An 80,814-nucleotide genomic window follows, 5' to 3' on the forward strand; every position below is an offset into this window, starting at 1 on the left:
TACTGGATGAGTTATCACCCTATCATCTGGGCGCCTTGATCGCACTCTATGAACATAAGGTGTTCTGTCAGGGAGCGATCTGGCAACTGAATAGCTTTGACCAATGGGGGGTTGAGCTGGGCAAGCAGCTTTCTACACCGATTTATCAAGCACTTAAGTCGCAAGGTGATGCTCAGTTCGACAGTTCAACAGCGCAGTTGATTGCCCTGTTCCGCCAACAAAACCGCTAAACCCTGTTTAGCATCAGCAAGGCTGCCCGCGGGCAGCCTTTATTTTTTGCGCCGTCATCGTACTGTCACTTTTTAGTTTTATTTTTAGACAAAGTGTGGTAGAAACTTGTTGAAAATAACAACAAGAAACAACAATCAGATGAGGCCGTAATTATGGAAAGCTTCGAAGACTTACTGAACATGTTGGAACGTCCGGCGGCGAAAACCCGCACCGTTAAGCGCAAATGGCGGGAAATTGAGGAATTGAAAGAACGCCAAAGACTGAAAAAAGAGCTCTGTGACATTGATTGGACCATTGAACCTGAACTGATTGATATCGAATTATAAACAAAAGGGCCTGCAGTTAACTGCAGGCCCTTTTCGTTGTTCATTTTCGTTATCTGTTAAATCAGCTAAGACACGGTCAGTTACAACACTGAGTGCCAGTTAACCGGCGTCTTGCCGGCGGCGCGCAGCAGGCTGTTAGTCTGTAAAAAATGACCACAGCCCAGAAAGCCGCGATGTGCGGACAACGGCGATGGATGGGGTGCCTGCAGAATATGATGCCGGCTGGCGTCAATCAGCCGCGCTTTCTTCTGCGCATGAGAGCCCCAGAGTAAAAACACCAGTTGCTCACAGTGCTGGCTGATTTGTCGGATCACCTGATCAGTAAATTGCTCCCAGCCCAGGGCGCGATGCGAGTTCGGCTCATTTGCCACCACCGTCAACACGGTATTCAGCAATAACACGCCCTGCTCGGCCCAGCTTTGCAGGTAGCCATGTGACGGCACCTGAAAGTCTGCATATTCCAGCGCCAGCTCCTTGTAGATATTCAGCAACGAAGGCGGCACCCGTACGCCCGGCCTGACCGAAAACGCCAGCCCATGCGCCTGGTTTGGGCCATGATACGGATCCTGCCCCAGCACCACCACCTTCAGCTCAGATAACGGCGTCAGCTTAAACGCATTAAAGATTTCACTGTCCGGCGGATAGATCACCTGGCCACCGGCACGTGCCTGCTGGATCGCCGTCAGCGTTTGCTGAAAGTAGGGTTGTTGCTTTTCACTGCCAAGAAGGTCCTGCCATTGCATCAGCGATTATCCAGTTGTCGTAATACCTGCTCGAGGGTGGCAAAATCGGCCGGAATATCGCGGCTATAACTTTGCTCAGCGGCACATTTTGCCAAAGCCGCCGGTAAAGCGATAGGTGTTCCTAAAATATTCTCTACCTGTTCTTTAAACTTAGCCGGATGCGCCGTACCGAGGAAGATCCCCACCTCACCCGGCTGCAGGCTACGTTTTAACGCCTTATAGGCAACAGCCGCGTGCGGCTCACTCAGATAACCCTCTTGCGCCAGTAAGCGCATACCAAGCTGGGTGTCATCTTCATCGACCTTAACCGCCTCGATATCAGTCCGGCTCACTACCCCCTGCGCCAACAGCGCTTCTACCCTGGGCCAGTTATTCGGTGCACTGACGTCCATCGCATTCGATAAAGTGGCAATGGTTTTGTTGGGTTGCCACTGGCCGCTCTGCCAGTAACGCGGCACTGTATCATTCAGGTTCGTCGCAGCAACCATCCGCTTAATCGGCAGCCCCAGCGCCTTGGCAATCAGACCGGCAGTCAGGTTACCAAAGTTACCGCTGGGTACCGCTATCACCGCTTCTGAGCGTTGTTCGACCGGCAGTTGGGCAATAGCTTCAAAGTAATAACAGATTTGCGCAAATAAACGACTGATATTAATCGAGTTGGCCGAGTTAATATTGTAGGTTTTTACCAGCTCCTGCTGGTCAAAGACTTGCTTAACCAGCGCCTGACACTGGTCAAAGTCACCATCCACCGCCAGCGTGGTGATATTCTGCCCCAGGGTGGTAAACAGCTTTTCCTGCAGCAGACTGATCTTGCCTTTCGGGTACAGGATCACTACCTCTACCCCAGGCTGCTGATAAAACGCATGTGCCACAGCCGCACCGGTATCGCCGGAGGTGGCGGTAACAATAGTGGTTTTGCGCCCGCTCTGGGCTTTGGCCAGCGCCTGCGCCATAAAGCGGCCGCCAAAGTCTTTGAACGCCAGCGTCGGGCCATGAAACAGTTCCAGGCAAAACGTCTGCGCCGTAACGGGTACCAGTGGTGCGGCAAAGGTAAAGGCGGCACTCACCATCTGAGCGACTTCAGCCTCGGTTAGCTCATCGCCAATCAATGCAGCTAAAATTTTGGTACTGCGTTCTACCAGCGGTAAGGCAAGTAAAGCGTCAATATCCAGCTTTGGCCAGCTGGTCGGGAAAAATAAGCCTTGTTGCTGGCCCAGGCCCTGTCGCACCGCCTGTAAAAAACTGACTTGTTCGGTTGGGACTTTTAAATTCGTTAACATCATCTTTATTACTCCGTGAGCGCTCTGGCGCCCTGTGGCGCTAACCGGCAGATGGCGGTCAGCGCGTCCTGATTCTTGGCATAATGGGCATTAAGGTAAGCCGCCGTCGCGGCAGCCTGTGCATCATCCCGGCAAAGTGCAAATACAGTCGGGCCGGCACCGGAAATCCCCAGGTGCAGTACCCCTTGCTCACTTAGGGCGGTACGCAAGGGCAATAACTCCGGCATCAGACTCTGCCTGGCCGGCTCTGCCACCCGATCCTGTAACGCCGCCGCGGCATCCTGCTCATCGCCGGCGTAGAGCGCACTGACAAAGCGGCTGAGCATACCGGCAAAGGCGATACTGGCGGATAAACTTAACTGCTGTGGCAAAACAGCGCGTGCGGCCTTGGTCGAGAGTACTGTCCCCGGATAACAGAGCACCACCCGCCAATGCTCGAACCAGGGCAAGCTGCGGCAAATCTGCGCACTATCCGGTAACATCAACTGTAAGCCACCATAATAAGATGGCGCCACATTGTCATAATGCACACTGCCACTTACCCCGCCCTCCGCCACCGCCATTAACTGTAGCAGCTCACTCTGGCTAAACGGCTGGCCGAAATAGTCATTAAAGGCATAAAAAGCCACGACGATTGAACAGGCGCTGGAGCCTAAACCACTGCCAACCGGCAAATGCTTATTAAGTTGCAAACGCAAGCGAGGTAATGGCCGGCCCAGTGCCTGTTCAAAGGCATAAAAGGCTTTAAACACCAGATTATCTTCGGTTGCCGCCGGTAGCTGATGCAGATAGCGGCCGCTTAGCTGCAAACTGAGCTCTGCCGCCTCGCCCAGGATCAGCAGCTCATCACCGAGCAGGCTGCCGTCTACCGGTTCAAAGGCGGCGCCCAGCAAGTCAAAACCGACGCTGAGATTGCCGGTCGAGGCCGGCGCATAATAACGCTTAGTTGAATGTGATTGCATAGACTATACCTGCTGCTGCCAGCTCAGGGTGCGCAGAATATCGCTAAAGACCCCGGCAGAAGTGACAGCAGCACCGGCACCATAACCACGCAGCACAAAGGGGATCGGCTGATAATAGCGGCTTAGGATCGACAGCGCATTCTCACCGTCTTTTACTTTGGCCAGCGGATGATCAGCGGCCAGCGCTTTAATCGCGACCTTACATTTGCCATCGCGGATCTCGCCAATATAGCGCAGCACCTTACCCTCCGCTTTGGCAGCAGCCAGCCGCTCAGCAAAGGCCTGGTCTAATTGCGGCAGCTGCGCCATAAAGTTTTCGACGTTAGCGCCGGCAGCAAAACCGGCCGGCAACACCGAGTCCACTTCGACCTCGCTCAGATCCAGCATTAAACCGGCTTCGCGCGCCATAATCAGCAGCTTGCGGGCCACATCCATACCGGATAAGTCATCGCGCGGATCAGGCTCTGTAAAGCCCATAGCGCGGGCTTTGGCGGTCACCACCGACAGCGGCACTCCGGCTTCCAGCTCGCCAAAGATATAGGATAAGGAGCCGGATAGAATACCTTCAAAGGCCAGCAACTGGTCGCCGGCATTTAGCAGCCCTTGCAGGGTATCGATTACCGGCAAACCGGCACCGACTGTGGTTTCATACAAAAAGCGCCGCCGTTGCTGCTGGGCAACAGCACGCAAGCGATGGTAATACTCCAGGCTGCTGGTATTGGCTTTTTTGTTTGGCGTAACGACATGGAAGCCGGCTGCCAGAAAATCGGCGTACTGGTCCGCGACTGCCTGGGCACTGGTGCAATCGACCAGTACCGGATTGGTTAAATGCTGTTCCTGGACAAAGCGGTTTAACTCCGCCAGCGAAAACTGCGCATTGGCCTCTGCCAATGCCGGCTGCCAGTTTTTCAGATCTACACCGTCTTTCGCCAATAACAGCTGCTTACTGTTGGCGATACCGTACACGGTAAGCTTAACCTGGCGCTGCTGTAAAAAGGCTTGTTGCCGTTCGATCTGGGCCAGTAATTCACTGCCGACCACCCCGCAACCGACCAGAAACACATCAATACTGGGGATATGGCTGAAGAAGTTCTCATGGCAGACTTTAACCGCATTCTGACAGCTGCGCTGCTCGACCACCGCAGAAATCGAGCGCTCACTGCTATCCTGAGCAATGGCCACCACGTTCACCCGCGCCTGCGCCAGCGAAGCGAAGAACTTCGCAGCCACGCCTCTGTGCTGCCGCATACCATCGCCAACCAGGCTGACAATCGCCATATCGGATTGAATGGCTAATGGCCGTAGCAGTTTGTTTTGCAATTCTAATTCGAACTCGGCTTCCAGCGCCTTTTTCGCCGCCACCAGATGCAGCTGCGGCACACAGAAGCTGATGCTAAATTCCGACGAGGACTGGGTAATTAAGCTTACCGAAATCTGTGCGCGCGCCATAGCGGCAAAGACCCGGCTGGCCATACCCACCACGCCCTTTAACCCCGGGCCAGATACCGTAATCAGCGCCAGATGTTCGAGGCTGGAAATGCCCTTCACCAGCGCTTCACCATCACCTTCCATATCGATACAGGTGCCCGGCGCACTGGGGTTAAGGGTATTTTTGATATAACAGGGAATTTGCACCCGCGCCAACGGGCCGATTGTTTTCGGATGCAGCACCTTAGCACCGAAATAAGATAACTCCATCGCTTCATCGTAAGACAAACGATCGATTAAGCGGGTTTGTTTCACCTGCCGTGGATCGGCACTGTAGACGCCATCGACATCGGTCCAGATCTCACAGGCACTGGCTTTGATCCCCGCGGCAATGACGGCGGCGGAATAATCCGAGCCATTGCGCCCCAGTAAGGCCGTCTCGCCCTGGGCGTTACTGGAAACGAAGCCTGCCATCACGTAGATGCTGGCCGGTGTCGCCGCCATAGCGGCATCAATCACCGTTGCTGTCGCCGCCACATCGGCAGTGGCATTTAAAAAATCACCCTGACTTTTCACCAGCTTTACCGAGTCCAGCGCCTGCACATCCGCACCTTGCCCCTCTAACAAGGCCGTCATCAGTGCCACGCTGAACTGCTCGCCCAGGCCCAGGATCTGCGCTTTAATATGATCCGGGCAAAACTTTAATAAACTCATGCCCTGTAACTGCCAGCCCAACTGCTGGATCTGGCTGTTGATCAGCGCTTGCACCTGCTGCCGGCGTACCTCACTGACGCCCGGCACCTCGGCTAACAGTTGCTGGTAGCGCTGTTCAAGCTGGCTTAGCGGTGACTGAAAGTCTGCTCCCAGATACGCCAGATCGGTTAATTCGACCAGCGTATTGGTTACCCCCTGTGGGGCCGATAACACCAGACAGACTTGTTCTGTTGTTGCCTGCTGCAACACAATTTGCGCCACTTCAGAAAATCTGGCCACCGACGCCAGCGATGACCCGCCAAATTTTAGCACCCTCATAATTTCTCCTCGCGCATCCAAGTCTTTAGTCGTTTTGTTATCGCAGACCTTTGTTAGTCAACCGGCTGTCACGCTATGTTGCGTGATCAACGCCGGTTCACCTGGGCCAAGTGGCCAAAAAAAAGGCCCGGAACCTTTGAGGTCACGGGCCTTTTTACAGACAGCACACCGCCGACCTCCTACCCCGCGGGGTTGGTGGTGGTAATAATGGTGGTGGGTACTGCTGCTTTTATATTCATAGACTACACTATGCACAGACTTTTAGACGTCTGTCAAACCTTTTTCTGGTCCGCGGTTAAATAGCCGGTATGGCGCTTAATACCGGCTAACTCGCCTTACTACTATCGCGCCAGATACTGGTCTGATTTTTACCCGCACATTTCGCCTGATATAGGGCTTGCTCTGCCTGTTGCAATAAGGTGTCGGCACTCACCCCGGCGGTAAAAGTACTGACGCCACAACTGATACTGAGTTTAACCGGCGGCAATTGTTCAGTAATGCCTTGCTGTGCCAGACTGGCTCTAAGCCGGTTCGCCACCTCCAGTGCACCAGCTAATTCCGTATCCGGCAATAACACGGCAAACTCCGCACCACCCAGCCTGGCCAATAAATCGTTGTCTCGCAACAAGGCGCCACATTGTCGCGCCAGGCTTTGCAAAACGCTGTCGCCGAACTGGTGGCCATACTGATCATTTAGCGCTTTAAAGCGATCCAACTCGAACAATAAAACAGCCAAGGGCCGTTCATAGCGCTCTGCCCTGGCCAACTCAAGTTGTAATTGCTGCAACCAATACTGGCGATTTGGCAACTCGGTCAAGCTATCAAAACGATCGTGCCGTTTTAGCTGTTGGGCGCTGAGTAACAGCTGCGCATGGTAACGGGCGGTCTCTGTCGCATCTTCGATCCAAATCGCCAGCGCACTATCGTCGCGCTGTGGCAGCGGCAGCAGACTAATATTTTGCGCCATGGCCATATTTTCCGTTGCAGCCTGGCGGGGAAACTTCAATAAATACAAGCGTTGCTGCCAGCTGATCTGCTGAATCTGTTGTTGCGTCAGAACCTCAGTGACCTTGCGACAAAACCAGGCTTTGGGGACTTCCGGGAATAATTGAAAGAAGTCATGACCAACGAGATCGCGTTCCGGCAACCCGCTGTGCTGACAAACAAAACTGTTCACAAAAGTTAATTGATAACGATTGTTCAACAAGATAATACCGCCGGGAAGCTGTTTTAACAGCTGTAAAGCAGAGCTATTCATACCGGTTTGGCTCCTTGCGCAGAATAAATCCGTTATTTACGGCCATTCTGTAAAATAATTATTTTAAATAACAACCATATTCGCTATGGTAACATTAGTCGATCGCTTTTTGTTCAAGACACCACTCTGGGTGATAACATGCCGCAAACCAGCCTTTCAAAAAAGCTGCTGACCAAGGTTTTATCAGTATATTTTTTACTGACCCTGATAGTAACACTCGGCCAGATCATTGCTGAGTATTACAATGCGAAAAACTTTATCCGGAATGAGTTATCTACGCTGCAACAAACTTTTGCCGGCAGTTTGACCCGGGCGATCTGGGAACTGAACACGCCGCAAACCCTGAATATTGCCGACGGTTTACTGGCTATCCCGGCAATTGAAGGTGTAATAGTGCGGGACGACAACGGTACCATTATTACGCAGTCTGGCCGCTATATTGATATTCAACAACGTTTTAGTAATCAACTGGTACAACAGGAACTGAGTATCAGTGATCAGCAAAGCGGTATTTTTGGCTACACCTTCCCGCTGATTTTTGAATTTTCCGGGCGCACCAGTCAGGTCGGTGATGTGACACTGTTCTCCAGCCGCAACGTTGTGATTGAATTTATAGAAGTCGGGCTATATTTTTTAATTGGTAATGCCATTTTAAAAACGACGTTTTTAATCATTCTCTTCTTACTGGCATTTAGAAAACATTTGACCGAGCCGCTGGCAGACTTAAGCCAACAGATTGAAAACCTTGATTTAGAGCAGCTTGATGGCTCCAAAGTCCGGATTTCAACCGATGAAGGGGCTGAGTTAGGTATTATGGCGTCAGCCTACAATAAATTGATTGAGCGGCTGCAGGATTACCAGCAACAACTGAAACAAACCCAGCAACAATTATTATTGTCGAATAATAAGCTGGATCAGCAAAATTTATTGTTAGAGCAAGAAGTCGCACGCAAGACCTCGGGTTTAAGCCAGGCAATGATGGACCTGCAACAACAAAAGCAAGAACTATTACAGAACAAGCAGGCACTACGCGAAGAAATTGAGCAACGGCGCCAGACCGAATTAAATCTGTTAGCACGGCAACGCGAACTACAGGAAACCATCGATACTCTGAATCAGGCGCAGGATCGGTTAGTCCAGTCAGAAAAAATGGCTGCTTTGGGTGGCCTGGTGGCGGGTATCACCCATGAAGTTAACACACCGGTAGGCATTGGCGTAACGGCAACCAGCTTTCTGGCCGAGCGCTTACATCAGCTGGAACAAGCGTTCCGTGAAAAAACACTGACCCCGAAAATGCTGGAGGACTTTTTATCCGAAGCCAGCCAAAGCACGGATCTACTGCAGTCTAATTTACAGCGGGCATCGGAGCTGATTGCCAGCTTTAAACAAATTGCCGTTGATCAAGCCAGTGAAGCCATCCGCACCATCAATTTATGTGAATATCTGCACGAAATTATCCGGTCCTTACAACCGCATTTTAAAAAGACTCAGCATCAGATAGAGGTAAATTGCGCCGACAATATTATTCTCGATTGCCCGGCCGGCGCCATTTCACAGATATTCACGAATTTGCTGATGAACTCACTGATCCATGGTTTCGAAAACATGGCCCAAGGTCAGATCCGGATTACAGTGATTGATGATGCCGACAATATTGAAATTCGATACTCCGACAACGGCAAAGGCCTCAGCGCCGGCCAGCTGGAAAAACTCTTCCACCCATTTTTTACCACCAAACGGGATCAGGGTGGCAGTGGTTTAGGTACTCATATTGCCTATAACCTGGTAAGACAAACGCTGGGCGGAAGTATTGAGGCCAGCAGCGAACCCGGAGCGGGCCTGCACTACCATATTTGCTTTCCGAAAAAACCGAGATTGAATCGTTAAGGCAAGGTATACTCCGGACTTTGCCTCAACTGGAAGTAGTGTGTTATGTGGTTTAAAAACATCCGGGTTTATCGTCTGAGCGCCCCGTTAACGATGGACCAGGCGGTCATCGAACAAGCCCTTGCCGAATATAAATTCAGCCCCTGTACCGGACAAGAAGCGTTGCGAAGCGGCTTTAGCTTCCCGCTGCACCCGAGTATCAAACAATATTGCCATCTGCAGCAGCACCGTTGGTTCTTCGCGATAAAACGCCAGGAAAAGGTGTTACCGGCGGCAGTGATTAACGAAGAATTAGCGCCGAAACTTGAAGCGGCAGAACAAGAAGCCGGCCGCGCCTTAAGCCGGAAAGAAAAACAAGCCTTAAAAGACGATTTGATTCAGAGCTTATTACCCCGCGCCTTCAGTCGTTCAACCCTGACCCACGGTTATTACGATGCTGAGCAGCAATGGCTGGTAATCAATACCGGCAGTGCCAGTAAAGCAGAGGACGTGCTGGCATTATTGCGCAAAGCTCTGGGCTCCCTGCCCGCACTACCTTGGCTGGACAATCATAAACTTAATCAACACCTGCAGCTTTGGTTGCAACATCAGCAGCTACCCGGTACCTTTCAACCTGGTACTGAAGTGGAATTGAAGGCTCCGGACGAGGAAGGCGCTAAGGTCCGTTTTAGTAACCACTTACTCAGTGCAGATGAGGTGCAAACCCATCTGGAAGATAAACTGGTTACCCGCATTAGCCTGCAACAGCCGGATGGTTTCCGTCTTACCGTGACCGATGATGGCGGCATTAAACAGCTGCAGTATTCTGAACTGTTGCTGGAACAAAATGACGAACTGGGCTGGGACGATTTAGCCGCCCGCCTGGACGCTGACCTGTTACTGATGGCCGACAGCCTGAATCAGGCGTTACTGGCGATTAGCCAACAGGTTATGGCGCAAAGTACCGAATAACGGACAGCTGTATGGCTCAGGTAAAGAGCCCGCGAATATCCTGGTACAGCTCGGCAAATTGCGGCTGTTTACTAAATTGAGGCACCGTAATCAACTGTTGTTGCAAGTAATATTGCAACAACTGCATCTCCGCCTCTGCGGATTTATAATAACCGCGGGCAATCGCAGCCAGCCGGATAAAGTCAGTATAATCCGGTGGCTGCCCTCCCTGGCACAGACGCCAGTTTTTTGCGGCTAGCTGAAACTCCGGACCAAAACCCCAGGCTTGCAACACTTTAACACTGACGAAAGGCGCAATTTTTTCAGTGATATTATGTAAGAAAACCGGGTGACCAAACACCTCCGGATGCCGCTCGGCTTCAGCGATCACGGCCAGCGCCCCAATGTTATGCACCAAACCACAGAGTGTCATCAGATCAGCATTAAATTGCGCTGCCGGATGTTCCGCCTGATACAACTTCAGACAAGCGGTAGCAATGGCGGCGACCTGGATATTTTCACGCCACAGTTTATCCAATTGCTGTTGCACCACCGGATATTTTGAAACAAACAATTGCTCCAGTGCCAAGGCCGTTGCGACATGCTTAATTTGACTCAAACCAATCCGGGTTACTGCTTGTAACAGACTGTTACTTTTGATCGCGCGGCCGAGGAAAGCACTGTTTGCTACCTTCATTAAACGCGCCGCCAAAGCCGGATCCTGCGCAATCACATCCGCCATTTTCGCCAGGCTGATTTTCGGATCCTCAGCACTTTGTCGCACCTTTAGCGCGATTTCCGGTAACGTTGGCAGCACCAGGCTGTCATCACGGATTTTCTGTTCCAGTATCGTTAACAACGCCTGCTGTGCACTCATGGTGACTCCTGCTTCTCAGTGACCTCTGCCGCTTCCCGCGCCAGAACAGCGCGCATTTGTTCCAGTAGGGCCTGTATATGCTGCACTATAGGATCGGATGCAGCGCGTTCTAAGCGGCCAGCCAGTTCCGTTAGTTCAGGATACCCCATACTGCCGGCACTGCCTTTTAAGCTATGGGCAGCAAAACTCAGTGCCGGCCAATTCTTCGCTGCGGTCAGTTGTTCTAACTCTGTCAGCAACGCCGGTAAACGGCTGCGGAACTGTTGCAGTAATTGCTGCATCGCCGGATCCTTTGCCAGTTGCTGACTAAAAGAGCTGGCTTTTACCGCAGCGGCTGTGGGCTGACCATAACGCTGCAGCAGTGCCAGAAACTCAGCCTGCGCCACTGGTTTAGCTAATACTGCCTGGCAGCCAGCCTGACGGTAGCGGTCCGCATCCTCAGTCATCACATTAGCAGTCACGGCGATAATGGGCGTGCTGATACCAGCATGACGAATCAGCCTGGTCGCCTCCTCGCCGCCCATGACCGGCATTTGCATATCCATCAGGATCAAATCAAAGGCCTCGCTTAACACCCGCTCTACCGCCTGATGACCGTTGCTGACGATAACATAACTGACTGCAGCCTGTTGTAACATCAACTCTATCAACAGTTGATTATCAGGATTGTCCTCTGCGACCAGCACTCTTAGCCGTAGCGGTGCAACAGCAGCTGATTTGACCGCCGGTAGCGGCTGCGAATTAAAATGTTCGACTAATCTGGGATTCGGTGCTACCGGGAATAACAATTCAAAACTGCTGCCGATACCTTTTACACTCTCCACCCGAATATCGCCGTCCATTTGCTCCATCAGTTTTTTCGAAATGCAAAGGCCAAGGCCGGTACCACCAAAATGTCGGGTTACCGTGGCATCAGCCTGCATAAAAGGCTGGAACAGGCGGTTAACTTCTTCAGCGGTCATGCCAATACCGGTATCTTTAATTTTGACCGACACCTGTGCTCGCAACGGCTGATAACTGACGGCCAGCACGATCTTTCCCTTGCGGGTAAACTTTAACGCATTACTGGTCAGGTTAATTAATACCTGGCGCACCCGCAGGCTGTCCTGAAACAACTCGGCGGGTAACGGGAATTGCAGCACCAACTGGCAGTCTATTCCTCTCTTGCTGGCTTGCTCACGGGTTTGCTGATAAATTTCATCTAACATCGCCAGATAATCAAAATGTTCAGGCTGTAATTCCAGCTTGTCCGCTTCAATCTTCGATAAATCCAGAATGTCGTTAATCAGTTGCAGTAAGTGCTCGCTGCTTTTTAGCACCCGCTGTAAATAATCACCACGTTTTGACTCTTCCGGCTCTTGTATCGCTTGCTGACTAAAACCGATAACTGCGGTCAGGGGTGTCCGGATCTCATGGCTCATATTCGCCAAAAATACACTTTTTAAGCGGTTGGCTTGTTCAGCGACTTCACGGGCAACAATTAACTCCTGGTTTGCCGCTGCCAGATCATCATTGGCGCGGGCCAGTGCCTGCGTACGGTGTAGCACTTTCTCTTCCAATTGCTGTTTATAGGCCTGCTCCCGGTCCCGGTAAACGCGCAGTTGCCGTACCATCACATTGAAAGCGGCAAACATATCACCTAATTCATCTTGCTTGCGCGGCTCCAACACTACCGACAAATCGCCCCGCCCAACCGCGGATTTGGCATCTGTCAGCTGTTTCACCGGCTGTAACACCTGCCGCACTAACAACTGGTACATAGCTAAAGGCCCGAGCACCAGGATAGTCAAGGTGAGTAACATAATAAGCAATGGCCAGTTCGGCTGCTGGCTATATAGCTCTTCGGCATCAATCCCATACAGTAGCTGGTAAGGACCACTTAAATTACGCCCCAGTAATAACTTGGATTGGCCGAGTAACAACGCAGGAGTAAGCCCGGTATGTTCCATGGTTTGCTGAATAATTCGATAATGACTCGGGGTAAAAGCACTGCCAATCAGGCTCTGATTAGCCGCATAAGCAATGGTTGCGGTACGGTTAATAATCAGGCTGACGCTATTCGGTGTTACCGGTGACATCACGACTGACACAAAGGGCTGTGGTTCAGTCACGATCAACAAATAGCCCCACAGCTGCCGGTTCACCTCGCCAGAGTATAATTTGCGGCTAAAAAATAACTGCAGCTGACGCTGCTCACCGTCCGGAGCGATAAAGACGCTGTAATCCTCAATCATGCCTTGTAAGGTAGAGAAATACTCATTGCGAAACCGATCCGGCAATGCCGATACGGGTGCCGCGGTCGGCACGCTGATTTCCTCATCGCCATTCAAACGTAATAAACGAATTGAGCGGATATTCGGATCCTGCTGCTGAAATTTACTAAAAATCGCTGCAGCTTCGGCCTGATGTGCCGCGTCGGGTTGCTGTAAATATTCGCTAAGGGTACGGGAGGCAGCAAGGACTGACAGGCGGGTTTGATGAAAATTCAGAAATTCATTTAATTGCTGTTGCTGCTGTTGCAGCTTCAACGCTACCTGATGATAGAGCTGTTGCTGTTGCAACACTGTACTGTAGTGATACGCCAGATAGCCGAAGGCTGCAACCGGCAACACCAACATCGGTAACATATATACCAGCAGTGTTGCCCTGAGTTTCATCTGGCGTTTGCCTGTCCTGTGTTTTATTGTGTCCCTTTACAGCATAACCAGCATCGCTAAGGACCACAAGTCAGGCAAAAATAAATTTCGCCAGAAAAATCAGTGCCAGAACCCAGACGCTGAGCGTTGTCCGCTCTACTTTGCCAGTTAATACGCAGAGCAGAGCGTAACTGATAAAGCCCATGCCAATACCGTCGGCGATGGAAAAAGTCAGCGGCATCATAATCAACACCACAGCCACCGGCACCGCTTGCAACACATCATCCCACTCGACATGCTGCAAGCTGGTTAACATTAGCGTCGCGACATAGAGTAAAGCACCGGCGGTGGCATAGCCCGGCACCATTGCTGCCAGTGGCGAAAACCACAGCGCCAGCAAAAATAGCAGACCTGTCACTATGGCAGTTAAACCAGTGCGACCACCGGCGGCGACGCCACTGGTGCTCTCGACATAACTGGTGGTGGTTGACGTGCCCAGCAAAGCCCCCACCATACTGGCACTGCTGTCTGCAATCAGTGCCTTACTTAAATCCGGCACCTTACCATCCGGCTGCAGTAAACCTGCTTTTTGCGTCACCGCGACCAAGGTACCGGAGGTATCGAATAAATCCAGGAATAGCAGCGTCAGTACCACCGGGAGAATACTCAAGGTGAAAGCGGACGCAAAATCCAATTGCATAAAGGTTGGCGCCAGTGACGGCGGCATGGCGACGATACCGCTAAATTGACTGTCACCTAACCACCAGGCTGCCAGTGTCACCAGCAGAATACTGACCAGCACCGCACTGTGCCAACCACGATGTGCCAGTGCAAAAATCAGAAAAAAGCCGACGATCGCTAACAGCACCTGTGGACTGTGCAGATCGCCGAGGGTAACCAGCGTTGCCGGGCTGGCAACAATGATATTGGCGGTTTTCAGTGCAATCAGCGCCAGAAACATACCAATGCCGGCAGCGATACCCAGCTTCAGTGGTAACGGAATGCTATTGATAATCCATTCGCGGATTTTAAAAATGCTCAGTAATAAAAACAGACAGCCGGAGAAAAACACTGCCGCCAGCGCCGTTTGCCAGCTATAGCCTTGCTCCAGCACAATAACGTAAGTGAAGAACGCGTTGAGTCCCATTCCCGGTGCCAGCGCGATCGGCAGGTTTGCCAGGGCGCCCATCAGCAGACAGCCCAAAGCGGCCGCCAGGCAAGTCGCGACAAAGACCGCGCCATGATCCATGCCTGCCTGCGCTAATAAGCTCGGATTAACAAACAGCACATAGGACATGGCCATAAAGGTAGTAAGCCCGGCCAGCAATTCCTTGCGAACTGTAGTCTGACGGGCTGATAACTTAAAGAACTGATTGAGCATAACCTATCCAGCGGGCCAGCAACTTTGGCCCGCAGCAAAAGAAGGAGTCGTTAGATAATCTTGTTATCTTGCCAGAATTTTTCTTTTTCCAGCCGTTTTTGCCGCTTTTCGCACGGTTTGTCACAATCACAGGCTTTATCGATACCCAGTTCACCCAAACCACCGCAGCTTCCGGCCAGGGTTTTGCGCTGTAGCAGGTAGCCAGCAGCCATGGCTACAACTACCAGCAGGAACAAGCCAAATGTCAGCAGAAAAATTGTCATATCCAACCTCAGGATTAATTTAAAAAGGGTATAAAGGCTTCAGAGTAGCGCTCTTCAAAGCCCTGGTCAGTTTTTACAATCAGTAGTACCGCCAGTTGATGTTGGTTAGCAAAGGCCAGAGCTTCGTCTGCCGGTAACACATTTAAGGTAGTGGCATAGCCATCAGCCGTCATGGCGTCCGGATGTAACACGGTACTGGACACCGTTTTGTGTTGGATGGGTTCACCGGTACGCGGGTCAATTAAATGCGAATAGCGTACCCCGTCTTCCTCAAAATAGTTGCGATAATCGCCGGAGGTTGCTAATGCCATATTTTCTAACGCTAAAATGCGTTGCACGCTACGCTCGGTGCTAACCGGTTTTTCGACAGCGATCTTCCAAAGTCCGCTTGGTTTAGCCGCACCAACCCGCATATCACCGCCGATATCGACCATAAAGCTCTGATAACCGTGCGCTAATAGAATTTCAGCGAGTCGATTGACACCATAGCCCTTGGCAATAGTGGATAAATCTATGGCAACCCGTGGTTCCAGTTTCCGTAATGCCAGACCGTCAAGGACGATTTTATCAATACCAACATAGGCGCGGACCGCCTCCTGTTGTGCGTCGTCAGGAGCATGAGTAATCCGGCCCCGGGCACCAAAGCCCCATAATTCAACTAAAGGGCCAACCGTGACATCTAGAATGCCACCGCTTTGCTGGCCAATCCGGATCGCTTCAGCAATCACTGTCGCCGTTTGTGGCGTGAGCGTCACCGGCTCCGTGGTTTGCTGCCGGTTAAAGCGCATCAGCTCTGATTCCGGCCGGTAAGTCGACATCAGATCGTTAATCAATTCCAGCTCAGTATCCAGCTCTTGCTGCAGCGCGGTCAAATCCGGTTGCAGTTCACTGTAGAATTTCACCACATAGTAGGTACCCATGGTCTTGCCTTGTAACTGATATTCTGTTGCTTGCTGCGCCGGTTGGCAGCCGACAACGAGCAACAGCAACAACAGCGGTAACAGACGACAAACAGACCACATATTTACTACTCCTAAAAAACAAAAGGGGCGACTAAGTCGCCCCTATTTTACCGTGTTCGCGGTTGATTAACCACCGAAGTCGTCTAACAGAATGTTGTCGTCTTCTACACCTAAGTCTTTCAACATGTTGATTACCGCCTTATTCATCATTGGCGGACCACACATGTAGAATTCACAGTCTTCCGGTGCTTTATGGTTTTTCAGGTAGTTTTCATAAATCACGTTATGAATAAAACCGGTATAACCTGTCCAGTTGTCCTCTGGCTGCGGATCTGATAACGCCGTGTGCCAGACAAAGTTTTCATTCTCTGCTGCCAGCATATCGAAATCTTCAACATAGAACATTTCTCGCTTCGAACGGGCACCGTACCAGAAGCTGATCTTACGCTTGGATTTTAAGCGGCGTAACTGGTCGAAAATATGTGAACGCATTGGCGCCATACCGGCACCACCACCGATAAATACCATCTCGGCATCGGTATCCTTGGCGAAGAACTCACCAAATGGACCTGAAATCGTCACCTTGTCACCGGCCTTTAATGACCAGATAAAGGACGACATCTTACCGCAAGGTAATGACAGGTTATTTGGCGGCGGTGTTGCGATCCGCACGTTCAGCATGATGATGCCTTCTTCTTCCGGGTAGTTCGCCATTGAGTACGCACGAATGGTCGGCTCATCAACTTTGGACTCCAGCGTAAAGAACTTAAAGCGTTCCCAGTCGCCACGGTATTGTTCAGGGATATCGAAATCCTTGTACTTAACATGGTGAGCTGGTGCTTCGATCTGGATATAACCACCGGCACGGAATGGTACTGACTCGCCATCCGGGATCTGTAACTTCAGCTCTTTGATAAAGGTTGCTTTGTTATCGTTAGAGATAACAGTACAGTCCCATTTCTTGATGCCGAAAATCTCCGGTTCTACTTCGATTTCCATATCAGATTTTACGTTAACCTGACAGGATAAACGGCAACCTTCACGGGCTTCACCCTTAGTGATGTGACCCAGCTCAGTCGGCAGAATTTCACCGCCACCTGCGTGTACGTGCACCCGGCACTGACCACAAGAACCACCGCCACCACAGGCTGATGACAGGAAGATACCGTTGTCGGCTAACACATTTAACAGTTTACCGCCGGCTTTGGTTTGAATGGCTTTGCTTGGATCACCGTTTACACTGATGGTAATGTCACCGCTGGCAACCAGCTTCGACTTGGCTGCCAGAATAATAAATACCAGCGCCAGTACCACGACAGTGAACATGCCAACGCCAAGATAAATCTCTTGCATGGTGTTATTCCTCTACTGCTTACAGTTGAACGCCGGAGAAAGACATAAAGCCTAATCCCATTAAACCTACTACCAGGAAGGTCGAGCCTAAGCCACGTAAACCGTCCGGGATATCGGCGTATTTCAGCTTTTCACGCACTGCAGCCAGTACTGTGATGGCTAAAGCCCAACCTACACCACTACCTAAGCCAAACACGACACTTTCACCGAAGTTGTAGTCACGCTCAACCATAAAGGCTACCGCACCGAAAATGGCACAGTTAACTGTGATCAGTGGCAGGAAGATACCCAGAGCGTTGTAAAGCGCCGGGAAGTACTTATCCAGAAGCATTTCAAGAATTTGTACTAAGGCTGCAATAACACCGATATAGGTCAGAAAGCCAAGAAAGCTTAAATCGGCATCCGGAAAACCGGCCCAGGCAAGAGCACCCGGCGCTAACAAATTAGCATACACCAGGTTATTAACCGGTACTGAAATACCCAGTACCACGACAACGGCAACACCTAAACCAAAGGCAGTTTTGATCTTTTGCGATACCGCCAGGAAGGTACACATACCAAGGAAGAACGCCAGCGCCAGGTTTTCGATAAATACGGCACGGACAAACAGGCTAATATAATGTTCCATGTATTCCCCCTTAGACCTTCTTCTCAACTTGTTCTGGGCGATAAGTACGCAACAACCAGATCAAGCAAGCGATAATAATAAAGGCACTTGGTGGCATTAACAGAATACCCATTGGCTGATACCAACCACCCTCACTGATCAGCGGCATAATCTGCACACCGAATACTGAACCAGAGCCAAAGAGTTCACGGATAAAGGCAACCAGCAACAACACCACGCTATAACCTAAACCATTACCAATACCGTCCAGGAAACTCATGCCTGGCGAGCTTTTCATCGCGTACGCCTCGGCGCGGCCCATTACGATACAGTTGGTAATAATCAGACCAACGAATACTGACAGCTGCTTCGATAAATCATAAGCATAGGCTTTCAGGAATTGGTCAACCACGATTACCAGTGAAGCGATAATGGTCATCTGCACGATAATCCGCACACTGGACGGAATATGGTTACGAATACACGAGATAAAGAAGCTGGAGAAAGCTGTTACCAGAGTCAATGCCAGGCACATTACCAAAGCAGTTGACATCTGAGTCGTTACCGCCAGAGCCGAACAGATCCCCAGTACTTGTAAAGCAATAGGGTTGTTGGCAAAGACCGGTCCAAACAGTACGGTTTTAATTTCTTTTGCATTAGCCATTGCTTAACGCTCCTTGACGCACTTTTGCCAGGAATGGACCAAAGCCATTCTCGCCAATCCAGAAAGTAAAGGTATTCTGCACACCATTAGCTGTCAGCGTAGCGCCTGATAAGCCATCCACCTGGTGTGCTGAGTCAGGATCGGCATTACCCGGTTTCAGGATAGTTAACGCCAGCTCACCGGCATCGTTAGTCAGCTTTTTACCAACAAACTGGCCTTTCCAACGTGGATTCTCAATTTCACCACCTAAGCCCGGCGTTTCGCCCTGCTCATAGTAGTTCAAGCCGATAATAGTATTACCGTCCGTTTCCAGCGCCAGGAAGGCATGCATCGTCGACCATAAGCCATAACCGTGCACTGGCAATACCAAGGCTTTCAGGTTGCGGTTTTCGTCATAAGTCAGGTACACCGGCGCATACTCAGAGATGCGACGGATAGAGGCTACGTCATCAGCCTGGGCCAGAGACTTACCTTCTTTCAGCGATTTACGGTAGTCAAAAGCTTCCGCACACGCGCGGTCACAGCTGGCATCGATCTCACCGGTGCTCAGGTTTACCAAGCGGGTTTCAACATGGGTGTTGAAAAGCTCAGCAATCCGGGCGGCCGGGGCACTGCCTTCAACCAAACCGACACTGCGCAAAATGTTGACTTGTGAGTCTAACTTTTTGTTAGCCTGCTGGGTTGGCCGTAATTGTACCGCTGCAGTAGATACCACTATGGCACAGACCAGACATAAAGAAATTACTACGATCAGCGTTTTGCTGATGCTGTCGTTATTACTAGACATTACGTGCCAGCCTCCGCTTGATATTGGCTTGCGCCACGAAGAAATCGAATAAAGGTGCGAACAGGTTAGCAAACAGAATCGCTAACATCATGCCCTCTGGATAAGCCGGGTTCACCACACGGATCATCACTACCATAAAGCCGATCAGAATACCGTAGGCCCACTTGCCCTGATTGGTAAAAGACGCCGATACCGGGTCAGTCGCCATAAAGAACATACCGATGGCAAAACCACCCAGCACCAGATGCCAGTGCCAAGGCATAGCAAACAGTGGGTTAGTGTTCGAACCGATAGCATTGAACAGGTAGCTGGTTAGGATCATACCCACCATGACACCCAAAACAATGCGCCAGGAGGCAATGCGGAAGTAAATCAGCGCCAGACCACCGATTAACAGCGCTAACACTGAGGTTTCACCAACTGAACCCGGAATAAAGCCCAGGAACGCATCCCACCACAGCTGAGTATTAGCGGCATAATCCAAGTCACCTGAAGCGGCTTTACTCAGCCAGGTCGCGCCTGAATAACCATCAGCAACGGTCCAAACGGCATCACCGGAAATTTGCGCCGGGTAAGCGAAGAACAGGAAAGCACGACCAGCCAGTGCCGGGTTCAGGAAGTTACGGCCAGTGCCCCCAAAGACTTCTTTGGCAACAACCACACCGAAGGTGATACCCAGAGCAACCTGCCACAGTGGAATAGTCGCTGGTAGAATCAAGGCAAACAGGATAGAGCTTACAAAGAAACCTTCGTTTACTTCATGCTTACGCACTGAGGCAAATAAGACTTCCCAGAAACCACCAACAATAAAGGTCACGGCGTAAATAGGTAAGAACCAAACGGCGCCGTAGAACATCTTGCTGCCCCAACCGGAGTCTGCAGTCAGCTCACCACCTAAGGCTGAGAAAATGGCAACCTGCCAGGTATCCGGAGTGCCGAAACCCTGCGCCAGTGCTAATGCCGCCTGATGGCCAATGTTATACATCCCGAAGAATAACGCCGGGAACAAGGCTAACCAAACGAAAATCATAATCCGCTTCAGGTCGATACTGTCGCGCACATGGGTGCCGTTTTTGGTTACATAACCAGGCGTGTAGAGAACAGTGGCCACAGCTTCATATAAAGCGTACCACTTTTCGTATTTGCCGCCTTTTTCAAATTGCGGCTCAATGCGCTCTAAAAAATGCTTTAAGCTCATGATTAGCCTTCCTTCTGGATGGTCGTCAAGCAGTTGCGCAGAATGGTACCGTAGTCATATTTGCCTGGGCACACATAGGTACACAGTGCCAAATCTTCCTCGTCCAATTCCAGACAACCTAAAGTTGCTGCCTCGTCAGTGTCGCCGGCAATCAGGTTACGCAGTAACAGCGTAGGCAGGATATCCAGCGGCATCACCCGCTCGTAGTTACCGATTGGTACCATGGCGCGTGACGAACCGTTAGTGGTGGTCGTCAGGTTAAACAGCTTTTTCGGACTTAAGTGGCCCAAATAAGCGCGGGTTACCGAGTGCTTTTCAGCACCAGGTGCAATCCAGCCCAGGAAGTGCTTTTCAAAGCCTTCAGCCAACACTGAAACCTGAGTATGGAAGCGCCCTAAATAACCGTGCACACCATGCGCTGTGGTACCGGCCAGCACTGAGCCAGAGATAATACGATTTTGGCCATCGGCAAGTTCACCGGCTGTCAGTTCAGCGGTCGACGCACCCAGTACGGTTTTTACCAAACGTGGATTTTTCACTACAGGACCGGCCAGCGCGACAACACGTTCACTGTTCAGCTCGCCAGTGGTAAATAATTTACCAATAGCGATCACGTCCTGATAGCCAATATGCCACACGACTTTCTTGGCACTGACGGCATCAAGGAAATGGATATGGGTACCAACCAGACCAGCCGGATGCGGACCATCAAATTCAGCAACCGTTGCCTGAGTTACACTAGGGATAGTGCTACCGGCTTTCTTGGTCAGATAGGTTTTACCCTCGGTTAAACGGGAGATGACGGTTAAGCCCTGTTTAAAGGCTTCGGCATCAGCGTTGATCACCACTGCAGGATCGGCAGCCAACGGATTGGTGTCCATTGCATTGACGAAGATAGCACGTGGCGTACTGTCAATGGCCGGAGATTGGGAAAACGGACGGGTACGGAAAGCAACCCATAACCCTGAATCGATCAGGTTTTGTTTTACCTGTTCTGCACTCAAGGTGGCCAGCTGCTCAGCCGGATACTTGTTGAAGGTTTCAGCCGCATCGCCTGACACTGCAATCACTACCGATTGCAATACCCGTTTAGCGCCACGATTGATTTCCTTCACCGTTCCAGCTGCCGGGGCGGTGAATTTCACGCCAGGGTTTTTCTTATCTTCGAAAAGCACCTGACCTTTTTTCACGCTGTCACCCACTTCGACCGCCATGGTCGGACGCATACCTACATACTCTTCGCCGAGTACGGCGACAGTAGTGATGGCATTGCCCGTAGTGATCTCTTGTTTAGGACTGCCTGCAAGGGGAATGTCCAAGCCTTTTTTGAGTTTTATCATACGTACTTGCACTACTATTTTGGGAAGAAACAGGGCCTAGTTTTTCAGCTGCGCCAGCGCAGCACACCCGGTTAGCCTTTCGCACCACCTGCAACTGTACAAAAGTTAACCAGATACACGTATTAAAGTCGCGAATTTTAGCACTAATACCATCTTCTATCCATGGTATTACCAAAAATTCTGTGCCAATTACCACCTGTCGGTAGTTAGAGAAAAACCGCCCTCAGGCGGTTTTTGTGGCTTTGTCAATACGACTAATTGACCAGATGCTGTAATGGACTCAGCGGCGACACATCCGCATCGTAGTCCACATGCTGGTAGCCAAAGCCAAACAAGCGTAAAAACTCATTATGATAACCGGCATAATCGGTCAGACTATCGATGGTATCGGTCGTAACCTGATCCCATAGGTCTTTCACTGCCTTTTGCACATGGTCGCTTAGCTCTTTGCCATCCATCCGCAAACGGCCGGCATCGTCCAGTTGCGGGGCTGCAGCGTATAAGCCCTGACGGAACAAACCATTGATTTGCTCGATACAGCCTTCATGAGTACCTTCCGCTTTCATCACCCGGTACAGCAGTGAAATATACAATGGCATAATTGGAATCGCTGAACTGGCCTGGGTCACCAGCGCTTTTAGTGAGGCAACATAGGCTTTGCCATGCAGCGCACTGAGCTTAGCGGTAATAGCCGCTGCGGCACGATCGAGATCTTCTTTGGCCTTACCGATCGTCGCCTTACCATAGATTGGCCAGGTTAATTCTTTGCCGATATAGGTATAAGCTACGGTCTGACAGTTATCCGCTAACACACCAGCGGCATTCAGCTGATCCAACCAACGCTCCCAATCTTCCCCGCCCATCACTTTTACGGTGTTAAAGATTTCGTCATCATTGGCTGGCTCAACCGACACTTCTTCAATTTCACGCTTAGACGTATTCAGATTCTTCGCCGTGTAAGCCTGGCCAATAGGTTTGAGTACTGAACTGTATACTTCGCCAGTCACCGGATCTTTACGCCGCGGCGCTGCCAGGCTGTAAACCACCAGATCAATTTTGCCCATTTCACTGCGGATCAAATCAATGGCTTTGGCTTTGAGTTCATCGGTAAAGGCATCACCATTTAGGTGCTTATTCCATAAACCTGCCGCATCGGCAGCGGCTTCAAAGGCGGCAGTGTTGTACCAGCCGGCAGAGCCGGTTTTGCTTTCGGTCGGTTCTTTTTCAAAGAAAATACCCAGAGTGGCAGCACCTGAGCCAAAGGCCGCGGTGATGCGTGATGCCAGGCCATAACCGGTAGAGGCACCTATCACCAACACATTCTTCGGACCACCGGCCACCGGGCCCAGTTGCTTAACATAAGCAATTTGCTCTTTCACATGCTCAGCACAGCCGACCGGGTGTGCATTAGTACAGATAAAACCACGAATCTTTGGTTGAATAACCATAGCCAATCCTGTTGTTGTCTTTATAAAAAGTGCGAGTGCTCTATGCACTGAAAGAGCACTAGTGTAAAACTTTACCGCTAAAAACAGGTCGGATCAGCAAAAATCGTGCTCAGGATGCTTTTTCGGCTTTACTGCCGCCAAAGCATTTTGGTGAAGCCGGCGGCTTTTCGGCATAGTATTCATACCATTCTGAAGGGGTGTAGGTATGTAGCGCCAATGCATGAATTTTTTCCGCCAGTTCTTCAGCCACTATAGCATTAACCGCACGGTGGCGTTGTAACAAGCGCATCCCCTCAAACTGCGGGGTCACAATCACCACCTTAAAATGCGACTCCGACCCCGGCGGCACATTATGATTGGCGCTCTCATTGACTACGTCCAGATGAATGGGGTTAAAAGCATCCAGTAATTTTTGCTCTATTGCAGTATGGATTAACATCTTGTCCAGCTCCTGTTGGCGTCCTGAATCTTATTCTAGTCAAAGCGACCCGCTTTGTCCTAACAGCACTAACCAATTTCGGGACTATTGCTGCTAAGCTGATAGCAGCATTATAAAAATAATTATTTTGGTGCAATATACCGAAACGTCAGGTTGATCCGCTCCGCCTTAGCTTGTGCCTGCTTTGGTAAGCGATGTTGCCAATACTGCTGACAGGTGCCCGCCATTAACAGCAAACTGCCGTGCTGTAGCAGCAGTTGTAACTGACATTCCAGCTGGCGGTGCTTTAAATCAAAACGCCGGCTCTGTCCCAGACTAAGCGAAGCGATCTGTGGTGCTAAGCCCAGTTCTGGTTCATCATCCGCATGCCAACCCATATGATCCTGGCCATCCGCATACTGATTTAGTAACACACAATTAAAGGGGTGTTGCAACGCCTGGCTGATTTGTGACGCCAGCTCTCTGAGCCGCGGATGCCAGGGCTCTGGCAAAAAGTCAGTGCCCGAGTACCGGTAGCGGCAATGCGGTTCACCCATCCAGACCTGCCGTCTAGGGATCGCCACCTCCCGGCCATAAATGCGGATACTGGCGGTTTGCCAATGCAGTTCGCGGCTTAATTGTTGCTGCAGCAGATCAGCTGCCGGCGCCGTTAAATAGGCCGGCCAATAAAATAGCTCTGCATCAGGTAAACTAAAATGCCGGCAATTCTGATTGCGGTTGTCGCTGGGGGTAGCCCGTGTCAAAATAGCGCCCTCTCTATCCTGAATAAGTTGTTATGAATACTCTGTTTACCTGTGCTGACCTAGAGTTGCAACTGGCCCGCTGGCCACTGCAGCAACCGAATCACAGCCTACAAGCCTGGGATGCGGCAGATGAACTGTTAGTAGAACGCGCCTTGCCGGCACTGCAACAGCTAACCACAGCAGGTAACACGCCACGTATTTTAATTTTGAACGATAGCTTCGGCGCCCTGTCCTGTGCGCTGGGTAACAGCCAGCAGTTTCTGGTACAAGACTCCTATATCGCCCAGCAAGCGTGCCGGCATAACCGGCAACAAAACGGCTTAACGCTGGCCGGCACTACCGAGTTGACCAGTCTGGATAGCTTGCCCGCAGCCCCCGATTTGGTGTTACTAAAACTACCGGCTAATCACAGTTATCTGGCGTGGCAACTCGCCGCGTTAAGCAAGGTGATGACTGCCGATACCCTACTGCTAGTTGCCGCTAAAGCCAAAGATATTCATCGCAACTTGTTGGCGATCTTTAGTCAGTATATTGGGCCTACCACAGCCTCGCTTACACTTCGCAAGTGCCGTTATATCGATAGCCAGTGGCAACCCGGACTGCTGCGGCCATTACTGCCTTATCCAACGCGCTGGCCTTTGCCGGAGACCGGCTTTACGCTGGTTAATCATGCCAATGTGTTTGCCCGCGATAAACCTGATATTGGCGCCCGATTCTTTCTACAGCACTTACCCAAGGTTAGCGCCGGGCAACACATTATCGATCTTGGTTGTGGTAATGGCATGCTTAGCTTGCAAATACTGGCGCAGCAAACGGCTTGCCAACTGCTGCTAACAGACGAGTCTTATATGGCAGTGGCGTCAGCCCGGCTCAGTGTGGCAGAAAATTTTCCGGACGCACTGGCACAGTGCCAATTTGTGGTAGATGATTGCCTGAGTCGCCAAGCTGATGCCAGTGCCGACTGGGTGTTGTGTAATCCGCCATTCCATCAACAGGCGGCGGTCACCACTCATATTGCCAGCCAGATGTTTTACGACGCCAAACGGGTCTTAAAACCCGGTGGCAAAATCAGAATCGTGGCTAATCGTCATTTGCCTTACCGCCAACAACTGGCAAAATGCTTTGGTAATTGCCGGCAGCTGGCGGCTAACCCGAAATTTATTATTTTAGAATCGACCAAAAGGAGTTAACTATGCGCTATTTATGGCTAACGCTGGCAATACTGCTGGCTGGCTGTGCCACCCAGGTACCCTCTTTTATTGTAGCGCCACAAATTTTCTGGCCACAAACGGCGGAGCTGCAAGGTGCAGCTTTTGATTTCGCGCTGGTTGATTTGCGGCCAAGACCACAAACACTAACGATAAGACAAGGCAGTAATGAACAGCATTACCGTACCACTAACGATGTACGGGCGCAGCTGGAAGCCACTGTTGCCAAAGCGTTGCAGGAAAAAGGGGCAACCTTGAATTCCCAGCAGTCGGTGCAAATGAAAATTCAGATTAATCAGTTACAGGCCAACGTCATGCAACGCCCGCTGGATCATCAGGTTACCAATCAGGTGGCGATGACGGTATTTATTCAGAGTGATAATGGTACCTTTACCAAATCTTATGCCGGTGACAGTAACTATACCGCGCCGCTAAAGGTTGATCTCGCGGCGGTCGAGCGCGAGTTACGGGTGCTGACCGAACAAGTACTCAATCAGCTACTGCAGGATCCGGCCTGGAAATCAGCGCTGAACTAACGGAGAAAAATAATGCGGCTATTCGCGCTACTAATACTGCTACTGAGTCCGCTCGGCCATGCCGGGCAGTTTCTGCAACCAGATAATTTATTCCCGAAAGTAAAGTTCATCACCTCACACGGTGAGATTATTGTTGAATTGGATCGCAGCCGGGCGCCGCTCACGGTGAACAACTTTCTGAGCTATGTGAAGAAGAACGCTTACAACAATACGGTTTTTCACCGTCTGATCCCGGAGTTTGTCTTGCAAGGCGGTGGTTATACGCCGGATTTTAAAGCCATCGAAACCCTGAAACCGGTGTTTAATGAATCGGGTAATGGCTTAAAAAACCAGCTCGGCACTATCGCGATGGCGCGGCTGACCGATCCACACAGCGCGGATAGCCAGTTCTATTTTAATCTGAATGATAATGTCAGCTTAGATCCGGGTAGTCGCTGGGGCTACGCAGTATTTGGCCAGGTGGTGTCCGGTATGGAAGTGCTGGAACAGATTCAGCAAGTTGAAACCGAAGTGTCGGAAAAACTCGGCTGGCCAGATGTTCCCAAGGAGCCGATTATCCTGAAAATGGTGATTTTGCTGCCACAAGAATAATCTGCGCTATACTTCTTGCAACAGGCTTTGGCCGGAGCCGGAGTATGGCAAGAACCTTTATTGATGAAAAAGCAAGCCAACTGATCTTTTACGCCTCGCGCTTTTTGCGGGGCCAGTTACCTGAAGCCGAGCTGCACCTCTTTATCTGGGATACGCTGGAAGAATGGGCAGCATTAAGCGAACGGCCGCAATCGCCGCCCAGCTATCAGGAGCGGGTCTTCTGGTATTTGCTGTACCAACTCGAGTATTGGCCGGAACAGCAGTTGCGGGCTGACCGCCAACTAAAACGTCGTTTGCAACTTTGCCTCGGTTACCTGGCCGGAAAAGGCCGCCGTCCTGTCGATTGTGTCGGCCTGAGGCCTTAGGGCGCCATCTAAAGCACCATCTAGTACCGACTTTTCTGCCGCGCGGGCTTTGCCGCGGCGCCGTCCTCTGTTATGTTCTGTGCCAGTCTTCTGCAAGGTTTTACTATGCTCTCAAAACAACAAGGCGCGGCACAGAGCTGGCGTCAGGCACTGGCCAGTTATCGCGATATTCGCCTGCTTTTTATCTTTTTTATGGGTTGCGCATCCGGTTTTCCCTGGGTATTAATTGGCTCCAATATGAGCGGCTGGTTAAATGATGCCGGCTTATCGCGTGCTGCCATTGGGTATTTCGGTTCAGTGTTTGTGGTTTATGCGCTGAATTTTTTGTGGGCGCCCTTGTTGGACCGGGTGAAGCTACCGCTGCTGGGAAACTGGTTAGGACAAAGGCGGAGCTGGATTTTGCTGATGCAAAGTCTGATGTTGCTTGCAACACTGGCAATTGCCTTTACTAACCCGGCGCAAAGCTTATTGTTTACCTCGCTGCTCGCTATGGCGATTGCGATCGCCTCTGCAACGCAGGACGTGGCGATTGATGCTTACCGCATTGAGTTGATTGGCGATGATACGGTGCGGGTAGCCCCTGCTGCGGCAATGGGGGTGATTGGATGGTGGACCGGTTACTCGTTACCAGGCTATCTGGCCTTTGCTAATGCAGACCAGTTCGGTTGGCCAGCAGTCTACCTGGGTATGGCGGTGCTGATTGGGTTGTTGATGGTGTTTACCCTTTGTAGCAGGGAACCGCAGAGCCAACGCGAACAGTTACAACGTGATGCAGCGGCGCGCTATCAGAGCCGCTTGGGACAGGCACGAACTGCACCCTACCTGGTATGGCTATCTGTAACCGTACTTGAGCCTTTTGCCGAATTTTTCCGGCGCAATGGCTGGCAACTGGCCATCTTGATTATCAGCTTTGTGTTTTTATTTAAAGTCGGCGAAGCCTTTCTCGGCCGGATGTCGATCCAGTTTTATAAAGAAATTGGCTTTAGCAATCAGCAAATCGCCGAATATTCGAAACTGGTAGGCTGGGTAGCAACCATTGCTTTTACCCTACTCGGCAGTGCTATCAACATCCGCTTTGGCATTATTCGCGGCCTGTTTATTGGCGGTATTGCGATGGCTGCCAGTAACTTAATGTTCGCCTGGATTGCACTGGCCGGCCCCAAACCTGAGCTGTTTATCGCCGCTATTCTGGTGGATAACTTTACCGCAGCCTTTTCTACGGTGGCCTTTGTTTCGTTCTTAACCTGGTTAACCGGCCGCGCCTTTACTGCTACGCAATACGCTTTACTGGCGTCGCTAGGCAATCTTGGCCGCACTACGCTAGCGTCCTTTAGTGGCGAACTGGTAGATTTCCTGGGCGGCAATTGGGCGCTGTTCTTTGTGATAACGGCGCTGATGGTGGTGCCGGGTTTATGTTTATTGCTCATCGTTGGCAAAAAATTACAACAGCGCCAACAACAGCAAGCAGCAACAGACTCATCATCCTAAAGTTTACTCTAAAGCAATCAGGCCGCATTACTGCGGCCTGATTGCGTTAACTTAATTACTGGTTACCTGCCTGAGTCCTTCCGCCGGATCGACTTCCAGCGCCTGGCAGTAACGCACAAACTCGACCACATCGAGCCGACGTTCCTGATTCTCTACCTTACCGATAAAAGAATGTGGGGTTCCCAATAATTCAGATAAGCTGCGCATGGTGTGCTTTTTTAGTTGGCGCTGTTGCTTCAACCAGGCGCACAACTTTTTATTTTCATCCGAAATTACGCTTTTTGTACCTTTCATTTTTTTTCTTCTCCCAGCGTGTTACGCTTTGTTTTAATTATGTTCCCGCTGCGTCCTGCACCTGACTCCAGACCGAACTATGCCGGCCGCAAAAATAGTGGTGTCTTAATTAATATCATAGCTTGCGACGAGCGTACAGCTTAGTGCGACAAAAAACATCAACACGCTCTGGGTGCTGGCGGCGGCAAGATTGAAGGAGACGAAATGGTACGATTGCTATTTTTACTGCCGATACTGATGTGTCTGGGCTGGTATCTGTTTTTGCGGCACTACCGCATTCCACTACAGCAGGGCAAGAAAGGCTTTATCTATATCGCGGCCTTTAATCTGATTTTGGCGCTGATTTTATGGCTGCTGTTGTTCCTGACCAACCCCTGACAGGGCTGGTCAGCAAAAACATTAAACTGAGAACGAAGAGCCACAACCACAAGTGGTTGTCGCATTTGGGTTTTGCACGATAAAGCGGCTGCCCTGCAAGCCATCGGTATAATCGACAATACCGCCCATCAGATACTGCAGGCTCATAGGATCGACGACCATGGCTACGCCCTGCTTCTCAATCAGCAGATCGCCCTCGTTGACTTTTTCATCAAAGGTAAAGCCATACTGAAAACCGGAACAACCACCACCGGTAATATAAACCCGTAATTTCAGATTCGGATTTTCTTCTTCACTGACCAGGGCAGCGACCTTGCGGGCGGCGGCATCGGTGAATTCTAACGGGATTTGCATTTCAGACATGATGACTCCAACCGGGGTTACAACAGCGCTGATTATCTAATACCTGACTAATTTATTCAAGTATTCTGGGGCGTCACTGCTGCACGCTGCTACGCCGCAAGCGCGACCTACAAATCGTGACCGGTTAGCTATCGCGACAACTCATTTAGGGTGTGTTGACGTTTTCTGCTTAGATTTTGTGTTAAACTTCTGACATAAATAACAAAAACTGAATCTCTGTTATGCGGCGCTGGCAAGATCACCTACCTGCCTTACAACGGCGGCTGGCGATTCCTCAAACTTCGTTACAACTCTGTCTGCTGGGAATGCTGGGCGGGCTGATTGCGGCACTGCTGATTATTTTATTCCGGCTGGCGATTATCGGCCTACAGGGCTTCTTTTTGCAGCACAGCGATGACTTTAGCAGCATTAGTGCTGAATACCGTTGGTTATTACCATTAGGCGGCGCGGCCCTAATCGGCTTAATCGCGCTGGCGACCGGCTATAAGCATTACCGGCTGGGCATTCCTTTCGTCATTCACCGTATCAAAACGGCTTACGGCATTATGCCGTTTCGCAATACCCTAAATCAGTTTTTTGGCGGCATTCTGGCACTGGCCAGCGGCTTCTCGGTTGGCCGTGAGGGTCCGTCGGTACATCTTGGCGCCTATGGTGCCAGCACCGTGGGCCGCTATCTGCAGTTACCCTACAACAGTGTACGTATTCTGGCCGGTTGCGGTATTGCTGCCGCGATAGCGGCGTCTTTTAATACCCCGCTGGCGGCGATGATCTTTGTGATGGAAGTGGTACTGCGTGAATACCGTATTCATGTCTTTATTCCGGTAATGCTGGCCTCCGTCGTCGGCGCTATGGCGACGCAACTGGTGTTTGGCCACGATAAGGAGCTGGCCGCGCTGCAGATTATCAGCCTTAGTGTCTGGCATTTTCCTTATCTGGTGCTTTGTGGTGTGGTGATTGGCGCCTTTGCCTGGCTGTTTAACCGTAATTTAATGCGGATGCTTGAGCTGTTTAAAAAATGGCCACTGCTGTTACGGCTGGCACTGGCAGCTTTAGTTACCGCTGCGGTGGGTTATCTGATTCCTCATGCGATGGGCGCTGAAACCGGCGCTATCCAGTTTGCGATTAATAGCCCAACGGCAGTGCACTTGTTGCTGTTGTTGTTAGCCGGCAAAATGATTCTGACGCTGTTCGCCATCGGTCTGGGTGTTCCCGGCGGCATTATTGGTCCGATCTTTGGTATGGGTGTGGTATTGGGTACCATCCTGGCGATTGTACCGGCGGTGCTGGTTGATAATACCAGTAACTCAGGCACCTATGCAGTGCTGGGTATGGCTGGCTTGATGGCGGCCACCCTGCATGCGCCTTTAGCCGCGCTGGTGGCAGTAATGGAGCTGGCGGCGAACCAGCAAATCGTGTTACCGGCCATGTTGGTGATTGTTACGGCCTATGTCACCACAGTGCAGTTTTTTAATAATAAATCCATCTTTATGACCCAGCTCGATTTTATGCAACTGCCCTACAAACTGTCGCCAGCGGATGATGTGCTACAAAAAGTCGGGGTACTGGCGGTGCTAAATCAGGATTATCAGCTGCTGGCCGATCCGGATGAACACAGCGTGCGCCAGGTATTGGCGCAGCTACAACCACCGCAACAGTTACTGATCAAGCGGCATGAAGGTGACAGCGTGCAGTTTTATACTGCCCAATACGATGTCAGCTTATCACTCAGTGGCGACAGCAGTATTCAGTATGCTGCAGTAAAAGGCTTGTCACATCAGGCAACCATGGCTGAAGTATTGCATGAACTGGAAGATCGCCGTGAAGGGCTGGTATATATTTACCAGCAAGATCCGACCGAACCTATTGGCATTATCCGCTGGGACCAGTTGCGTGCCCTGCTGATTAAACAGAATAATTTAATATGACGCTAATCCTGATTTACAAAGCCCTGCATGTGTTTTTTATGGTGGCCTGGTTTGCCGGCATTTTTTATTTACCACGGCTGTTTGTCTATCATGCCGAAACCCAAAGCCCGGACTGCGACGCGACCTTTAAAGTGATGGAACGGCGCTTACTGTATTTTGTTACGCCCTTTGCCATCCTGACGCTGCTATTTGGCTTGCTGTTGATCTTCAGCTATGGCCGGGCCTGGTTTGCGGTAAGCAGCTGGCTGCACTATAAGCTGCTGCTCGTTATCGTATTGTATGGCTATCATGGCTACTGCTTTAAGCTGTTGGCCGATTTTAAACATGGCCGCAACCGGCGTTCGGCGCGTTTTTATCGCATCTTTAATGAACTGCCGGTACTGCTGCTACTGGCGATAATTTTACTGGCGATACTGAAGCCGCTTTAGCCGGCCGCGGCTTTGCCGTATAATCAGGCAGCCGTTTTGCCCAGCCCTACGACAAGTGAGCATCCCGATGAGCTTTAAAGGTCAGCATATTCTGTCGGTCAAACAGTTCGACCGTGACAATATCCAGTATATTTTTGATATCGCCCGCAAAATGGCACCCTATGCCAGCCGGAAAAAACGCACCCGAGTTCTGGATGGTGCCATCCTTGGTAATTTATTTTTCGAACCCAGCACCCGTACCCGGGTCAGCTTTGGTTGTGCCTTTAACCTGTTAGGTGGCGAAGTGCGCGAAACCACCGGTATGGAATCCTCTGCCTTATCCAAAGGCGAATCCTTGTACGATACCGCGCGGGTGATCAGCAGTTACAGCGATGTGATAGCGATGCGCCATCCACAAGCCGGCTCTGTCGCAGAATTTGCTGAGGGTAGCCGGGTACCGGTCTTAAACGGTGGCGATGGCGCCAATGAGCACCCCACACAAGCCCTGCTGGATCTGTTTACCATTGAACGCGAACTGCAGGCCAGTGGCCAAAGTATTGATGGTATGCATATTGCGATGGTCGGCGATCTGAAGTTTGGTCGCACCGTGCATTCGTTATCTAAATTGCTAGCGCTATACAAAAACCTGCAGATCACCCTGATTTCGCCACAGGAGCTGGCGATGCCGGATGAAGTGGTCAGTGCCCTGGATAATGCCGGTCACCGCTTAACCATTAGCGACAAACTGGAAGGCAATCTGAATGCCGATATCGTCTATCAGACTAGGATCCAGGAAGAGCGCTTCCCGTCAAAAGCCGAGGCCAATCAGTACCGCGGCAAGTTCCGGCTGAACCAGGAAATTTACACCCGACACTGTAAATCCAATACCGTGATTATGCACCCGCTGCCGCGCGACTCGCGGCAGGAAGCAAACGAGTTGGATAATGATTTAAACCTGAATCCGAATCTGGCCATCTTCCGCCAGGCAGATAACGGTATTCTGGTACGGATGGCGCTGTTTGCGCTGACCTTAGGCGTACAGGATCTGGTACAGGACTACGAGTGCGCTGTGCCCTGGTACACCAATAAATAAGCGGTTATAGGAATTATTATGTCTTTATCATCTGAATTATTTCAACGCGCGCAGCGCACTATCCCGGGTGGGGTTAACTCGCCGGTACGCGCCTTTAAAAGCGTTGGCGGTGAGCCTTTTTTCGTCGCCAAAGCCGACGGCGCCTACCTGTTTGATGTCGATGGCAAACGCTATATCGACTATATCGGCTCCTGGGGCCCGATGTTACTGGGCCATAACCATCCGGCGATCCGCGAAGCCGTGATCCGTGCGGCAGCCAATGGCTTAAGCTTTGGTGCCCCCTGTCCGGCAGAAGTGACTATGGCCGAAAAAGTGGCTGAACTGGTGCCCAGTATGCAAATGCTGCGGATGGTCAGTTCCGGTACCGAAGCGACGATGAGCGCAATCCGACTGGCGCGCGGTTATACCGGTCGCGATACCATCGTAAAATTTGAAGGCTGTTATCACGGTCATGCTGACTCCTTACTGGTTAAAGCCGGCTCTGGCGCCCTGACGCTGGGCGTGCCCAATTCACCGGGCGTACCGGCAGACTTTGCCAAATATACCCTGACCTGTGAGTTTAATAATCTGCCACAAATTCAGCAGTTATTTGCCGAACAGGGCAATCAGATCGCCTGTATTATCGTCGAGCCTGTGGCCGGCAATATGAACTGTATTCCGCCTGAGCCAGGCTTTTTAGAGGGTCTGCGCGCCCTTTGTGACGAATACGGCAGCGTACTGATTTTTGATGAAGTCATGACCGGCTTCCGCGTGGCGCTGGGTGGTGCTCAAGCCTATTACGGTGTGACACCGGATCTGACGACACTGGGTAAAATTATCGGTGGCGGTATGCCGGTTGGTGCTTTTGGCGGTAAAAAAGAGATTATGCAACATCTGGCGCCGTTGGGCCCGGTGTATCAGGCCGGCACCTTATCCGGTAACCCTATAGCAATGGCGGCGGGTTTAGCGGCCCTGACTGAGATCAGCAAGCCGGGGGTGTACGAGGCATTAACCGAGAAAACTTCCCAACTGATTAAAGGCTTAGCTCAGGCTGCGGCTAAACATGGTGTACCGGTCAGCTTTAATCAGGTTGGCGGCATGTTTGGCTTGTTCTTCACCAACGAGGGTCGGGTCAGCAACTATCAGCAAGCCACCCGCTGTGATATTGACGCCTTTAAACGCTTCTTCCATCTGATGCTGCAACAGGGGATCTATCTGGCGCCTTCTGCCTATGAAGCCGGCTTCTTGTCGCTGGCACACAGCGCAGAGGATTTGAAGGAAACTATCGCTGCGGCCGACTACGCTTTCTCGGCATTATAAACCGCTAACAGTAATAGGGTTATACCAAAACGCCAGCGCTATGCTGGCGTTTTATTTTGGTATTCTCAGCTTAATCGCAATCCGCTAAACCCAATACCGTGTTTTTATGCGCCGGTAACAACCAGCTATTAGGGCAGTACTCTGGCACTGGCAACCCGCTTTTGGTCGAAAAACGCTGCCATTCCACCTGCTCCGGCATATAGCGGATCAGATTCTGGCTGCCCTTTTGCCGGAAGAAATCCGTAAACAGGCGCAAGGCACCGGTACCCCCCGTTAAACCTGTGGTCTTATTATCATCCCGCCCCAGCCAGACTGTGACCAGGGTTTCCTGATCAAAGCCAGCAAACCAGCTATCGCGGTAATCACTGGAGGTCCCGGTCTTACCGGCAAAAGTTGGCCGCGGCCAGGTACGGGCCAATGACTGGGCGGTGCCAGTCAGGGTTGACTCAATCATTGCATACTGCAGTAAATAGACGTCCTCTGCCGGATAACGCTGTGTTAACGGGCTTTGGCGCTGATACAACACCGTACCTTGTTGATCGGTTAACGCCTGTACCGTCGCCAAAGGTTGATGCAGGCCATTATTGGCGATGGTCTGATAAAGCTGAGTCACTTCATAAGGTGATAAATCTACCGCGCCCAACAGCGCAGACGGAAATAAATTAACCCGCCGCTCTAACCCAAGCCGACGCAAGCTCTCCTGCACTTTTGGCATGCCGAGTTGCAAGCCAAGTCGCACCGTTGGTACGTTTAAGGAGTCAGCCAGCGCCCTAACCAGCGGCACAGGGCCTCGAAACTTCTTATCAAAATTCTGCGGTTGCCAATCCTGATTATTATTGCGCAGGCTAATCGGATTATCATCCAGCAAGGTACCGAGGGTATAGCGGCCACGCTGTGCCAACGCCTCCAGATAAATCGGCGGCTTAATTAAACTACCAATCGGTCTTCTGGCATCCAGCGCGCGGTTAAACCCGGCATAGCCCGCCGTTTTACCGCCAACCAGCGCCTGTACCGCAGCCTGTTGGTAATCAACTACCACCATCGCGGCTTCCAGCTCTTTATTCATATCGGTCACCAGTTGACCGACCGTGCGCTCAGCCTGAGTTTGCGCCAACGGATCCAAATAAGTAAAGACTTTAATGCCACTATTTAGTAAGCGACTGTCCAGCGATAACTGTCTGAGTTCACGTCGTACCGCATCCATATAAGCCGGGAAGTTCGCATTAAGATACTGACCACGCTCAATCACCCTGATCGGCGAGGCAAGTGCCCGTTCATAACTGGCTTTATCAAGTAAATGCTGCTCGAACATTAAACGCAGCACCAGATCCCGCCGCTGCTGCGCCCGCTCGGGAAAGCGCCGCGGATCGTAAAATCCAGGCCCTTTGACAATACCAATTAACAGCGCATATTGCTCCGGATTGAGCTCGGCCAGTGGCTTGCCAAAGTAGAAGCGGCTGCCCAGCCCAAAACCATGAATCGCGGTATTGTGATTCTGGCCAAGGTAAATTTCATTCAGGTAGGCTTCGAGGATCTGATCTTTACTAAACCGATACTCCAATACCAACGCAATAAAGGCCTCGTTGATTTTGCGCCACAGATGCCGGTCCTGCGTCAGATACATGTTCTTCGCCAACTGCTGAGTTAGCGTTGATCCGCCTTGCACCGTGCGCCCGGCACTCAGATTGACGAAGAAAGCCCGCACTATCGATAAGGGCGAAACACCCCGGTGCTGATAAAAGTCACGGTCCTCAACCAGCAATAAGGTTTCCTTCAGCAGCTCAGGTACCCGCTCCAGCCGGACCAGTTCACGATCTTCCTGGTCCGGTGACACCAGATGTTCAATCAGTTGCGGTTCTAACCGTGCAAAACTGACCGTGTCTCTCGCTTGCACGATACGGCTAATGCCACTGCGGTTAAACTCCACACTAAACTGCTCTGCCGGTTGTTCACCGTCAATGTAAGTGAAGCCGCGGCGATAGATACTGACGCTGCCACCTTTAACACTAAACTGCCCCGGCCCGTTGACCCGCTCTACACGACGATACTGCAATTGTTCCAGTTCGCGAACCAGATTGGCCTGAGTCAGATAGCGTCCGGGATATAAGGTCAGGCTGCGGCCATAAATTTGTGCCGGGATCTGCCATTTCTGGCCGGAGAAGGTACTGGTGACCTTACTGTCGAGATAAATCAGATAAATGCCCAGTCCGAGTACCAGCGCCAACGCCAGTTTCAGGCTGGTTTGCCAGATCAGGCGCCACCAGCGGCCCGGACGGCTGCTGGATACGGCTTTTTTGCTGCGCTTTCGGCTCATAACTGCATCGCTTTTTTCGTTTTGGTGGTCGGCAGCGCCGTCGCCGGATCGTCCGGCCAATAGTGTTTAGGGTAACGCCCTTTCATTTCCTTTTTTACCTCAGGCCAGGCTTGTTGCCAGAAGCTCGCCAGATCCCGGGTAATTTGCAGCGGCTGCCGCCCCGGTGACAGCAACGTCAGCGTCAGGGCCAGTTGCCCGGCCAGCACCGTCGGCGAAACGAGTTGACCATACATTTCCTGAACCCTGACTGAAAAACCCGGTCCACCCGGCAGGGTGTAATCAATACTGACTCTGGAGCCAGCCGGGGTTTGCCAGTGCTCCGGCAACCACTCATTCAGTTGCAGTTGCTGCCGGTAACTCAGCTGCTGCCACAGTAAATTGTATAACGGCAGTTGTTGTAGCTCCGTCAGCTTATTCAGCTCGCCAAGGTAGGGGCCCAGCCAGACGGATAAGGTCGTTAATAAAGCCGCATCGCTCAGGTCCGGTAAACTGCTATCCATAGTGCGCGCCAGCGCCAACCGCTGCTGCAGTTGCCGGCAGTGGTCGTTAAACGGCAATAACTGCAGACCTTTACGCTGCAGGGTGTCGAGCCAGGCTTGCTGTCTGAGCTGTGGGTCCAGCTGTAACTGCGCCGGCTTGCGCTGCAGTATTAACTGACCAAAGCGCAGTTGCTGTTCGCTAAAAAACGCCTGCTTCTGCTCATCCCAACCACTGTAACTTTGCCAGCTTAACTCAGGCCAGTCCGCCAGTACTTCGTCCAGCGTAATCGCCACCGCCTGACTAATGCGGTTTTGCTGCTGATAGTCGCGGCTGCTGCTCACCACCAACAAGGCTTGCCCCGACAAGGGATCATCCGGCGCCAACACCGCGCCACAACCATTGGCCAGTAAATAGCCCTGACCACGGCGCTGCGCCAGCCGATCCGGAAAGGCGCGTAGCAATAAGGTTGGCAGCAATTGCAGTGGCAAGGTCGTCAGCTTGCTCACCCCGAGCTTGCGGGCAAACTGCTCGGCCTGCGGATATAAGCTGGCAAAAGGTGGCCGCCGCTGCTGGAGCAGTGCGAGTTGTTGATACAGGTCCTGCGTAGCGGGCCGGCTCTCTTCCAGCAAGGCAGCTAACAAGGCGGCCAGCCAACCAGCACCGGCGGTGCTTTTTTCCAGCTGCCTGGCATGCTGCAACATACTGGCCAGCCGGATGTCGGTAGCAAACTGATACAGTTCACGACCATAGCGGCTAAGCTGCCCTTTGGCATCCAGCACCTGTAGTTGCTGCAATAAGGCCGTCGCCGCGGCCAGATTACCGCTGGCCGGTGCCGTTAACCAGTTTAACGCCGCTGGCTGACAACCCCAGACGGCCAGCTCCAGCCGCAGCTGGGTTAATTCCGCCAGTTCAATCTCCGGCGGTTCGAAGGCCGGTCGGCGCTGCCATTGCTCCGGCGTATCCAGCCGGTAGCAAATGCCCGGCGCCAAACGACCAGCGCGACCGGCGCGCTGCACCGCGGCAGCCTGGCTAATGGCAATGGTTTCCAGTTTCGTCAGGCCATTACGCGCTTGATAGCTGGCCCGGCGCGCCTGGCCACTGTCTACCACCACGGTAATGCCTTCAATGGTTAAGCTGGTTTCGGCCAGATTAGTCGCCAGCACAATTTTATGCTGACCGGCCGGTGGCGCGGCAATAGCGGCTTGTTGCTGCGCCAGGCTGAGGCTACCGATTAGGGGCCAGACTTGCAGCTCTGGCGGCAAGCCCTGACTCTGTAACCAAGTGGCGGCCTGCTGAATTTCGGCCTGACCGGGTAAAAATACCAGCAGATTACCGCCGTGCTGGCGATAAGCCTGCAATGCCAGCTTAGCGGCCTGTAGTGCCAGCGGCTCTTTCGACACCGGCATCGGCGGCTGATAGCGGATCTCAACCGGGTAGCTGCGACCGTCGCTTTGCAGCAGCGGCGCCTGCAAATACTGCTGCAATGCCTGACAATCCAGCGTCGCCGACATCACCAGCAGCTTTAACTGTTCATTTAGTTGCTGCACCTCTAACGCCAGCGCTAACCCCAGATCGGCATGCAGCGAACGTTCGTGAAATTCGTCGAATATTAATAAATCCACCGTAGATAACAGCGGATCTTGCTGAATTTTGCGGGTTAAAATGCCCTCAGTCACAATCAATAGCCGGGTATCCGCGCTAAATTGACTGTCCTGGCGGATTTGATAGCCCACTGTTTTACCGATCGGCTCACCCAGCTGCTGTGCCAGATAGGCGGCAATGCTGCGTGCCGCCAGGCGGCGCGGCTCCAGCAACAGGATCTTCTTACCGGCAAACTGGGGCTGCTGTAACAGATACAGCGGCAAATACGTCGATTTACCGGCACCCGGTGGCGCCGACAAGATGACGCGGTTTTGCTGTGCCAGGATCTGGCACAGCTTAGGCAGGATCTCTACAACAGGTAACAAGCTATAGCTCTCTCAGACAGCGGCAGCACACTAAGCGCTAGCTGCCGCCGCCACTCAGGCTGACAATTCCGCTAACAGGGTAGCGGCAATAGTACGAATGCCCTGACCGGTGGCACCGGCCGCCCAATAGGCATTGGCGCTGCCATTAAAAGCGGCAGCTAAATCAAAGTGCAACCAGCCCTGACCGTCATTCGGTACAAAGCGACTTAAAAAGCCGGCAGCATTACTGGCTCCACCGGCACCGCCACCTTTGACCGGCCGGCTGTTGGCCGTATCGGCATAAGGTGACGGGCATTGCTGCTGATGCCATTTTGCCAGCGGTAACTGCCAGGTCAGTTCCTGTTGTTCCGCCGCATACGCCAGCGCCCGCTGTGCCAGTACCTGATCTAAGGCAAACAAGGCATTATATTCGGTGCCAACCGCCGTTTGCGCGGCGCCGGTCAGGGTTGCGGCATCAATAATCAGCCCGGCACCACTGTCGCCCGCCAATTGCAGACCATCCGCCAGTACCAGCCGGCCTTCGGCATCGGTATTGACGATTTCTACTGTGGTACCATTTTTATAGGTAATAATATCGCCAAGTTTATAAGCATGACCGCTGATCAGGTTTTCGGCGCAGCATAAGATCAGTTTGACCCGCTGCGTCAGGCCACCGAGGATCGCCAGCGCCAGCGCTGCAGTGACTGTCGCAGCCCCACCCATATCACATTTCATCGTCAGCATGCCTTCAGTCGCTTTAATCGAATAACCGCCACTGTCAAAGGTAATGCCTTTACCGACCAAAGCCGCAGCAACAGGCGCATCCGGGGTGCCGGTCGGGTTAAAGTCCAGCTCCAGCAGTGCCGGTGCGCGATCGCTGCCGCGACCGACCTGATAAATCCCATGCCAGCCCGCCTGTTGCAGTTGTTCACCCAGCAGGATCTGCTGCGACACCTTGCCGTCACCGGCCACCTCTTGAATAAAGGCTGCCGCCTGCTGACACAGCAACTCAGGAGATAATTGTTCCGGCGTCTGGTTAATCAGGCCACGGGCAAAGCTGTAACAGCGCACCAGCTGCTGCAGGCGGGTTACTGTTGCGGCATCGCCGGTAAAATTAACACCGCTAAAGCGTTTGGCATTAATAAAACCCTGATAAAAGGCCCACTGTGCTTCCAGCGACCAATCACCTGCTAACTGCACTTCGGTCAGACCAAGGTTATCCAGCTGCCGGGCTGCTTTTTGAATACTACGCAGCTCATCACCGGCTTTAACATGAATCTGATAGCCCTGGCTGCTTGGGGTCAGGCTGGCTTTACCAAAGGCAGCAGCGGCTGGCTGCTGAGTCAGTGAAATGTGTAACAGCTTAGTGGTCGATTCCATCTTTTACTCCGTTTATAGGGGCGCTCGGCGTTTGACGTTCGCGGGTGTGAGCCATTGTAGCACAGAGCGGCCGCTGAAAATAAAGTGACGAATGGCTGCTCAGTCTGTATACTTCCGCGGTTTTTCAATAGTGATTGCGATAGCATTAATATTCTGCTATCTATAGCCGCCATCTTTTTTGCTTGGCGGTATTGTACAGGAGAGAATCATGCCAGAGGGCAATAACAACAAAACCCTGGGGCTACTGGCGCTGGCCGGTGTTGAGCCATATCAGGAGGCGGTCGGGGAAGAGTACATGAACCCGAAGCAGCTGGAGCATTTCCGCAAAATTCTCGATGCCTGGCGCCAACAGTTACGGGAAGAAGTTGACCGTACCAAGAACCATATGGCTGACGAAGCCGCCAACTTCCCGGATCCGGTAGACCGGGCTGCCCAGGAAGAAGAATTCAGCTTAGAACTGCGCGCACGGGATCGTGAACGTAAATTGCTGAAAAAGATTGAAAAAACGCTGCAAAAAATTGAGAACGACGATTTCGGTTACTGTGATACCTGCGGCATTGAAATCGGTATCAAGCGCTTAGAAGCGCGGCCAACAGCTGATCAGTGTATTGACTGTAAAACTTTGGCCGAAATCAAAGAGAAGCAGTTAGGCGGCTAAGGTCTTATCCCTTGGCAAACGCCAGCACTTCCCCCCAAAACACGGCCGGCTATACCGGCCGTTTTGCTCCCTCCCCCTCTGGTCCACTGCACTTTGGCTCCTTAATTGCTGCCCTGGGTAGTTATCTGCAGGCAAAGAGTCAGGCTGGCCGCTGGCTGGTACGCATCGAAGATATCGATACCCCGCGCACCCAGCCCGGTGCCGACAGCGCCATTTTAACGGCACTGGAAAGCTTTGGTCTGCAGTGGGATGGCGAGATTTGGTATCAAAGCCAGCGGCTGGAACGTTACCAGAGCATTTTTCAACAGCTACGCCAGCAAGGGCTGATCTATGGTTGTCAGTGCAGCCGTAAACAAATTAATGATGGCGGTGGAATTTATCCCGGTACTTGTCGGCAGCTCGGACTGTCTGCTGAGCCGTTAGCCTGGCGGCTCTGCAGCCCGGCTGCGACCGGCTTTAGCGATCTGGTCTTCGGCCCGCAGCAGATCGACGCTGCCCTGGCCGCTGAGCATTATGTGGTAAAACGTCGGGATGGTCTGTTTAGCTACCAGTTGGTGGTGGTAGTGGATGATTGGGATCAGGGCATCACACAAGTGATCCGTGGCGCCGATTTGCTGACGATGACCAGCCGGCAACAGCACTTATTTTGGTTATTGGGCGCAGCGGCGCCTGACTATGGCCATTTACCGCTGGCGGTAACGGCACCTGGCCAGAAGCTGAGTAAACAAAACCATGCCAGGCCGCTGCAAGCTTGGCCGCTGACGCAAAGTATGGCGGCGGCCTTAACTGTACTTGGCCATCCGCCGCCGGCAGAGCTTGCCGGTGCCCCGGTGAGCGAGCTGTTAGCCTGGGCACTTGGCAACTGGCAATTACGTCAGGTACCGCAGCAGTTGGAAGTGCGCTGCCCTGACTTTGCCTGATAAATTTGCCGCCGGCCTTACATTCTCATTTTCCGGCAATTCGGGTATGATACGCCGGTTTTTCGGCCAAAGTGCCGTATCGGTTTTTAGGAGACATATCATTATTTCGCGAGTGCTTGATTTTTGCCGCCGTAAGCTGAGCAAAACTGCCCCCCAACCGAGCAGTGGCAAGCCGGCTAAAGCTGCCAAAACCCCGGCGACTAAAGCTATCAGCACCAACCCGGTGCCCTCTTCAGTTTTGCCGCCATTGCAGGTGATTAGCCGTGATCGGCATGCCATTTCGCGCAAAGATATCAGCCCGAATGCGTTGAAAGTGTTGTACCGGCTAAAAGATGCCGGCTACGACGCCTATCTGGTCGGTGGCTGTATCCGTGATTTATTGCTTGGCTTACAGCCAAAAGATTTCGATGTGGTCACCAATGCCAAGCCGGAAGAAATTAAGCAGGTGTTCCGCAACTGCCGGCTGATTGGCCGCCGTTTTCGTTTAGCACACGTGGTCTTTGGCCGCGAAGTGATTGAAGTTGCCACCTTCCGTGGCCATCACAGTGGCGTTGACGACGAGGAAGATAGCAGCAAGATCGCCAGCCTCAGCGATCACGGTCAGATCCTGCGCGATAATGTGTACGGTACCATTGAAGAAGATGCCGAGCGGCGCGACTTTAGCGTCAATGCGCTGTACTACTCGATTAAAGACTTTGCTATCTATGATTTTGCCAACGGTATGCAAAGCATCGCGGAGCGGCGCATTGAACTGATTGGCGATCCGGAAACCCGTTATCGCGAAGATCCGGTGCGGATGCTGCGCGCCATCCGCTTTGCCACTAAATTAAATATGCAAATCGCACCGGATACGGCGCGCGATATCCCTGAGCTGGCGGTATTGCTAAAGAATATCCCGGCGCCACGGCTGTTTGATGAACTGGTTAAGATGTGGCTGGCCGGCAAAGGCTTCGATAACTTTATGCTGATGCGTGAGCTGAAAGTCTTTAAGGTATTACTGCCGCAGCTGGAAAAACTGTTAAAGCAGGAACCGGAAGGTAAAGCCTTTCAACTGGTCACCCGTGCTTTGCAAGATACCGATCAGCGGGTCGCGCAGGACAAACCGGTGACGCCGGCCTTTGTGTTTGCCGCCATGCTGTGGTACCCGGTAGAAGTGCGGGCCCAGACACTGCTGATTGAGAGTGGCCTGAATGAAAATGACGCCCTCAGCATCGCGATGACCGAAGTGCTGGATGACGTGCAGCGTAGTATTGCCATTCCGAAACGCTTTAGTCTGGCAATGCGCGATATCTGGATCTTACAAAGCCGGCTGCCCAAACGCGCTGGTCGTCGCTCCTTTAAGCTGATGGAACAAAATAAATTCCGCGGCGCTTTTGACTTTTTGCAACTAAGAGCCGCAGCCGAGGGCGGTGAACTGACTGCACTGGCAAACTGGTGGCAGAGTTTTCAATTTACCGATGAAGCCGGCAAGCTGCAGCTGATTAATCAACTCGGCAAAGCCGGTGTCGAGCGGCCAAAACGCCGGCGTACCAAACGTAAAGCGCCAACTGACAATACTGATAATGCCGCCAGCTGAACGTTGTTATATTGGCCTGGGCGCCAATCTGGTGGAACCAGTGGCGCAGCTGCAAACCGCAGTGACAGCCCTTGGACAACTGCCCGAAACCAGGCTGGTGCAGGTGTCGCGCTTTTACAGCTCCAAACCGATGGGGCCACAGGATCAGCCGGATTATGTTAATGCGGTGGCGGCGCTGGATACCCGTTTAACGCCGCTGGCGTTACTACACGCCTTACAGCAGATCGAACTTGCGCATGGCCGGCAACGCAAAGCCGAGCGTTGGGGCCCCCGCACCCTGGATTTAGATATCCTGTTATTCGGCATGCAACAAATCGATCATCCCGAGCTGACTGTGCCACACTATGGTATGCAGCTGCGGGAATTTGTGTTGTATCCGCTGGCCGAGCTGGCACCGGATTTAATTTTACCTGATGGCGTGGCGTTACAGAGCCTGTTACAACGGGTGCCACTAAATGGCCTGACGCCACTGCAACCTCCTTGCGACTGACGCTACTTTGTGCGAAGGTGCGCATCCGGACTCACTGTCGGAATTGATCAAGATGGCTAAAATTACCACTGCCGTACTGCAAAAAATGAAGCAGCAAGGCGACAAAATCACCATGTTAACGGCTTATGATGCCAGCTTCGCCAAACTCTTTGCCGAACAAGGCGTCGACGTGCTGCTAATTGGCGACTCGCTGGGCATGGTACTGCAGGGCCATAGCGATACACTACCCGTTACCACCGCCGATATCGCTTATCACACCCGCGCGGTGCGCGCCGGTGCCCCCGATGCCTTTGTGATTGCCGATATGCCCTTTATGAGCTATGCCACGCCGGAGCAGGCGATGCAGAATGCGACGCCGCTGATGCAGGCCGGTGCCAATATGGTGAAATTAGAAGGCGGTGACTTTTTACTGCCCACCATTAAAGCCCTGACTGAGCGCGGCGTGCCGGTGTGTGGTCATTTAGGCTTAACGCCACAATCCGTCCACTTGTTTGGTGGCTTTAAAGTGCAGGGTAAAACCGCGGAAAAAGCCGATGCCATGGTCCGGCAAGCGCTGGCGCTGCAGGAAGCCGGTGCGCAACTGCTGGTGATGGAATGTATTCCACAGCCGCTGGCCGAGCGCATTACTCAGGCGCTGACCATTCCGGTGATCGGTATTGGTGCCGGCAACGTCACCGATGGCCAGGTACTGGTGATGCATGATTTACTTGGCATCAGCAGTGGCTATATCCCGAAGTTTTCCAAAAATTATCTGGCGCAAACCGGTGACATCCGTAGCGCCATAACAACCTACGTCAGTGAAGTGAAAGCCGGCATTTTCCCGGCAAAAGAGCACAGTTTTCAATAATGCAGCACCTGGAATCGATCTCCGCGCTACGGGCGCAAATCCGCGACTGGCGCTTAGCCGGTAAACGCATTGGCTTTGTGCCAACCATGGGCAATCTGCACGCCGGGCATTTCCGGCTGGTTGATATCGCCCGCCAACATGCCGATGTGGTGATTGCCAGCATCTTCGTTAATCCGATGCAATTTGGTCAGAACGAAGATCTGGATAAGTATCCGCGTACCCTGGCGGCAGATATGCAAGGCCTGACTGCACATGGCTGCGCCGCCTTGTTCACGCCCACGCCGGCCATCATGTATCCGCGCGGGCTGGACGTACAAAGCTTTGTCGAAGTACCGAAACTGGGCGATTTACACTGTGGCGCCAGCCGGGCCGGTCATTTCCGCGGTGTCAGCACTGTGGTGGCGAAACTGTTTAATCTGGTACAACCGGATGTCGCCTGTTTTGGTCAGAAAGACTATCAGCAACTGGCGATTATCCGCCAGATGGTGGCGGACCTGTCGTTTCCGATTGAGATTATCGGGGTGCCGACTGAGCGCGCCGCTGATGGTCTGGCACTCAGCTCTCGTAACGGTTATCTGACGGCAGAGGAACGTGCCAAGGCACCGGCGTTATATCAGATCCTGCAGCAACTAAAACAACAGATCCTGGCTGCTGCCGCCCCCTACCGCGAGCTGGAGCAAGACGCCAAAGCGGCGTTACAGGCGGCTGGTTTTATCCCGGATTATCTGAATATCAGCCATCGTCAGACCTTAGCCCTGGCCAATGACGCTAATGAGCCAAAAGTGATCCTGGCGGCAGCCAAACTGGGTAGCACCCGGCTGATCGATAATCTGGAAGTGTAAATGCTCTACCTGGGCTGCCCGCTGTGGGCTAATCCACACTGGCGTGGCAGCCTGTACCCGCAAGGCACCAGCAGCAGCGACTTTCTCGCCCATTACGCCACCGTGTTTAACAGCGTCGAGGGCAATACCAGCTTTTATGCCGATCCGGACAGCGCCACCCTCGAGCGCTGGGCGGCGACCTTACCTGCTGACTTCCGGCTGCAGTTAAAGCTGCCGTCACGATTTTCGCATAACAGTGCGACGACACAAGCAGATGATATCCTGGCCTGGTTAAAGACGCTCAGCGTGTTGGGCGATAAGCTTGGCATGCTGCATTTACAACTGCCGGCCAGTACCGGCCCGCATGCTTTGCCCTGGCTGGAACAGCAACTTATCACCCTGCGCCCGCATTACCAGTTGTGCGTTGAAGTGCGGCATCCGGCCTTCTTCGATAAAGCCGTACACGAAATCCGCTTAAACCGCTTACTACAGCAGTATCAATGCGAACGGGTGGTGCTCGATAGCCGGGCTCTGTTTAGTGTGCTGGCCCGCAGTCCGGCGCTATTGGATGCGCAGCAAAAAAAGCCCCGGCTACCGGTACATGCGATCTGTCTGAGCGCCCAACCGGTGATCCGCTTTATCGGCTGTGATGATGCCAGCATCAACCAGCATTATTATCAACCCTGGTTACGCAAAGTCGCCGACTGGCTGCAGGCCGGTAAAACTCCCTACTGCTACTTTCATACTCCGGATAATCATGGCGCACCGGCCTTATGCCGCCAGTTTGTCGCTGATTTACAGCCAATGGTGCCCGGCTTGCAGCACCCGGTACTGGCTCTTTGGCCAGGAGAAGCGCGCCAGCAACTCGGTCTTTGGTAGAAAAGACCGCTGAGATCAAAGTTTTTCCGCCCAAAACCCGCTATGCTGCTCCTTAGAATGGCGTGAATGGAGAGCAGATCAGTGCTTAACACCCTGCTAGGCGTCAGCCGGGCAAATTTTCTAACTCTGACCTTGGTCTGCATCCTGCTGGCTGTCACCGCCAGTTGGCAAGCCGGCGCCTCACCTGGCTGGCCAACCCTGTTATTGGTGACCTTGCTGGCGCTCTGTGCCCATATCAGCGTCAATGCCTTTAATGAATATTTTGATTTTAAGTCCGGTCTGGATTTTCTGACCGAGCGCACGCCCTTTAGCGGTGGTAGCGGCACTCTGGTGGCTAATCCGGCTGCCAGTTACGCTGCATTGGCGATTGCCGTGATCAGCTTAGCATTACTGATCGCCGGCGGACTTTACCTCACCTTATTGCATGGCTGGCAACTGCTGCTGATTGGTATTCCGGGTGTGCTGATTATTTACGCCTATACCCAATATCTGAACCGCTCACCTCTGGCCTGCCTGCTGGCGCCGGGCATTGGCTTTGGTTTACTGATGACGCTGGGCGCGTTTTGGGTATTTGCACAGCAAGTCAGCATGGCGGCCTGGCTGTTGGCCACCATTATCAGTTTGCTGGTCTCCAACCTGTTACTGCTAAATCAGTTTCCGGATGTCGAAGCCGACAGGCAGGTCGGACGCCGGCATTTGCCGATTGTCATTGGCCGCCGTCACAGTGCCAGTGTTTATAGTCTGCTGGCCGCTGCCAGCTATCTGTTACTGCTGCTTGGTGTTGCCCTGGGCGCGCTGCCCTGGCAAAGCTTACTTGGCTTACTCAGTTTGCCGCTGCTGCTGAAAATTCTGCCGGGCATTTTCCGGCTGGCAGATAAACCACGCGAGCTGGCACCTTACCTTGGCCTGAATGTGCTGCTGTGCCATCTTTATCCCTTACTACTCAGTGCCGGTCTGTACTGGGCCGCCAGCGGCAATTAATCACGGAGGCAGGATGCAGGTTTTAACAACGGATATTATTGTGGTCGGCGGCGGTGGTGCTGGCTTGCGCGCGGCTATTGCTGCGGCACAGATCAGACCGGATGCCCGCATTAGTCTGCTATCCAAAGTCTATCCGATGCGCTCGCATACGGTTGCAGCCGAGGGTGGCGCGGCGGCCGTCACGCTGGCTGAGGATAGCCTGGATGCGCATTTTCAGGATACCGTTGCCGGCAGCGACTGGCTGGCCGACCAGCTGGTGGTGGAACATTTTGTTAAAGCCGCTTATCAGGAGCTGGTGCAACTGGAACACTGGGGCTGTCCATGGAGCCGTAAAGCCGACGGCAGTATTCAGGTGCGGCGCTTTGGCGGCATGAAAACCGAACGCACCTGGTTTGCCGCCGATAAAACCGGCTTTCATATTTTGCATACGCTGTTTCAAACCTCGCTGCAATATCCGGCCATCCAGCGGCTGGATGAGTACTTTGTGCTGGACTTATTAGTCAGTGAACAGCAGGTGCTGGGGGTACTGGCGCTACAACTGAATAGCGGTGAGCTATTCCAGATCCTGGCGCCGAAAGTGATTCTGGCTACCGGCGGCGCTGGCCGGCTGTTTCACTACAATACCAATGGTGGCATCGTCACCGGTGATGGTATGGCGCTGGCGTACCGGCATGGCGTGGCGCTACGGGATATGGAGTTTGTGCAATACCACCCCACCGGCTTACCCGGCTCCGGCATTCTGATCACCGAAGCCGCCCGCGGTGAAGGCGGGATTCTGCTGAATAAAGACGGTTACCGTTACCTGCAGGATTATGGCCTGGGCCCGGAAACCCCGCTGGGACAACCAAAGAACAAATATATGGAGCTGGGACCGCGCGACAAACTATCGCAGGCGTTTTGGCAGCAACAACAAGCCGGCCTTACCGGTGACTATCAGGGGCATGCTGTCGTCTATCTGGATTTACGCCATCTGGGGGCGCAGAAACTGGCCGAGCGGCTGCCCTTTATCTGTGAACTGTCGCGTTCTTACGTCAATATCGATCCGGTACAACAACCGATCCCCATTCGTCCGGCAGTGCACTATACCATGGGCGGCATTCTGACTGAGCTGCACGGCGAAACCCGTATCAGCGGTTTATATGCTGTCGGTGAATGCGCTTCGGTGGGTTTACATGGCGCTAACCGGCTGGGGTCAAATTCACTGACCGAATTACTGGTATTTGGTAAAGCCGCCGGCGAGCATGCCGCGCAAAGCCTGCCGCCGATGCCGCGTAGCCACTCAACAGCAGCGACAGAGCAGGCGCAAACGCAACAACGGCGACTGGCCAGTTTGTTCGGTAGTAAACCGCAACAGAGTATCGCCAGCCTGCGTAAGGCGATGACACTAGCGATGGAGCAAGGTTGTGGTATCTATCGTGATGAACAGGGTATGCAGCAATGCCGCGCTACCCTGGTTTCGTTACAACAACAGCTGGCCGGGCTGAAAATCAGCGACCACAGCAAGGTGTTTAACACTGAGTTGATCCAGTATCTGGAGCTGAGTTTCGGCCTGGAGGTGGCACTGACACTCTGTGAAAGCGCGCTGGCACGCACAGAATCGCGCGGCGCGCACCAACGGCTGGATCCGGGTATGACCCAGCGTAATGATCAGGATTTTTTACAGCATACCCTGGCTTACCGGGCGGCGGATGGCAGTGTTGCGCTGCGTTACCAACCGGTTAGGATCACCAGCCTGCCACCGGCAGCCCGCGTCTACGGTGCTGCCGCTAAGCAAGGAGCCTGAGCATGGAGAAAACGATTATTATTCAGCGCTATAATCCCGAGCAAGATCAGGCACCCAGCGCAAAGCGCTATCAGGTACCCTTCGACCACAGCACCTCGGTGCTGGATGCACTGCTGTATATTCAGCAGCAATTGGATCCGACGCTGGCCTTTCGCTGGTCCTGCCGGATGGCGATTTGCGGTTCTTGCGGCGTGATGGTGAATAAGATCCCGAAACTAGGCTGTAAAACCTTTTTACGCGATTATCCGGCTGAACTGACGATTAGCGCACTGGACCATTTCCCGATTGAGAAAGATCTGATCAGCGATATGGCGGTGTTTTTAGACCATCTGCAAGCGGTCAAACCTTATCTGATTAATGATAGTAAAAACTCTGAGCCGCACCGGCAAACGCCGGCGCAGCTGAAAAAGTACCAGAAATTCTCCAGCTGTATTAACTGTGGCCTGTGCTATGCCGCCTGTCCGCAGTTTGGCCTTAATCCGGAATTTCTGGGGCCAGCGGCTATTGTCACCGCGCAGCGCTATAACCTCGATAGTCGCGATCAAGGCAAAGCACAGCGCATGCCGCAGCTAAATGGCAAAAACGGCGTCTGGGCCTGCACCTTTGTCGGCTTTTGTGCCGATGTCTGTCCGAAGCAGCTGGATCCGGCAGCGGCCGTCAATCAGGGCAAAGTTGCCTCGGCTACCGATATGCTGATCAGCATCTTTAAACCTTAGGAGGCTCTATGCCAGACTCTGCCGGCGCCCGCCGCCCCTATCTGCAACCGCTCTCTCGCAGCTGGTGGCTAAAACATAGCTTTTTTCTGCGCTATATGCTGCGCGAAGCCACTGTGTTGCCGTTACTGTTCTTCTGTGGCTGCCTGCTGGCGGGGCTTTACAGCCTGAGTCAGGGAGAAAGTCAGTATCAAAGCTGGCTGGCGTTTATGGCGCAGCCCTGGGTGATAGCGCTGAATGCACTGGTGCTGCTGGCCAGCTTATATCATGCTAAAACCTTTTTTGAACTGTTCCCACGGGTGATGCCGCTACTGCCGGCACCACTGATGATTGCCGGCCAGTGGCTCGGTACCATTGCGGTCGCACTATTGTTACTCTGGTTATTTGGAGCTATCGGATGAATCAGCCAAAACGCTCAGATGAACCGATCTGGTGGGCCTTATTTAGTGCCGGCGGCGTCTGCTTTGCAATGGTGATTCCGGGTCTGGTATTAACCCTGAGCCTGCTCTACCCACTCGGATTATTGCCAGAAGCGGCTTTCAGTTATAGCTGGGTTCAGCAACTGTTACAGAGTTTTTGGGGCTTACCGGGTCTGGCTTTCGCTGGCGCAGCCATTTGTTTACCGCTATTTCATGCCATGCACCGTGTACATCATGGTTTGCATGATTTAAAGCTGGCGCAAGGCCGGCTGGCCAAAATATTCTGTTACGGCCTGGCCAGCCTGCTTAGTGCTGTTGCTATCGTTTATAGCGGGATTATTGCTTAAGGGTGGTTAAAAAACGCTCTGACTCGGCAATGGCTTTATTCATCTCGGTCAGTAAACGGCTGATATCACGTTCGATACTGCCAAATTCGCCTTTCAGGGCGCCAATCGCCTGGGCATTCAGATTATGCTTTAAATACAGCGCATTATCTTTTAATGACGATAACACCGGTTGCATCGTTGCTTCGGCCTGACGCATGGTCACTAACAAGCTATGGTACTGGCGGCGGGTTTGGCTAAGTTTGCGTTCGCTATCACGCTTCAGGCTCTGATTACTATATTCTTTTAGCTCCTGCTGCCACTCTTTAAATAGCGCTTCGGCGACCTGCTCAATGGCATCGATACGGTTTTTCACATCCAGAGCTGACTTTTCACAGGCATCGTATTCCGCCTGAGTCAGTTTATACTGCCGCTGTAAATCGCCACCATCATATTTGACCAGCGCTGAAAACTGCTCCAGCGCCGAACTGAATTGCTGCTGCGCCTCACGTTGTGATTTCTGGGCATTTTCTACGCGATCGACCAGAATATCTCTTTTATGAACACCGACCTTTTCCATCGTCGAGTAATATGCCTGCTGACAGCCGCTAAGCAGCAACAGCAGGACTAACCAGAATTTTGCCATCCTAAACTCCCTATTCTCAAAGCGCGAACTAGCCGTGCAGTTGCTGCGCCGCCAGTTGTAATAGCTTAGGATAAAACTCTTTATCCTGCTGAGCCAGCTGATCCTGCTCCACTAACACATCACGCAAAATCTGCTCTGTGGTCAGCGGATTGGCCAATACCACCCGAAACACTATGGTTTCCTGCCGCTGATAGCGGGCGGGTGTTAGCCGGGTGCGGGAGACGAAAGATTTACCTTCTTCGCGTTGCCGCTTCTGAATAAACTTGGTCAGGCCGTTAAGCAGTTCGTTAAAGCGCAGCAGCTGCTCCGGGCTGGCACTGGCCATCGCTTTTTGCACCTGCGCCGGCACATAGCGGTAGGTCAGAATACACAGCTCCGGCTCGGTAATCAGTTCAAAGTCGATATTATGGCTAATCAGGGTGGCAAAGTAGCGGGCCTTTTCCAGACTGCGGTCGATCAGGATCTGATAACCCTGGCGACCAATCACCTGTAAGCAGGCATGCACCAGCATCGCCATACCGGGTCTTGAGCCCTCCAGCGTCTGGCTGCCCAGATCTTTCGAGCCTTTACGCAAAATATATTCGGCATGATGTTCAATCACGTTCGCCGTCGACGGGTGTTTAAATACCACCATACCGGCGCCCATCGGTACGTACATCTGCTTATGGGCGTCGATGGTCACAGAGTCTGCACGCTCAATACCCGCTAGTAAATGCCGGTACTTAGCTGACAATAAGGTCGCACCGCCCCAGGCGGCGTCAACATGGAAATGGCATTGTTGTTGCTCGGCCAGATCGGCAAGCTCATTTAACGGGTCGATATTGCCGGTTTCCGTGGCGCCGGCAACGCCGACAATGGCTAGCACTTTAATATTACGCTCCGCAAGGTCGGCCAGTACCCGGCGCATTTCGGCAGTGTCCACCTTGTTATTGGCGTCCGTTTTGACCGACACCACCATATCACGGCCGATACCCAACACATCTGCGGCCTTACCCAGCGAATAGTGACCACGTTCTGACACCACTATCGCCAACCCCTGATAACCATAATGCTGCATCGCGCGGAACAAGCCTTCTTTGGCGATACCTTTAAAGTCACCGTCCGGTTTTAATAAGCGGTTGCGGGCAATCCACAGCGCAGTGATATTGGCAATGGTACCACCGGAGCAAAAGGCACCCAGCGAATGATTAGCGCTGTGCATCCACTTTTTATAGAAGCCGTCTTTTTCGCCATACACCAGATGATGCATCATGCCCAATACCTGCCGCTCCAGCGGGGTAAAGGCTTTTGAGGTCTCGATTTTTACCAGGTTCTGATTTAAACCCACCATCATTTTCGACAGCGGCAGCACAAAATAGGGTAAGGCCGACGTCATATGACCAATAAAACTGGGTGCTGCAGTATGCACTGAGTGCGCCACCAGTTTTTGCATAATGGTATCGGTATAATCAGAAACAAAGGACGGCTGCTCCGGGATCTGGAACGCCTGAAAATCCCGCTCAATCTGCCATAACGGCTTTTCCACCGCTACGATACTTTCATTTAAAAAGCCGGCCAGATTCTGCGACAGGTTTTGTTCGATAATACTGAGTGTCGAATCCGGCGCTTCCGGGATCGTAAAAATACGCCACAGTGCTTCTTCGGAAGCCGTGGCCTGGCGTTTAATGATGTCGTTCATGCCTGTCGTTACCTGCTGTAACTCTGTCAGCGTTTATACGCAGCAAAGCGTTCAACTGTACTGCAACCACTTAAAAATGTCTGCAACTTTCTGAATTCCGTGTTGTATTGCCGCTAACTGCGTAAGCCAATACCTTTATTGATCAAATACATTGCATAGCTGAATAACACCAGAATAAACCCTACTACTACCGCCAGCGCCAGCCATAAATTGACATCGCTATAACCCAAAAAGCCAAAACGGAAGGCATTCACCATATAGACAATCGGATTCAGTTGCGCCAGTTGCTGCCAGAATCCGGGCAACAAGGTCAGTGAGTAGAAGACACCGCCCAGGTAAGTTAAGGGCGTTAACACAAAGGTTGGAATAATGCTGATATCGTCAAAGGTTTTGGCATAGACGGCATTGATCAGGCCACCCAGTGCGAACAACATCGAGGTCAAGACCACGGTTAAGATAATAATCGCCAGATTATGGATACTGATGGTGACAAAGAATAACGACAACACCGTAACGATTAAGCCGACTAAGATACCGCGCGCCATGCCACCACCGACATAACCGAGCACTATAATATAGTTGGGTACCGGCGCTACCAGCAGCTCTTCGACATTACGCTGGAACTTGGCGCTAAAAAACGACGAGGCCACATTGGCGTAGGAGTTGGTAATAACCGACATCATAATCAGGCCGGGAACAATAAATTCCATATAACTAAAGCCGTTCATCTCGCCGATCCGCGAGCCAATCAGGCTACCGAAAATGACAAAATACAGGCTCATGGTAATGGCCGGCGGCACCAGGGTTTGCACCCAAATGCGCATAAAGCGGGTAATTTCTTTGGTTAGAATACTTTGTAGCGCTATCAGATAACGGCCATTCATTTCGTTTGCCCCCGGCCATGCTCAACCAGATTAACAAAGAGTTCTTCCAGCCGGTTGGCTTTATTGCGCATTGATAATACCTTTACCTGCTGCGCACTAAGTTGCTCGAAGATCGGGTTTAAGCCGGCACTTTTCTCCACATCCACTTCCACACTGTGTTGATCTAACTTCCGCCAGACAAAGTCAGCCAACTGCAGGCTCTCCGGCACTTGGTCCAGATCCAGAATAAAGGTTTCTTTACCCAGCTTGGATAACAAGGCTTTCATACTGGTGTTCTCAATGATCTGCCCTTTATCAATAATGGCGATATTACGACACAGCATCTCGGCTTCTTCCAGGTAATGGGTAGTCAGGATAATCGTCACGCCCTGCTGATTGATCGTGCGTAAAAACTCCCACATTGAGCGCCGCAGCTCAATATCGACCCCGGCCGTCGGCTCATCGAGGATCAGCAACCTTGGCTCATGCATCAGCGCCCGGGCAATCATTAGCCGCCGCTTCATGCCACCCGACAACTCACGGGCCCGGGCATGACGTTTTTCCCATAACCCCAGCTGGCCTAAATATTTCTCAGCACGCTGTAAGGCCACGGCACGCGGTACGCCATAATAGCCGGCCTGATTGACCACGATTTGCAGCAAGGTTTCAAACTGATTAAAGTTAAATTCCTGCGGCACCAGGCCAAGCTGACTTTTTGCCGCTTCCAGCTCGGTATCCAGGTCAAAGCCAAATACCTTAACTTGCCCGCGGCTTTTATTGACCAGCGCACTGATAATACCGATGGTGGTACTTTTACCGGCACCATTTGGCCCCAGCAACGCAAAAAAATCGCCCTGCTGTACCTGTAAATCGATACCACTGAGTGCGACTGTGCCGCTACGATAGATTTTATGTAAGTCTTTAATGTCCAGTGCCAGCGTCACGCTATTCTCCTGCTTGCTGTTGTCGCGCGTCATAGCCCCAGCGCCCCACTAACTGTTGCGCAAAGCCCAACTGGTCCAATACCCGGGCCACCATAAAGTCGACCAAATCACTGATTTGCTGTGGCTGATGATAAAAACCGGGCGCGGCCGGCATAATACAGACGCCAAGGCGGGCCAGCTTCAGCATATTTTCCAGATGAATGGCACTGAGTGGGCTTTCCCGCAGCACCAGTATTAGCTTGCCACCTTCCTTAATCACCACATCAGCGGCACGTTCCAGCAGGTTATCACTGGCGCCCTGCGCGATAGCCGACAGACTACCGGTAGAACAGGGGCAAACCACCATCTGTTTCGGCGCCGCCGAGCCGGAAGCGACCGGCGAAAACCAATCGTCCTTACCATAAACCTTTAACAGGCCGGGCGCCGCTTGCAGGTACTGTTCCAGCTGCTGCGCGCATTTCTCCGGCGCAGCACTTAACTGCAATTGCTGCTCAGTGGCAAACACCACCCGCGCCGCACTGGACATCAGCAGATGCACTTTAATACCCTGCGCTAACAATACCTGTAACAAACGTAAACCGTAGGGCGCACCCGAGGCACCGCTAAAGGCCAGAGTAATCTCTTTACTGGTTATCATTGGCTTTCCTATCGACTGGCCACGCTTAACTCAGCGCCTCCAGTAGTTGTTGATGAATGCCGCCAAAGGCGCCATTGCTCATTATTACTATCTGATCGCCTGGCTGCACCAGCGCCAGAATGCTGGCTTTCAGCTCAGCGATGTCATAACAAACACTGGCCGGCATCGAGAGCCGCGCGGCCAGCTCGGCCATCGACCAGCCGGCATTGCGCGGTTCATATAAAAATACCTGATCTGCCGTTAACAGCGCCTGCGGCAAGGCGGCCTGATGCACACCGAGACGCATAGTATTGGAGCGCGGCTCTAATACGGCGATAATCCGCGCCTGGCCCACTTTCGCCCGCAAGCCTTGTAGCGTAGTAGCAATCGCGGTGGGGTGATGGGCAAAATCGTCATAGATCGCAATACCTTGTGGAGAGCCTTTTAGCTCCATCCGCCGTTTTGGTGCCACGAAGCTGGCTAAGGCCTCGGCTGCAACACCAACCGGGACCCCGGCATGACGCGCGGCAGCAATCGCCATTACCGCATTATCAACATTGTGCTGGCCACTGAGCGACCAGTTTACCCGCGCCACCTGTTGCTGTTGCCAATATAGCGCAAACTGACTGCCATCCGGCGTTAACAATTCGGCCTGCCAGTCACTGCCATAGGCTTCACGTTGGCTCCAGCAGCCCATAGCCAGCGTCTCGGCGACAGCAGGCGTCGCTTCCGGAGATAACACCAACCCCGAAGCCGGCACGGTGCGCAACAAATGATGAAACTGCCGCTGGATCGCCGCCAGATCCGGGAAGATATCCGCATGATCATACTCAAGGTTGTTGATCACCAGTGTACGCGGCCGGTAATGCACAAATTTGGAGCGCTTATCAAAAAATGCCGTATCATATTCGTCGGCTTCAATCACAAAGAACGGCGCCTCACCTAAGCGGGCAGAAAGGCCGAAATTTTGCGGTACACCGCCAATCAGAAAACCCGGCTTAAGACCGGCATAGTCTAAGATCCAGGCCAACATACTGGCGGTGCTGGTTTTACCATGGGTGCCGGAAACGGCCAGTACCCAGCGCTGCTGCAGTAACTGTTCGGATAACCACTGTGGGCCTGAGGTGTAAGGCAGGTTATGTTCCAGCACATATTCAACGGCCGGATTACCGCGCGATAAGGCATTACCGATAATCACCAGATCCGGGGCGGGTTCCAGCTGTGCGGGGTCATAACCCGGGGTCAGACTGATGCCCAGCTGTTCCAGCTGAGTGCTCATCGGCGGGTAAACCTGTTGATCGGAACCTGTGACCTGATGGCCAAGGGCTTTGGCCAGGGCTGCGATACCGCCCATAAAGGTGCCGCAAATCCCCAGAATATGAATATGCATAATGTACTTCTCTGTTAAGCAGGGGCTTATTGTAGCAAATGCAGAATAAGCTGCGATCAAAACTGCAATTTAAGAATAAATTCTTTAAAATAACCCAGACTGAATGAGATTTCGCCACTTGTACCGGACGAAAGCTTAATCGGTCTGACTCTGTCTTACCCGAAAATATAACAAGGACCTACTATAATGCGTCGCATCTCACCCGTACTGCAACAAGATGGCGTGGATCCGGATCTGATCTCGTTGTTAAAAACTATCCTGGCGGCCTGCCGGGAAATCGCCTTTCGCGTTAGTCAGGGCGAACTGGCCGGTGTACTGGGCTCAACTCTGTCAGAAAATGTGCAGGGCGAAACCCAGAAAAAACTGGATGTGATCGCGAACGAATTACTAAAAGAAGTGATCCTGGAAACCGGCGTGGTAAAGGCCATCAGCTCGGAAGAAGAGGATAATATCGTACCGGGTAATCCACATGGTCGCTATCTGGTGACCTTTGACCCTTTAGATGGGTCCTCCAATACCGATATCAATAGCCTGATCGGCACTATTTTCTCGATTTTACCGGCCGATCCACACAAGGACGCCAGTGATGCCAGCCAGTTTTTACAGCCGGGAACGGCACAGCTGGCCGCCGGCTATGTGCTGTATGGCCCATCAACGATGCTGGCGCTGACCACCGGCAAAGGCACCCGCCTTTACACCCTGGATAAAACCTATGGCGGCTTCCTGTTAACCGAAGAGCGGGCCACTATCCCGAAATATACCGCCGAGTTTGCTATCAATATGTCAAATCAGCGCTACTGGCAGGCACCGATGCAAAGTTACATCGCCGATTTACTGAAAGGTAAAGAAGGGGTGCGCGGTAAAAACTACAATATGCGCTGGATTGCCGCTATGGTCGGCGATGTACACCGGGTACTCTGTCGTGGCGGCATCTTTGCCTACCCGAGTGATTGTAAAGATCCGGCCAAGCCAGATAAATTACGCCTGATGTACGAAGCTAACCCGATGAGCTTTCTGGTAGAACAGGCTGGCGGTGCCAGCTCCACTGGCTATCAACGCATTATGGAGATCATTCCAACTGATATCCATCAACGGGTGGCAGTGATTTTAGGGTCGAAGCACGAAGTGGAAACCTGTGTCAATTACCACAGAAATAGCACTGCTCCGGTAATATCAGACTAATTATCAATAGCCATTTTTACGGCCGTCATTATAATGGCGGCAGTAAATTACTCAGAGGACACAGCAATGAGCTTAAGCGATGTAGCAGCTGGCAAAAATCTGCCGGATGAAATTAACGTAATTATTGAAATTCCGGCCAATGCCGATCCAATCAAATACGAAGTGGATAAAGACACCGGTACCGTCTGGGTAGACCGCTTTATGGCCACCCCCATGTTCTATCCGTGCAACTACGGCTTTGTGAACCAGACTTTGTCTTTGGATGGTGACCCGGTTGACGTACTGGTACCAACGCCTTACCCACTGGTACCAGGCGCCGTGATTAAATGTCGGCCGGTTGGCGTACTGAATATGGAAGATGAGTCTGGTCAGGATGCCAAGGTTATTGCCGTACCGGTCAGCAAGCTGACCAAACTGTATGACCATATTCAGGATATCAACGATGTGCCTGAGCTGCTGAAAAAGCAAATCCAGCATTTCTTTGAGCGTTACAAAGAACTGGAGCCAGGTAAGTGGGTTAAAGTCACCGGTTGGGCCGACGCCGCCGCCGCGAAAGCTGAAATTATGACCTCTTTCGAGCGGGCGAAAAAGTAAACCGCTGTTATCGAAATTGAGACAAAAAACCGGAGCGCGCTCCGGTTTTTTATTTTTATCCTGCTACAGTGCTCAGAACTGAATACAACCGCTCTGATTTTGTCGCAGATACTCAATCAACTGCGGTGCCGGCATCGGTTTAGCAAACAAATAACCTTGCACTTCATCGCAGCCCATTGCCAGAATCGCTTGCAGCTGAGCCTCGGTTTCCACCCCTTCCGCGATGGTCGATAGGCCAATTCGTTTGCCCAAGCTGACAATAGTTGCTGCAATTAAGCCGCCACCTTCGGTCGCAACAGTATTAACAAAGGCGCGGTCAACTTTAATGCGGTCGAGCGGTAACTGCTGTAAATAACTGAGTGATGAGAAGCCGATACCAAAGTCATCAATTGCCACTTTGATACCAAAGCGCTTTAACGCCTCCAGCGCATCAATGACGATTCTTGGCTCATCCATCACCACGGACTCGGTAATTTCCAACTCCAGCAGCTGTGGCTTGACCTGATACCGTTCGACTATTTCAATGACTGCCGGTACAAACTGTGGTGAGCGAAACTGTGGCATCGACACATTAACCGCAATACGCAAAGCGCCACAACCGAGGCTGGACAACTGCTGTAGTTGCTTGCAAGCCTGCTCCAGCACCCAAAGACCAATATCAACGATTAAGCCGGAATATTCCGCCAGCGGAATAAAAACTGCGGGTGAAATGTATTGTCCGGGTTGATGTGGCCAGCGTAACAGGGCTTCCATACCGACGACTTTTTTGGTTTTCAAACACAACTGCGGCTGATACCACAGCTCTAATTTATCCAGGGCAAAGTCAGCCCGCAGCATTCTGAGCATGGTTAAACGCTCAGTCACCTCTTCTTCCATTGTCGGTTCATAATACTGGTGATGCGAGCCAACGGTCTTTTTCGCTTTGTTAAGCGCAATATAGACCTGCTTCATAATCACCATGCCCTGTTCAGCGGCATCGCGTAACCGGCAAATACCAAAGGTGGCATTCACCTGTAAGCTGTGTTCTGACGCCTGAAATGGTTGCGCAAACACCGCCGTCAGTTTGTCCGGTGTTAGTTCTTGTTCCGGGCCGACCAGCGCAAACACATCAGCGCCAATTCGCCCCAGTTGCGAACTGGCGCCAAAGTGTTCAATTAAACGTAGCGTAATCGCAATTAATAACTCGTTACCGACATCCTGACCCAGACCATCGTTCACGTCAGAGAAATGGTCGATATCGACTAACACCGCCACCATATGCTCAGGTTCAAAGCGCCGGGTATCCTGCAGGATCTGAATAAATTCGTTGCGGTTTGGCGTTTTGGTCAGTGGGTCAATATAGGCCGCATGTTTCAACTGCTGAAAAAGCGCGACGTTTTCATAGCCAACTGAGATGTTACTAAGAAAGACTTCGATCAGCTGCTTATCCGCTTCTTCAATCGGCCGGTTAGTTTCAATGTAGACGGCGGCATTGTGCTTATCGTTACCTAAATACAATACGGTGTCACTGTCGGCAAAAATATGCTGCCGGGTTTTCAGACACAGATTAATTTGTTCAACAATCCGTTTATTATCTAACCGTTCTAACTGACATTTGATAAAGGGCGCATAGTTACCCGCCGCACCGAGTACATAAATTTTATCGCTGGCCGTGCCATCATCTTCAATCTGGGCGCAAAGTACGCCTTCAGCATGCAAGCCAATTAGCGATGAGATCTGCGTGACAACGCCTTCTGAAAATTCATGCAGCGAATGTTGCTCGAGCAGGTTGGCACCCGCTTTGATTATTTTCTGCAAACCGCGGCGGTTTTGATTAATGGTTTTAATTTGTTGGTAAGAACGGATCGAAGAAATGATGGTGGTAACCAGCTTACTGCGGGTTAGCTCAGTTTTGGTTTTGTAGTCATTAATATCATATTCTTTAATGACACTTTCTTCCGGGGCGTAGCCGGGCTGTCCAGTGCGCAAGATAATACGCAGCTCATCTAACTGCAGCTCATCTCGGATCCGCTTCACCACTTGCAGACCGGCATTATCGGTTTCCATCACCACATCCAGCAGCACCAAGGCGGTATCGGCGTGTTTACGCAAAAAATCTATGGCTTGCTGACCAGAATAGGCATGATGAAACTCTAACCGTTTTCCCAGCACAATAAGATCATTTAGCGCCAGCTTAGTAACGGTATGAATTTCCTGATCATCGTCGACAATCAAAATAGCCCAGGCACCAATCGGAGTCTGGCTTGGGAGCTGAGTACTGTCGTCTTCTGCTAAAAACAGAAATCCTTCATCTGTTTCTTTTGGCGTCATTGGCTGAACCTTGTGTTGTCCTGTATCTAATATACCCGCTTCCTTGCGAAAAAAGAAATCCCGCCTTGCGTTAATTTTCAGCGACCCTTGCTGTTAATATAATCGATAACTGCTCAGCAGCGCATCAAACTTACATGGGTCTAACGGTTTTAATACTATATCGTTCATGCCAGCACTTTTAAATGCGGCGATTTCTGCCGGTAGCGCATGAGCAGTAAATGCCAGAATCGGGATGTCGCAGTAATCCTGCATTTGACGTAACTGCTTTGCCACCTCGGTACCTGGTAAGTCCGGCAATTGTATATCCAACAAAATTAAATCGAATTGCATTTGCTGACACATACTTAGCGCCTGCTCAGCTGAATGTGCCGCATATAACTCAACTAATCGCTGCTGAATTAATACGTTGATAAATGCCTGATTGGTTTCATTGTCATCCACGACTAATAACTTTTTCCGGCTAAAACGGGTAGCTTCATTAAACAATTGTGGCACCGCCGCCAAACAAAATTCAGCACTTGGCCGACAGGGCACTAATTGTTGCCACTGGTTGAAACTCAGAGGCGGTGCATAAGCGACAAAAGGCATGGCTAATTGCTGTAAAAACCGCTGCCATTCTGCTCCGGGTATTTGCCCCGGTAACATCAGAATCAGCAGCTGATAGCTCTGTTCCACCAACCGTTGTTGTAGTTCGGACAAACTATTACAGCTCGAAAGTTGCAAGGTGTAACCGCTCAGTGCGGCCAGACGTTCACTAAGTCGCTCCGGATCGGCATCAAATAACAATACGTTACCCGGCAAATTTTCCGACGCTAAGGGTTCACATGACAACGGCCAGTTAACATTCAGGCTAAGGCCAAGGCCATCAAGGGATTCGACTTTGCACTCGGCCTGCACTTTTTGCGATAACAGCTGTAATAACGCAATGTCGGCATCCCGCCATTGCAGGTCCGTAAGCTTACCCTCAGCTAATTGACGGCTTAGATGCCGGGGTAATCCGTTACCATCACAATTCAACTGTAAGCGCAGTGTCGTGGGTGCAGAGCAATCCAACACCACTCTAAACTGCAGCCGGCGACCAGCTTCTGAGCGCAGCCCCAAGGCAAGCATCGCTTGCAGCAGCAGAAATAATTGCTCAGGATCAATACTTAGCGTCGCTGTCAGGTTGTCACTCCCCTCCAACCAATCTAAAGAAGAGCCATCCGGCAGCAGACTGTTCAATGCAGGTAACGCTTGCTGCAACCAACTGGCTAGTTGCAAAGACTCGGGCTGGGTTTCAACACTACCAAACTGATAGCGGGCATAATGCTGTTGCAGATTTAATAAAGCACTGAACAAAGCTGGAGAGAGTTGCTCTTGCCGTTGCCACAAAAGCTGAGCTTGTAGTAGCCAGCGGTTCACACATTGTCGTTGTTGTTGTTGCCGTTGTAGCTTGGCGCTGTGTAAAGCTTGCCAGTGCGCTGTCTCATCAGCCGCTTGTGCAGCCTGTTCGGTACTGATTTGTAACTGCTGCTGTAACTCTGCGAGCTGAGTACAATGTTGTTGTAACACCAGGTGCAAAGTCGGACTCAAACTCGACGAGTTGTCTAACTCAGCATCCGGCGCAAGTAATTGCTGTTCAATAGATGCTAACTGCTTTTGTTGGATGTGTTTTTGCTGCCGAAGCACGAGTACTGCTAACCAAAGCAACATGGATAACCAGAACAATGCCAACAATACCGGCCAATGCTGTCGCCACTGCCAGGGCTGAGGCTCAGGAATAATCAGCAGTTGAAGATCTAAGTTGTTAGCACTACCAAATTGCTCGAAAGGTAAGGCCTGAGATTTTATTGCTTGCAACGCCAACCAGCGCCCATTAATTTTTTGCAGTCGTCTCTGCCCGAAGATCATTAACTGATCCGCTGCCGGTAATGGTTGTTCGGCACCGGCTACCGCCAGCAATTGCCCATCGGCCTGATATAGCGCCAGGGTAGCAACCGGAAATACGGCTCTAAACTGCAATTCTGCCAGCCGTTGGCTTAACTGATCCGAATTTAAAGAGCCCAGGGCTGGCTGTAAGCTTAGTTGCACTGTATCGGCATATTGTTGCAGTTGCGCTTTTAATACCTGTTGCTGCTGATGTTGCTGCCAAAAAAATGCTGCCAGCAATAGTGACAAAGCAGCTATCAGATAACACGGCAGCAGATAACGAAAAAAAGCAGTCAAAATAGTGCTCATTGCCAAAAAAACAGGAGCCCACTATATGTCTAAAGTACCCCAGGCTCAAGTGGCGCTGGCCAGGATTAAAAGTGCACGGCTATCCCGGCAAAAACACCATTAAATTTTAATTCGGCATAGAGGTTATCCAGATCATCAAGTTGCATATCGATCGCCCGGTAACCCAGCTTGAGCCTTACATCCACCAACAGATTATCAATCAACTGATAACCAATACCGGCTTGTACATCGTAATAATGACTGTCCTGAAAACGGGTAGCCTGGCCACTGGCAAACACATCGAGCCCTGTACCCGGTAACCCAACTTTAGCATCAAGGTAGAGTAAGGGTAGCCATTGGCTAACATCCTGCAACGCACGACGGCTCTGAGCCTGGATCCCCACCTCGCCCTGCAGATGCTTAGCTGCAACACCAAGATCCAGCTCAACCAGCGCATTGTCCAGCAGTTCGTAATACAGAATATAATCGGTATGAGTCAAATCCAGCTCAGTTTGTAATTGACTACCCACTGCAAAGTCGACATCAGCAAAACGAAAATCAGCCGCTAATGTGGTGTCACCACGACTTTTCAGGTTTTGATGTTGCAATCTAACATTCGGCAATACCGGTACCAGATGCTCCAGCGCAAGAAAATAACTTTGCGCTGCACGATCGTCGAAACTGAATGACTGCAGGTTACTGCTGTTCGCAACCCCACCCTCACTCTCGGTTGCCCAGTAATCAACACCGGCGTGAATACCTAACACCGTATCGGCTGCGGCTGGCGCTGCCTGGCCTAACAATGCAGCCAGTACTAAAAAAGACGCTTTTTTCATCTACTATCCTTGTTGTAATAATTCAGATAAATCTATTAAGGCGGCATTAGCGCGGGAGATATAATTTGCCATGACCAGGCTATGATTCGCCAGCACCCCAAAACCACTGCCGTTCAGCACCATCGGGCTGTGAATAGGTTGCTGGGCAGCTTCCAGCTCCCGGATAATCTGTTGCAGACTGACCATGGCATTGCGCCGCTGCAGTACTTCGGCAAAATCAATTTCCACTGCCTTTAAAAAATGTAACAGCGCCCAGGTTGCACCCCGAGCCTCATAAAATTCGTCGTCAATCTGCCACCAGCTGGTTTTGACATAGCGCCGGTCTGGTGCTTCGGTTGACTGACGCGCGGCGACATCGCCTGCCAGATCGGTATTAAACCGCTCCTGGCCGACACTGGCACTTAAACGCTGCGAGTAGCTGCCGAGACGTTTTTCTACATTTTTCAACCAGTCACGTAAGTTATCCGCCCGGGCGTAAAACTGGCTATCAGTTTGTTTCGGATCGGCCAGGCCGTTGCGATATAAATATAATTGTCCGATCGCTTTGCGATATTCTGACTCGGCACTGGGCAACACCCAGCTGCGATGGTCAATATTTAATTGCGGCTGCGCAATACGCAAGAAGGCATTTTCGGCAGATTGTGACTGCGAACGACTGAGATCTTTGCGCAGTGCCAGTGCCAGATCGCGTGACATCTCCAGCACACCAAATTCCCAGGCCGGCATATTGTCTAGCAGGCTAAATGGGGGCAGCACGTCGTTAGCCAGATAGCCACCCCGCTTTTGTAATAAGGTTTCTGTAACGCGAATAAGTGCGGTGGTTGTACTGTAACCAACAACCCGACTCCCATCTTCCTGCTGCATGCCCTGCTGAACCTCTTCGATTACTAAATCCGGTTCACGGCTAACCCACCAGCCGCATAACCAAAGTAAGATCAGCAGTAACAGTGCAGAAACAGCCGCTATAGTGGTTTTGTTCATCTGAATCGTCCTATCGGATTGGCATAGCAGTAACAGGTAATTCCAGTTGCAGCACACTGCCACTGGTAAAACGTAATTGAATGGGTACCTTCTCACCTAAAGCCAGCGACTGCTTCGGCTCAAATAGCATCAAATGCAGCCCTCCGGGTTGCATTTGCAGAGTGGCACCGGGTTCAAGTTCGATCCCTTCAACCTCAACCATGCGCATCATGCCATTTTGTTCTATATGGGTGTGCAGCTCTATCCGCTGAAACAGCGGGCTACTGGCAGCGACTAACTCCTGCATTTGCGGGCTTTGATTCTGAATACTGACATAGCCTGCCGTAACCGTGCGACCGGGCATTGGCAAGCGGATTTCGCCCTGTACCAGCCGCACATCGGCAGCCTGAACGCCGGTGCTCTGTGCAAACCACAACAGACCCGAAATTATCAGACCTCTTAGCATTGCTCGCTCCTGTATTACTGATAAGCAAGGCTATCTTACACCAAATCCGCTGAACCGACAGCGTAAAACCGGCCAAAGCTGTTGCCAGAGTGCAGCAAACCAGGCTGGTTGGCCGTGTTTGTAGCCATACCAGACTAACATGGCTGGCACTGCACCTAACAGTAGCCCCAGTAAAGGCAGCAGATAAATCAGTAATAAGGTGAAATCAAACATGCCCAACATTTATTCAGCACCCTGCTGTACGGTTGCCGCCTTGCTGTGTTGAGCCAGCTGAATGTCACTCACCTGGTCCGGCTGCTGATTCATCAGTGCCGTTACGGTAAGTTTCATTGATTGCTCAGCGTGTTGTTGCACTTCGCTGGCCAACTGTTGCTGTAAATGGTACTGCTGCACTGTGAGCTGAATCGTCAGCTCCTGCTTGGTGTCCGCTAATAACTCAGTACTGCTTAAACCGAGGATCGAAATAAAGGCTACTGTAGTTAAGTTACGCATGGTGTTGCTCCTGCAAATTCAGTTCAGTGGTTCGGTACTGCTGCATTACTGAATTCAAGCTGCGTGCCAGCTAGCAAAATAGACTTAACTTATTGTTATTTAATGACAATCAAAAAATCTGACGACCCCAGAAAAAACCACCTCACCGAATAAAACAAAAAAGTAGTCAAATTGACTACTTTTTTGTTTTATTCGCAATGATGATGCTATTCTAGCCAGGTTCTGGTACCAATGCCAGCGCCTGCAACAACAGCTCAGGCTCAGCGCTCGCCAAATGTCCTTGCTCACTCAACAAACGTCGCCATTGCCGGGCACCCGGCATGCCCTGAAATAAGCCCAGCATATGGCGGGCGATGTGCCAAAAACGCGCCCCTTGCTGCATCTGCTGCTGAATATAGGGTACCATCAAGCGTACCAGTTGATGCTGGCTTGGCACGGCCCAATGATCTTGGTACAACAGCGCATCAACCTGACTTAGCAGATAGGGGTTGGTGTAAGCTTCCCGGCCTATCATCACACCATCCAGTTGCTGTAAATGCTGTTGTGCGTCTGTCAGCGTTTTAATACCACCATTAATGCTGATATCCAGCTGCGGAAAGTCACGTTTAAGCTGATACACCCGATCATAATTAAGTGGCGGGATTTCGCGGTTTTCTTTCGGACTCAAGCCCTTTAACCAGGCTTTACGCGCGTGGATTACAAACTGCTGGCAACCGGCTTCAGCAACAGTAGCAACAAAATCCTGCAAAAACTGATACTCGTCAGAATCATCAATACCAATGCGGGTTTTGACACTGACCGGGATACTGACCACATCCTGCATTGCTTTTACACTATCAGCGACCAGCTGTGGTCTGGCCATCAGGCAGGCGCCAAACATACCGTTTTGTACCCGATCTGACGGGCAGCCAACGTTAAGATTCAACGCATCGTAACCACGCTGCTCAGCCAGCTTGGCGCAATGAGCCAGTTCAGCCGGCTCAGAGCCCCCCAGTTGCAGTACCAGTGGCTGCTCCTGCTGGCTAAAGCTCAGATAGTCGCCTTTGCCATGGATAATGGCACCCGTGGTGACCATTTCGGTATACAACACCGCGTGTTTACTCATCAAACGATGGAAATAACGACAATGCCGATCTGTCCAATCCAGCATCGGAGCAACGGAGAATTTTTGTGGCAGCACAAGGTTGTTCAATTCAGCAGACCTTTCAATAATTAGGTGTGTACCAGGTAGCTGGTCAGCTTTTTAACCAGCGGCAGTACCAACAGTAAGGTTGGAAAAGCAATCAACCAGGACAACCCCCAGGCAGAAAGCCATCCTTGTACCGTAAAGGCTTCCAGACCCAGACTTTTCAAAGTACTAACCAGAGACACAATAAAGGTCATCAATATCGATAACAGTAATGGCATCACAAAAGCAGCCATTTTTGACGGTAATTTGGGCATTCTAGGTTCAACGTCTACTACTAAAGCGCAGCATTATACCCTATCTGCGCCTGTGTTGCAGCGTATCGGTATGCCCCGGCAACACTAGCGCAGAACCGGCAATATGATACACTGCGTCAGAAAGGTTGCCGATGGGAGTACAGGAATGTCAACTGAGAGTTTAGTGTCCAGGGCGCGAGCAATTTGCGAGCAAAATGGTGCCCGCTTTACCAGCATTCGGGAAAAAGTGTTTCGCCTGATGGCAGAGAATCATGGTGGTCAGGGTGCCTATGAACTGTTGGAGCAACTGAAACAAACCGAACCTGCGGCTAAACCTGCGACCATTTACCGCGCCCTGGAGTTTTTAACCGAACAAGGCTTTATCCACAAAATTGAATCCAGTAATGCCTTTATGCTGTGCCAGCATTTTGATAAACATCATCCGGCACAGTTGCTGATCTGTGAAAAGTGCGGCAACGTAACCGAACTGCATTCTGCTACCCTGCATACCGAGTTTAGTAAGCAGGCCGCCGCGCTCGGGTTTCATATTCACCATCAAACTATTGAAGCACGGGGCAGTTGTCGGCAATGTCGTGGAAATTAAACGCACAAACTGCTGTTCGCTCTTGTATTATAAAGTAAAAACTTCTAGGCTTAAGACTGTTGCCAGTATGTTGATTCTCAAACCCATAGGCATTTAAATGAATGTTGAATACATAAACCCTTTTCTTTCTTCGTTGGTGAATGTGCTGTCAACTATGGCCAATACCAAGATTGTACCTGGTCAACCGCGTATAAAAAAAGAAGAGGTGGCGCAAGGTGATGTGTCCGGCTTAATCGGCATGGTCGGACCGACTATGAAAGGCTCATTTTCGGTCAGCTTTGACGAAAAGCTCGCGATTGAAATTATGTTCCGGATGCTGGGTGAGCGCCCCAGCGGCATTAACCCCGATGTGACCGATATGGTGGGCGAAATCACCAATATGGTTACTGGCGGTGCCAAGCGGATCCTTGGTGAAAAAGGTTATGAATTTTCAATGGCGACCCCAATCGTAGTCTCCGGGAAGAACCATACTATTACCCATAAATGCGATGGCCCGACTATTCTGATGCCTTTCAGCTCAGAGTTTGGCAAAGTCCATATCGAAGTGAGCTTTGATAAATAGCCGCCTGCTGTGGCGGCTCAGCTTATAACAAATACTGATAATCGACCCGCGGCGTAATATTACATAACAGTTCATAAGGGATGGTTGCTGCGCAGGCAGCCACCCGCTCTATCGCTAGCTCCGGCCCCCACAACACCGCCTCGTCCCCAAGCTTGTCCTGTGCGTTCGGTCCAAGATCGACGGTAATCATATCCATTGATACCCGGCCAGCCAACGGCACCTCGCGACCATTTAACCACACTGGTGTGCCATTGAAGGCATGCCGAGGATAGCCATCACCGTATCCGACAGCAATTACGCCAACAGTGGTATCACAAGCCGCCTGCCAATGCCCGCCATAGCCAACCCGCTCACCGGCCCGCACCTTACGCAACGCAATCAGACGACTACTCAGACGCATTACCGGCTGTAAATGATGCGCAGTGCCAATCTGGTCAATAAAAGGCGAAATGCCGTGTAACATCAGCCCAGGCCTTACCCACTCAGCATGGCTTTGCGGAAAGGCCAGAATCGCCGCTGAGTTGGCCAAGCTACGCTGTTCTGCTTTACCGGCAATAAGATCAGTAAATACCGCCAATTGCTGCAAGGTACGATCTGAGCCGGGCTCATCAGCACAGCAAAAATGGCTCATCAGGCGGATCCCCGGTAACACTGCGCTGCATTGCCACAAGCGACGGTAAAAGTCGTCAAATTGCGCCGGCTCGATGCCCAGCCGGTGCATACCGCTATCGATCTTTAGCCAGACCTTTAACTGGCCATCCAGTGCCGCTTGCTCCAGCGCCTGTAGTTGTAGTTCGTTATGCACCACGGTTTGCAGATTATTGGCCAGTAACAGCGGCAGCTCAGCGGCCTCATAAAAGCCCTCGAGTAACACTATCGGTTTCACAATGCCGCCGGTACGTAACGCCAGGGCTTCGTCTATTCGTGCCACCGCAAAGGCATCGGCATCACTGAGTGCTTGTGCCACCCTGACCAAACCATGGCCATAGGCATTCGCTTTTAACACCGCCAATACCTGACTCTGTGGTGCCAATTGCCGCACCCGGGCTAGGTTATGTTGCAGTGCCTGCAAATTGATCTGCGCGACCGGCCGCCGACTCATTAATACTCATCCTCAAAACGGGCACTGCCGGCATAGTTATCAAAGCGCGAGAAATGGCCGTGGAAAGTTAGCCGCACCCGGCCAATTGGGCCGTTCCGCTGCTTACCGATAATAATTTCAGCCGTACCTTTATCTGCAGTATCCTCGTGGTAGACCTCATCACGATAGATAAACATAATCAAATCCGCATCCTGTTCAATCGAACCCGATTCCCGCAAGTCAGAGTTCACCGGCCGCTTATCGGCGCGTTGTTCCAGTGAACGGTTAAGCTGCGATAGCGCGACTACCGGCACTTTCAATTCTTTTGCCAGGGCTTTTAACGAGCGGGAAATTTCGGCGATCTCCAGGGTGCGGTTTTCGCTCATCCCGGGTACCGTCATCAGCTGCAGATAGTCGACCATAATCATGCTTAAGCCACCGTGCTCGCGGGCAATTCGCCTTGCCCTCGAACGCACTTCGGTAGGGGTTAAGCCTGAGGCATCATCGATATACATTTTGCCTTTGCTGTTCAGAAGCTCTATCGCCGATGACAACCGCGCCCAATCTTCATCTTCCAGCTGGCCGGTACGCACCTTGGTCTGGTTAATCCGGCCTAATGAGGCCAGCATCCGCATCATAATCTGGTCTGACGGCATCTCTAAGCTGAAAATCAGTACCGGTTTATCGCTGGTAATAGCCGCGTGTTCACACAGGTTCATGGCAAAGGTGGTTTTACCCATTGATGGTCGCGCCGCGACGATAATCAGGTCCGACGGCTGCAAACCATTGGTCATCTTGTCCAGATCGACATAGCCGGTCGACACGCCGGTGATACCGTTTTGCGGTGAACGATACAGCGCATCGATCTTATCAATGGTTTTGGCGAGGATGCTGTTGATGGGCTCCGGCCCTTCATTGGCTTTGGCGCGTTGCTCGGCAATCTTGAATACTTTGGTTTCGGCAAAGTCCAGCAGCTCTGCCGCAGTGCGGCCCTGCGTATCGTAGCCGGCGTCAGCGATATCATGGGCAACACCAATCATATCCCGCACTACCGCGCGTTCGCGCACGATATCGGCATAGGCCAGAATATTGGCAGCGCTGGGGGTGTTTTTGGCAATTTCGCCCAAATAAGCAAAGCCGCCAATATCATCCAGCTGTTGATTGGCTTCCAGCGCTTCGGAAACGGTGATCAGGTCAATCGGCTGGTTACCTTCCGCCAGCCGTGCCATCGCATTAAAAATCAGCCGGTGCGAGCGCAGATAAAAATCATGCTCGACTACCTTTTCAGAAACACGGTCCCAGGCTTCATTATCCAGCATCAGGCCACCCAGCACCGATTGCTCCGCTTCAATCGAATGCGGCGGCATCTTTACTGCTGCAACCTGTTTATCTTTTACACTTTGTTGTGCCACGTTTTACTACCACAGGAAAAACTTGCTGATGGCGTCATGCTAACCCGCGACTGCGCCAAAGCCAATTAAAGCTTATAAAATTTTATGCGCTACCAACTGACTGGCAGTTGAATAGGATATGGATAGTAAGGAAAAGCACACAGGAAAAACAGATGATGCGGAAAATAACAAACGCACTGCCAGGCGGCAGTGCGTCTTAGCCATGATTAGGCTTCAGCGATGATCACAACCTTAATGGTTGCAATCACTTCTGCGTGTAACTGCAGATCGATTTCGAACTCGCCAGTTTCACGTAAAGTGCCGTTTGGTAACTTCACTTCTGCTTTAGAAACCGCTACGCCGGCTTCAGTGATCGCATCAGCGATATCACGAGTACCAACAGAACCGAACAGTTTACCCTCGTCACCCGCTTTAGAAGCGATGGTAACCTGAGCCAGTTCAGCAACCTTAGCAGCACGGTCGTTAGCTACTGCTAAGTCAGCAGCCAGTTTGGCTTCTAATTCAGCACGACGGGCTTCGAATTTCTCGATGTTAGCCTTAGTAGCCGGAACTGCTTTACCCTGTGGGAATAAGAAGTTACGGGCATAACCAGACTTAACAGTTACATTGTCACCTAAACCACCCAGGTTTGCGACTTTGTCTAACAGAATAATTTGCATTGCCTATACCCCTCTGTATTAGCTGTGTGAGTCGCTGTATGGTAACAGAGCCAGGTAACGAGCGCGTTTGATGGCGCGGGCTAACTGACGCTGGTATTTAGCGCTGGTGCCAGTAATACGGCTTGGTACGATCTTGCCACTTTCTGTAACATAGTTTTTCAGAACGGCGGTGTCTTTGTAATCAATCTCTACAGTGCCTTCTGCAGAAAAACGGCAGAATTTACGGCGACGGAAAAAACGTGACATTTGTCTGTCTCCTAACTTAATTGTTCAATCTGTTGCGCATGCAGGACCAGTTTTGCCTGACCACTGCGGCTTTGGTGCCGGTTTAAAAAACCACTCACCCGAACCATGCTGCCCAACGTCAGATGCTGAGCGTGTTGTTGTAACACTGTGCCACTTAATACCACCTGCATCCGGACATAAGCCTGGCGGTTTAAGCCAGCCTCCTGTTGCATGCTGCGATGTTCCAGGGTTAACACAGTGTGCGGGATCCCCGCCGGACTCTCGCTGCGCTCAGGGTGCCGGCAAAGGGCGCCGCTTAGCACAAGGATATTGTCCATTTACAACTTACTCGTCGTTTGCTACTTGCTCTTCAGTTTCACGAGGAGCACGCTCACGACGCTCTTCACGTACCTTAGCCATTGGTGATGGCTCAACGATGGCACCATTAGTGCGCATAATCAGGTTACGTAATACCGCATCGTTGTAGCGGAAGTTAGTTTCCAGCTCATCGATCACGCTTTGTGGTGCTTCCACGTTCATCAGCACATAGTGTGCTTTGTGCAGTTTTTGAATTGGGTAAGCCAGTTGACGACGACCCCAATCTTCTAAACGGTGGATAGAACCGCCCGCTTCTTTGATCGCGCCAGTGTAACGCTCGATCATACCAGGCACTTGTTCACTCTGATCAGGGTGAACCATAAAAACGATTTCGTAATGACGCATTGTAGCTCCTTACGGTTAGTAAGCCTCGGAGGAACTCGGCCGGATTCTTATAAAGGCAAGGAACGTTGAGTGTATGGCCGAAGGTCGCGTATTTTAAGGAGTTGGCTGGCAAATAACAAGTGAAAGCGGCAGATTGCACAAAAAAAGTTCAGGCCAGCAAGCTGGCCTGAACATTAGATACACCGGGTGAGCAACTTTAACGTGCCACAGTCTGGCAACGGGCACCGTTAAGCCGCACACTCTTGCCTGAACCCGGATGCTGTAAAATACAGCTGTCTCCCGCCTTAACCAGTACAAAGCGATAGGACGGTAATTGGTGACGACCGTCCAAGGGGCGACCTTGGCTATCGAGCGGCATTCGCTGCTCAATAAACAGCTCCGGACTCTGTTGCAGTACATCATCGGCTAAGGTCACAGTGTTACCACCGACAATACTGGTAATAAAATCGTTCAGTTGCTGGCGGACTTCAGCGCCACCAGCCACTAACACAGCCGGCTCTGCCGCTGCACCACTTTGACAGCCGGTCAGTAACAACATACTGCCCAAGGTCAAGATGGTTATCGCTTTCACGGGTTACCCTCCGCCGGCTGCAGTTCAGTCATCAGCTTATTATTAAACAAAATGTCCTGATAACGAGGGTCTAACAAGCGCATTTTACCAGCAGCTTCATCATCAACCCGGGCGTTATTATCAGACATTTGTAAGCTACCAAACCCAGCACTGCCTGCTTCAACCATCGGGCAGCGATCATTCTGCGCATAATAAACCGCCGCGCCAAGTAAACGTTCGGCAGGATCGCCCAGCTGTTTGCTGAAGTCATCCGCCAGTGGACAGCCTTTCACATCAGCCTGGAACACCGGATTGGTTTTTGGAATAAAGCCGTCGGCATATTCACCAAAACCTTTGGCATTTACGCCGGTAAACTGGATGGTGAAGTAAGTCGTACCACAGTTGTCAGTCGGATAAAAACCATAAGGCTTACCACAGGTTTGATCGCCAATCAGGATCACCTCAACATCAATCCCGCGCAAACCATTGATAAAGGCTTCACTGGCAGAGCAGGTGTTCCCGGTACTTAAGATAAAGACCCGGCTTAGATTTAATGACGGCAAATCAGTGTCAGTCAGGCGCCCTGCTTCATAATCAATGACTTTCGAATAAAACGGCACCGGAGACAATGTCTGACCGGTAACCGGGTTGGTATTCGGATATTTATCATTAAAGATAGTCCGTTCAAAGAAGCTATCCTGAATAATATTCGGACCCGTTACCATATAACCGAGCTGAGATGCCAAGGCTAGCAAACCACCGCCGTTATAGCGTAAATCAATCACCAACTCGTCAATATTGGCATCCGCGAACTGGTTTACTGCGCTAATCAATTGCTGCTGTGCCAGCGCAATATGACTGTTAAATTGCACGTAACCCACCTTACCGGCAAAGGTATCCAACACTCTGACATTTTGCACCGGCGACGCAGCCACATTAGCCGATGTCATACTTACCGCTTTACGTGCACCCGCAGCCGATTCAAACACAAAGTCAAAGCGCTGGCCGGTAGCTGACGGGAAAAGTGCGCGATTAAGCAGGTCAACACCGGCTTGGGTATTATCATTAACAAAGTCAACGCCATTCACACTCAGCAACTTATCACCCCGTAACAACCCGGCATTGGCTGCCGGTGAGTTTGGCTCGGTGTAAGCAATCGTCAGTTCACGTGGTGGGGTGTTACGACCAAAAGACCAACGAATACCATAGCCAGCTGATACGCCGGCTTGCGTTTGTTGCTGGTATTCAGCGGTGTTCTCAGTAAAGTGGAAATTATCTTTCGGCGTGCCTGAGTCGGTCAGCTGTTCTGTTTTAAGCAGATTAAAATACTGAGCCACACTGTAGGGTGCCGGATCACGATCAACCACTTCGCGATACCAAAGATAAGTATTATTAGTCCAGGAACGTAGCCACATTTTTTCGTGCATGGCCGTACCGGCACGATCCGGATAGGGGCGATTACTATTAAAAGGGTCGGTACCGGTACGCGGCGTTTGACAGAAATTCTTTAAGGTGCTTTCGGCCGGGAACTGGCCTGCAACCCAGGTTGGAGCGGTAGGCGTGGTATTGCCAGAACCGCCACCACCACCGGTAGAGCCACCGGAACCACCACCGCCACACGCCGTCAGCGTTATCACGGAAAGTGACAGCAATGACATTGTTAATGATTTTTTACTAATCATACGCAACCTCCACTATTTAATTCAGGGCTTCCAGCTAAAAATTTACCCGAAATTAACATGAAAGTTTCGGCGGCGCAAGCACCCACAGTCAGAGGGTGGCGGGCCAGTTAAAGCTGCTGCCGTTGCCGTACTGCTTCAAATAAGCAAATGCCAGTAGCAACCGAAACGTTCAAACTCGACACCGAGCCAAACATCGGGATTTTCACCAGCGCATCACAGGTTTCCCGGGTCAGACGCCGTAAGCCCTCGCCTTCGGCGCCTAATACCAGCGCTAAAGGCCCAGTTAAATCGGCCTGGTAGACCAGGGTTTCAGTTTCACCGGCAGTACCTACTACCCAAACCCCTGCTTGCTGTAATTGGCGCAACGTGCGCGCCAGATTCGTTACCGTGATAAAGGGCACCGACTCGGCGGCACCGCAGGCCACTTTACGTACTACTGATGTTAATTTTACCGAACGATCTTTTGGTGCTATGACCGCATGTACGCCAGCCGCATCTGCGCTACGCAAAATGGCACCCAGGTTATGCGGATCGGTAACGCCATCCAGTACTAACAGCAAAGGCTTGCTTTGTGCTTCCACAATAGCGGCTAAATCAGCTTCGTTACCACTGCTGCTTAACCGTGCTTTGGCAACAATACCCTGATGCTGACCGCCGACCATCTCATCTAATGTTTTACGATTACAAAATTGCACCGAAATGCCGTGTTGCCGCGCTTGCTGCAACAATGGCTGCATCCGTTTGTCGTCGCGGTCTTTTAACGCGAAAATTTCCAGCACATCCTGTGGCGCGCGTTTTAATAAGGCTTCGACCGCGTGCAGGCCAAATACCAGATCATTACTCATAGCTTACCTGTAGTGAATTACAGAGCGCCGGATTAGCGGCGACTCTTGGATTTCTTTGCTTTGGGCGCAGCAGGCTTTTTACCTGCCGGGGCTTTGGCTGCTTTGGTGGTTTTGCCTGCTTTGGTTGCTTTGCCCGCCTTGGCCGGCGCAGTTTTGCCAGCTTGCCGCGCCAGTTTTTCTTCAAAAGCGGCATTTTTACTGGCTTTAATCTGCCGGCCAGACACCTGGGTGCGAGCTTCGCCCACCAGTACCAGATCAATTTTCCGCGCTTCCAGATTCACCGCCACCACTTTCACGGTCACCGCATCGCCCATCCGGTAACTGACACCTGAGTGCTCACCGGTCAGAATTTGCCGTTCGGTATCAAAGCGGTAATAGTCATTCTGCAGCGAGGTGACATGCACCAAACCTTCAATATACAAGTCACTCAGTCTGACAAAGAGCCCGAAATTGGTGACGGTTGACACCACCCCAGGAAACTCTGAGCCCAGGTGATCCTGCATATATTCACATTTTAGCCAGTCGGCGACTTCACGGGTCGCATCATCGGCCCGCCGCTCCGTCATCGAGCACTGCTCACCGAGTGGCGCCATATCTTTTTCAATATAGGCTTTCGGACCGGTAACCTGCTGACCTTGTTTCGCCAGAATAGCTTTAATGGCCCGGTGCAGCACCAGATCCGGATAGCGGCGAATTGGCGAGGTAAAGTGGGCATAGGCTTCCAGCGCCAAACCAAAGTGTCCCTGATTATCACCCTGATATACCGCTTGTTTCATCGAGCGCAACATCGTGGTTTCAATCAGTTCGCGGTCGGGACGATCGGATAAACGCGCCAGCACCTCAGTCAGCTCCAACGGTGTCGGCTCATCTGACAGATTGGCTTCAATACCCAGCTCAGCTAAAAAGCGTTTAAAGTTAGCAAAGCGATCGCCATCCGGCCGCTCGTGTACGCGGAATAAGGCATGAGCTTCATGCTTCTCAATAAAGCGTGCCGCCGCCACGTTGGCCATAATCATGCATTCTTCAATGATCTTATGCGCCTCGTTGCGGTGCACCGGCACAATCTGTTCAATCTTGCGGTGGCTGTTAAAGATAAAACGGGTTTCCACGGTTTCAAATTCAATGGCGCCACGCTGTGCCCGTACTTTCGCCAGTTTTTTATACAGGCTGTACAGGGTTTCCAGGTTGGTTAGCTGGGCGGCATATTCCTGCCGTAGCTTAGGATCGCCCTGTAAAATGGCATGCACCTTGTTATAGGTAAAGCGCGCCGCTGAATGCATCACCGCTTCATAAAACTGATAGCTTTCCAGCTTGCCGTGCGCACTGATATGCATTTCAGCGACAAAGCATAAGCGGTCAACGTGCGGATTTAATGAGCACAGGCCATTCGACAAGGCCTCAGGCAGCATGGGTACCACATGGTCCGGGAAGTACACCGAATTCCCGCGCTCCAGCGCACTGTGATCCAAAGGCGTACCAAATTGCACATAAGCACTGACGTCGGCTATGGCCACCCACAGCTTCCAGCCACCGTTCTCTTTGGCTTCGGCATAGACCGCATCGTCAAAGTCACGGGCATCTTCACCGTCGATAGTCACCAAAGGTAACTGCGTCAAATCAACCCGCCCCTGTTTAGCCGCAGCAGGTACCTCTTCGCCAAATTTCGCGACTTGCTGAATCACCGCATCGGAAAAGACGTGCGGGATCTGATGATTTCGGATCGCCACTTCGATTTCCATCCCGGGCGCCATATGCTCGCCCAGTACTTCGACCACCCGCCCCATGGCGTTCACCCGCTTCGATGGCCGCTGCGTAATTTCTACTAATACCACCTGACCATGGCGGGCCGCACCCTGCTCACCTTCAGGCACAATAATATCCTGGCAGATCCGCGCATCATCGGGCACTACAACGCAAAGCGCATGGTCTTTATAATAACGGCCGACAATGGCTTCGCTGCGCGGCTCTAATACCCGCACCACCCGCGCTTCGATCTTATCTTTGCTTTTCACGCTGGCAGCGGTCGCCAGCACCTTATCGCCTGGCAGCAAACGCTGCATTTCATGGAACGGCAGATACCAGTCTGGCCCGCCTTGTTCTAATTTTAAAAAGCCAAAGCCCTCACGATGACCCATCACCGTGCCTTTGACTAAATCCATGTGATCGACTAACCCATAGCGCTTACTTTTGGTAAACAGCAGCTGGCCATCGCGCTCCATAGCACGTAAGCGCTTTTTCAGCGCAAAGATCGCCTCATCGTCATTCAGACCAAGTTCGCTTACCAGTTCTTCAAAGTAGGCCGGCTGTTGCCGTTTTTCGATGTGCTCGAGAATAAACTCGCGGCTGGGGATAGGGTTGTCGTATTTTTCTTGCTCACGCGCAAGATGCGGATCATTTACCGTCATTAATTAAACTTTTGTTTCCTTTTGATACTATTCAGTGTAACACCCCGCAGAGAAAATGAGATGAATTTCATCTGACAGGGCGTTCGGCATTCGCCACTACCCGTGCTGGCATCTTGTCTGCCAGCTGTTTTTTCAGGCGGTTGATTTTAGCATGAGTTGCCTGATCTGCGGTAATGCTATGATGTAACCAGCGATAAGCTTGCTCGAAATCGTTTGGACTACCTTGCCCTGCGACCAGAATTTCCGCCAGCCGCAGCTGCGCCTTTAAATTACCCATCGCCGCCGCTTCGCGTAAATAGATAATCGCTTTCGCCAGATCCTGCTGCACAAAACGGCCAATATGATAATAGCGGCCAATTTGTTCCAGCCCCTCCGGTAATCCCTGAGATGCTGCCTGCAACATAAAGTCCCAGCCACGCTCAACATCGCGCGGTACACAGACACCATAGGCCAGCATATCGCCAAACAAAAACTGGTAAGATGGTAGCTTCATGATCTCAGCCCGGGCTTCGATATCCTGCACCAGCTGACATTCATCGGCCTTAACCCGCTGTAAATGACTATTTACCCGAATCATTTTCAGCAGTTCATCCTGAGTATATAACTCTACCGGTTGCAGCTCCTGCGCTGATAATACCGGAATCAGCAGCAAGGTGATGAGTGCTGTCAGAGCTGAAGATTTTCGCATAGCGTCAGATTACCGTTGTTAAGGTTGGGTCTGGAAAATCTAAGCAAATTTTGCGCCAGCTTACTGCTCATTATAAAACCGCCAGCTGGGTTGATTACGTACGGCAATGGCAGTTTGCTGCAGCAGGCCACTTGGTTCCGCCGACGCGCTGGCTAAACTCACTGCCGGACAGCGGCCAAGCTGAATGTAATCAACCGCTGCCGCATATAAGGGATCATTAGGTACACCCCAATCACCCACTACAGCTGGCGTAATGGCACAATTTGGTGTCAGACCATTAAAGTAGTCGCCAAAGTCCAACGCATTAACGGTTTGAAAATTGATCGCAAATAAACGGAAATTGCCAACAGGTGTCGGAATCTGCCCCACCGGCTTACCACAGGTACGCTCACCAATCTGAATGACATCGATAAAAGGACTGAGGGAGTTAATGACCAATTCACTCGACGAGCAGCTGCCGGGAGTAGTTAACACCAAGACCCGTGACAGATTTAACAGGGTGCGCCCCTGACCAGGTGAGAACAATACCGTGTTGTTACTGGCAGTATTTTTATCATTATAGCGGTATTTCACAAACACTTTGCCTTGCAGCTGCGGATAGGCAATATGCGAACTTAACTGATTTGCCACCCGGATCAGTCCGCCGCCGTTATAGCGCAAATCCAAAATTAACTCGTCAATCTGTTGCTGATTAAAATACGCGAAGGCTTGCTCCAGCTCTGTTTCGGACAGCTCGATAAAACTATTAAACACCAGATAACCAACTTTGCGCGCTGCCAGTTGCTGCACGGAACGATGCAACACGGTATTGGTCGACACCCGGCTCTTTACCAGATCCGCCCGCTGCTCAACACCATCAGGCTGTCGCCAAACAAAATTACGCACCACTCCGGCCTGATTTGGGCCATAAATGTCTTCACTACTATAACGACCACTGTCAAAGCCGCTCAGCCATTCACTGACGCTGATCCCCTCAATAGTGACGATTTTGTCACCGCGTTTTAATCCTTGTTCAGCGGCGGGGCTTTGTGGGTAAACATAGATCACCTGTAGCGCCGAAGCGTTATCAGCACGCTGGCTGGCAAAGCCAAAACCGAAAAATACCGCATTAATAAAGCGATCTTGATATTCCTGTTCGGTTAACATAAAACTGTAATTGTCCCGCGCTGCCAGACTGGCATAAAAATAGTCTTGCGGATTACTGAAGCTGTCTGGCGCCGGATTGCGTAGCTCCCGGTACCACAAATAATTACGGCTGAGCTCACAACCTATCCGGGCGTTGATACTAGTTTGCTGACAAAGCTCCGCATTACCAGGAGCAACCGGCTGGCTGTCTGAGCCACCACAGCCAGCCAACAGCATTAACGCCGTAAACACCACCAAGCGCATCAACATCGTATTCCTCCATCAGCACCGCTTAATTTAGCAAAAAGCTTACGTCTTAATTATTGCCAAAGTTTGGTTATAGCACAGCTTGAGTTAAAGCATACCTGCTTTGCCGGCAAAATCCGGATCGAGTAGGAGGCGGGAT

At 51.6% G+C, this 80,814-nt stretch carries 81 protein-coding genes (1 of these 81 cut by a window edge); 30 read left to right on the forward strand and 51 right to left on the reverse strand.

The annotated features are described in order from the left end of the window. Both pgi and AAY72_RS16535 read left to right on the forward strand, forming a co-directional pair. Window positions 1-230, forward strand: partial view of a glucose-6-phosphate isomerase gene (pgi, locus tag AAY72_RS10260; RefSeq protein WP_057787305.1) — the 3' end only. The gene continues 1,393 nt to the left of window position 1, outside the view; only the last 230 of its 1,623 coding nucleotides appear in the window; its start codon lies beyond the left edge, outside the window; the stop codon is at window positions 228-230. A 153-nt stretch (window positions 231-383) separates the two neighbouring features. Then, the gene (locus tag AAY72_RS16535; protein ID WP_008607219.1) at window positions 384-557 is read left to right on the forward strand and encodes a DUF3545 family protein; all 174 of its coding nucleotides are present in this window, start codon (window positions 384-386) and stop codon (window positions 555-557) included. A gap of 80 nt (window positions 558-637) precedes the next feature. Here the strand turns inward: AAY72_RS16535 and ung are convergent, their stop codons facing one another. From ung to AAY72_RS10290, 5 genes are all read right to left on the reverse strand, one after another. Then, window positions 638-1,300, reverse strand: a complete 663-nt coding sequence (gene ung, locus AAY72_RS10265; RefSeq protein ID WP_008951284.1) for a uracil-DNA glycosylase — start codon at window positions 1,298-1,300, stop codon at window positions 638-640. Next, window positions 1,300-2,583 carry a threonine synthase gene (gene thrC / locus AAY72_RS10270; protein WP_057787307.1) on the reverse strand — a complete coding sequence of 428 codons (1,284 nt, stop codon included), beginning with the start codon at window positions 2,581-2,583 and terminating at the stop codon, window positions 1,300-1,302. Before thrC ends, ung begins: the two co-directional genes overlap by 1 nt. Before the next feature lie 5 nt (window positions 2,584-2,588). Next, entirely contained in the window at window positions 2,589-3,542 is a 954-nt protein-coding gene (gene thrB, locus AAY72_RS10275) for a homoserine kinase (RefSeq protein ID WP_057787309.1), read from the reverse strand. A gap of 3 nt (window positions 3,543-3,545) precedes the next feature. Continuing rightward, window positions 3,546-6,002 carry a bifunctional aspartate kinase/homoserine dehydrogenase I gene (thrA, locus tag AAY72_RS10280; protein WP_057787311.1) on the reverse strand — a complete coding sequence of 819 codons (2,457 nt, stop codon included), beginning with the start codon at window positions 6,000-6,002 and terminating at the stop codon, window positions 3,546-3,548. Window positions 6,003-6,327: 325 nt separating this feature from the next. Beyond that, the gene (locus AAY72_RS10290; protein WP_057787315.1) at window positions 6,328-7,260 is read right to left on the reverse strand and encodes a sensor domain-containing diguanylate cyclase; all 933 of its coding nucleotides are present in this window, start codon (window positions 7,258-7,260) and stop codon (window positions 6,328-6,330) included. Window positions 7,261-7,398: 138 nt separating this feature from the next. On the opposite strand from AAY72_RS10290, the gene AAY72_RS10295 reads away from it, so the two are divergent. Then, on the forward strand, window positions 7,399-9,147 hold the full coding sequence (locus tag AAY72_RS10295; RefSeq protein WP_057787316.1) for a HAMP domain-containing sensor histidine kinase: 1,749 nt from the start codon (window positions 7,399-7,401) through the stop codon (window positions 9,145-9,147). Between the two features lie 45 nt (window positions 9,148-9,192). Next, the gene (locus tag AAY72_RS10300; RefSeq protein ID WP_057787318.1) at window positions 9,193-10,098 is read left to right on the forward strand and encodes a recombination-associated protein RdgC; all 906 of its coding nucleotides are present in this window, start codon (window positions 9,193-9,195) and stop codon (window positions 10,096-10,098) included. Between the two features lie 16 nt (window positions 10,099-10,114). Here AAY72_RS10300 and AAY72_RS10305 read toward each other — a convergent pair whose 3' ends face one another. The 14 genes from AAY72_RS10305 to AAY72_RS10370 form a co-directional block, all read right to left on the reverse strand. Further along, the gene (locus tag AAY72_RS10305) at window positions 10,115-10,954 is read right to left on the reverse strand and encodes an HDOD domain-containing protein (protein WP_008984401.1); all 840 of its coding nucleotides are present in this window, start codon (window positions 10,952-10,954) and stop codon (window positions 10,115-10,117) included. Continuing rightward, window positions 10,951-13,611, reverse strand: coding sequence for a hybrid sensor histidine kinase/response regulator (locus AAY72_RS10310; protein WP_057787320.1), 2,661 nt, complete (start codon window positions 13,609-13,611; stop codon window positions 10,951-10,953). The genes AAY72_RS10305 and AAY72_RS10310 overlap by 4 nt, the downstream gene beginning before the upstream one ends. 70 nt (window positions 13,612-13,681) lie before the next feature. Further along, window positions 13,682-14,971 (reverse strand): NCS2 family permease, encoded by a 1,290-nt coding sequence (locus AAY72_RS10315; RefSeq protein WP_057787322.1) that lies wholly within the window; start codon window positions 14,969-14,971, stop codon window positions 13,682-13,684. A 50-nt stretch (window positions 14,972-15,021) separates the two neighbouring features. After that, window positions 15,022-15,234, reverse strand: a complete 213-nt coding sequence (gene nqrM / locus AAY72_RS10320) for a (Na+)-NQR maturation NqrM (protein ID WP_008984404.1) — start codon at window positions 15,232-15,234, stop codon at window positions 15,022-15,024. 14 nt (window positions 15,235-15,248) lie between these two features. Continuing rightward, entirely contained in the window at window positions 15,249-16,256 is a 1,008-nt protein-coding gene (locus AAY72_RS10325; RefSeq protein WP_057787324.1) for an FAD:protein FMN transferase, read from the reverse strand. Window positions 16,257-16,322: 66 nt separating this feature from the next. Continuing rightward, window positions 16,323-17,549, reverse strand: a complete 1,227-nt coding sequence (gene nqrF / locus AAY72_RS10330; RefSeq protein WP_057787326.1) for an NADH:ubiquinone reductase (Na(+)-transporting) subunit F — start codon at window positions 17,547-17,549, stop codon at window positions 16,323-16,325. Between the two features lie 19 nt (window positions 17,550-17,568). After that, complete coding sequence (gene nqrE / locus AAY72_RS10335) at window positions 17,569-18,177, reverse strand: NADH:ubiquinone reductase (Na(+)-transporting) subunit E (RefSeq protein WP_057787328.1); 609 nt, start codon at window positions 18,175-18,177, stop codon at window positions 17,569-17,571. A gap of 10 nt (window positions 18,178-18,187) precedes the next feature. Beyond that, window positions 18,188-18,820 carry an NADH:ubiquinone reductase (Na(+)-transporting) subunit D gene (locus tag AAY72_RS10340; RefSeq protein WP_057787330.1) on the reverse strand — a complete coding sequence of 211 codons (633 nt, stop codon included), beginning with the start codon at window positions 18,818-18,820 and terminating at the stop codon, window positions 18,188-18,190. Further along, the gene (locus AAY72_RS10345) at window positions 18,813-19,607 is read right to left on the reverse strand and encodes a Na(+)-translocating NADH-quinone reductase subunit C (RefSeq protein WP_008984408.1); all 795 of its coding nucleotides are present in this window, start codon (window positions 19,605-19,607) and stop codon (window positions 18,813-18,815) included. Before AAY72_RS10345 ends, AAY72_RS10340 begins: the two co-directional genes overlap by 8 nt. Further along, window positions 19,600-20,805, reverse strand: coding sequence for an NADH:ubiquinone reductase (Na(+)-transporting) subunit B (locus AAY72_RS10350; protein ID WP_057787332.1), 1,206 nt, complete (start codon window positions 20,803-20,805; stop codon window positions 19,600-19,602). Before AAY72_RS10350 ends, AAY72_RS10345 begins: the two co-directional genes overlap by 8 nt. 2 nt (window positions 20,806-20,807) lie before the next feature. Continuing rightward, complete coding sequence (locus AAY72_RS10355) at window positions 20,808-22,145, reverse strand: Na(+)-translocating NADH-quinone reductase subunit A (RefSeq protein ID WP_057787334.1); 1,338 nt, start codon at window positions 22,143-22,145, stop codon at window positions 20,808-20,810. A gap of 254 nt (window positions 22,146-22,399) precedes the next feature. Then, entirely contained in the window at window positions 22,400-23,593 is a 1,194-nt protein-coding gene (gene fabV, locus AAY72_RS10360; protein ID WP_057787336.1) for an enoyl-ACP reductase FabV, read from the reverse strand. Between the two features lie 109 nt (window positions 23,594-23,702). Beyond that, a complete protein-coding gene (locus tag AAY72_RS10365; RefSeq protein ID WP_008984412.1) occupies window positions 23,703-24,032 on the reverse strand; it encodes a BolA family transcriptional regulator in 330 nt (109 codons plus the stop codon). Between the two features lie 122 nt (window positions 24,033-24,154). Beyond that, window positions 24,155-24,775: an alpha-ketoglutarate-dependent dioxygenase AlkB gene (locus AAY72_RS10370; protein ID WP_008984413.1), complete on the reverse strand. Its 621-nt coding sequence runs from the start codon at window positions 24,773-24,775 to the stop codon at window positions 24,155-24,157. Window positions 24,776-24,807: 32 nt separating this feature from the next. Here AAY72_RS10370 and AAY72_RS10375 point away from each other — a divergent pair, with 32 nt between their 5' ends. The 5 genes from AAY72_RS10375 (at window position 24,808) to AAY72_RS10395 (ending at window position 28,963) form a co-directional block, all read left to right on the forward strand. Beyond that, window positions 24,808-25,965: a methyltransferase gene (locus tag AAY72_RS10375; RefSeq protein ID WP_057787338.1), complete on the forward strand. Its 1,158-nt coding sequence runs from the start codon at window positions 24,808-24,810 to the stop codon at window positions 25,963-25,965. A gap of 2 nt (window positions 25,966-25,967) precedes the next feature. Further along, window positions 25,968-26,519: a YajG family lipoprotein gene (locus AAY72_RS10380; protein WP_008984415.1), complete on the forward strand. Its 552-nt coding sequence runs from the start codon at window positions 25,968-25,970 to the stop codon at window positions 26,517-26,519. Between the two features lie 12 nt (window positions 26,520-26,531). Then, window positions 26,532-27,110, forward strand: a complete 579-nt coding sequence (locus AAY72_RS10385; protein ID WP_008984416.1) for a peptidylprolyl isomerase — start codon at window positions 26,532-26,534, stop codon at window positions 27,108-27,110. Window positions 27,111-27,154: 44 nt separating this feature from the next. Beyond that, window positions 27,155-27,475: a hypothetical protein gene (locus AAY72_RS10390; RefSeq protein ID WP_057787340.1), complete on the forward strand. Its 321-nt coding sequence runs from the start codon at window positions 27,155-27,157 to the stop codon at window positions 27,473-27,475. A gap of 105 nt (window positions 27,476-27,580) precedes the next feature. Next, window positions 27,581-28,963 carry an MFS transporter gene (locus AAY72_RS10395; protein WP_057787414.1) on the forward strand — a complete coding sequence of 461 codons (1,383 nt, stop codon included), beginning with the start codon at window positions 27,581-27,583 and terminating at the stop codon, window positions 28,961-28,963. A 51-nt stretch (window positions 28,964-29,014) separates the two neighbouring features. On the opposite strand, the gene AAY72_RS10400 is transcribed toward AAY72_RS10395, so the two are convergent. Continuing rightward, on the reverse strand, window positions 29,015-29,257 hold the full coding sequence (locus AAY72_RS10400; RefSeq protein WP_008607175.1) for a helix-turn-helix domain-containing protein: 243 nt from the start codon (window positions 29,255-29,257) through the stop codon (window positions 29,015-29,017). A gap of 204 nt (window positions 29,258-29,461) precedes the next feature. On the opposite strand from AAY72_RS10400, the gene AAY72_RS16850 reads away from it, so the two are divergent. Further along, window positions 29,462-29,635: a hypothetical protein gene (locus AAY72_RS16850; RefSeq protein ID WP_008984419.1), complete on the forward strand. Its 174-nt coding sequence runs from the start codon at window positions 29,462-29,464 to the stop codon at window positions 29,633-29,635. A gap of 21 nt (window positions 29,636-29,656) precedes the next feature. On the opposite strand, the gene erpA is transcribed toward AAY72_RS16850, so the two are convergent. Next, window positions 29,657-29,998, reverse strand: a complete 342-nt coding sequence (gene erpA, locus AAY72_RS10405; RefSeq protein WP_008984420.1) for an iron-sulfur cluster insertion protein ErpA — start codon at window positions 29,996-29,998, stop codon at window positions 29,657-29,659. 221 nt (window positions 29,999-30,219) lie between these two features. Between erpA and AAY72_RS10410 the strand changes: the two genes are divergently transcribed. The 4 genes from AAY72_RS10410 to hemL all read left to right on the forward strand — a co-directional run bounded on the left by AAY72_RS10410 (window position 30,220) and on the right by hemL (window position 34,722). Next, window positions 30,220-31,923, forward strand: a complete 1,704-nt coding sequence (locus AAY72_RS10410) for a chloride channel protein (RefSeq protein ID WP_057787342.1) — start codon at window positions 30,220-30,222, stop codon at window positions 31,921-31,923. Next, window positions 31,920-32,351, forward strand: a complete 432-nt coding sequence (gene hemJ / locus AAY72_RS10415) for a protoporphyrinogen oxidase HemJ (RefSeq protein WP_008984422.1) — start codon at window positions 31,920-31,922, stop codon at window positions 32,349-32,351. The genes AAY72_RS10410 and hemJ overlap by 4 nt, the downstream gene beginning before the upstream one ends. Window positions 32,352-32,418: 67 nt before the next feature. Further along, on the forward strand, window positions 32,419-33,423 hold the full coding sequence (locus tag AAY72_RS10420) for an aspartate carbamoyltransferase (RefSeq protein WP_008984423.1): 1,005 nt from the start codon (window positions 32,419-32,421) through the stop codon (window positions 33,421-33,423). Between the two features lie 18 nt (window positions 33,424-33,441). Continuing rightward, complete coding sequence (gene hemL, locus AAY72_RS10425) at window positions 33,442-34,722, forward strand: glutamate-1-semialdehyde 2,1-aminomutase (protein WP_057787344.1); 1,281 nt, start codon at window positions 33,442-33,444, stop codon at window positions 34,720-34,722. A gap of 70 nt (window positions 34,723-34,792) precedes the next feature. On the opposite strand, the gene mrcB is transcribed toward hemL, so the two are convergent. From mrcB to pepB, 3 genes are read right to left on the reverse strand one after another with little or no spacing between them, the layout of a single operon-like run. Then, on the reverse strand, window positions 34,793-37,036 hold the full coding sequence (gene mrcB, locus AAY72_RS10430) for a penicillin-binding protein 1B (RefSeq protein WP_057787346.1): 2,244 nt from the start codon (window positions 37,034-37,036) through the stop codon (window positions 34,793-34,795). Next, on the reverse strand, window positions 37,033-39,483 hold the full coding sequence (gene hrpB, locus AAY72_RS10435) for an ATP-dependent helicase HrpB (protein ID WP_057787348.1): 2,451 nt from the start codon (window positions 39,481-39,483) through the stop codon (window positions 37,033-37,035). The genes mrcB and hrpB overlap by 4 nt, the downstream gene beginning before the upstream one ends. 54 nt (window positions 39,484-39,537) lie before the next feature. Beyond that, the gene (gene pepB, locus AAY72_RS10440) at window positions 39,538-40,842 is read right to left on the reverse strand and encodes an aminopeptidase PepB (RefSeq protein WP_057787350.1); all 1,305 of its coding nucleotides are present in this window, start codon (window positions 40,840-40,842) and stop codon (window positions 39,538-39,540) included. Window positions 40,843-41,050: 208 nt separating this feature from the next. On the opposite strand from pepB, the gene dksA reads away from it, so the two are divergent. From dksA to frdD, 12 genes are all read left to right on the forward strand, one after another. Next, window positions 41,051-41,500, forward strand: a complete 450-nt coding sequence (gene dksA, locus AAY72_RS10445) for an RNA polymerase-binding protein DksA (protein WP_008607161.1) — start codon at window positions 41,051-41,053, stop codon at window positions 41,498-41,500. Window positions 41,501-41,511: 11 nt separating this feature from the next. Then, complete coding sequence (gene gluQRS, locus AAY72_RS10450) at window positions 41,512-42,420, forward strand: tRNA glutamyl-Q(34) synthetase GluQRS (RefSeq protein WP_057787352.1); 909 nt, start codon at window positions 41,512-41,514, stop codon at window positions 42,418-42,420. A gap of 112 nt (window positions 42,421-42,532) precedes the next feature. After that, entirely contained in the window at window positions 42,533-43,996 is a 1,464-nt protein-coding gene (pcnB, locus tag AAY72_RS10455) for a polynucleotide adenylyltransferase PcnB (RefSeq protein ID WP_057787354.1), read from the forward strand. After that, entirely contained in the window at window positions 43,983-44,486 is a 504-nt protein-coding gene (gene folK / locus AAY72_RS10460; RefSeq protein WP_057787356.1) for a 2-amino-4-hydroxy-6-hydroxymethyldihydropteridine diphosphokinase, read from the forward strand. Before pcnB ends, folK begins: the two co-directional genes overlap by 14 nt. 52 nt (window positions 44,487-44,538) lie before the next feature. Continuing rightward, window positions 44,539-45,333 (forward strand): 3-methyl-2-oxobutanoate hydroxymethyltransferase, encoded by a 795-nt coding sequence (gene panB / locus AAY72_RS10465; protein ID WP_057787358.1) that lies wholly within the window; start codon window positions 44,539-44,541, stop codon window positions 45,331-45,333. Then, window positions 45,333-46,175, forward strand: coding sequence for a pantoate--beta-alanine ligase (gene panC, locus AAY72_RS10470; protein WP_057787360.1), 843 nt, complete (start codon window positions 45,333-45,335; stop codon window positions 46,173-46,175). Before panB ends, panC begins: the two co-directional genes overlap by 1 nt. Beyond that, complete coding sequence (locus AAY72_RS10475; RefSeq protein ID WP_057787362.1) at window positions 46,176-47,033, forward strand: DUF72 domain-containing protein; 858 nt, start codon at window positions 46,176-46,178, stop codon at window positions 47,031-47,033. A 66-nt stretch (window positions 47,034-47,099) separates the two neighbouring features. Next, window positions 47,100-48,014, forward strand: coding sequence for a prenyltransferase (locus AAY72_RS10480; RefSeq protein ID WP_231728950.1), 915 nt, complete (start codon window positions 47,100-47,102; stop codon window positions 48,012-48,014). A 13-nt stretch (window positions 48,015-48,027) separates the two neighbouring features. Continuing rightward, window positions 48,028-49,797, forward strand: coding sequence for a fumarate reductase (quinol) flavoprotein subunit (gene frdA / locus AAY72_RS10485; RefSeq protein ID WP_057787366.1), 1,770 nt, complete (start codon window positions 48,028-48,030; stop codon window positions 49,795-49,797). Between the two features lie 2 nt (window positions 49,798-49,799). Then, entirely contained in the window at window positions 49,800-50,513 is a 714-nt protein-coding gene (locus AAY72_RS10490) for a succinate dehydrogenase/fumarate reductase iron-sulfur subunit (protein ID WP_057787368.1), read from the forward strand. An 8-nt stretch (window positions 50,514-50,521) separates the two neighbouring features. Continuing rightward, window positions 50,522-50,911, forward strand: a complete 390-nt coding sequence (locus tag AAY72_RS10495; protein WP_057787370.1) for a fumarate reductase — start codon at window positions 50,522-50,524, stop codon at window positions 50,909-50,911. After that, a complete protein-coding gene (gene frdD, locus AAY72_RS10500) occupies window positions 50,908-51,276 on the forward strand; it encodes a fumarate reductase subunit FrdD (protein ID WP_057787372.1) in 369 nt (122 codons plus the stop codon). The genes AAY72_RS10495 and frdD overlap by 4 nt, the downstream gene beginning before the upstream one ends. Here frdD and AAY72_RS10505 read toward each other — a convergent pair. The 6 genes from AAY72_RS10505 to mpl form a co-directional block, all read right to left on the reverse strand. Beyond that, on the reverse strand, window positions 51,266-51,898 hold the full coding sequence (locus tag AAY72_RS10505) for a DUF2959 domain-containing protein (RefSeq protein WP_057787374.1): 633 nt from the start codon (window positions 51,896-51,898) through the stop codon (window positions 51,266-51,268). The two genes, frdD and AAY72_RS10505, sit on opposite strands and share 11 nt — an antisense overlap. 28 nt (window positions 51,899-51,926) lie before the next feature. Beyond that, window positions 51,927-53,576: a pyridoxal-dependent aspartate 1-decarboxylase PanP gene (gene panP / locus AAY72_RS10510; protein ID WP_008607143.1), complete on the reverse strand. Its 1,650-nt coding sequence runs from the start codon at window positions 53,574-53,576 to the stop codon at window positions 51,927-51,929. Window positions 53,577-53,689: 113 nt separating this feature from the next. Further along, the gene (locus AAY72_RS10515) at window positions 53,690-54,460 is read right to left on the reverse strand and encodes an ABC transporter permease (RefSeq protein WP_008607141.1); all 771 of its coding nucleotides are present in this window, start codon (window positions 54,458-54,460) and stop codon (window positions 53,690-53,692) included. After that, window positions 54,457-55,416: an ABC transporter ATP-binding protein gene (locus AAY72_RS10520; RefSeq protein ID WP_197408402.1), complete on the reverse strand. Its 960-nt coding sequence runs from the start codon at window positions 55,414-55,416 to the stop codon at window positions 54,457-54,459. The genes AAY72_RS10515 and AAY72_RS10520 overlap by 4 nt, the downstream gene beginning before the upstream one ends. Continuing rightward, complete coding sequence (locus AAY72_RS10525) at window positions 55,385-56,020, reverse strand: flavin prenyltransferase UbiX (RefSeq protein WP_057787378.1); 636 nt, start codon at window positions 56,018-56,020, stop codon at window positions 55,385-55,387. Before AAY72_RS10525 ends, AAY72_RS10520 begins: the two co-directional genes overlap by 32 nt. A gap of 25 nt (window positions 56,021-56,045) precedes the next feature. Next, on the reverse strand, window positions 56,046-57,389 hold the full coding sequence (gene mpl, locus AAY72_RS10530; protein ID WP_008984441.1) for a UDP-N-acetylmuramate:L-alanyl-gamma-D-glutamyl-meso-diaminopimelate ligase: 1,344 nt from the start codon (window positions 57,387-57,389) through the stop codon (window positions 56,046-56,048). 186 nt (window positions 57,390-57,575) lie between these two features. Here mpl and AAY72_RS10535 point away from each other — a divergent pair, with 186 nt between their 5' ends. Together AAY72_RS10535 and ppa are read left to right on the forward strand one after the other, a co-directional pair. Continuing rightward, window positions 57,576-58,571: a class 1 fructose-bisphosphatase gene (locus AAY72_RS10535; protein WP_057787380.1), complete on the forward strand. Its 996-nt coding sequence runs from the start codon at window positions 57,576-57,578 to the stop codon at window positions 58,569-58,571. A gap of 66 nt (window positions 58,572-58,637) precedes the next feature. Continuing rightward, complete coding sequence (gene ppa / locus AAY72_RS10540) at window positions 58,638-59,165, forward strand: inorganic diphosphatase (protein ID WP_008607132.1); 528 nt, start codon at window positions 58,638-58,640, stop codon at window positions 59,163-59,165. A gap of 72 nt (window positions 59,166-59,237) precedes the next feature. Here ppa and AAY72_RS10545 read toward each other — a convergent pair whose 3' ends face one another. The 9 genes from AAY72_RS10545 to AAY72_RS10585 form a co-directional block, all read right to left on the reverse strand. After that, window positions 59,238-61,475, reverse strand: coding sequence for an EAL domain-containing protein (locus AAY72_RS10545; protein ID WP_057787381.1), 2,238 nt, complete (start codon window positions 61,473-61,475; stop codon window positions 59,238-59,240). A 93-nt stretch (window positions 61,476-61,568) separates the two neighbouring features. Next, window positions 61,569-63,680, reverse strand: a complete 2,112-nt coding sequence (locus AAY72_RS10550) for a response regulator (RefSeq protein ID WP_197408403.1) — start codon at window positions 63,678-63,680, stop codon at window positions 61,569-61,571. 77 nt (window positions 63,681-63,757) lie between these two features. After that, window positions 63,758-64,507 carry a TIGR04219 family outer membrane beta-barrel protein gene (locus AAY72_RS10555; RefSeq protein ID WP_057787385.1) on the reverse strand — a complete coding sequence of 250 codons (750 nt, stop codon included), beginning with the start codon at window positions 64,505-64,507 and terminating at the stop codon, window positions 63,758-63,760. Window positions 64,508-64,510: 3 nt separating this feature from the next. Next, window positions 64,511-65,488 (reverse strand): DUF2333 family protein, encoded by a 978-nt coding sequence (locus AAY72_RS10560; protein ID WP_057787387.1) that lies wholly within the window; start codon window positions 65,486-65,488, stop codon window positions 64,511-64,513. 10 nt (window positions 65,489-65,498) lie between these two features. Next, window positions 65,499-65,933, reverse strand: a complete 435-nt coding sequence (locus tag AAY72_RS10565; protein WP_057787389.1) for a copper chaperone PCu(A)C — start codon at window positions 65,931-65,933, stop codon at window positions 65,499-65,501. 30 nt (window positions 65,934-65,963) lie between these two features. Beyond that, window positions 65,964-66,155 carry a hypothetical protein gene (locus AAY72_RS10570; protein WP_057787391.1) on the reverse strand — a complete coding sequence of 64 codons (192 nt, stop codon included), beginning with the start codon at window positions 66,153-66,155 and terminating at the stop codon, window positions 65,964-65,966. Then, on the reverse strand, window positions 66,156-66,425 hold the full coding sequence (locus tag AAY72_RS10575; RefSeq protein ID WP_057787393.1) for a hypothetical protein: 270 nt from the start codon (window positions 66,423-66,425) through the stop codon (window positions 66,156-66,158). A 211-nt stretch (window positions 66,426-66,636) separates the two neighbouring features. Continuing rightward, on the reverse strand, window positions 66,637-67,617 hold the full coding sequence (gene dusA, locus AAY72_RS10580; RefSeq protein ID WP_082628985.1) for a tRNA dihydrouridine(20/20a) synthase DusA: 981 nt from the start codon (window positions 67,615-67,617) through the stop codon (window positions 66,637-66,639). 20 nt (window positions 67,618-67,637) lie between these two features. Then, window positions 67,638-67,868, reverse strand: coding sequence for a DUF2798 domain-containing protein (locus AAY72_RS10585; protein ID WP_008984451.1), 231 nt, complete (start codon window positions 67,866-67,868; stop codon window positions 67,638-67,640). A gap of 145 nt (window positions 67,869-68,013) precedes the next feature. On the opposite strand from AAY72_RS10585, the gene AAY72_RS10590 reads away from it, so the two are divergent. Beyond that, window positions 68,014-68,451, forward strand: coding sequence for a transcriptional repressor (locus tag AAY72_RS10590; protein WP_008984452.1), 438 nt, complete (start codon window positions 68,014-68,016; stop codon window positions 68,449-68,451). Between the two features lie 97 nt (window positions 68,452-68,548). Further along, the gene (locus tag AAY72_RS10595; protein ID WP_008984453.1) at window positions 68,549-69,013 is read left to right on the forward strand and encodes a chemotaxis protein CheX; all 465 of its coding nucleotides are present in this window, start codon (window positions 68,549-68,551) and stop codon (window positions 69,011-69,013) included. Between the two features lie 22 nt (window positions 69,014-69,035). Here AAY72_RS10595 and alr read toward each other — a convergent pair whose 3' ends face one another. From alr to AAY72_RS10655, 12 genes are all read right to left on the reverse strand, one after another. Beyond that, a complete protein-coding gene (gene alr, locus AAY72_RS10600; RefSeq protein ID WP_008984454.1) occupies window positions 69,036-70,115 on the reverse strand; it encodes an alanine racemase in 1,080 nt (359 codons plus the stop codon). Further along, window positions 70,115-71,506: a replicative DNA helicase gene (gene dnaB, locus AAY72_RS10605; protein WP_008984455.1), complete on the reverse strand. Its 1,392-nt coding sequence runs from the start codon at window positions 71,504-71,506 to the stop codon at window positions 70,115-70,117. The genes alr and dnaB overlap by 1 nt, the downstream gene beginning before the upstream one ends. A 206-nt stretch (window positions 71,507-71,712) precedes the next feature. After that, window positions 71,713-72,165 (reverse strand): 50S ribosomal protein L9, encoded by a 453-nt coding sequence (rplI, locus tag AAY72_RS10610; protein ID WP_057787399.1) that lies wholly within the window; start codon window positions 72,163-72,165, stop codon window positions 71,713-71,715. Window positions 72,166-72,183: 18 nt separating this feature from the next. Continuing rightward, entirely contained in the window at window positions 72,184-72,411 is a 228-nt protein-coding gene (gene rpsR / locus AAY72_RS10615; protein WP_008218940.1) for a 30S ribosomal protein S18, read from the reverse strand. An 11-nt stretch (window positions 72,412-72,422) separates the two neighbouring features. Further along, window positions 72,423-72,728: a primosomal replication protein N gene (gene priB, locus AAY72_RS10620; RefSeq protein ID WP_040291688.1), complete on the reverse strand. Its 306-nt coding sequence runs from the start codon at window positions 72,726-72,728 to the stop codon at window positions 72,423-72,425. A 7-nt stretch (window positions 72,729-72,735) separates the two neighbouring features. Beyond that, window positions 72,736-73,113 (reverse strand): 30S ribosomal protein S6, encoded by a 378-nt coding sequence (gene rpsF / locus AAY72_RS10625; protein ID WP_008984458.1) that lies wholly within the window; start codon window positions 73,111-73,113, stop codon window positions 72,736-72,738. 196 nt (window positions 73,114-73,309) lie between these two features. Further along, window positions 73,310-73,684, reverse strand: coding sequence for a hypothetical protein (locus AAY72_RS10630; RefSeq protein ID WP_008984459.1), 375 nt, complete (start codon window positions 73,682-73,684; stop codon window positions 73,310-73,312). Continuing rightward, window positions 73,681-75,345, reverse strand: a complete 1,665-nt coding sequence (locus AAY72_RS10635) for a S41 family peptidase (protein ID WP_057787401.1) — start codon at window positions 75,343-75,345, stop codon at window positions 73,681-73,683. The genes AAY72_RS10630 and AAY72_RS10635 overlap by 4 nt, the downstream gene beginning before the upstream one ends. 107 nt (window positions 75,346-75,452) lie before the next feature. Continuing rightward, complete coding sequence (rlmB, locus tag AAY72_RS10640; protein ID WP_057787403.1) at window positions 75,453-76,190, reverse strand: 23S rRNA (guanosine(2251)-2'-O)-methyltransferase RlmB; 738 nt, start codon at window positions 76,188-76,190, stop codon at window positions 75,453-75,455. 32 nt (window positions 76,191-76,222) lie between these two features. Continuing rightward, entirely contained in the window at window positions 76,223-78,595 is a 2,373-nt protein-coding gene (rnr, locus tag AAY72_RS10645; protein ID WP_057787405.1) for a ribonuclease R, read from the reverse strand. Window positions 78,596-78,662: 67 nt separating this feature from the next. Next, on the reverse strand, window positions 78,663-79,283 hold the full coding sequence (locus AAY72_RS10650; RefSeq protein WP_008984463.1) for a tetratricopeptide repeat protein: 621 nt from the start codon (window positions 79,281-79,283) through the stop codon (window positions 78,663-78,665). 60 nt (window positions 79,284-79,343) lie between these two features. Then, window positions 79,344-80,678: a S41 family peptidase gene (locus AAY72_RS10655; RefSeq protein ID WP_057787407.1), complete on the reverse strand. Its 1,335-nt coding sequence runs from the start codon at window positions 80,676-80,678 to the stop codon at window positions 79,344-79,346. Window positions 80,679-80,814: the final 136 nt, after the last annotated feature.

The organism is Alishewanella sp. WH16-1 (assembly GCF_001441695.1).
Classification (GTDB): Bacteria; Pseudomonadota; Gammaproteobacteria; order Enterobacterales; family Alteromonadaceae; genus Alishewanella; species Alishewanella agri.

What these genes read in the sequence shown, in the direction of transcription:
- AAY72_RS16535 (WP_008607219.1), top strand. Translation starts at nt 384, where the DNA reads ATGGAAAGCTTCGAAGACTTACTGAACATGTTGGAACGTCCGGCGGCG.
- ung (WP_008951284.1), bottom strand. Translation starts at nt 1,300, where the DNA reads ATGCAATGGCAGGACCTTCTTGGCAGTGAAAAGCAACAACCCTACTTT.
- thrC (WP_057787307.1), bottom strand. Translation starts at nt 2,583, where the DNA reads ATGATGTTAACGAATTTAAAAGTCCCAACCGAACAAGTCAGTTTTTTA.
- thrB (WP_057787309.1), bottom strand. Translation starts at nt 3,542, where the DNA reads ATGCAATCACATTCAACTAAGCGTTATTATGCGCCGGCCTCGACCGGC.
- thrA (WP_057787311.1), bottom strand. Translation starts at nt 6,002, where the DNA reads ATGAGGGTGCTAAAATTTGGCGGGTCATCGCTGGCGTCGGTGGCCAGA.
- AAY72_RS10290 (WP_057787315.1), bottom strand. Translation starts at nt 7,260, where the DNA reads ATGAATAGCTCTGCTTTACAGCTGTTAAAACAGCTTCCCGGCGGTATT.
- AAY72_RS10295 (WP_057787316.1), top strand. Translation starts at nt 7,399, where the DNA reads ATGCCGCAAACCAGCCTTTCAAAAAAGCTGCTGACCAAGGTTTTATCA.
- AAY72_RS10300 (WP_057787318.1), top strand. Translation starts at nt 9,193, where the DNA reads ATGTGGTTTAAAAACATCCGGGTTTATCGTCTGAGCGCCCCGTTAACG.
- AAY72_RS10305 (WP_008984401.1), bottom strand. Translation starts at nt 10,954, where the DNA reads ATGAGTGCACAGCAGGCGTTGTTAACGATACTGGAACAGAAAATCCGT.
- AAY72_RS10310 (WP_057787320.1), bottom strand. Translation starts at nt 13,611, where the DNA reads ATGAAACTCAGGGCAACACTGCTGGTATATATGTTACCGATGTTGGTG.
- AAY72_RS10315 (WP_057787322.1), bottom strand. Translation starts at nt 14,971, where the DNA reads ATGCTCAATCAGTTCTTTAAGTTATCAGCCCGTCAGACTACAGTTCGC.
- nqrM (WP_008984404.1), bottom strand. Translation starts at nt 15,234, where the DNA reads ATGACAATTTTTCTGCTGACATTTGGCTTGTTCCTGCTGGTAGTTGTA.
- AAY72_RS10325 (WP_057787324.1), bottom strand. Translation starts at nt 16,256, where the DNA reads ATGTGGTCTGTTTGTCGTCTGTTACCGCTGTTGTTGCTGTTGCTCGTT.
- nqrF (WP_057787326.1), bottom strand. Translation starts at nt 17,549, where the DNA reads ATGCAAGAGATTTATCTTGGCGTTGGCATGTTCACTGTCGTGGTACTG.
- nqrE (WP_057787328.1), bottom strand. Translation starts at nt 18,177, where the DNA reads ATGGAACATTATATTAGCCTGTTTGTCCGTGCCGTATTTATCGAAAAC.
- AAY72_RS10340 (WP_057787330.1), bottom strand. Translation starts at nt 18,820, where the DNA reads ATGGCTAATGCAAAAGAAATTAAAACCGTACTGTTTGGACCGGTCTTT.
- AAY72_RS10345 (WP_008984408.1), bottom strand. Translation starts at nt 19,607, where the DNA reads ATGTCTAGTAATAACGACAGCATCAGCAAAACGCTGATCGTAGTAATT.
- AAY72_RS10350 (WP_057787332.1), bottom strand. Translation starts at nt 20,805, where the DNA reads ATGAGCTTAAAGCATTTTTTAGAGCGCATTGAGCCGCAATTTGAAAAA.
- AAY72_RS10355 (WP_057787334.1), bottom strand. Translation starts at nt 22,145, where the DNA reads ATGATAAAACTCAAAAAAGGCTTGGACATTCCCCTTGCAGGCAGTCCT.
- fabV (WP_057787336.1), bottom strand. Translation starts at nt 23,593, where the DNA reads ATGGTTATTCAACCAAAGATTCGTGGTTTTATCTGTACTAATGCACAC.
- AAY72_RS10365 (WP_008984412.1), bottom strand. Translation starts at nt 24,032, where the DNA reads ATGTTAATCCATACTGCAATAGAGCAAAAATTACTGGATGCTTTTAAC.
- AAY72_RS10375 (WP_057787338.1), top strand. Translation starts at nt 24,808, where the DNA reads ATGAATACTCTGTTTACCTGTGCTGACCTAGAGTTGCAACTGGCCCGC.
- AAY72_RS10380 (WP_008984415.1), top strand. Translation starts at nt 25,968, where the DNA reads ATGCGCTATTTATGGCTAACGCTGGCAATACTGCTGGCTGGCTGTGCC.
- AAY72_RS10385 (WP_008984416.1), top strand. Translation starts at nt 26,532, where the DNA reads ATGCGGCTATTCGCGCTACTAATACTGCTACTGAGTCCGCTCGGCCAT.
- AAY72_RS10390 (WP_057787340.1), top strand. Translation starts at nt 27,155, where the DNA reads ATGGCAAGAACCTTTATTGATGAAAAAGCAAGCCAACTGATCTTTTAC.
- AAY72_RS10395 (WP_057787414.1), top strand. Translation starts at nt 27,581, where the DNA reads ATGCTCTCAAAACAACAAGGCGCGGCACAGAGCTGGCGTCAGGCACTG.
- AAY72_RS10400 (WP_008607175.1), bottom strand. Translation starts at nt 29,257, where the DNA reads ATGAAAGGTACAAAAAGCGTAATTTCGGATGAAAATAAAAAGTTGTGC.
- AAY72_RS16850 (WP_008984419.1), top strand. Translation starts at nt 29,462, where the DNA reads ATGGTACGATTGCTATTTTTACTGCCGATACTGATGTGTCTGGGCTGG.
- erpA (WP_008984420.1), bottom strand. Translation starts at nt 29,998, where the DNA reads ATGTCTGAAATGCAAATCCCGTTAGAATTCACCGATGCCGCCGCCCGC.
- AAY72_RS10410 (WP_057787342.1), top strand. Translation starts at nt 30,220, where the DNA reads ATGCGGCGCTGGCAAGATCACCTACCTGCCTTACAACGGCGGCTGGCG.
- hemJ (WP_008984422.1), top strand. Translation starts at nt 31,920, where the DNA reads ATGACGCTAATCCTGATTTACAAAGCCCTGCATGTGTTTTTTATGGTG.
- AAY72_RS10420 (WP_008984423.1), top strand. Translation starts at nt 32,419, where the DNA reads ATGAGCTTTAAAGGTCAGCATATTCTGTCGGTCAAACAGTTCGACCGT.
- hemL (WP_057787344.1), top strand. Translation starts at nt 33,442, where the DNA reads ATGTCTTTATCATCTGAATTATTTCAACGCGCGCAGCGCACTATCCCG.
- mrcB (WP_057787346.1), bottom strand. Translation starts at nt 37,036, where the DNA reads ATGAGCCGAAAGCGCAGCAAAAAAGCCGTATCCAGCAGCCGTCCGGGC.
- pepB (WP_057787350.1), bottom strand. Translation starts at nt 40,842, where the DNA reads ATGGAATCGACCACTAAGCTGTTACACATTTCACTGACTCAGCAGCCA.
- dksA (WP_008607161.1), top strand. Translation starts at nt 41,051, where the DNA reads ATGCCAGAGGGCAATAACAACAAAACCCTGGGGCTACTGGCGCTGGCC.
- folK (WP_057787356.1), top strand. Translation starts at nt 43,983, where the DNA reads ATGCCGCCAGCTGAACGTTGTTATATTGGCCTGGGCGCCAATCTGGTG.
- panB (WP_057787358.1), top strand. Translation starts at nt 44,539, where the DNA reads ATGGCTAAAATTACCACTGCCGTACTGCAAAAAATGAAGCAGCAAGGC.
- panC (WP_057787360.1), top strand. Translation starts at nt 45,333, where the DNA reads ATGCAGCACCTGGAATCGATCTCCGCGCTACGGGCGCAAATCCGCGAC.
- AAY72_RS10475 (WP_057787362.1), top strand. Translation starts at nt 46,176, where the DNA reads ATGCTCTACCTGGGCTGCCCGCTGTGGGCTAATCCACACTGGCGTGGC.
- AAY72_RS10480 (WP_231728950.1), top strand. Translation starts at nt 47,100, where the DNA reads ATGGAGAGCAGATCAGTGCTTAACACCCTGCTAGGCGTCAGCCGGGCA.
- frdA (WP_057787366.1), top strand. Translation starts at nt 48,028, where the DNA reads ATGCAGGTTTTAACAACGGATATTATTGTGGTCGGCGGCGGTGGTGCT.
- AAY72_RS10490 (WP_057787368.1), top strand. Translation starts at nt 49,800, where the DNA reads ATGGAGAAAACGATTATTATTCAGCGCTATAATCCCGAGCAAGATCAG.
- AAY72_RS10495 (WP_057787370.1), top strand. Translation starts at nt 50,522, where the DNA reads ATGCCAGACTCTGCCGGCGCCCGCCGCCCCTATCTGCAACCGCTCTCT.
- frdD (WP_057787372.1), top strand. Translation starts at nt 50,908, where the DNA reads ATGAATCAGCCAAAACGCTCAGATGAACCGATCTGGTGGGCCTTATTT.
- AAY72_RS10505 (WP_057787374.1), bottom strand. Translation starts at nt 51,898, where the DNA reads ATGGCAAAATTCTGGTTAGTCCTGCTGTTGCTGCTTAGCGGCTGTCAG.
- panP (WP_008607143.1), bottom strand. Translation starts at nt 53,576, where the DNA reads ATGAACGACATCATTAAACGCCAGGCCACGGCTTCCGAAGAAGCACTG.
- AAY72_RS10515 (WP_008607141.1), bottom strand. Translation starts at nt 54,460, where the DNA reads ATGAATGGCCGTTATCTGATAGCGCTACAAAGTATTCTAACCAAAGAA.
- AAY72_RS10520 (WP_197408402.1), bottom strand. Translation starts at nt 55,416, where the DNA reads ATGACGCGCGACAACAGCAAGCAGGAGAATAGCGTGACGCTGGCACTG.
- AAY72_RS10525 (WP_057787378.1), bottom strand. Translation starts at nt 56,020, where the DNA reads ATGATAACCAGTAAAGAGATTACTCTGGCCTTTAGCGGTGCCTCGGGT.
- mpl (WP_008984441.1), bottom strand. Translation starts at nt 57,389, where the DNA reads ATGCATATTCATATTCTGGGGATTTGCGGCACCTTTATGGGCGGTATC.
- AAY72_RS10535 (WP_057787380.1), top strand. Translation starts at nt 57,576, where the DNA reads ATGCGTCGCATCTCACCCGTACTGCAACAAGATGGCGTGGATCCGGAT.
- ppa (WP_008607132.1), top strand. Translation starts at nt 58,638, where the DNA reads ATGAGCTTAAGCGATGTAGCAGCTGGCAAAAATCTGCCGGATGAAATT.
- AAY72_RS10545 (WP_057787381.1), bottom strand. Translation starts at nt 61,475, where the DNA reads ATGACGCCAAAAGAAACAGATGAAGGATTTCTGTTTTTAGCAGAAGAC.
- AAY72_RS10555 (WP_057787385.1), bottom strand. Translation starts at nt 64,507, where the DNA reads ATGAAAAAAGCGTCTTTTTTAGTACTGGCTGCATTGTTAGGCCAGGCA.
- AAY72_RS10560 (WP_057787387.1), bottom strand. Translation starts at nt 65,488, where the DNA reads ATGAACAAAACCACTATAGCGGCTGTTTCTGCACTGTTACTGCTGATC.
- AAY72_RS10565 (WP_057787389.1), bottom strand. Translation starts at nt 65,933, where the DNA reads ATGCTAAGAGGTCTGATAATTTCGGGTCTGTTGTGGTTTGCACAGAGC.
- AAY72_RS10570 (WP_057787391.1), bottom strand. Translation starts at nt 66,155, where the DNA reads ATGTTGGGCATGTTTGATTTCACCTTATTACTGATTTATCTGCTGCCT.
- AAY72_RS10575 (WP_057787393.1), bottom strand. Translation starts at nt 66,425, where the DNA reads ATGCGTAACTTAACTACAGTAGCCTTTATTTCGATCCTCGGTTTAAGC.
- AAY72_RS10585 (WP_008984451.1), bottom strand. Translation starts at nt 67,868, where the DNA reads ATGCCCAAATTACCGTCAAAAATGGCTGCTTTTGTGATGCCATTACTG.
- AAY72_RS10590 (WP_008984452.1), top strand. Translation starts at nt 68,014, where the DNA reads ATGTCAACTGAGAGTTTAGTGTCCAGGGCGCGAGCAATTTGCGAGCAA.
- AAY72_RS10595 (WP_008984453.1), top strand. Translation starts at nt 68,549, where the DNA reads ATGAATGTTGAATACATAAACCCTTTTCTTTCTTCGTTGGTGAATGTG.
- alr (WP_008984454.1), bottom strand. Translation starts at nt 70,115, where the DNA reads ATGAGTCGGCGGCCGGTCGCGCAGATCAATTTGCAGGCACTGCAACAT.
- rplI (WP_057787399.1), bottom strand. Translation starts at nt 72,165, where the DNA reads ATGCAAATTATTCTGTTAGACAAAGTCGCAAACCTGGGTGGTTTAGGT.
- rpsR (WP_008218940.1), bottom strand. Translation starts at nt 72,411, where the DNA reads ATGTCACGTTTTTTCCGTCGCCGTAAATTCTGCCGTTTTTCTGCAGAA.
- priB (WP_040291688.1), bottom strand. Translation starts at nt 72,728, where the DNA reads ATGGACAATATCCTTGTGCTAAGCGGCGCCCTTTGCCGGCACCCTGAG.
- rpsF (WP_008984458.1), bottom strand. Translation starts at nt 73,113, where the DNA reads ATGCGTCATTACGAAATCGTTTTTATGGTTCACCCTGATCAGAGTGAA.
- AAY72_RS10635 (WP_057787401.1), bottom strand. Translation starts at nt 75,345, where the DNA reads ATGATTAGTAAAAAATCATTAACAATGTCATTGCTGTCACTTTCCGTG.
- rlmB (WP_057787403.1), bottom strand. Translation starts at nt 76,190, where the DNA reads ATGAGTAATGATCTGGTATTTGGCCTGCACGCGGTCGAAGCCTTATTA.
- rnr (WP_057787405.1), bottom strand. Translation starts at nt 78,595, where the DNA reads ATGACGGTAAATGATCCGCATCTTGCGCGTGAGCAAGAAAAATACGAC.
- AAY72_RS10650 (WP_008984463.1), bottom strand. Translation starts at nt 79,283, where the DNA reads ATGCGAAAATCTTCAGCTCTGACAGCACTCATCACCTTGCTGCTGATT.
- AAY72_RS10655 (WP_057787407.1), bottom strand. Translation starts at nt 80,678, where the DNA reads ATGTTGATGCGCTTGGTGGTGTTTACGGCGTTAATGCTGTTGGCTGGC.